Here is a 114,531-nt window from a genome sequence, read left to right on the forward strand (position 1 = left end):
CAGATGGCCAACAGCAACGCCGTCAGAAGGGCGGCATAACAACAACCAGGTATAGCTTATCAAGCCCGCAAAACTGTCCGAACGGACGGGTCCACCTCTTGATATCGTCGCGCCGATGGTCGGCATAGACGAACGTCAAATAGTAAGACCGGGCGTCGTTCGAAGGATCGCCATTAAACATTTTGTCCCATTCCAGCAGGTCGCGCCGCAGCGGCGATCCGACATCGCCGCTGCGGGTCCAGACCGCCGACACACAGGTCGAAACACGCTCAACGCGCACAATCAACCGCCCATTGAGAAACGCCTTTCCATCGAGCTCCTCGTTGAACATCGTATTACCGTTGTAAGACTGCTCTTCTAAAGACTCCGGTTTGGCGCCCGCGTGTGCGGTGCCGCCGATACAGACAGCGCAAATCAGGCTCAGGATAGCGCGGATCATCAATATCGTTCTTCCAGCATAAGTGTAGCCTCGTCGTGGCGTCTCTTGACCAGACCGTTCATCATCTTGCCTTTCGAGCGCACCTGCTCCTCGATGATCCTGACGGCCTTGCGTTTGTCGCCGGTGTTAATAGCAGCACGGACACCCGGCCAACCTCTTCCTGGATTGTAGACGAACGAAACGAAGGCGTCGAACTCGTTTTGTGTCAGGTAGACATGGGTACCCCGACGAACGATCGCCTCTCATAACCAGACCCACGCGTTACGCCGGAGACCAAAGTCCGATATCAGGCAAATAAGAGCGACATAAATCGTCCGCCATGAAGGCGATCACCGCCTGTCTGCTTGATGTTCACTGAACAGACAGGCAGGTAAGGGGGGTAAGCGGATGGTCTGTTTCTGGAACGCCAACACATGGAAACAGACATTTCTGTATTCCATGTTGGTGAATTCCCGGCTCCTACCCGTCGCGGTCAATCTCTCTTCCCGCCCGCACCTCGGGGTCATTTTCAAAGGTATGCAGAACGGCTGACCAAAATGCCCGCAGGCTTGGAAAGCTGCCCCAGTTAGGTGGTTCTTCAATATCCGCCGTGGGGTCCATACCGAGCACAGCCCAACTGACGCGATCGAGGTCCATATCGCTATAGGCCAGTAACGTCCTTAATTCGTTGACTGTCTGCTGCTTGAACGGCAGGCGATGCATGCGCGGCGCATCTTCAATGACCTCGAACAGTGTATCGCCAAAGAGCTCAGGATCCTCGCCAAACGAGCTCGCGCCCAGATTAGAGAGACGCGGAAACAGGTCGAGAATATCATATTTAGTCAAGTTTAACAGTTTGGACATAGTAGATCATTCCATTGTGTTCTTTTTTGACAATTGTAACTTGAATGCGCCGCGCAGTCTTGCGCTGCCGATTGGCCCTCTCGATGACGACAGTTCCTCCCCCTGAGGTGTGTCCTTCAAGGAGGATTGCATTCCCATCTCTGGCGTTTTTGAGCCAGCCATCAATCCTGGAGCTGTTATCCTTGAGCACTTTGTGAATAGCACGTTCGGCTTCTTCCTTCGACGTGAAGAATGAAACAACAGGACGTTTATCCTTTGTGAACCGGCGGTCGATATATGCCTCTGTCGGGTCGACGTGCTTGAGCAAGACATGGCCGCCTCCCTTTTTACGGTCATGTAACGGCGCTTCATGATGGTCGAGATTGAGCCGCTTCTGTCGATGGGATGGAAATGGTTTGACCTGACGCTTTTGAACGACAATTCATCAAAAGCATTTTCGGGCTACCACATGGTGATAAACCTTGCGTGATAATAACGCGGCACGTTGATCTTCACACCACCTATTGCGCCCCGAATGCCTGCACATGGGCACCGCTATCCCTTTGGGCGAGCCCCTGCCCTGTTCCCACCGCGCATTGACACAATACGGACAAATATAGTCACGATAGGGAGAGCGTCCCAAACAGGTCGCCCCCGCCAGGAGCATACCTGACCTGAGAACAGTTCCCAATCCTTCGGTCGCCAACAACGATGACTGGCGCAGCAGCCATAAAGGACATGACGATATGAGCCCCTATCGCACCATCAACCCGGCTACCGGCAAGACGGAAAAGGTCTTTGACCTTCATGACGACAAGACGATGCACGCGAAACTGTCCACCGCCCATCAGTTGTGGGAAAGCGACTGGCGGCACCGTTCCATCGCGCAGCGCAAGGCAGTCATGCTCAAAGCTGCGGAAATCCTGCGCAAGGACAAGGAGAAGCACGCCCGCCTGATTTCCATCGAAATGGGTAAGATTCTGCCCGAAGCCATCGGGGAAATCGAGCTTTCGGCTGATATCCTCGCCTACTACGCGCAAAAGGCTGAAACCTTCCTGGCACCACGTGAACTGCCGGTATCCCGGGGACACGCCATCGTCACTAACGAACCGCTGGGCATCATCTATTGCGTGGAACCCTGGAACTTCCCCTATTATCAGTTAGCCCGCGTCGCGGCCCCCAACCTGATGGCGGGTAATGTCGTAATGGTCAAACACGCGCCCAGCGTGCCACAATGCGCGGTGGCGTTTGAAGAACTGTTCCGTGAAGCAGGCGCACCCGAAGGTGCCTATACCAATCTGTTCATTACCAATGACCAGTCGGAAAAGCTGATCGACTGCCCCGAGGTACGCGGCGTCGCCCTGACCGGAAGTGAACGCGCCGGTAGCGCCGTTGCATCTCAGGCGGGCCGTGCGCTGAAGAAAAGTACGATGGAATTGGGCGGATCGGACGCGTTCATCGTGCTGGATGATGCCGATCTGGATAAAGTCGTGCCGCTGGCCATCAGTGGGCGCATGTCCAATAACGGTCAGGTCTGCACCGCCGCCAAGCGGATGATCGTACATAAGTCGCTGGTTGAGGAATTCACGTCACGTCTGAAAACGGCTGTGAACGAATTCGAGTATGGCGACCCGCTGGAACAGGGTGTCAGCCATGGACCGATGAGCAGTCAGGCCGCCATGGAACGGGCCATTTCACAGGTGGAAAAAGCCGTATCCCACGGGGCCGAACTGGTTGTGGGCGGCAAGAAGATCGACCGCGAAGGTTTTTTCATGAAGGCCGCGATCCTGACCAGCATCACCAGAGACAACCCCATTTTCTATGAGGAAATATTTGGGCCTGTCGCCATCATCCATTCCGTCGGGAGTGACGATGAGGCTGTCGCTCTGGCCAATGATTCACCATATGGCCTGGGTGGTTCCATCCAGACCAGCGATGTAGAGCGTGGCCGCCGCGTTGCGGCACGGATCGACACGGGCATGGTGTTCATCAACAACATTACCGGCACTGCGCCCGACCTGCCATTTGGCGGGATCAAGAACTCCGGTTATGGCCGTGAACTTTCCGAATTTGGTATTGAGGAATTCCTGAACCGCAAGCTGGTTCATACTCCCTGATCCTGCGTGAGGATTCCGCCCCCTGTCGCATGTCGGGGGCGGTTTTCCATATACCACTTTTATGTCGGACACATGCGACACCGCTGGAGTGGAGGGCATGCACCGCTACGGCGTTGACTGAAACGTCTTTCGTCCTTCTGAATCCAGTGCGGCAAAGTCTTCGTCGGATAGAGTGATGTCAGCGGCGGCGACGTTCTGCTCCAGATGTGCAACCTTCGATGTGCCGGGAATTGGCAGCATTACCGGACTGCGTTTCAGAACCCATGCCAGTGCGATCTGGCTGGGATGGGCACCGTATTTCCCTGCCATGGTGTCCAGAACTGAGCCCGGCTTCGCAAGGTCACCAGCCGCGAGCGGAAACCACGGAATGAACCCGATGTTCCGGGCGGCGCAATAATCGAGCACGTCCTCGCTGGTACGATCAACGAGATTATAACGGTTCTGGACGGTTGCTACGTTAAAGAATTTCGATGCAGCCTTGATGTCCTCAATGGATACTTCGCTCAATCCCGCATGACGGATCAGTTTCTGGTCAATAAAGGATCTGATCGCATCGAACTGCTCGTCCGCCGGGACCTTGGGATCAATCCGATGTAACTGCCACAGATCGATCTGCTCGACGCCGAGGTTGCGCAGGCTTTTATGCACCTGCTGAAGCAGATATTCCGGCCGCCCGACCGGCTTCCAGATATCCGGCCCCGAGCGGGTCAGGCCGCCTTTCGTGGCGATCACGATGCCCTTGGGATAAGGATGCAGCGCCTCCCTGATCAGCCATTCCGAGACATCCGGCCCATAGGCGTCCGCCGTATCGATAAAATTGACGCCAAGTTCGGGAAGGCGCTTCAGCGTGCGGATGGCCTCGTCATGATCGGCTGGCGGCCCCCATATGCCTGATCCGGTGATGCGCATTGCGCCGAAACCGAGCCGGTGAATGGTAAGATCGCCGCCGATCGCAAAATTACCAGATCTGGTGGCGTTGCCGGATGAATGGGTCATGGCCCTCGTTCCTTTTTTCCAGCAGATGGTTTGCAATCGGTTATTCGGTCAGGCCGCAAAGCCGCCATCGATGTTGTATGCGGCACCAGTGATGATGCCTGCTTCTGGTCCAGCAAGATAGGCGACCAGCCCCGCAATTTCCGCCCCCGTAGCATGGCGTTTGATTGCCATGAAGTCGTGCATCACGTCCTTCAGCGGACCATCGGCGGGGTTCATGTCGGTATCGGTGGGGCCGGGCTGAACGACATTGACGGTAATGTCACGCGCCCCGAAATCGCGCGCCAGTCCCTTGACCATACCTTTCAGTGCCGCCTTGCTGGCGCTGTAGGCTGCAAGACCAGTCATCGGCATACGGTCGGCATTGGCCGAGCCGATGAAGATGATGCGGCCGCCGTCCGGCATATTCCGTGCGGCAGCAACCGCCGCGTGGTATGCGGCATGGGTATTGATGCGGAAAAGCCGGTCGATGTCATCTGGCGGCATTTTCAGTGGGTCGCCCGCACCAAGAATTCCGGAATTGACAACCAGCACATCCAGAGGACCAAGCGAGACGATCAGCGCGATGAGAGCATCGCGCTCGCCGCTATCGGCGCGCAGGGCCCTGCTCCCGGTCTCGGCCGCCAATGTCTGGGCATCGTCAGGGGAGGAGAAATACGTGAAAACGACTTTCGCGCCATCCGCTGCGAAGCGACGGACAATGGCAGCGCCAATCCCGCGGCTGCCGCCAAGCACGAGGACGGATTTGCCATGAAAACTGCTCATGACCGTGTTCCTGCCGCTGTCATTATGTCCGTCAGTCTATTGAATGCCGACTGATAGATGTGTGTTGGCATTCTGGCCTCCATCCCGGCTGCATGCCCGGCAGCCGCTTCAAACTGACCGCACCACCGGATAAAGGTACGGTTGCCGTCGGTTACGGGCAAAAGCGCGATTGTCGAGCGGTAGTTTCGGATCGGCAAAGCCGATTCAATGATCGAGAACGTCACCGCATGATCCACGTCGGACAGCGCCAGAAGCTGTTCACGAATGACGCCGACATCGCCCATTTCAAGGCGACGGACCGCGCCGACACGGTCGCCGGGATCATCGCCTTCGATCACGCAGCTTTTCACGCCTGGCAACCAGCGACCAAGGGCACCGAAATCACGGATCAGTCCCCAGACGGATGAAACGGATGCAGGAATGACGCTGCTGGCCATAACATGGATCATGGAGTAGCCCCCTCTAATATCTGTCGGGTCGCTCATAACGACTGGCCTCCTGTCACCTCGATACGTTGACCATTCACCCAGCGCATGTCGTCAGACAGAAGCGCGCGGACCGCCGCCCCGATGTCATCGGGCTGACCGACGCGTCCCAGGGGCGTGATCTCTGCGAGGCTCCTGTTGATCCCGGCATCGTCACGGACCAGACCGCCGCCGAAGTCCGATGCGACCGCGCCGGGGGCGACGGCATTGACGGTAATGCCGCGTTCGCCCAACTCTTTCGCCATATAAAGGGAGATGACTTCAGTTGCGGCTTTCATGGCCGCGTAAGGACCATGATCGGGCAGATAGAAGCGCGTCGCGGCAGAGGTGATGTTGAGAATGCGGCCACCATCGCGGATCAGCGGAAGGAGCGCTACCGTCAGCAGGTATGGCCCCTTGAAGTGGATGTTGTACTGGTTGTCGAGCTGTTCGGATGTCGCGGCGTCGAAGCGTGTGTGAATGATGTTGCCTGCGTTCTGGACGACATAATTCAGTTCCCGCTGCCCGAACTCGTTTGCGAGAAGGGCTTTGACCTGCCCTGCAAAATCCGTGAACGACGCGTGGTTCGCAATGTCCAGTTGCAGCATGTGCAGCTTTGCATCCTCCTGACTGAGGGCGGCTTCCGCTGCTTTCGCCTCGCCTTCATTGGCATGCCAGGTGCCGATCACGCTGATGCCGGCGGCGGTCAGATGCTTCGCGATGCTGTAGCCGATGCCGCGATTGGCGCCCGTGACGAGTGCGATTTTTGAGGTGCTCATGATCGGATTCCTTGAGGAGGCATGGCGTTGTGTTCCGAAAAACACTATTTCCATACCGACCGATCCATAAAAGAAGCGCGACGTAGGGTCAAGAAATTATGGATTGTTCGATACATAATTTAGGCGCCGTAGCCACCCAGCCTTGCTTCCGCCAGTTCGTCAGCGCTTTTGGGACCGTTTTCCTGCTCCCGGCTTCACCGCGTTGACATCCCACAATGTCAGGAGAGACGTGATGGCCGCATCCAGTTTTTTTGACGTCATCCCGTCCCTGGCTTCGCATGTCATGCCGTGAAAGAAGATTGTGAGAATATCAGGCAGAATATCGGTCGCCGCAGACGCTTTTAATTCGCCAATGGCGATGGCACGTTCCACGCAGGCTCTGATTCCTGCACGCGTGCGCTGTCGTTCCGCAGCGAGCAGAGTCTGAACGGGTTCGTTTTCGGGTGAGCAGTTGCTGGCACCAGACACGACCAGACACCCGGCCGGATGTGCGCGGGCAGACTGCATACGTGCCGAACCGCGCAACGTCCGTTCGATGGCTTCGCGCGGTGACAGGCTTTCATCCCATAAAGGCGCCATGACCTGCCCATACGTCGCCAGATAATGCTGCACGACTTCCCGGAACAGGGCTTCCTTTGAGCCGAACGCGGCATAGAAACTGGCAGGCGAAATATTGCCCATGCTGGCCTTGAGCTGGGTCAGGGAGGTTGGTTCGTAGCCCTGCGCCCAGAAGAGCGCCGTGGCGGCTTCAATCGCCCTGTCGCGGTCAAATTCACGGGGACGCCCGGTCCGCGCCATGTTATCGCTCCTGTGGAAAGACTTCCATATTAATTGGTCCAGAAATTATTGCCAAGACTACTGTCTCCCTATATGCGTATCGTCCGGTCCATAATATGGGTGGTCCATGACCCCGACCATCCCGATACCCACGCAAAAAAACCGATGAGCGACTGCCGGTCTGCCCGCACTGGCCATAACCGGCTTCATCTGCATCATGACCGAAACCCTGCAGGCGGGCCTGTTGACTGAAATTGGCGCTGATCTTCCAGATCAGGCCGAACCTTGTCTATCAGAGGGAAAATGCCTGCCTTCCAACGCACCTCGGCGACTTTCAAAACAAACGTGACCTCTGCCGCAGTGAACTTCGACGCCTTCATGAAACTCTCCCCCCCGATACGGGACCATAAGTGGAAAATTTCAACTCAAAATGGCCGTGTTTCAGGACGTGAGGCACGACAACACCAATCAACGGCGCTTCAATCCCGCGGCCTGTAGCACATATTGTGCAATGCACAATTTATGAAAATCCTACTGTTACATTTCGTGTATATTTTAGCTTCGATGTCTGTTTTTATTGCAGATACCGCTACAAAAACTGGAACAGTTACAGATGGGAGTTCTTTTATAACATTTTCTTTATGGCCTGACCTTCCCGTCAGCCACAGGCGTTAGGCCGTGTGTCAAACCATGGGAGTATTTATGGGATGAGCGCGGCATTTGCCATCTCTCTTGCGCTAACGGCAATTCTGGCCGTTATTGTTCTGATCGCCCGGTTCCGTCTGAACCCCTTCATTGTTCTTTTCATCGTATCCATCGCCCTTGCCCTTTTTGCAGGCATGCCGGCAGATCATGTCGTTGCGTCCTTTGAAAATGGCGCGGGCCATGTGCTGGGCCATGTTGGCACCGTCATCGCGCTTGGCACCATGCTGGGCAAGATGCTGGCGGAATCTGGCGGGGCAGACCGTATTGCACTGACCATATCCGGGTTTGCAGGGCGCGAACGCGTGGACTGGGCCATGATGGTGATTGGCCTGCTGATCGGCCTGCCGGTGTTTTTTGAGGTAGGCTTCGTGCTGCTCATTCCGCTGGTGTTCGTGCTGGCTGACCGCACCAATATGCCCCTGCTGCGGGTGGCGTTACCTATGGGGGCGGCGCTGTCGGTCACGCATGCGCTTATTCCGCCGCATCCGGCGGCGTTGCTGGCCCTTAGCGCGTATCACGCCAATATCGGCCATACGATCATGCTGGGTATCGTGATCGGCACGCCCATCGCGGTGATTGCCGGGCCGGTCTTTGGCCGCTTTGCCTCCGCCCGCGTGCCGCTGACCGGGGTAAACCCACTGGCGGAACAGTTCGTGAAACACGAACCGGCAGCCAATATGCCGAGCTTTTTCCTGACGGTGTTTACCATCCTTTCGCCTGTTGTCCTGATGCTGGTCGGATCGCTGGCCGACCGGATCACGACGGTACACGGCACGGCCAATACCGTGCTGCATTTCGTGGGCAATACGGACATAGCGCTTGCGCTGGCAACACTGCTGTCCTTTTACGTGCTGGGGGTGGCGCAGGGATTTTCCGCCGCCACCATCCTGCGCTTCACTAACGAATGCCTTGGTCCCACGGCGCTCATCATGCTGCTGATCGGCGCAGGCGGCGGCTTTGGCCGGGTGCTGATCGACAGCGGGGTATCGCGCGCCATTACCGATGCAGCTCTTGGCGCGCATATGCCACTGCTGGTGCTGGCGTGGGTTCTGGCGGCCATCGTGCGTGTGGCGTGCGGGTCGTCCACCGTGGCGATGGCGACGGCGTCCGGTATTGTCGCCCCCATTCTGGAACACAGCACCGGGGTTTCACCCGAACTCATGGTGCTGGTGACCGGGGCGGGATCGGTTGCCTTCGGCCCGATGAATGATGCCGGTTTCTGGCAGATCAAGGAATATCTGGGCCTGACCGTACCGCAGACCATCAAGACATGGTCAGTCCTGGAAACGCTGATTGCCGTATGTGGACTGGTCTTCTGCCTTATTGCGTCGATTTTCATACATTAATGGGGCGCATCCTCATGTTTCCTGCTACCGCAATTCCAGTGCGTGCCCGTTTGGCGCGCCTGCTGGCCGGTCACGTGCGTCACGTTGCGCGCACGGCCCTGTATACACTGCCACTTGCGCTGGGCTGCATGTTGTATGGTACCCCACGCGCCGGGGCACAGGTCATGGACCGCGATATCGGTTCGGCCCCCAGCCTGCTGGTGTCACGCCCACTGCCCAGCCATGCCACGCGCAAGACTACCGTACCGCCGTTTTCCGAACCGGAAGCGGTGGCGCCTAACCCCGTGTCAAAATGGCTGCGCCGTCGGGGAATCAACTTCCTTGTGGACAACACCAACGAATTCGCGGGCGCCATAACCCCGCCCACGCGCGGCAGTACGCCGGGGTTCAGCAATTACAAACAGGGCGCAAGCAATGCCGGGCAGTACGCCATGCAGCTTGACATGGACTGGGACAAACTGGCGGGCTGGCACGGGTTCGCCACCCATATGGTAACCGTTGGCCGTTATGGTACGACGGCCAACCGCATGTTTGGCGACTGGCTGAACCATGCGTCCGAAGATTATGGCGGCGGCGGTAACGTGGTGGTCCACCTTGTCTATGCCTATGGTGAGGAAACGCTTCTGGGCGGGCGACTGGCGATTGCAGCGGGCCGCATGGCCGAAATATCGGATTTTGCGGCCAGTCCCCTGTTCTGCAACTTCCAGAACGGCAGTATCTGTGGTCGCCCCAAGGGCATTACCGACACCAATTTCGCCGCCGGCTACCCCGCATCCACATGGGGATTCCGCGTGCGCGGCCGTCCCGCGCGGTCCGTCTATGTGCAGACCGGGCTGTACCCGATTGAAAACGGGATTTATCAGGTGTTCCAGCACCGGACGGGATTCAAGTTCAACGGCGCGAACATCATCGGTTATGCCGCGCCGATAGAAACCGCATGGGAACCTGTTTTCCGTCACGGCACGCTGCCGGGGCATTATAAATTCGGTGCACAACTGTTCAGCACGCCACAGAGTGACAATTACCTTGATGTAAATGACGCGCCTTACGGACTGACGGGCCGCAAGCAGAAACAGCATGGCGCGTCATGGTCCACATGGGTAATGTTTGACCAGCGCCTGCTGCATTACCATGACAAGGATTCCGGCCTGACCGCGCTGTCCGGCGTGATCTATAACGATCCGCGCACGTCACTGCGCAAATACCTTGTTTACGCGGCGCTGCTCAATCGCGGTGCCTTCCGCGCACGTCCGTATGACACGATGGGCTTTGCCCTGACCTATACACGGATTGCCGATGGCGTGACGCTGGCGGAACAGGACATGATTGATAGCGGCAAAAGAAGCAGCCTGCCCAACCATGCAACCGGCGTGCAGCGCGACACCGTCGTCATGGAAGCGAACTATGCCATACATGTCATGCCGGGTGTTATCTTCACCCCGTTGTTCGAATACTATATTCACCCCAACGCCCAGTCCAACCTGCGCGACGCTGCATTGCTCGGTTTTAAAAGTCATATCCAGTTGATGTAAATAATAATATCTATTTTATTTCGGAAGTCCGATGCGATTGTCATCCATGCGGTGAGAAGTAGCGACCACCACCTGAAGCGGAAACGGATCTGGGTTTCAGCGCATGACCATACAGAACCGTATATGACAAAAATATTGAAATAACAGCCCCCATACCGCCAATGAACGATGGAAACACGCTGTTCAAACTGGGCGAAAATATAATACTGATAAAATTAGGCGGGTATTTTTATATGCAGGATTCTCTGGCCAGATGTGTTCCTGGGCAATGGAATCCTTCATATATCTTTCTCATATGATTCCGATAAATAATTATTATTGAATTTCCTGAAATCCGTACACCCCGTCATCTGACTGCATGACCGCCGATGCCCGAAATGGGATTTGCCCCGTTTCCATTCGCGGACTTGCTTTTCATCATCAATCCTGTACCGGTTGGTACACACACAACCATTTGGTACGGAGTCGCCCATGCCTACACCGCCCCTTCCTCCCTTCACCGCTGAAACTGCTGCCGAAAAGGTCCGGGCAGCCGAAAACGCCTGGAACAGCCAGGACCCTGCCCGCGTGGCGCTGGCCTATACGCCAGACAGTAACTGGCGGAACCGCACCGAGTTTTTACAGGGACGTGACGCAATCACCGCTTTTCTTACCCGCAAATGGTCGCGGGAACATGAATACCGTCTGGTCAAGGAATTATGGGGATTCAGGGTTAACCGGATGGCGGTCCGCTTTGCGTATGAATGGCATGATGATGCGGGGCAGTGGTTCCGCTCCTACGGGAACGAGTTGTGGGAGTTCGATGACGATGGCCTGATGCGCCGCCGGGTGGCGTCAATCAACGACCTTCCCATTGCCGAAACGGACCGCAAACTGCTCTGGTCTGGCACGCAGCGCCCGCTTGATTACCCCTCACTGAGCGAACTGGGGCTGTAACCATGGCCCGTCTGGTCAGTGAAAAGGCCGACATCATTCCCCAACTGGGGGAAGTGTTCCGTGAACATGGGTATGAAGGGGCAAGCCTTGCCCTGATTTCGCGTGCAACCGGTCTGGGGAAAGGAAGCCTGTATCATTTCTTTCCCGGCGGAAAGGAGGAGATGGCGGCAACCGTTCTGGCGGAGATTGATGGCTGGTTTGAACGGCATATCTTCGCCCCGCTGCGGGCGACCGACCAGCCCCGCGATGTGATCGAGGGCATGTTTGGCGCGGTCAGTGACTATTTCCGCTCGGGCCAGCGGATCTGTCTGGTTGGTCTTCTGGGACTGGGTGACAGCCGTGACCGCTTCGCGGTCGTGATCGAAGGCTATTTCGTCCGCTGGATCACAGCACTTGAAACCGCGCTGGTCCGGCTGGGACACTCCGCACCCAGGGCACGCGAACAGGCGGAAGAAGTGGTGGCGGGGATTCAGGGGGCCATCGTACTGGCGCGGGCGCTCGGGTCCCCCGCCACTTTCAGCCGTACCCTCGCCCGACTGAAGGCGCGCATGCTGGCCGGATGATACACTGCGCCATGTCGCGGCAATTCAGGGATGGATCAGCAGTCGCAGTACTCCCGCCACCACGGCCAGCGCGCTGACACCCCCCACCCACAGGGCGACAAACCACAGTAACCGGGTCCCCAGCGACCCAAGGGGGCGATGCCTGAACGCCCCCTTCAATGGTAAGTCTCGCCATGCACGCTCACCGGCCCGCGGAATACATGATAGGCATAGGCCGTGTAGGTCAGGATCAGCGGCAGCAGCACCAGCGCACCCACCAGCAGGAAAGCCTGACTGGTCGGCGGTGCCGATGCATCCCAGATCGTCATGCCGGGTGGGACGATGTAGGGCCATATATTGATGCCCAGCCCCGTAAAGGACAGGAAAAACCACCCAAGGGCACACAGGAACGGAATGCGGCGTGACGTCCTGCCACGCAGGGCACGGAACATCGTAATGGCCAGCGCCACAACCGCTACGGGAACCGGGGCGACAAACAGGATGCGCGGCCAGTCCGTCCAGTGCTGCATGTAAGTCGCGTGCAGCGCCGGGGTCCACAGGGACACAACGCCGATCATCAGCAGCATGAGGACGGACAGGATACCCGCCCATTTACGCATGGTGGTCTGCAGGTCGCTTTCCGTACGCCAGACAAGCCAGGTTGCCCCCAGCAATGTATAACCGCAGGCAACCGCCACGCCGCAGAACAGGGGAAAAGGGGCAAGCCAGTCAAGGCTTCCGCCGACAAAGGCATTGTTCTCGACCCTGATCCCCCCGACAAGTGTGCCCAGAATCACGCCCTGCATGATTGCGGCGATCAGTGACCCCACGAAAAACCCCGTATCCCACAGGTCCCGGTTGCGCTCCGTATGCATTCTGGAACGGAATTCAAACGCGACACCCCGGATGATAAGCGCGAACAGCATGACCAGAACCGGCAGATAGAGCGCAGGCAGGATGGTGGCATAGGCATTGGGAAAAACGCCATACAGGGCCGCCCCGCCGAATATCATCCACGTCTCGTTCCCGTCCCATACCGGGGCGACCGTCTGGACCATGAGGTTGCGATGTGTCCTGTCGGGTTCGGCAAGGAACAGGATGCCAAGCCCGAGGTCGAAACCGTCAAGGACCACGTAAATGAAGATCGCCATGGCCGCCAGAACGGCCCACACGATAGGCAGCCAGTACGTCGCACCGGTCGGGTCCATGGTCATTCTCCTTCACGGGTGGGACGGGATGGCGGAATCGTATCGGAAATGGGGGCCGCCATCGCGGCCGCGCGCTGGGGCTGATGACGGTCCGGGGCAGCTTCATTGACGTGGGGTTCTTTCATGAAGCCCCGCAGCAGGATGCTGATGCCGGATGCAAAGACAATGAAATAGACGATGACAAAACTGACCAGCGTGCCCGCCACCGCACCGCCCGGAACGGGGGAAACACTGTCCGCCGTCCGCAGCAGGCCATAAACGGTGAAGGGCTGTCGCCCCACCTCGGTCGTGACCCAGCCGCACAGCAGGGCGATAAACCCGGCGGGCGCCATGATCAGGGCCGCACGCTGGAGCAGGACATCCGACCACAACCGCCCCCGCCAGCGCAGCCAGACGGAATAGAAACCAAGGACCGCCATAAGCATGCCCAGCAGGACCATGATGCGGAAACTGAAAAACACCACATAGGACGGCGCGCGCTGGTCGCGGGGGTAGTCCTTCATCCCCGGCACCTTGCCCGAAAGGCTGTGGGTCAGGATCAGTGAACCGGCATAGGGAATGGCGATGCGGTAGCGCGTGACCTCATTCTGCATGTCCGGAATGCCGAACAGCAGTTCCGGCGCGTAGCTTTCGGACTCCCAGTCCCCTTCCATCGCGGCAATCTTGGCAGGCTGGTATTTCAGCGTATTCAGCCCCTGCGTATCGCCCGCAAGGATCTGTACGGGGGCGACGATCGCAGCCATCCACATGGCCATGGAAAACATGATCCTGACTGCTTCCGTTGGCTGCTGCCCCGCCCTGCGCGCGCGCAGCAGGTGCCACGCGCCCACACCCCCCACCAGCAGCGCGACGGACAGGAAGGCCGCCAGCGCCATATGAACCAGCCGGAAGGGGAAAGATGGATTGAAGATGATCGCCCACCAGTCATGCGGGATAAAACGCCCTGTCCCCGCTTCCATCGTATAGCCCTGCGGGGTCTGCATCCACGAGTTGGAGGCGAGTATCCAGCTCATGGAAATCAGGGTGCCGAGCGACACCACGCAAGTAGCGAAGAAATGCAGTTTCGGGCCGACCCGGTTCATGCCGAACAGCATGATCCCCAGAAAACCGGCTTCCAGAAAGAAGGCGGTCATGACTTCATAGCCCAGCAGGGGACCAAGAATGGGGCCGACCTTTTGTGAAAACCGCGCCCAGTTGGTGCCGAATTCGTAAGACATGACCAGGCCGGACACCACACCCATGCCAAAGACGATGGAAAAGGTGTGCAGCCAGTAGCGGAACAGGTCCAGATAGACCTGCCTGCCGGTTTTCAGCCACAGCCCCTCCAGCACCGCCAGAAAGGCGGCGAGGCCAATGGAAAAGGCCGGGAAGACGATATGAAATCCGACAGTAAATGCGAACTGCAGTCGCGCCAGAAAAAGGGAATCCAGTCCGGCCACGGAAAATCTCCATTCTGCTGGGAACGGGCCTGCTTTCCGCCCGCAGGCGCAGATAACGCATGCAGCCGCAAACATGGGGCCAGAGAAAAAGGCCGCTTCCCCTGCAACGGGTTCCGTTACGCATAGTTGCGTTTTTTCAGGGGCAGCATGTCGGTCGACGTACGCCATCTGATTGTTTACGAAGCCAGCCCGCCCCCATGCGTTCAACAAGACGTGGCTGGCGTGCATGCTGCATTTATGACAGCGTTTTTTCCTGTCGCCCCATCACAGCCGACAGGATCAGCCCTTCACCGGGACGTTCCCGATTCCGGTTTCCGGCAGGCTCATGACCGAAATACCCTTACCGGAACCCGGCTGGACATGATCGCAGGGCCGTCCTTCTTTCGGTGTGGAAAGACCGGCTCCGGTGTGAAGGCTGACAGACGGGAGAACATCAACCGGGATGCGGCAACCGGCGCAATGCCGGTGTCATGCCACAGTATTGCGACCGACCTGCGCAACCGCGCGCGCCACGCGCCGTTATGGCGCGCAATACCTGACCACCCCGGATTATCAGAAGGACCACGTTCAATGGCTTATGCGACGATCAATCCGTTTACGAATGAACAGATCAGGATCTATCCCAATTCCACGGATGCCGAAGTTGATACGGCGCTGGATCAGGCCCACGCGGCATTCCTGTCATGGCGCGGAACATCCTTTGCCCAGCGCGCGCAGGTCATGCAGAAGGCCGCCGACATCCTGCGCCGCGATATCGAAAAATATGCCGAAATCCTGACGCGGGAAATGGGAAAGCTCATTTCGGAAGCCAGGGCCGAAACCGAGCTTTCCGCCGCGATTTTCGAATATTACGCCAAAAATGCCGAAAGCCTGCTACAACCGCAGGACCTGCCGGTCGCCAGCCGCGATGAAGGCCGCGCCAAGATCGTATTCCAGCCGCTGGGCATCCTGCTGGCGGTTGAGCCATGGAATTTCCCCTATTATCAGGTCGCCCGCATTATCGCGCCGCAGCTTTCGGCGGGTAATACGGTGGTGCTGAAACATGCGTCCAACGTGCCGCAATCCGCCGCCGCCATGGACCAGTTGATGATCGAGGCCGGACTGCCCAAGGGCGGGTTCCGCAACCTGTACCCCACGCATGATCAGGTGGCCCGCATCGTGGCCGACCACCGCGTGCGCGGCGTGGCGCTGACGGGGTCCGAGGGGGCAGGTGCGAAGATCGCCGCCGCCGCCGGTTCGGCGCTGAAGAAATCCACCATGGAACTGGGCGGGTCCGATGCCTTCATCGTCCTTGAGGATGCGGACCTTGAGAAAACCATCAAATGGGCCGTATTCGGGCGGCACTGGAATGCCGGTCAGGTCTGCGTATCCGCCAAGCGGCTTATCGTTGTCGATCAGGTCTATGACCGGTTCGTGCAGGGATATCGGGATGGCGTTGCGAAACTGAAGATGGGCGATCCCATGGACCCGGCGACAACACTGGCCCCGCTGTCATCGCAGGGCGCGGTGGATAACCTGAAAAAACAGGTGGAAGGCGCCATTGCAGGCGGTGCGAAGGCAGAAGAAATCCCGCTGCCCATGCCCAATACCGGCGCATTCTTCCGCCCCGTGATCCTGTCCGACATCGCGGAAGACAACCCCGCGCGACGGGAGGAGTTTTTCGGCCCGGTAACATTGCTGTTCCGCGCGAAGAATGAAGAAGACGCGATCAACATCGCCAATGATTCACCCTACGGTCTGGGCGGTTCCGTCTTTACGAAAGACGAGGCGCGGGGCGAAGCCGTGGCGGCGAAGATTGAAACCGGCATGGTGTACGTCAACCATCCTACCATGGTGAAGGCCGACCTGCCCTTCGGGGGCGTGCTGCGTTCGGGTTACGGGCGCGAACTGATCGGCCTTGGCATCAAGGAATTCGTCAATGCCAAGCTGATTGACGTGGTGGATATCGACGCGCCGTTCTGAGATACCGTGGCACCTCCTTCCATGACCACAGGAAAATAAGTCCGGATTACGGATAGAAAACTCTGCTTCGGAATGACCGAACGCATGGCGTCTGCCGAAAGGCAGGCGCTTTTTTTATGGGCTGACCGCAGCAGGCATATTCCACGATGATCGGGGGATAATGTTCCCTCGCCGCTGGCAATCAGGCCCACTCCCCCCACCCCGATCGCATGCCCGTCTTCCGTTACAGGGGAACGGACCCGCAGGCGTGTACCCTCTATCCCACCCTTGTCCATCAGGGGACATAATCACGATCAGGGCGTGTATTTTCATCCCGAAGGTCGAAACCGGGTTCATAGGCCCGCGCTCCCCTTCACCGCCCGGCCTGTCCACGTTTCGATGCCGCCACAACAAACAACGTGAAGTTACGTGGATAGCAGGATGGCATTCCGGCTTATTTCACGCGGAGATATGAACGTACCAACCCGTTAATATATATAGATATTATGATCGGTTTTGGCCGATTTCCACCCCTGATCCGCTTTAAACGAGCCCGTTCGTGCTATGTGACATATCTGCATCGTACCGTGCATATCGATATTTAACATGTAATAACGTTGTTTAAACAAAGTTCCACGCTTGACACGGTCCTTTGTCGTGAATTAACTCGCCATCAGATGTGGTTTTTATCGGTTTAACTATCTGCTTCGTGTTTTTATGCGCGATCGTAGGCGAGGAATTAAAAAAATGGGCGTGCAACTTGGACGTCGTTATCTTCTTACGTTCAGCACCGTGATTTCAGTCGTAGCCTGCCCGTCCCTGGCCGCGGCAGCCACCTCGCAAGACGATTCCGTACTCGCGCTCCGCCGCGAAATGCTGGAAATGCGCCGCCAGATGTCGGCTGAAATCCAGCAGCTCCGCGCGCGTGTCGTCCGTGACGAAGGGCCGGGCGCCCTGCGCCCCGCAACGCTGGCGAAACGTCAGACACAGGTGGCCCGCGCGGCCGCGCAACCCGTGCCATGGTCGGGACCGCTGCCGGTCATCGGCGATGTCGAAGGGGGAGACCGCCCGCCCAGACCCCGAACCGATGCGGAGACACGCACCGCCCTGTCCGAAGGGCCGATCCCGTCATGGGCTGAATTCAAGGCGGCCACGACGCGCGATGAAAACGTGCATATCGGCGGCATGAGCATCGGCTTCCCGTCGGGACGCCCGACCATCGCATCCGATGACAAGGCCTATGCCTTTTCCGTGGGGCTGCTGGCGCAGGAAGATATCGGCGGGTTCATGGGGGCTGGTCCCCGTGGAAGCGAGGCTAAGGGCAATTTCAGCAACCTGACCGAAAACGCCCGCCGCCTGCGCCTGTATTTTGCGTGGCGGTACAAGGACTGGGTCGTAAACCTGACGCCGGATTTCGGTTCAAGTTCGGTCGATGGCTCCGTTTCACTGTTTGAAGCCAACCTGAACTATACCGGCATCAAGCATACGACGCTGACGGTAGGGTATTTCCAGCCCCGGTCGGAAGAAGAAAGCGCCGAACGTTCGGGCGCGTTCGAGTTCCTGGAGCGCCCGACCATTGTGGATCTGGTGCGTAACCTTGCCGGTGGTGTCGCACGCTTCAGCGTCGGTGGTGAACATTACGAGGATCGCTGGCTGGTCGCCGCCTATTTCACGGGCCAGAAATTCGGTGATCGCAACAAGGACACAACAATCGTCGACAGCCAGACCGGCGGTGTCTTCCGTATTGCGGGACGGCCGTATGTCAGCAAGGACGTGGATGTCTATCTCGGCGCGGGTGCCACCAGCGCATTCAAGGTCAACCAGAACAGCAAGGGCCGCACCTATACCTTCAGCGACAATGTGGAAGTCCCGCTGGGGGAGACAAGCCTGCTGACATCGGGGGCGTTAAGCGACGTGGCCCAGATCTGGGCGGCGGGGCCGGAACTGGCGCTACGCTGGCGGCGGTTCCTGCTGAAGGGGCAATATTACCATGTCGGTGTGCAGCGCGGGCATGAAACCAATGCCGAACAGCTCCCCTCCCTCGGCTTTGATGGGTGGTATGTCGCCGCCAACTATACCCTGCTGGGCAAGGGACGCGCGTTTAACGCCAAGACCGCAGCGTTTACCACGCCGGGCGTGGTGGAGGATTTCGACCCGTTCCGCAACCACTGGGGCGCGCTTGAAATTTCCGGGCGGTGGAGCGTGACCGATCTGGATGGCGTGGCCAGTCAGGGTGGCGCAGGCATCAACGGTGACCAGCAGACCGTGTGGGAAGCCGGGCTGAACTGGTACCCGACCCGGCATGTGAAGTTCATGGTGGATTACGACCACTTCATCGTCAGCCGTTCCAAGGGTGTTTCGGGCGGATACAACGTGCTGGGCCGTGATGGCAACGCACTGGTGGGCCGTGTTCAGGCATCCTTCTGCCCCCTTGCGCGGTTACTGCGTGAATACTTGCGAAACCCGGTCACTACCAACAATAACAGGGAGATATTCCAATGGTTACCAAAACGCGCCTGACACGCCGTGGCCTGTTGCAGGCAACCCTTGCGGGTGGGGCGGCACTGGCGCTGCGCCCGACGCGGGCATGGGCTGCGACCGGCCTGCTCAATGTATCCTATGACCCGACACGCGAACTCTATCAGGACATCGACCGCAGCTTCTCGCGCTTCTGGGCGGAAGGGCATGGTGGCGCCCCGGTCCAGATCCGCACGTCGCATGGTGGATCGGGCGCGCAGGCCCGTTCCGTGCTGGAAGGTGCGCCCGCCGATATCGTGACCCTTGGCCTGGCCTACGATATCGATATCCTTGCGCAGAATGGCCTGCTGGCCACCAACTGGCAGACACGCCTGCCCCATAATTCAACACCGTTCACCAGCACCATCGTTTTCCTTGTGCGCAAGGGAAACCCCAAAAACATCCATGACTGGCCCGACCTGATCCGCGATGGCGTGCAGGTCATCACCCCCAACCCCAAGACATCGGGCGGCGCGCGGTGGAACTATCTGGCGGCATGGGGCTGGGCGCTGAACCAGCCCGGCGGTTCGGCGGACAGTGCGCGTGCGTACCTCAAGAAGCTGTTTACGCATGTGCCGGTTCTGGATACCGGGGCGCGCGGCGCGACCAACAGCTTCGTCCAGCGCGGTCTGGGTGACGTGCTGCTGGCATGGGAGGACGAAGCCCTGCTTGCCACGCGCGAAATCGGGCCGGACCAGTTCGATATCGTGGTGCCGCCCGTCACCATCCTTGCCGAACCCCCCGTCGCGGTGGTGGACCGCAATGCGCAGGCGCATGGCACGACGGAAATCGCACAGGCCTATGTGCAATACCTGTTCAGCGACGCGGGGCAGAAAATCGGCGCGAAACATTATTTCCGCCCCGTCACCCCGGCCATACTGGCTGAAAACCGCGACAGGTTTCCCGCCGTGCATACATTCGACATCGCAAGCCTGGGCGGGTGGACGAAGGTGCAGAAGGAACACTTCGCTGATGGCGGCATCTTTGACAGCATCTATACAAAATGACCGGCGCGCGCGCATTCCCGCTATGGCTTCCGCGTCGGCAGCATGATGCGCTGCCAGGGTTCGGGCCGGGACTTGCCCTGACCCTGTTCTGGCTGGGCACGATGGTTGTCCTGCCCCTTGCCGCCCTGATCGTGCGGCCATGGGGTGAAGGACTGCATAGCGGCATGCAAGCCTTCGGGCATGCCGCGCATGACGGGCGCATGCTATCCGCGCTGGGCACAAGTTTCGGCTCGGCCCTGATGGGGGCGCTGGCCGATCTGGTGCCGGGCCTGCTGATCGCATGGGCGCTGGTGCGCAGCGACATTCCGGGGCGGGGGCTGATCGATATGGTGATCGAACTGCCCTTCGCCCTGCCAACCGCCGTGGTCGGCATCACGCTGGCGACGCTGTATGGCCCGAACGGGTGGATCGGCGGCCCGCTGGCGCATCTGGGGGTGCATGTCGCCTTTACGCAGTCGGGCATCGTTCTGGCCCTTATGTTCGTGGGCCTGCCCTTTGTTGTCCGCACGGTTGCCCCGGTCCTGCGCAACCTGCCACGCGATGTGGAGGAAGCAGCCGAAATACTGGGGGCCAGCCGCGTGCAGATCGTGACGCGCGTGGTCCTGCCCGCGCTCTATCCCGCACTGGTCACGGCCTTCGGCATGGCGTTCGCACGCGGGATCGGGGAATACGGGTCGGTCATCTTCATTGCGGGGAACCAGCCGTTCCATACCGAAATCGCCCCATTGCTGATTGTCATCCGCCTTCAGGAATATGACACGCAGGGCGCCACGCTGATCGGGCTTGTACTGGTGGCGATATCGCTTGTTTCACTGGCCGCGATACGCCTGCTGCAACGCCACCTGTCCCATGGCGCGGGCTGAAAAAGGAAAATCCGATGGCGCGCTTCATATTCGCATCCGCCGTGTACCTGCTGATCGGGCTGATCGTGATCCTGCCGGTGGTACTGGTGTTCGTGATGGCGTTTTCCCACGGTCTGGCCACCGCGCTGGCGACATTTGCCGATCCTGATGCGCTGTCGGCCATACGGCTTACGGTCATCATGACGGTGCTGACGGTCGCCATCAACACCGTGTTTGGCGTCATGGCGGCGTGGACCCTGTCACGCTTCCGCTTTCCCGGCCGGGGGGCGCTGATCGTGCTGATTGAACTGCCGCTCAGTGTATCACCCGTCGTGGGGGGGCTTGTCTGGCTGCTGGTATTCGGCACGCAGGGGTGGTGGGGGGCGGCGCTGGAACGCTGGGGCTATCCCGTCATGTTCGCCCCACCCGGTATCCTGCTGGCTACGGTATTCGTCACCTTCCCGTATGTTACGCGCACCCTCATGCCCGTGATGATCCATAACGGACGCGAGGGCGAGGACGCGGCCGTGCTGCTGGGGGCGGGATTATGGCAGATCCTGTGGCATGTCACCCTGCCCGGCGCGCGCCTTGCGCTGCTGTCGGGCGTGCTGCTGACAACAGCGCGGGCAATGGGCGAATTCGGCGCGGTTTCAGTGGTGTCGGGCCATATTCCCGGCCTGACGGAAACCATCCCGCTGCATATCGAAACCCTGTATAACGGTTACCAGACGGTGGCCGCCTTCACCATGGCGGGACTGCTGGCGATCATGGCCATGCTGGTCGTCACCGCCCGCACCCTGATCGAACGCCGCGCAGGCGCAAGGGGACTCATCGCATGAGCGTACATCTCGATCACATCATCCGTGTCAGCCCGCAGAACGGGCGGCCAATCGTCAACGACGTTTCCCTTACGGTGGAAGATGGCAGCTTTACCGCGCTGGTCGGGCCATCGGGGGCGGGCAAGACATCGCTGCTGCGCGTGATTGCGGGGCTGGACGGCCATCAGGGCGGCACGGTTTCCATTGATGGCGCGCGCGTGGACAACGTGAACGCACGCGACCGCAATATCGGCTTTGTCTTTCAGCATTATGCCCTGTTCGCGCATATGACCGTGGCGGCCAATATCGGTTTCGGGCTGAGCATACGCCCGCGCCGCAGCAGGCCCGGCAGGGCTGAAATCGAACGCCGGGTTGCGGAACTGCTGGAGCTTATGCAGCTATCGGGCATGGGATCGCGCTATCCGCATGAACTGTCCGGCGGGCAGCGCCAGCGGGTGGCGCTTGCCCGCGCGCTGGCAACTGAACCGCGTGTCCTGCTGCTCGATGAGCCTTTTGGCGCGCTGGACCCGGTTGTGCGCAGGCAGATACGCGGCTGGCTGCGCGACCTGCATGAACGGCTGGGGCTTACGACCATCCTTGTCACGCATGACCGGCAGGAAGCCACCGAACTGGCGGACACCATAGCCCTGATGCGCCACGGCCGCGTGGTGCAGACCGGCACCGCCCAGCAGCTTGAAGATACGCCCGCCGATCCATTCGTGATGGAGTTCACCGGCGATGTCATCCGCATACCGGGCCGGATCGACAGGGGACTGTTCGTAGCCGACATGCCCGATATCCGTGCATTCGCCGCCAATGCGGCGGACGGGCGCGGCGAAGTCCTGATCCGCCCCGCGGATATCCGCCTGCTGCCCGATGCGGGCAGCGCCATGGCATGGCTGCGCCAGACGCGCGGCATGATCGGGACATATGATTTCACCACCGGCACGCAGACGCTGCGTTTTGAAACCGTGATACCCGCTGGCGCGGCGCCGATCATCGTCAACTGCGCGCTGGATATATCGGCAGGCCGCATCGCGCAGGGTGATGGGTGGATCGAACGGCAGGAAACCGGCGTGGCGCAGCCCGCAACGCCCCAGTCCACCGGACCGTAAGAATAGCCATCGCGCGGACTGAAAACACCCATTCCATAATGAAAGGAGACCCGGATGAACCGGACAGCCACAACCAGTAGCGCATCACGCCGCAAGACCCGCACGGGCACGCATGACCTTTTCCTTGCACGGTGGTCGCCGCGCGCGTTCGAACCGGTGGAAATCGAACGCGATACGCTCCTTTCCTTTCTGGAAGCGGGGCGCTGGGCGCCATCCGCCTATAATTTCCAGCCCTGGCGTTTCATCCATGCCCGCCGCGATACGCCGCAATGGGAAACGTTCGGGCAGTGGCTGCTGCCATTCAACCGGGCATGGGCGCAGAATGCGTCTGCCCTTGTCTATGTCGTCTCCCGCACGACCATCGTGCCACCGGGCAAGACGGAAGCCGTGCCGTCCCCCTCCCATGCTTTCGATGCGGGTGCGGCGGCCCTGCTGATCCAGCTACAGGCCGCGCATGAAGGATGGGCCAGCCATGTCATGGGCGGGATCAACCGCGACGCCGCGCATGCGGGGCTGGGACTACCTGATGATTATACCGTGGAAGCCGCCATCGCCATCGGGCGGCGCGCGCACCCTGATGGACTGCCCGCCCATCTGGCGGACCGGGAATTCCCATCGGACCGGCTGCCACTTGATGAAATAGCATTTGAAGGACGGTTCCCGGCTGCTTCGGAACCCGTTTGACGGGCACGGGACCATATGCAGCCATGCCGCAGCGGTAAAGATACCCGCTGCGGCGTAATGGTCACTATTCCACCGGAATACGTCAGTCGGCCTTGCTGCCGGTAGGCCCGTCAGGTTTCAGTCATGCGCAAGACGGGCGGCAATACGGTTGCCTATTGTCTGCACCCCGATGACAAGGACAATCAGGACAGCGACGACCAGAAGCATCACCTGCGTATTGAACCGCTGGTATCCGTACCGGATGGCAAGATCGCCCAGTCCCCCTGCCCCCACGGCTCCCGCCATGGCCGACGCGCCAACCAGCGTGATGAGTGTGACCGTCAGTCCGGCGACAAGACCGGGCATGGCTTCAGGCAGCAGCACGTAACGCACGACCATCCAGCGCGTGCCCCCCATGATCTGCACGGCATCGACCAGGTTGCGGTCCACTTCCCGCAGGGACACTTCCGCAATCCGGCCGAAATATGGAATGGCAGCGATCGACAGGGGAATGATCGCGGCTTCCGTGCCCAGCGCCGTCCCGGCGATCAGGCGCGTAAGCGGGATCAGCAGCACCAGCAGGATGATGAAGGGAATGGCGCGCAGCATGTCCATCGCCACCCCCAGCACGCGGGCCACCAGTGGCAGCGGATACAGCCCGCCCCGCCGCGTGATGACAAGCAGAAGCGCAAGCGGCAGGCCACCCACAACGGCTGCAAGCCCGGATGCCGCCACCATTTCCAGTGTCTGCAACGTGGCGCGGGCAATCAGTTCAAGAATCAGCCGGGACATAGCCGGTAACCTCCATCGACCGTCCTGACTGTGACAGGAAATCCAGAACCCCCTGTGTCCCGTTGGAAAGGGACAGGATCAGGTCCGCAAACGGCGCGCCGCCCACTTCCACCATACTGCCCTGCAACAGGGCGATATCCGTGCCGAAACGCTGGCTGGCGGCGGACAGGAACGGCTCCCACGCCGCATCCCCTTCCACCCGCAGCCTTATGATGGTGCGCGCGTCAGGGATTTTTTCACCGGTAAGCCGCGCTTCGATGGCTGGGGGCAGTTGTGGGCGACTATCGGACAGCAGCGCATGGGTGACGGCGTGGGTGGTGCCCCATATCTGCCGGGTGGGGCCATTTTCGATAATGCGCCCGTGATCCAGCACGATCACCTGCGTTGCGATGCGCCGTATCACGTCCATCTCATGTGTAATCAGCACAATGGTCAGGCCCAGCCTTGCATTGATTTCCCGCAGGAGTTGCAGGATCGATGCCGTGGTTTCGGGGTCCAGCGCGGATGTCGCCTCGTCACACAGCAGCAGGGCGGGATCGTTGGCCAGCGCGCGGGCTATGCCCACGCGCTGTTTCTGGCCACCCGACAGTTGCGACGGCCATTTATCGCCCTGCCCCGCAAGGCCCACGAGATGGAGAAGTTCCTCCACCCGTTCGTGCCGCACATCCTTTTTCACCCCGGCAATTTCCAGTGGCAGGGCGATATTCCCCGCCACCGTGCGGGCATTGAGCAGGTTGAAATGCTGGAACACATAACCGATGCGCCGCCGCGCCTGCACCAGTTGCGCCTGCGTCAGCTCGGTCAGGTTTTCACCCTGCAGCACGATATGGCCCTCATCAGGCCGGTCCAGCGCGCCAAGACAGCGCAGGAGGGAGGACTTCCCCGCCCCCGAACGCCCGATTACACCAAGGATTTCCCCCTTCGGGACCGAAAAGCTGACATCATCCAGCGCCAGATGCGAACCGAACCGGCGGGTAATCCCGACGACCTGCAACAGATCTACGACCATGCCGGTACCACGGCCCCATGGTAGATGGACAGGATCGCCTGACGGACATCGGGCTGATGCACCGCGTTTACCAGCGTCGCCACCCATGGCGCGTGGGCATCACTTTCATTGACGGCGATGAAATTGACATACGGATTGTTATCAAGGGATTCCTCCCCGATCCGCTGCTTTTCAATATCAATCCCCGCCTTGAACGCCCAGTTTGTGTTGACGATGGCCGCATCGAGATCAGCAAGGGTGCGGCCCACGATCCCGGCATCGAGTTCACGGAAGTTCAGGTCATGCGGGTTTTCCGTCACATCCAGCGCCGTGGGCAGCAGTCCCGCATCGGGTGACAGGCTGACAAGACCCAGATGCTGCAACAGATGCAGGGCGCGGCCTTCGTTGCTGGGATCGTTGGGCAGGCCGATCACCGCCCCCTTCGGCAGGTCGGACACGGCATGCCAGCGCGACGAATACAGCCCGATGGGGGAGAAATAGGTATTGCCAGCCGCCACGATCCGGTATCCGCGCGCTTCTATCTGGGCCTGAAGGAAGGGACCATGCTGGAACGCATTGGCGTCTATATCATGTTCGGACAGGGCTTCGTTGGGCGTGTTGTAGTCGGAAAAGGTCACGATCTCCAGCGTCAGGCCGTCTTTTGCAGCGTTTGCGGCGACCTTGCGCCAGATGTCCTCATCCTCTCCCGCCATGATCCCTATGCGCAGGCGTCGGGCATCGGCCGCACGGGCCCGCGGGATGGCACAGGCCAGCGCACCGCCCCCCAGAACATGGAGCAGTGTCCGACGATTCATACTTAACACGCGCATCTTCTTCTTTCCGTTGACTGATCCGTAGGGTGATACCCGAACCGCTCAGGCGGGCAAACCTGTTGCCCGCATGCAGGACCATACCGTCATGATGCGCGGTGACCATCCATGGGGGCATGCCCGGCCGGAATGGCGCGGACCAGATCGGCCAGCCATGCCAGCCCCTGCGGCCAGATACCCAGCGGCGCGTCATTGCCGATATGGCCGCGCTGTCCCGCATCCAGCAGGGGCACATGCCATTTTGTGGCAAGATACCGCGCCCGCGCGGGTGACAGCCATTCATCATCGCCACTGGCGACGATGCGGGCGGGAAAGGGCAGTGGCTGTTCCGGCAGGGGCAGGAAGCCCTGCATCCCTTCCACCGCCATCGCGCGGGGGGATTCAATATCGGCAGGGGCAACCAGAAACGCCCCGGCAACATTCGTGCGCCCGGCCTGCGCCGCCGCCCAGCGGGCCACCAGAATGGAACCAAGGCTATGGGCGATCAGGATCACCGGTCGCGTGCAGGTGGAAAGCGTATGCTCCAGCCCCCGGAGCCAGCTTTCATAACCGGGATGGTCCCAGTCATCCTGCGCCACGCGCCGCGCGTCCAGCAGGTCCTGCCACCGCGACTGCCAGTGCCGCGCCGCCGAATTATGCAGCCCCGGCACGATCACCACATCATACGGGGCCAGCAGGGTACGAAGCTGCCCGATCAGCCGCCCCGTGTCGGGACCCTCATGCGCCACCGCTGTCGCATCCCACCGGGCATCTGACGGTGGCGGATGTGCGATGAAGGGCCCGTCATGACGGAAAGAAGAAAGTTCCATGGCGCGATCCCTGCCTAAGCCGCCGCCATGCGGGCGTCATTGCCCATGGCGGACACCTTACCGGTGCGGAATACATCAAGCAGCCCGATGATCTCCCCCAGATCCTGTCCGGTCGAAGGCGGATAGGAAACGCGGGATCGGACTGTCCTGTCCGGCGCGATGAAGAACACGGCATGTTCTTGCACCGGCGCATCCCATTCGTCGCCGGTGTCGCCCGCATACAGCGCACGGATGGCCTGCGCTTCATCGGGCAGGCAGACGGTGGCCCCGGTATGGAACTGTCCGGCGGCGATGGAGTGGACATGTTCGGAAATGGGCGTGGATGAAAGAAACAGCAGCTTCACTGCCCCGTCAGGCAGACCCGCCAGGGGTGTAACTGTGGGACGGAAATCTTCCGGGTGGGTGACCAGCACGCCCCACGCAGGGCCAAGCCAGTCATGAAAACCGATGCGACCCGCCGTGGTTGTGGCTTCGAAATCCGGCGCTCTCTGACCTGAAAATAACGGCATTCCCTTATTCCCCATATGGCTGGCGTCAGCCGGACCGATGGCGGAAGGGACGGCTTCGCGTTCCTTCCGCCTGCCCGATGATAAAACCACACAGAACGTGCGCAGTCAACAAAAGCACTATTAATAATTGTTGATAAAATGGTATGTTACGTTTTCAATCGTTAATTAGATGACTTTCTACCCCGGACCAGCAGGGGTGGCGCACCAACCGTTTGACAGACAGCGCCCGGCAATGGAGTATCCGCGCGGGAATAATGCACAAGGACCATGGTCTGACCTGATGGCGCGCGCGATCCATCCTGTGGCACGGTCGGCAACGGCACGCTGGCTTGTCATCGCCATCGCGCTGATTGGCCTGATGGGGCAGATGCTGGTCCAGAACCAGGCCCTGCCCGGTGAAGCGCCACGTCTTACCATCCAGCGGCTGACCGGTATCGACATTGCGCCCGGCGCACCAGTGGCCGCATGCGACACGACGCGACAGACCATGTCCCACACCATGGCCCATATGCGCCACGGAGTGCATGATGCGGGCTGCCGCGCAACCCATCATCATCACGACGGCACCTGCCCGCTCTGTCCGCTGCTGCATGTGGCGGCCATTCTGCAGGCCGTCATCCCGTTCGTGCCAATTGCGTCCATGCGGTGGGTGCAGCCGCTACGGCATTGCGTGCAACCCCGCGCGCCGCCCGGTCGTGCCTGCCGTATCCTGCCGCCATTGCGCGGCCCGCCCATGCCTGCCTGAACCTTCGCGCCGCGCCCGACCGGGGAAACCCCGGCCGGACCGCGTGGCTTGCAGGCCAGCGGGCATGACCCGGTTCCCTACGGATTTTCACGCAGTCAGATGGTGCATTCGCACCGGTCCGACAGGGTGCGTGTCAAAACCGGCGGAACCGCGCAATCAGATCCTGCTGGCTTTTCCCGGTCAGTTCAGGACAGAAATCATGTCAGGTCACACGGCATCCCCGCGTCATACGCGCGGGGCGGGCGGGCGTTCGATAACGCTGGCCCTTCTGATGCTTTCCCCACACGCCATTGCGGCATACGCTACACCTGTCGCGCCTTCACCCGATCCGCAGCCCGCGATACGGACCGGAGCGGACCACCCACAGCACCCTGCCGGAACGCCTGCCGTCATGGCGGGCAAGGCGGAAACCGTCGTAGTCATAGGACACAAAGGCGCGCCGGACATAAGGCGCTTCGCCCTGCCCCAGACCACGGCAGGCATCGACCGGCAGAAGATCTCGGCCACCATAAACATTGTCGATACCGAGGATGCGCTGCGCTACATGCCCAGCCTGTTCCTGCGCAAACGCAGCAATGGCGACACGCAGGCCACGCTGGAAACACGCACATGGGGCGTCAATTCCAGCGCCCGCAGTCTGGTCTATGTGGACGATGCGCCGATTTCAGCGCTGATTTCCAATAACAATACGAACGGCGCACCGCGCTGGGGCATGGTGGCCCCCGAACAGATCGAACGGGTCGATATGCTCTATGGCCCCTTTGCCGCGCAATATCCGGGCAATTCCATGGGCGGCGTGGTGCTGATCACCACGCGCATGCCGGACCATTTTACCGCGACACTGAAGCAGACCGGCAGCGTGCAGACCTATGGCGCCTATAAAACCCACGGGAATTACGGTTCATCCAACAGCGCAGTCACTCTGGGTGACAGGCTTGGCCGCCTGTCATGGCTGTTCAGCGCAAACCGGGAAGAAAGCCTGAGCGAACCGCTATTCTATGTCACCGCGTCCTCCATGCCCACGGGCACGACAGGCGGCATCGCATCGCAAAGCAAGACCGGCTCGACCGCCGATGTGATGGGCGCAGGCGGCCTGCAACACAGCACGATGGATAACCTGACCCTGCGGCTGAACTATGATTTCACGGACTGGCTGCACCTGAACTACATGGTGGGGTTATGGAATAACCAGACCCGCGCACGTGCCCAAACCTATCTGACCACGCAGGCCGGCACACCCACATTCGGGGGCGTGTCAGGTTTCGCCAATGATACCTACACCTATAATGAAGAACACCTTATGAACACGGTCGCGCTGAAAACCAGTACGAAAGGCCATTGGGACGGCGAAGCCATCTTTACGGATTACGACTACCTGCAGGACATGCAGCGCAATCCGGCGGGCGTGACGGGCAATACAGGGTTTACGCCCGGTGGCTATATCACGCGCATGGACGGTTCGGGCTGGACCACGGCGGATATCAAGGGCATCTGGCGGCCAACAGGCGCAGGTGGTGCGCATGAACTCAGCTTTGGCGCGCATCGTGACCAGTACGACCTGCGAAACCCGACCTACAATACCGATAACTGGCGCTCCTCCCCCGCCACGGGCAATGGTACGCTTTACGCCAGCGGCCGGGGGCGGACGACGACCTATGCGCTATGGGCGCAGGAAGCATGGAAATTCGCGCCACGGCTGAGCCTGACCATTGGCGGCAGGCTTGAGTTCTGGCGTGCATCCGACGGGTTCAACCTGGCTGGTAAGGTCGCCACCCGCCAGCCACCGGAACACGCGACCAATTTTTCGCCCAAGGCCACGCTGGCATGGCAGATCAACCGCAGATGGGATGCCAAAATTTCATTCGGGGAGGCATGGCGCTACCCCACGGTTGCAGAACTGTACCAGATCGTCGCCACCGGCGGCACCTACGCCGTGCCGAACGCCAATCTAAAGCCCGAGCAGGTCTTTTCGGGCGAGGTCATGATCGAACGCCACACCCGCAATGGCAGCCTGCGCCTGTCGCTGTTTCAGGAAAACACGCGCAACGCCCTTATTTCGCAAAGCACCCTGATCAACAGCATCTACACAACCACGGTCCAGAACGTGACCGCCATACGCAACCGCGGCGTGGAATTCGTGGCCGAACGGCATAATGTGCTGTTTCCGGGGTTTGATCTGTCGAACAGCGTTACCTATGTGGACTCCCGCATCCTGTCCGATCCTGGTTTTGACAGTGCGACCGGCACGGTTGCGACAGGAAAGCATGTGCCCTACGTGCCGGACTGGCGCGATACGTTTCAGGCCACATGGCATGCGACGCCGCGCCTCGATCTGTCGGCGGCACTGCGCTATCAGGGCAGGATGTATTCCACGCTGGATAACACCGACCGGGTCGGGCATGTTTTTGGCGCTTTTGACAAATTTCTGGTGGTGGATGTCCATGCCCACTGGCGGGTGCATGGTCCGCTTACGCTGGATGCGGGCATAGATAACATCAATAACGCCCGTTATTACGAATATCATCCCTTTCCCATGCGCAGCTATGTGGCCGATCTGAAGGCCAGTTTCTGAACCGGAAAAGCCAGCATTATATCGGGCGGGGCACGGGGCGATCCGCCCCGTTATTCAGGTGGTTACGCCAGGCGCGGGGTCAGGACAGGCGACGCGCCCCCTTCCGTCCACTGATAGGGCGGGTGACATAAAACTTTAACATTTTTCCGCTATGCCAGACCCCACGATACTACATAGTATGCGCAGTAACTTTTACCTATCCACCTGAATTACATGACGCACGCATGTTTTATGGAATAATAATACCCCGCAAGGCCAAAGGTGATATTTGAAATCCTTCAGTATTAAATTTTCCATAGGTCTTGTGCAGATCTGTGTCGCAGCCGCCTGCATTACAGCGGGTATCTGCTCAATCCGGGGCCTTACCAGCGTCAACAGCCACATAGACCAGATCAACCATAAATCACTGGCCAGTATCCGCGCCATTGGCACGATAGGCGAGCAGCTCCGGGCATTCCGTTCCACCGAAAGCGACCAGCTTGCCGCCACCAGCCCCGAAGCCGTTGCCGGGCTTGAAGCCATGATCGGGCCGATCGCACAGGGCGAAACGGATGCGATCGAAGCCTATGCGCCGCTGGTCAGCTCCCGTCAGGAAGAAACGCTTTTCCATAACCTGCGCACACAATGGCAGAATTACCGCGCAAGCCATGCTGAAACCTTCGCACACCCGAACCCGACCACCGACAGCAGCACTACGGCAACCACCAATGCGCGGCTTCTGGATGAACAGCAGGCCATGTCCGCCACGCTGTCATCCCTGACAACCATCAATACGGTACGTGCCGGGTCATACGCGCGCGAAGCGGAAAAAACCTACGGCCTTACGCTGCAACGCGTTTACGGGGCATATCTGGTGCTGTTCCTGGTGCTGGCGGCGTCCTTACTGGTCGTTTATTATAACATCCTGCGCCCGCTGAAGAAAATCAACGCCGCCATCAAGCAGCTTGCGGCGGGTGACACCACGCTTGCCTTCCCCTATGGCAGCAGGGGAGACGAGATCGGCGATATCTCACGCTCGCTGGAAGTCTTCCGCAGTGCCACGATCCGTGCTGAAACCCTGCAGAAAGAAGCCGAACACCAACGCGAACAGGCCGAAGTCAACCGCCGCGCCATTCACGAAAAGGCCGAAGCGGATGCCCGCGCCCGCCTGAAACAGGCGACGGGCGGCATGGCCGATGCGCTCAAACGCATGGTGGGTGGCGATCTTTCCTTCCAGATCGAAACCCCGTTTTCCCCGGAATTCGAGCCGCTTCGCCGCGATTTCAATGAAGCACTGGCGCAACTGGCCAATACCTTTTCCGCCATGTCCAGTTCCGTCCACACGGTGGATGACGGCATACAGGAAATGGCGTCAGGGGCCGAACATCTCGCCCGGCGAACGGCGCAGGAAGCGGCGTCGCTGGAACAGACGGCAGCAGCCGTGGCGGGCATTGCCAAAAGTGTCGCGCAGTCGGCGCAGCGTTCGGACACCGCACGCCAGATCGGTATCAAGGCACGCGAAACCGCATCGGATTCCGCACGGATCACCGATGAGACCGCCAGCGCCATGCAGCGTATCGAGGAAGGGTCCGAACGGATCGTCTCCATCCTGGAAATGATCGACAACATCGCATTCCACACCACCATACTGGCCCTGAACGCCAGTGTAGAGGCCGCACGCGCGGGCGAAGTCGGGCGGGGTTTTGCGGTGGTGGCAAGTGAAGTCCGCTCCCTTGCCGAAAAAAGCACGGAAGCCGCCCGCGACATCCGCGCGCTGGTCCTCAGCACCGCATCCGACATTCAGGAAGGTTCCAGCCGCGTCCGCGACAGCAGCGAAGCCCTGCGTGTCATCGTGAAATTCATTGCCGACATGGGCGGGAACCTCGATGCGATCGCCCTTGCATCGCGCGAGCAGTCCGTAAGTCTGGATGAGATCAATACCGCCATCGCATCGCTGGACGGGGCAACGCAGCAGAATGCCGCCGTGGCCGAACAGTTCAGCGCCACATCCAGAAGCATCGTGGATGAAAGCCATAAACTGAACGCGCTGGTCGGGCAGTTCGTGCTGCCTGATCCCGACCGGTCGGAGCCCGATGACATGCTGATGGCGCATGCCATGGAAGATGAAACGCCCGCTGCACAATGGATGGCGGATCTGAAGGCCGGCGCATGGTCATCGCGTGCGGGGAGTGAGCAACGGTTCTGATGACATGGGACATCTTCGCGTTGCAACGGGATTGCCTGAACAGGCAGGGCACGATGGGCGACATAAACGCCGCGCCCCTGTCCCATATCGACCAGCACGCTTCATGCCCAACGGGTTCCATCGTCCCGGCCCCTTTATAGCCTGAACAGTAACAAGGATAGGTTGCGCCATGACCGTCAGCCCTGACACCACACGATCAGCATGGGAAAGAAACCGCCTGCGGGAGGAGGTTCTTGACGATATTGACGAAGAAATCGAACTGGAACTCGACGATGCGCGTCTGGGTTCGGAAAAGGATTCCGATACGCTCGATTTCCGCAAAACCTACTTCCGTGACCTGCTTTCCCTGCAGGGTGAACTGGTCAAGCTGCAGGACTGGATCAAGGATACCGGCCACCGTCTGGTCGTGATCTGTGAAGGCAGGGACGCGGCGGGCAAGGGCGGTGTCATCAAGCGCATAACCCAGCGCCTGAACCCCCGCATCTGTCGCGTCGCCGCCCTGCCCGCCCCCAATGACCGGGAACGGACCCAGTGGTATTTCCAGCGTTATGTCAGCCATCTTCCCGCCGCCGGTGAAATCGTGCTTTTCGACCGGAGCTGGTATAATCGTGCGGGCGTTGAACGGGTCATGAATTTCTGCACGGATGAGGAATATGAAGAGTTTTTCCGTGCCGTCCCCGAATTTGAACGCATGCTGGTGCGCAGCGGCATCCAGATCATAAAATACTGGTTCTCCATTTCCGATGATGAACAGGAACTGCGTTTCTGTGCCCGTATGGAAGACCCGCTGAAGCAGTGGAAGCTCAGCCCCATGGATCTGGAAAGCAGGCGTCGGTGGGAGTCCTATACCCTCGCCAAGGAAATCATGCTGGAACGGTCCAATATCGACGAAGCCCCCTGGTGGATCGTGCCTGCCGATAACAAGAAGAAAGCCCGCCTCAACTGCATAAGCCACCTTCTGTCTCAGGTTCCCTATCAGGAAATCGAGAAGCCTGAAGTGCGGTTGCCCGAACGGGTATTCAGCCCGGATTACATCCGCCAGCCGGTGCCGGACAGCATGATCGTTCCCGAAAAATATTGAAATAACGGGCCGATTTCAGAAACCATAAGGAAGTTTTTGGTGAAGCTTTTTGAAAAAAGGCGACACCAAAGAACTTTGTCCGTTTTGACGCTTTGGCTGTCAATTACGAGCAATGAGGGCTGCTCATCCCTACCGGCTGCTTTTCTCACCATGCCATAAAGGTCATAGTGGATGTGTCGCCATCGCCCCCGCTTTTTGCAGGTCGGCAAAATAACCGTACACCGTTCGCCAAGGTGGGAAGTCCGTGGGCAACCCACGCCATTTGCAACCATGTGTCACCACATACATGATGGCATCGACTACCCGGCGCATGTTTGCTTCCCTCGGACGGCCACCTTGCTTTGCCCTTGGGATGTGGCTCCTGATTAACCTCCACTGTTCGTCAGTGAGGTCCGTGCCGTAGCTCATTGGTATGAATACAACCCGGAAGTAGTTTCGATATATTAACAATAATTGTCGAAGCTCAAGTTTCATTTTTATAATATCGTTATAAATCAGCCTGTTAGCTTTTATATAGTATGGCGATTTATCATGTGCTATTGTGTATGTGCGCTTGGTCGCGCACGAAAAAACGAAGTGCCTCCCCTTGTCGGGTGGCCTGCGAATACAACACCCGGCTTCGGCCAATTGTGGTGGATGGCGACGGCTGTTCATTGCGATGGGAATAAGCAGGGCAGCGTTTACTTCGTTTATCGTTGCGACCAACCACCTGACGCCAGGAGGCGTCAGCGTTTTTTAACGTCCTTGGTCGGACACCAAAAACGAGGTTACAATAGATGCTTCAAAAAGTGGCGGAATCACCGCCATTCGTTGTGCCTATTCAGGAACATAACGTAAACATAAACCCTTTGGAACTTATCCTCCAACCAGAACACAGCAACAGATACGCAAGGTATTTTTCAATACCCCGTTTGGATATATGCGTTTTCGACGCCCCTTCGTCGAAAGGTTCAAGCAGGAATGTAAAGGCCCTGTAGATTCATATCTGTTTGGGTTGAAGGTTCGGTTTTATCCGCAGGACAATCAGACTGATGCCAAGTCAGCAGTCTGCGGAAACTGCTACAACGCCAAGGAATGGAGGTGGCTGGACAAGTGCCTGCCTGCTGGTGGCACCTTCCTTGATATAGGAGCGAACATGGGGTTCTTTTCGCTGTTTGCTGCTACCAAAAGGGCCAGGATCATCGCCATTGAACCACAGCCTACGCTCTTTGATCGGCTTTTCACCAACATGGCTCTCAATGATATTGAGGCATATCTGGTCAAAGCTGCCGTAGGTGAAAGAGATGAAACTGGCACCCTGATCCAAACCAATATGGATTACGGTGGTGGCACCATTGGTCAGGGTCATGGAGAAACCGTTCGTATCCGGCCTTTGCTGGATATCCTGACCGATGCCAGAGTCAACAAGGTTGATGTGTTGAAGATCGACATTGAAGGATATGAGGACCGGGCTTTAATGCCCTTTTTCAGGGATGCACCCTCAACCTTATTTCCCTCACACATCATCATGGAATACAGCGAGAGTGATCGCTGGCAATCAGACCTGATGGGCAAACTGGCTCAGGCTGGATACCGTCAAACGGCACGTAGCAGAGGTAACGCCCTGCTATCACGCAAATAGGGGAGAACAGGTAAAATTAGCGGGTAGGTGGTTACGACCACCGACCCGTTTTTGTGTGTTTGTTCGTTGGTATATCAGCGATAAATGCTACGTTCCGGGACATTTCAAACAGTCACTTACCCTGCTTCTGGCATCAGGATTCCGGGGTTCTCCTGGGCCGTTATGACATTACATGCGCTGCGTTCAACACACGCATTGCGGCTTTGGGGTAACAGTAATGCCGGAACAACAGCGACCCCTTGCAGGACGCAACCGTTCATCAGTTATCGGAACCGACAGAAGCGGGAACAGGCAAAACCGTTTCCTCAAGGGTTATCTATCCCTGACCGGTAAAGTCGGAAATATTGATATCTTCCCTCCATACGCATCGGCGCCGTGGCGTCCATTTTTGGACATCACAGCGCCGGATACCGTGCAGGAAAGAAGAACCTTGACGATGGTCCGCCGGGGCAGCCTGTAATGCAGCCCCGGCAGCGGGATTCTATCGGTTGAGCAGGTAGAATAGTCCCGCAGCGATCGTAATGGTGACAGGCAGCGTGCAGACCCATGCCAGCGCGATCTTGACCAGCATGCCCCGGTTGATGCCCGAACCGGAACCAAGCATGGTGCCCGCGATACCCGCCGTAATGATGTGTGTCGTGCTGACAGGCAGGCCGGTATAACCAGCCGTGGCGATCAGCCCCGCGCCCACCAGTTCCGCCGATGCACCCTGCGCCGGGGTCAGGTGCGTATTACCGATTTTTTCGCCCAGCGTATGCACGATGCGCTTGTAGCCGATCATGGTGCCGATACCCAGACACAGGGCGCTGAGCAGCCGCACCCACCACGGCGCGTATTCCACCACCGGGCGCATCTGGTTGCCCAGCGTCTTGGCCATCGCGCGTTCCTGCGCGGATGCCTGCGGGTTCGCGGCAACGGTTTTCAGCCCGGCCACGACTTCATACAGGTCGGCACGCAGTTCGGAAGGCACGACCTCATCCGGCGCGGTTCTGGACAGGCGGGTAACGGAAGCAACCGCTTCGTCACGCAGGCCATCATGGTCATACTGCTGGATCAGCGGGGTGGCGTTTGTCGCATATTCCGCGATGTGGACAATATGCGGCGCGCTGTTGGGCGCCAGCGCGAAGGTTGCGGGCAGGATACCAATGATGGTCAGCATGATCAGGCCAATGCTTTTCTGCCCGTCATTGCTACCGTGGGAGAAGCTGACACCGGTGCAGGTCAGGATCAGCAGTCCGCGCACCCAGCCACGCGTCGGCCTGTCACCCTGCGGGGGCTGGTACAGTTCCGGGTCGCGCACAAGATGGCGGATTATGAAATACAGCCCACCCGCGCCAATCAGGCCCAGCAGCGGCGAGATGGCAAGGGCGCGCAGGATCTTCCATATCTGCGACCAGTCCACGCTGTTGCCCAGATCGCGGGTATGCAGCAGCGCATCCCCGATCGCTATGCCGATCAGCGCGCCAATCACGCAATGCGAACTGGAGTTCGGAATCCCGAACCACCATGTAAACAGGTTCCATGCCAGCGCCGTGCCGAACAGGGATATCAGCATCGGCACCGCCGGATCGCCATTGGGTGGGGACAGCACGTCGGCGGGCAGCAGTTCGACCAGACCGTACGCAACACTGATCCCGCCCAGGATAACCCCTACGAAATTCATGCACCCCGACCAGATCACAGCCGTGCGGGGTTTAAGCGATCTGGTATAGATAACGGTGGCGACCGCATTTGCCGTGTCGTGAAATCCGTTTACGAATTCAAACACACAGACAAGCGCGAAGCACACGACAAGCGCGATTATGGAAAATGTGGAATAGGGTGCAAAGTGAAGCATATAACTACACACAGAAAGTTATTGTTATTTGCTTTATAAATAATTTTAAGGACGAATTTAAGTCACCGCACCTGATCTTCATATAATATTCATATTTACATAATCATGCGCTTTATTACGTGATCGCACCTGTTCAGAAGGGGGCGGGACATTACTTCCGGCCCGCTGCGTGACTGGAGATAATGCCCCATAAAAACATCCGTAGAAAATGGCCTACCGGTTCAGTCGCGTCACCAGTAACTGATTGATGCGGAAACCTTCCACATCGACCACTTCAAAACGGAAACTGACCGTGTCCACCCGGTCCGCCTTACGCGCCATGCGCCGCAGGCGGTGCAGGACAAAACCGCCAATGGTGTCAAAAGGCGCGCTTTCATCCAGATCGAACGCATCCAGCGCGCGCCGCACATCCCCGATCGTGGCGGCACCGTCAATCAGCCACGATGTCGCATCGCGGCGCACGATCAACTGCTCCTCAAACGGATTGGCAAGCCCGCCCATCAGCGCGCCAAGAATGTCCTTGAAGGTGATAAGCCCCATCACCAGCCCGTATTCATTCACCACCAGCGCGAAACCCACGCCATGGGTATCGAACTGCGCCAGCGTGTCCCACAGGTTGATGGTCTCGGGCACCGACAGGACATCACGGCGCATCTGCACGATCGGGTTTTCCCGTGGCGCAGGGGCGTCCTGATCGTCCGGCGTGGACAGGACGCCGGGCCTGCGGTCCACCACGGCGGCCAGCACGTCTTCCGCCCGGATGGAGCCTATGACGTTATCCAGTCCCCCATCACACAGGGGATAGCGTGAATAGGGCTTGGCGCGGACCTTGTCCTTCTGCATCTCGATGCTTTCCTGCAGATCGAGAAACACGATTTCATCACGCGGCGTCATGGCGGATGTGATGGAACGGTCCTGAAGCCCCAGAACGTTCTGGATCATCTGGTGTTCCTGTTCCAGCAGGACACCCGAAGCCGTGCCGGCGGCCAGAATGGCGCGCAGGTCTTCCGGCGTGACCGGCTCGACACCGGATGCTGCGGGAATTTTCAGGGCGCGCAGGATCGTATCGGATGTGCGCGAAAATACCCATACAATGGGATAAAGCAGTTTCAGCGCCGCCGCCGGGAACCAGCCCACCGCCAGCGCGATCTTGTCGGGCGCGTTCATGGCTACGCGCTTGGGCAGCAGGTCGGCAAACAGGACGAACATGCCCGTTACCAGCACGAAGCCGAACGCCGAGGCCAGCGTCTGCGCCGTTGCGATGCTCAGGCCCCAGTGGACCAGATACTGGTACAGCGGCGGAGCGATCATTCCGGAACTGATGATACCGCCCAGAACCCCGACCGCGTTAAGACATATCTGCAGGACGGTAATGACCTGCCCGCTGTTGCGCCGCAGTTTCAGGAACGCGACCGCCCGTTCATCACCCGCTTCCGCGCGGGACTGGAGCCGCACATCGCGGGCTGCGGCAAAAGAGACTTCGGAAAGCGAAATAAAAATATTAAGCGCGACCAGCATAACAAGCGATACCAGCCCCGACAGAAACAAAATCACACAGCACCTATGGAAGAATATTTAATTCATCATATCATGAACTGGCGATTACCTAACAGGATAAAGGTTTTTGGTCCGGGAATTTTTTGTTAAGATTTCAGGCATGTTTACCGTAACCCGACCACGCCTGTTCCCGGCCATGGCCTGCAACGCGGACACATCCCCACTGTTTCCATAAATCCCGATGCCAGCAGGCGCATTTTACTAAACCGTGCCCGGTGTCCGGGCGGACCGGAACCCGGACCGGGCACACAAGCCCACAAAAGCGCAGACAACAGGCCGTTACTGCCGGGGTGAGAGGGCCTGCACCAGTTGCGCCACCACTGCTTCCAGCAGCGCGCGATCCCTGTCGGTGAACCTGTCACGGCGCGGACTGTCGATGTCGAGCACGCCCAGCAGTTCCTTGCCCATCACGACCGGCACCACGATTTCCGAAGCCGATGCCGCGTCGCAGGCAATATGACCGGGGAAAGCATGCACGTCCGGCACCACCACTGTCTGCCGGTCCCGCGCAACCGTGCCGCACACGCCCTTGCCAAACGGGATGCGGGTGCAGGCCACGCGCCCCTGAAACGGCCCAAGCACAAGCTGGCCATCCTTTACCAGATAGAAACCCGCCCAGTTCAGATCCGGCAGGGCTTCAAATATCAGGGCGGCGATATTGGCCATGTTCGCGATCATGTCGCCCTCACCCGCAACCACGGCGGATACGGTTTCAGGCAGGGTATCGGGCGTTACGCGCCGGTCGGGTGCGGTCATGACTGTGTTCCTCTGGACAATGGGCGGACAGGGGACACTACTGTAATGCACCGGTCAATCACCCGGCCACATGGGGGGAAGCCGGACGGAATGCTTCTATCCCATCGATACCTCCACCGCATGGGTATTGCCGTCATCGAGCATGTCGATACTGCCGGTGGCCGGTATGCTGACCCCATCCACGCTGACAGTGCCGATCCCCCGGCACAGATGGGCGGGGTTGAGCACGGTAATGTTGTAAACCGCACTGCGCCAGCGCAGCGTGACTTCAAAACGCGGCCAGTCATGGGGAATGCACGGGTCAACCCGCAACTGCGTGCCATGCACCCGTATGCCAAGGATGGTCTCGATCCCCACACGCTGCATCCATCCCGCCGATCCTGTGTACCACGACCACCCGCCCCGCCCGACATGCGGTGGCTGGGAATAGACATCGGCGGCGATTACGTAGGGCTCCAGCCGGTAACGCGCGGCTTCCGTGGTATTCAGCGCATGGTTGATCGGGGTAAGGGTGTGAAACAGCGACTGCGCGCGGTCCCCGTCGCCCAATGCCGCCACGGCCATGACCGTCCACAGCGCGGCATGGGTATACTGGCCACCATTTTCACGGATGCCGGGCGGATAACCGCGGATATAGCCCGGATCAGGCCCCGTGGTATCGAAGGGCGGCGCAAGGACAAGGATCAGCCCTTCATGCTGGCGGACAAGACGCGACAGCACGGACCCCATGGCGTGTTCGGCACGTTCGGGTGACGCAACGCCTGACAGCACCGCCCATGACTGCGAAATCGCATCAATCTGGCATTCCGCGCTGATATGCGACCCAAGCGGCGTGCCATCGTCAAAATAGGCACGCAGGTACCAGTCGCCATCCCATGTCTTTTCCAGCGCCACGGCAAGGGACCGCGCATGGTCCTCCCACGCGCGGGCGCGGACCAGATCGCCGCGCGCGCGGGCCAGCGGGATAAAGGCGTTCAGCGTGGCATGCAGGAACCAGCCCAGCCAGACACTCTCCCCCTTTCCGTGCTCGCCCACACGGTTCATCCCGTCATTCCAGTCGCCCGTGCCCATAAGCGGCAGGCCATGCGCGCCAACAACCAGACTGTGATCCAGCGCACGGGCACAGTGTTCGAACAATGACCCGCTTTCATCCGATATGGTCGGAACCGTGAAACGGTCATGTTCGGTAATGGGAAGGGGCGGGGCCACCAGGAAGGGGAGGCTTTCATCCAGCACACCCGTATCGCCCGATGTCGCGACGTAATGCGCCACGGTATAGGCGAGCCATGCCCGGTCATCGGAAATATGGGTGCGCACGCCCGCCCCGGTCTGGGGCAGCCACCAGTGTTGCACGTCGCCTTCCACAAACTGGCGCGAAGCGGCGCGCAGCAGGTGCGCGCGGACCAGATCGGGCCGTGACAGCACAAGGGCCATGCCATCTTGCAACTGGTCGCGGAAGCCATAGGCCCCACTGGCCTGATAGAAACCCGCACGGGCCTGCACGCGGCTGGCCAGTGTCTGGTAAAGCAGCCAGCCATTGAGCATGATGTCCATGCTCCGGTCGGGCGTGCGGACCTGCACGGATTGCGTAATCCGGTCCCAATGCTGGCGGACATCGCGCAGCACACCATCCAGATCCACGGTGCGGTACCGGGCCACGAGGTCACGGGCCTGATTGATGTCCGCCCCCTCGCCCAGCAGGAAGACGATTTCCGCTTTCCCACCCGGCGGCAGGATCACCACCGTCTGCACCACCCCGCACGGGTCCAGTCCGGCACCCGTGCGCCCCTGCACGCCATCGGCATGGGCGAAGGCCGCCGGGTGTTCGACGGTGCCATTACGCCCGACAAAGGCCGTGCGGTCGCCGGAACTGGCGGTCAGATAGCCGCCAATATCGGCAAAGGCCACGCGGTTTCCGTAATCCGCGCTCCACGGGTTGCGGGCAAACAGTGTGCCGGTTTCCTCATCCAGTTCTGTGGAAACAAAGGCCGCCGACGTGCTGCGCGCCCGCCCCAGCACCCATTCGACATAGGCGGTGATGGACAGCGTGCGGGAATGATCGGACAGGTTGCGCAACTGGATGCGCGTAATCTTGACCGGGTCCGCCACGGGCACGTACTGCAGCAGCGTGCTGGCCACCCCATGGGCAATGCGTTCCTGCCGCGTATAGCCGCGCCCATGCGTGGTAACGTAGGTCGCCGCGCGGTCGCGCCGGGTGGCGGCAGCGGGGCACCACAGCATGCCGGTGCTTTCATCGCGGATATAGAAAATCTCGCCCGCGTGGTTGCTGACCGGATCGTTGGACCATGGCGTGATCTGGTGTTCGCGGCTGCTGCCCGACCATGTATAGCCACTCCCCTCCCCCGATACCTGAAAACCGAAGGTGTCGTTGGTGATGACATTGATCCACGGCGCAGGCGTGGTCTGTCCCGGCGCCAGCACGATCACGTATTCCTGCCCATTGCGGGCAAAGCCGCCATGGCCGTTGAAGAATTCAAGTTCCGGCACCGGCGGGGCGGCAAAGGCCGAAGCGGGCGACGGCGTGGGCGCAAGGGTGGGCAGGAACGTACGCTTTGCGGGAACCCTTGCATAATCAAGCTGTTCCGCCAGACCCCGATCGGCCACCAGCACCACGCGGGCGACCGACAGGATCAGGTCACGCATGGCGGGGGTAAGCAGGTCGGCGCGCAGCACACGCACGGCGCCCGCATTCCCCCCGCTCTGTGTTACGGAATGGACAAGCTGGTCCAGTGCCGCCTGAAGTTCCTGAAGGTAGGAGGATGGATGTTCGTTCAGCACGACAAAATCCACCGCCACCTGCTTGAGACGGAAATATTCATGCGCGAGCAGCAGCAGGCGCACGATGGCGGTATTCGACGCCTCGCGTATGCGCAGCACAAGAATGGGCAGGTCGCCCGAAATGCCCTGTTCCCACAAAAGCGGCTGTGCCCCTGCCCCCTTCGCGATCGCGGGCGGACTGGCCCGCAGCGCCGGCCCGGCAAACAGGATATGTCCCGCCAGGCGCTGGAACAGATCCGCCGTGGCGGGTGTGATGTCCAGATGGCGCAACTGCACCTGCGCCTGTGTCCAGGCAAGGGTGCGCACACGCTCGAATGCGGCATGGTCGCGGTGCGTGTCGATCAGGTCCAGCAGTGCTTCGCGCGATGGCGCGGCCATGGTCCAGAACGCGATGCGGCCCATGGTGCCCGGACGGATGGAAAGGGGAACGCGGATGGAAAAGATCGGGTCCAGCACGTTGCCCGTATGACCGGACAGCGCCCCGTCACCCATCACGGCCACGGGCCGGTGCACCGTGCGCTCGCGGCCAAGGAAACAGGCGCGGTCGGTTTCCACCTCTATGGCAGTACTGCATACCACCAGATGGGCGACCCATATTTCCGCCTCGTCCGGTGTGCGGCGGCGGCGGGTGGCGATCAGGGCGCGCGCGGCATGCAGGTATTCGGTATGGACGAAAAGCTTGGTAAAGGCCGGATGGGCCAGATCGCCAGCCTGCGCCAGCAGCGCCAGTTCCATATAGGATGTCACATCGATATCCAGCGGATCGCTGCCCGCGTTGAACAGGGAAAGCTGGCGGACTTCGGCATCGTTCTCGGCCGAGACAAGGACTTCCAGCCGCGTCGTAAGCGTCCCGTCACGACGGGCGAATTCGGCGCGGTCTTCATGGAAGGCCACGGCATATTCTTCGGGCGACGGGCCACAGGGCTGCACGCCCGCCGACCAGACCTGTCCCGTCCTGCGGTTTTTCAGGTACAGGTACGAACCGTAATCATCGCATGTCGTATCTTCGCGCCAGCGCGTGATGGCCTGACCGTTCCAGCGGCTGTAACCCGATCCCGCCGCCGTCAGCATGACCGTATAGCGGCCATTGGACAGCAGATGGGTGACAGGCTGGGGCGTATCGGCGCGTTCCAGATACCGCCCCGCCGGGGTGGAGACGGCGTGGACGGTGGGATGCGTATCCTCCTCGAACGGTAGCGGGCGGGCGACCGCGCCGGTACGGGGCGCGCGTTCCTGCAGCAGCAGTTCGGCGGACGCCACGACCGGGTCGGAATGAAAGCGCGTGCGCATGACGCCATTCATGATGGCGTCCGCCACCGCAAGGATGGACATGCCCTGATGATGCGCCATATACGCGCGCACGATTGCCACCCTGCCCTGATCGGGAACACGATCGGGGGTGAAGTCGAGTGATTCGTAAAATCCGTACTGCCCCAGCGCCCCGGTCTTTTCCAGCACGTACAGATTGGCCACCGCCTTCTGCGGGTCAACCATGGCCGCCAGCATGGTGGCGTATGGGGCCACCACCCGGTCCAGCCCCAGCCCGCGCTTGAACCCCAGCCCCGGCACGCCGAAATTGGAATACTGGTACGTATAGTCCAGATCCCGCACGTTATAGGCGGATTCCGAAACCCCCCACGGAATGTCATGCGTCTGGCCATAGGCGATCTGGCGCTGCACGATCAGGCCGTTGGTCTGTTCCAGCAGGCTGCCCACCGGCGCGCGCATGACGAGCGAGGGCATGAGGTATTCGAACATCGACCCCGACCACGAAACCAGCGCCGCGCCATTGCGCACCGGCGTAATCGAACGGCCCAGCCGGAACCAGTCATGCGCGGGCATGTCGCCCTTGGCGATGGCGAAGAACACCGCCAGACGCGCTTCGGACGCCAGCAGGTCATAACAGTTGGTGTCCTGCGTATCCTCGGCCACCAGATATCCGATGGACAGCAGCTTGCGCGACGGATTGCACAGGAAATGGAAATCCATCTCCTGCGCCATGGTCCGGGCCTTCTGCGCGATGGTTTCCAGCCTGCTGGCCAGCGTGGCATGCAGGTCCGTATCAAGGTCGCGCATATGGCTTTCCAGCGCGCGCAGCGGGGCCGTGACCCAGAATACGCGGTCGGTAATACGGTCGGTGCCCCCGGCGGCCACGTCGGGGTGCATGCGCGCCACATGTTCCGCAGCCCCCGCGGCATGACGGTGCAGGACCGCCAGTTCGGCGGTTGATTTGCCGGGGGTGGACAGGACCGCGTTTTTCAGTCCTGTCAGCAGGCGCAGCAACTGCCGCTCCGCCGCCGTGTGGCTCTGCCGGACGCCACGATCGAATGTCAGGTCGGCAATGGCGATGTTCAGCGCATCGGCAATCCCTTCACGCCATGTATCGGTTTCAGGCCCCGCATGCTGCCAGCCCTGACACGCACTGGCCAGCGCGATCAGGTGGCCCGCCATGTTGCCGCTGTCCACGCTGGAAACATAGATCGGTTCCAGCGGGCGCAGATCGTCGGTTGCATACCAGTTATAGAAATGCCCCCGGTAGCGCGGCATGGTTTCCAGCGTGCTGAACGTCGCTTCCAGCCGGCTGACGGTATCGGCCAGACCGGTCCAGCCAAAATCATGCGCGCTGGCGGTACACAGCAGGTAAAGGCCGATATTGGTGGGGGAAGTACGGCGGGCCAGAACGGGGGATGGATCTTCCTGAAAATTATCCGGCGGCAGCATATGGTCCGCCGGGGTGGTGAAGGTTTCAAAAAAGCGCCACGTCCGCCGCGCGGTCATGCGCAGGGTGCGGATATCGGTGCGGGACGGACGCGAGCGGGCCGCGATGACATGCGTGCGGCTGGCCCACATGGCCACGGCGGGCGAAAAACTCCACAAAACCGCCACCGGCACCGCCAGAAACAGGCTCCACGGCGCCCATATGGCCACACACAGCGTAATCCCCCCCGCCAGCAGGGGGGCGACGGACATGCGGCCATAATAACCCGCCAGACCCGACCGCAGCAGCCCCGCGATCTGGGCTGCGGGCACCCATTGCAGCATATGGCGGCGCGTAATGAACACACGCACCAGCGTACGCGAAATCGCATCCCCCATAAGACAGGCCTGATGGGCCAGAAAGGTGACGTTCAGGAACGTCATTACGGCGGACTCAGCACTTTTTGCGCCAATAACGCTAAGATAGCCGCGCAGCGTAATCCATTCCCGCCGCGGGATGATGTCCGGCAGGACCGGCAGGAACGCAGGCAGGGCCATGCCCAGCAGCACGAACGCCGTCCACACCACCGCCGCGTGCAGCGGCAGGAACCACCCCGCGACAAGGGCCACCAGCGCCAGTGGCGTAACCAGCGTGCGGCGCAGGTTATCGAGCATCTTCCATAACGCGATGCCCGAAAACCGGTCGCGCACCGGCGCGTTGCGCCGCGCGATGCCGGACATGATCCATGGCAGCAACTGCCAGTCACCGCGTGTCCAGCGGTGCATCCGCTGGGCCGCGACAAGGTAGTCGGTGGGGAAATCCTCCACCACCTCCACATCCGTCGCAAGTCCGGCGCGGGCGAATATGCCTTCAAACAGATCATGGCTCAGCAGGGTGGATTCCGGCACACGCCCGGCAAGGGCCGCCTCGAACGCATCAATGTCGTATATGCCCTTGCCCGCGTACGACCCTTCGCCAAACATGTCCTGATACAGGTCGGACACGGCGGCGGAATAGGCGTCAATGCCGCTGGCGCTGGCGAATATGCGCTGGAACAGGGTGCTGTGATGCCCCACCGGCAGGGACGGCGTGACGCGTGGTTGCAAGATGGCGTAGCCTTCACGCACACGGCCCGCCACGGGGTCGAAGGCGGGGGCGTTGAGCGGGTGGGCCATCTTGCCGATCAGGCGGCACACCGTTTCCAGCGGCAGGCGGGTATCGGCATCCAGCGTGATGATATACCGGACATTGGCGGGCAGCGGGGCGGCAGGCGCAAGGTAGGTGGTATCCGTCGCGCCGCGCAGCAGGCGGTTGAGTTCATGCAGCTTGCCGCGTTTACGCTCCCAGCCCATCCAGACCTGTTCACTCTCGCTCCATGTCCGCCTGCGGTGCAGCACGTAAAAACGCATCCCGCCGGGTGCGGGCCCATATTTGCGATTAAGGCCGGCCACCCTGTCCAGCGCCAGATCCAGCAGGCGCTGGTCATCGGGGGCATCGGGACTGTGGAAATCGGTCCAGTCGGTCAGGAGGGCGAAGTGAACGGAGTCATCGCGCGTGGCGAGGTAATGGACCTCAAGCCGCGCCAGCAGGGCGGTGAGCGTTTCTTCCGTGGTCATAAGGGCGGGCACGACGACCATGCTGCGCAGGGTGGCGGGAACACCATCACGGAATTCCAGCCCCGGCAGGGCGGTGGCGTGGATTGCTTCCAGCGCCAGCCGGTTTACACAGGCCACCGCAGCTTCCGAAACCGGCACGAAGGCGAGCACCGCCAGCAGCCACGTCATGCCGCTTGCACCATCCGATGTCAGCCACAGGGGCACGGCAAGGAAAAGCAGCGTCAGCAGGGTCACGACAATGCTGTAGGCCGCGATGCCACGCGCGCAGAACAGCCGCACCATCTGGCTTGACAGGGGCGGACGGAAGCCAATTGCCGCTTCCAGTTCCCTGCGCCCCGCCATAAGCAGAAGGTAATAGCCGGGATCGGCCCGGCGCGGGTCATGACCGTCCATGGCTGCCGCCCGGCGGGCCATGCTGACGGACAGTTCGGCTATCGCCATCTCGCTATGGTCACTGCCACGGGCCAGATCCTCGATGGCCTTGCGGTACAGATCACGGCTGGCGAAATCAGCCTGGGTGAAGCTGGGGTAGCTGTCAAAGATCCTGTTGACCAGGCAGACATGGTCGAAGGCTTCGGTCCAGTCGAAACCTGCGATCAGGCGCAGGCTGGTGATGATGTTGCGGATGGTGGCGTTGAAGGTGCCCTGTTCCTGCAGGTCGTCGCGCACGGCGTCTTCAATGCTGGTGCCCCTGTCCGCCAGCCGCTGTCCAAGCCAGACAAGGGCGGGGTCCTTTTCGGGGTCCAGCCCGCGCGAACGATGGGCAAGCTGGGCGATGAAGGCACCGTTCAGCACGCCGGGGTCAACCGTGGCGAGGAAGGCGGCCATCGCCGATGGCGTATCCTTGCGATAGCCATCCAGACTGTCGGCCAGCATGTCGGCTTCGCGCCTGCTGGCGTTGTTGGCCATGATCGCGCTGACCACGCGGCGCAGGTTTTCAATCAGCACGATCCGCAGCGTGATCGGCACCGCCCAGAGTTCACCAATCGTCAGTGGCGTCACGTCCTGATACGCCAGCAGGTAGTTGTACAGGGTTTCGGGCTGGATATTGCTGTCCGTATGGGCCACCAGCGCCCATGTCACGCCAAACACACGGGGCAGTCCGGCAAAGGGACCGCTGGCCAGCTTGGGCAGGCGGGCATAATAGCGCGGCGGCAGGTCCAGTGCGATTTCACGGATCTGCATGTCAACCAGCGCGTAGTTATCCGCCAGCCATTGTGCGGCGGGCGTCAACTGCTTGCCCGCCTGCAGGGCTTCGGCAATCCTTTCATCCGCGGCCCGCAGGAATGCACCATTGTCCGCAAGGCGGCGGGCCAGTGAATGACCCTGCCCCCGCATATGGGTGCGGGGCGTTATGGTCTGCGCGGCGGCAAGGCTTCTGGCATGGGCTTCCAGCCGTTCCATGCCGAAAATTTCGCTTTTGACCGGCGCGAAATCATCCTGCCACGTAAGCTGGGTAGGCTGACCAGACAGGCGTTCGAGCCACGAGCGGGGCATGGCCCGGAACGCGCGATCGGCCTGATGGGGTAACGCGGGATTTCCGTCCATGCTCTGCTCCAGTTATATCCGTGGCGGAACACCCACACCCGCGTTCCCCTATCTGCGAAACAGGCTCATCCGTGGCTGGGACGCATGGTGGGCACGCTGGCGCAACAGGGGTGGCACCGCATGGTCGCCTTCCCGCGTCATGGATTGTGTTGTGTATTCATCCGGCCCATCACCATCAGGCGGGAATTTTCCTGCCCTCCCCGCCACGGGGCGCGCAGCAGCGACGGCGCGGGAAGGCGCGTACTGGCCAGACGTGGCCGGTTTGAAGGATGTATCCATCCTCCACTCTCCTCTATCCGGGATATGGAAATAATGCGAAGGGCCTGACTGGATCGGTCGCCGGCAGGGCCGGGGGCAGGATACAGTCGCCCATAGTGTAACGCCGGTATCGAGACTGCGTTCCCTGAATATCTTTTGTCCGTGCCATCTGCCGGGCCAGCACGGCGGGGGCGGGCGATCTGGTTTTTCCGCCTGCCTGCGGGGCAAAAAAGCGCGGTCCGCTCCGTCACGGGGCCGGTCACTGATTGTTAACGCCTGCGCTCCTATCCTGAAATTCATGACCCTGCACCGGACCGCCTGATCGGGCGGGCAGGCCGCAGGCCAGCCATGCGACCGGCAACATCTTCCGGCCGGGGGCGTTTGGTTGCCGAAGACGGGGGCGCACGCAGTAGCCCCATAACGGCCCGCGCCGCCCCTTGTGCCACCTGCTGAAGGAAAATCCATGACCCAGAGCATTCCCCCCCAGAGCCAGGACCACCAGCCCGGCGTCGAACGCCTGCTCAAGCCCAGGGCTGAACATATCCGCCCCGATTATCGCGGCAGCGACAAGCTGAAGGGACGCCGCGCGCTGATTACCGGCGGTGACAGCGGCATAGGCCGCGCCGTCGCCCTGCATTTCGCGCGGGAAGGGGCGGATGTCGCCATCCTTTATCTTGAGGAGGAAGAGGATGCGCGCGAGACCATCCGTCTGGCGGAAGCCGAAGGTGTCAGGGCCCTCGCCATCGAAGGCGATGTGGCCAACAGCATGGTCTGCAATGACGCGGTAGCCCATGTGGTCGAGGTCTTTGGCGGGCTTGATATCGTCGTGAACAATGCGGGCGTGCAGTATGTCAGCACGGACCTGACCGATATTTCCGATGAGACATGGCAGCGTCACATGGACGTCAACATCAACGGCTATTTCTACATTACCCGTGCCGCCCTGCCGCATCTGAACAGGGGCAGCGCAATCATCAATACATCGTCGATCAATGCTTTCGCGGGCAACAAGGCGCTGGTCGCCTATACCACCACCAAGGCCGCCGAGATGGGCTTCACCCGCGCCCTTGCCCTCCAGCTTGCGGAAAAGGGCATCCGGGTCAACGCGGTCGCCCCTGGCCCGATCTGGACGCCGCTGCAGCCCGCAAGCTGGGGGCCGGTCGATCCGCAGGCAGTGGCCGACATGGGCAAGAGCACGCCCATGGGCCGCATCGGCCAGCCCAGCGAGATGGGTCCGGCCTATGTCTATCTGGCGGCGGAAGATTCATCTTACGTCACGGGGCAGACAGTGCATGTAAACGGGGGCATGATCATCAATGGCTGAGGCGCTCCCCTCGCTCATGCTTCCTGCATCGAGCTGGCTTCGCGCGGCGGCCCATCGTCGCTGGCTTGATGCGCAGGGGCAGCGCCTGCTTGATTTTTCAAAACCTGCCCGCGTGCCCGACGGCTTTGCCCCGCTGGATGACGACGGGCGGCTTTCCGCCGATGCCGGGGCGGATGCGATCCTGACCGCGCGCGTGACCCATGTCTACGCGGTGGCGGCAGGGCGCGGCCTGCCGGGATGTTTCCCGCTGGCCACCCACGGTGTTGCGGCCCTGCTGGGGCCATTGCGCGACGAAAGGCATGGCGGGTGGTTCACCGGGCCGCCCGCCGATGGCGTGCCACCCGATGGGGGCCGCAAGCAGTGTTACCTGCATGCCTTCGTAGCCCTTGCGGCATCATCGGCGGTGGTAGCAGGCGTGGATGGCGCACGCCCCCTGCTGGAGGAGGCGCTGGCGGTATGGGAACACCATTTCTGGAGCGAGGAAGAAGGCGTTTTTCGTGAAAGCTTCGCGGCCGACTGGTCGGATGAGGAAAATTACCGTGGCGCCAACGCGAACATGCACGCAGTGGAAACCTGCATGGCAGTGGCGGATGTGACTGGCAGGCCGGTCTGGCGACAGCGCGCGCTGAGGATTGTGGAGCGGATCATCCACGACCTTGCCCGGCGCAACAATTACGACGTGGCTGAACATTTTGATCGCAACTGGACGCTGCTGAAGGATTTCAACCGCGACAAACCCACGGATGACCTGCGTCCCTTCGGCATGACGCCGGGGCATTTCGTGGAATGGTCACACCTGCTCCTGAAACTGGAGGCCGCCCTCCTGCGCGAAAGCGGTCGCGCGCCTGCATGGCTTCTGGATGATGCGACCGGCCTGTTCCAGCGGGGCATGGCGGCAGGCTGGGCGCGCGATGGCCAGCCGGGCCTGCTGTATACCGTGGACTGGAACCTTGAACCGGTGGTGCATAACCGCCCCCACTGGTGTCAGGCGGAAGCCATGACATCCGCCGCTGCCCTGCTCAAGCGGACCGGCCACAGGGAATATGAACACTGGTACCGCACGATATGGGATTATATCGACCTGTACATGATCGACCGCAGGCGCGGTGGCTGGATTCAGGAACTGGACCGCGATAACCACCCGTCCGAAGTTGTCTATGCGGGCAAGGCGGATCTGTACCATGCCTGGCAGGCGACGCTTACGCCGCTCCTCCCGCTGGCACCGAGTTTCGCCACCGCCGTAGCCAGCCTGGACCAGTAAGCCTGCGAACATGGCCGGTCTGCGCTGCATCCGGCCATATCCTCCTTTTCGCCATCAGGACGCTTCAGTTGAACCCGATTGATGCCCCCACAAACACGCCAAACCCGTCACCCGGCTGCATGACCGCCAGTTGCTTGCCCGCCGCCTGATACCCCGGCACCACAATGGCCGCGTAATGGGTGTTGGCAAGGTTATTGAAGCTTATGAAGACTTCACGGTGTTTATGCGGCCATGAATACCCGATATTGGCGTTATAGATATGATAGGAGGGTGCGAAATACGTCATGTCATAGGACGCGCCCACCTTGGATGAAACCTGCGCGCTGAAGCCTGCGTAAAACCCGTTGCGCATGTCCAGATGCACTTCACCCTGATAGAAATGCTCAGGAATGCCCGGCAGGTGATTGTTGCCGAAAACCGCGTCATGTCTGTAGCGGAAATCCTGATACGTATAGGCCTGCCGGAGTGACAGCGTATTGCCCGCCCATTTCAGCAGTTCGGTTTCCAGCGAAACCTCGACACCCTGATGGGTTGTTGGGGATGCGTTGCCATAAATCGACGTGCCCGCCGCAAGGGATGCGGGCGTAGTGATCGTAAGCAGTTCGTTATGCACGGATGAATGATAGTATGTCAGGCTCCATTTATTGTGGAAGTAATGGCCGGTCGTGCCGATCTCGAACGTGGTTGCGGTCTGGTTGCGCAGCCTGCCCGATGTGGAGTTTTCCCCCGCCGTCGCCTGTAGCGGATAACTGGCGGCATTATAGTAATTCCCGGCATAGTTGTAGTTCCAGTCATTGGGGGGCTGGATACTGCGGCTGACGTTGCCATAAATCTCGATATGCGGGTCAGGTATGTAGCGAAAGCCGCCACGCGGCACGAAGTTGACCGATGCCGTGTGCAGGTCGCTCCGGTTGGGATAGGTGACATCGGACGTACGCTTGATGAACGCCAGCGCCCCCGCCGCCGTCAGCCACAGGTTATGCACGACCTCGGTATTGTTGCGCAGATGGAAATAGTTTTCCGTGCCGCCATATTTCACGTTACGCAGCAACGTGCCATCCGGCACCCCGCCAAATACGCTACTGACGCGGATGCGGTTGCGCTGCCATGCCTCGATATCGCTATAGCTCAGGATACCGACCTGCGTATCGCTTTTATGGCCACGCAGCACATCATGGCGGTCGTAATTCAGCACGCCCGCGATCGTCTTGTAGCCCCATATCTGCGATGATGCGGTATTCTGGATGTCGATTGGCGCATCCTGATAATTGCCGCCGAACTCGATCTTCGAGTGATCGTCGATACGGATGGTCGTCATGGACCCGTAATACTTGGTTCCAGGCTGGATACGGTGTGATCCCCATGAATAATAGGGGGACTGCGCCTGCTTGGGATCGGACAGGATCTGGTCGCGCGTCAGATAACCGGGATAGCCGTTATCGGTCTGCCGGTAGCGAAAGAAGGCCCGCGTCGAGACGCGATCGTTGAATCGGTAGCCGAAATTGGCGTTAAGCCCGAAGCTGGTCGCCTTGGTATTGTCCTGATACCCGCCACGATAGGAATTGGTGGCGCTGAGGTAATAATCGAATTTGCCAAAGACCCCGCCGGAACTGAGCTGTTCCTTGACATAGCCAAAGCTGCCCGCTTCCACCCGTGCCTGGTACCGCTGCGCGTCATATCCGGTCTGGCTGACATAATTGATCCCGCCGCCAAGCTGCATTCCCCCATAATCGAACGCGTTGGCCCCGCGCAGCACCTCGGTATAACGCAGGCCCAGCGGTTCAAACAGTTCATAGGGCGTGCCCGCCGGTGTCGTAACCGGCAGTCCGTCAAACATCATCAGCATGCCGGAACGGAAATAATTGGTGCCGGTGGCAATGCCGGACCCACGGACGGACAGGCGGATGCCATCGCCCCCGCCCGATGACTGCGCAAAAACGCCGGGCTGGAACGCAAGGGCGTCGGCGCTGGTGAAATTACGGCCCTTGAGCACTTTCTGCGCATCAATCACGCTGGTGGCGCCGGGGATGGAGGCCAGCCTTGTCTCTGCCCGGCTGACGGGCGTTGCGCGGTGGCGGGAGACGGAAATCAGTTCCGGTCGCGGCGGCGTGGGCGCGGTGGCAGTGGACGATGTGGACGCCGCCGCGGGTTTTGCGTGCTGCGTGGCGGCAGCATGCCCGGTACGGGGGGAAAGTGCTTTTTCAGCCGCAAACGCATGGGGGGCGAACCCTATCCAGCAGGAACTGACAACCAGCGTGGTGTGACGGGACAGGATGCGCGAACTGGTGGAATATCGGTTACGTATGGTGGTTACGGGTATCCGGGGCATAGGGGGCTGTTCCATAACTGTATCTGTATTGATTGTTTTCTTTGTTTTTCTTCGTAATCATTGTACGCACGCCTCGGTTCTACACATTCCACTGTTCCATTCATGAATGACTGAATACGACCGCCCGTTCTTCATCGGGTGACCGCATGGCTGTACTGCCGGTTGAACCAGACAAGGCCCGGCTGGCCATCATTTTCACCGGTGATGACATCCACCACATGGGCAATGACCACCGTATGGGTGCCAACATCGCGGATTTCCCTGACACGGCAGTCAAAGTTCACCAGCGCCCCGTCAAGGAGCGGCGCGCCCGTCCGGCCCCTGTGCCATCGTGCGGCGGCAAAGCGTTCGGCCATGAGGCGTGAACGGCTGCTGAAAATATCCGACAGCGGCTGCTGCCCGCCATGCAGGACGTTGATGGCCAGCACCCCATGTTCCAGCACATGCGGATGCGCGCTGGTGGAGCGGTTTATGCACACCAGCAGGGTCGGCGGCGTATCGGATACGCTGCACACGGCGGATGCGGTAAATCCGTGCGGTCCCTGCGAACCATCGGTCGTCACGATCGTCACCGCACTGGCCAGCGCCGCCATGCCATTGCGGAAATCCGCGACCGGCACCGCGTCCTCTTCCAGGGCGGTATAGCCAAACGGCGTGATTACATTTGTCATGAAGGATCAGCTCCCACTTTCAGAAGAAACCAGCATTTCAGGGGTGGCGACGACATAGGACGCCCGCGCGGGGACAGCGGCCCGGTGCCGCCGCAGGGCGGGGTCCATATCGGGGTCGTAGCCAAATACATCCCACCGGGAGAGGAAGGACATGGTGATCCCGGCCACCGGGGCCAGCAGCACTAGCCAGAACAGGCGCGGGCCAAGATGTGCGTTCAGCCACGGCAGGAACAGCAGCGCCAGCGTGCCCCCCATGCCCGAAACCAGCCGCGCCAGACCAATCCCCATCCCGCGCAGTTCCGTGGGGTAGCTAAGGGTGGGATAGGCCATGAGCTGGCACCCCGGCCCGAACCCCTGCGCGAACAGGAAGGCGGCAAACCCGCCAAGGGCGACAATGACGCCCGGCGTCCCGTGTGGCGTGCCGGTCAGCGCAAGGGCGGCGATACCCGCAATCTGCACCGCGTAACCCGCCAGCACGATGGGACGGGAATGGAAGCTGCGGGTCAGCCGCACGCCCAGCAGGCCGCCGGGAAACGCCACGGCAAGGTTGAGGACGATGGAAATGACCAGCACCTGTCCCGCGCTGGCATGCACGATGGTTGTCAGCAATCCGGGCAGGCCGAATATGATGGCGCTGTAGGAAAGCGCGCTGACCAGTGTCATGCCGCAAATCAGCAGTCCGCGCTGCAACAGCGGCGGCCGCAGCAGTTGCAGCGGATCGGGATGGACGATAACGGGCGCATGTGTCGCGGTCGGACGCACGATGGGATCGACGCCATAAGACCGGCGCACGATTTCCGCCGCCCGCGCCAGATCGCCACGGCGGGCGATCCAGACGGGGGATTCATTCATGTAACGCCCGCGCACCATGATGATGATGATGGCCGGTACCGCGCCAAAAGCCAGCGATGCCCGCCACAGCCAGTCGGGGTGCCCCGCTGGCAGCACATGCGCGAGCACAAATACCAGCACGAAGCACAGGGATGACGCGGCATACCATGTCGGGCACCATGCCGCCGCCCGGGCGGCCTTGCTGCCCCGCCCCTCAAGGCGCGAGAATTCCGACAGGAACGCCATGGCCACCGGCAGGTCCATCCCCACCCCGAACCCCATGGCGAACCGCGCCGCGATCAGGATACCCACGCTTGGCGCGAACCCCGCGACCAGTGCGGCAATGACGAAGCACACCATATCCGCCATGAATACGGCGTACCGCCCGATGCGGTCCGTCAGCCACCCGCCCGCCAGACTGCCAATGATCGTGCCTGCATTCAGGGCGGCGGCGACAAGGCCGGTCTGGAACGCCGACAGCCCGAAATGGGCCTGCACGTCCGATATGCCCCATGACAGGGTCGTCAGGTCATAGGCATCAAGAAACACGCCACCCAGCGCAAGTGCTACGACAATGCGGGCATGGCTTCCCGCGCGCGGACCGGCATTGATGATGGCGGAAATATCGTCCGCGTCCCGCACAATGGGGCGATCGGACGTGGTCTGTTCTGTCATGTCGTCACCTGTTCCTTGTGGGAATGATGGCCCGTAGCGTGCAGCGTGGTCAGGGCGGACAGGGTTATCGCCAGCTTTTCGGCATAGCGGGTGACTTCGGGCAGACCCATGAGTTCACCAAAGCGCCCACGCGCCAGCGGCCCGGCGACAAACAGGTTGCCCGCATGCGCCGTCCCGACACAGGCGCGGCCCAGCGCATCCACATGCAGGCCAAGCCCCGTCGCATCCATTTCCACCCACCCGGCGGCGGCCAGTTCCGACAGGAACGGCACGGTCTTCAGGATGGCGTCGTGCGCGGGGCCGGTTGTGGTGATGATGGCGTCATACGTCCCCTGCCGCGCCGGGTTCGCGCCATGGCGGATGGTTGCCACAAACGCGCCGCGCCGGCTGTCCACCTCCACCACGCGGCCCGCGCGGATCTCCAGCGTGCCGTCACGTTCGCGCTGGCGCAGGATGTCATCGGCCTGCGGCGCGATGCGGAAGCGGTGCGTATCCCAGAACGGACGCAGGTGCCGGATCAGCCGCCTGCGTTCGACAACCGGCAGGGCGGCCCAGATATCAGGCCCCTGTTCGCGGATGCGGTCAAACACCGCCTGCCATGGCTGACCGGCGGCATCCGCCACGGCATGACGTATTGTGCGCAGCAGGTGTCGCGCCGTACGCGACGGGGGCGATGCGAACTGCCCGGTTGGCGTCACCGCGCCATCATGATGCCCGCGCGGGCGTTGACCCCGGCGGGAAATGGCGGTGATGGGGCCATGATGCCCCCGATCGGTCAGGGTTGCGACCACATCCGCCATGCTCAGGCCGGTCCCGATGATCAGGACACGATCCGCCTCCCCTATCGCATGCAGCGCCGTGCCGTCCCATGGATTGGTGATGAGCCTGGGGGCGCCATCCCCGCCGGGCGGCAGGTCACGCAGCACGGCAGGGGCCTGCGGGGCCGGATGGCTGGTGGCGATGACCACGATATCGGCGGTCGTGGACTGGCCGCGCGCATCGGTCAGCACCCATCCATCCCCCCGCCCCCGGTGGACCGACACCACCCGGCGGCGCAGATGCGTGACCACCCCGCCATGCAGCAGCGGGGCCAGACGGTCGGCCATGTAGCGGCCGAATACGGAACGGGCGGGAAAATGACTGCCATCGGGCCGGATGGCGTCCGGGTCATCCGCCAGCGCACCGGTCTGCCTGATCCAGTTGGCGAAATCATCCGGGTTGGCGGTATCGATGCTCATGCGCCTAGCGGGCACGTTGACCCGGTGCTGCGGGTCGGTCGCGCCATAGGCCAGACCCGCCCCAAGGAAGGGGCGCGGTTCAAACACGGTAATACGCTGCGGGCCGCTGGCGCCGCGTGCAAGGTGCCACGCCAGCGCCGCGCCGCTGAACCCGCCACCGATAATGGCGATATGCGGTATGGAAGAAAAAACCGGCATGGCGGACCCCCCCACGATCAGGCCGCGCGGGTCGGGCGGTGATCGCCTGCGATGGTCTCGCCAAACGGCCCCATGTTGTTCAGCGACGCGGCGCCACGCACCGGATGCGCGGTGGGCAGGTGGGGCAGCACCAGCTCACCGAACCGGTAGGCTTCTTCCAGATGCGGATAACCGGAGAATATGAAGGTATCGATACCCAGGCGGCGATATTCGTCTATGCGCTCCTGCACCGTTTCCGCGTCACCGACCAGCGCCGTACCCGCCCCGCCACGGACCAGGCCGACGCCCGCCCACAGGTTGGGACTGATTTCCAGCCTGTCGCGCCGGCCGCCATGCAGCGCGCTCATGCGCGACTGGCCCACGGAATCCATGCGGGCGAAAACCTGCTGGGCCTTTGCAATCGTGGCGTCATCCAGATGCTGGATCAGGCGGTCCGCGTCATGCCATGCCTCTTCCTGCGTTTCGCGCACGATCACATGCAGGCGGATGCCGAATGAAACCTTGCGCCCCTGTTCACGGGCCAGTTTACGCACATGGCTGATCTTTTCAGCCACAAGCGCGGGCGGTTCGCCCCATGTCAGGTATTTGTCGACCGACTTCGCCGCGACATGCACCGCCGCTTCCGACGACCCGCCGAAGAACAGCGGCGGGCCATCCTTCTGGAAAGCGGGGAACAGCAGCCGCCCGTCCTTGATGGTGAAGTGCCTGCCTTCAAAATTGACATCCTCCCCGCGCAGCAGGGCACGGTAGATATCAAGGAATTCATCGGTAATTTCGTACCGCGTGGCATGATCGGCAAACAGGCCATCACCGGCGTTTTCCGCCGGGTCGCCCCCGGTTACGATATTGATCAGCAGCCGCCCGTTGGAAAAACGGTCCAGCGTCGCGGTCATGCGCGCGGCAAGCGTGGGGGAAAGCAGGCCCGGACGCAGCGCGATCAGGTAACGCAGGCGTTCGGTTACCGGCGCCAGGGCGGATGCGACAATCCAGCTATCCTCGCAACTGCGGCCCGTGGGGATCAGGACGCCGTAATAACCCAGCGTGTCCGCCGCCTTCGCCACCTGTTGCAGATAGGGCAGGTCAACCGGGCGCCCCCCCTTCTGCGTGCCAAGGTAGCGGCTGTCGCCATGGGTGGGCAGGAACCACAAGGCGTTGATCTTTTCGGGAATTTCGTAGGACATGGTTACGAGGCCTTGGAAAATGTTTCGGTAGGAAAAAGCGGCTCGGCCGGGGCGTGAAGGGCTGCCGGGTTACGGTAGCGACTGCCGAAATGCCGTTCGGGCAGATGGGCGCGCCCCGGCTCGAACAGGCGTTCACGCAGGGTTTCACCCGGCGCATAGGCCGTGCGGTAGCGCCCGCGCCGCTGGAGTTCGGGCACGACCAGATCAATGAAATCGCGGGCGGTTTCGAATGTGTGGTACTGGCGCAGGTTGATGCCGTCGATGCCGTCGATATCCAGCCAGCGCTCGATTTCATCAGCGATACGTCCGGGCGTGCCCACCACGAAAAAGCGCCCTTCATCAAACGATGCGATCTGGCGCAGGGCGCTGCCAACCGTCTGGTCGGGATGGAAACGCCGCCCCATATTGCCAAACGGCACGCCTTCACGTTTCAGCACATCGCCGATGCGCGCATCGGGGTCATGACGCCGCAGGTCTATTTCCGCCTGCGCATGGACCAGTGCACCTTCCACACTGTAATACTGGCGGTATTTCTCCAGCTTCTTTTCCGCCAGTTCCTGCGTCGTATCGGCAATGATCCCGGCCATGACGATAAAGCGGATGTCGTCGCCATTGCGGCCATGGGCGCGCGCGCGTTCGCGTGTGCGGGCAATGTTGTCGCGCACCGCCTGTGTCGTATTGCCGCCGATAAACACCACTTCCGCATGGCGCGCCGCGAACTCCAGCCCGGCGGGGGAGCCGGTCGCCTGAAACAGCACGGGCGTACGCTGCCGCCCCGGTGCGACAAGATGCGGCCCCGCCACGCGGAAATGCCGCCCGTCATGGTTGATCGGCCTTACGGCGTCGGGATTGGTGAAGACGCCTGCGGCCGCATTGTTGACAACGGCGTCGTCATCCCAGCTTCCTTCCCACAGCTTGTACAGCACGTCGATATATTCATCGGCTATCGCGTAACGCTGATCATGGGGGATTTCATCTTCCAGCCCGAAATTGCGCGCGGCACTGGGCAGGTAGGACGTGACGATATTCCACCCCACCCGCCCCTGGGTCAGCAGGTCCAGCGTCGCCATGCGGCGGGCAAAGGCGAATGGTGGTTCGTACGTGGTGGAGAAAGTCACCCCGAAACCAAGATTTTGCGTCACCGCCGCCATGGCGGGCACCAGCATCAGCGGGTCGAGGTTGGGGATCTGCAGTCCTTCCCGCAGGGCCGCCGCCGTACCATCGCCAAACCGGTCATAGGTGCCGATGACATCCGCAAGGAATACCGCGTCAAACAGCCCTTCTTCCGCCAGTCTGGCGACTTCCAGCCAGTAGGACAGTTCCCCGTAGCGGTGGCGGCTGTTGCCGGGCGCCCGCCACATCCCGTGCACGATGTGGCTGACGCAGGCCATTTCAAACAGGTTGACGTGCAGTTGTTTGGGCGTGGTGGTCATGCTGCCTGCTCCCGTCGGGTGGCGTTGGTGGCGCCTTCGCGCGCGACATCGGTGCGTTCGCGCCACCGCGAACCGAATGCCGTGCCGTTCAGGGCGAAGTCACCCAGTTCGCGCTGACGCTGGATAAGGGGATTGTGGGATGCGAGCGTGCGCGCATTACGCCAGTGCCGGTCCAGTCGCCTGGCTTCGCTGGTGGCCGATGCGCCGCCCACTTCAAACAGCAGGTTGGCCGCTTCAAGCACCTGCCCCGCCACGATCTGCTGGGCCTGATAGGCCTGCACCTGCGCCACCTCAAAGGCAGGACCGCCATCAACACCGGCAGCCCACTGGGCGGATGTGTCCTCCAGCGCCCATGCGACCTTTTCCACCAGCGTATCGGCGGAAAATGACAGGGCGGACAGACGTCCCACCACACCCTGCACCAGCGGGTCATGACGCTGCGCGACCTGACCGGGCACGCCGAAGGTACGGGTGCGGGGCCGGACAAACGCCACCGCATCGCGCAGGATCGCCCGCCCGATCCCCGCCAGCGTCGCCAGATGGAAAAGCTGGTAATAGGTGGTCAGGTATTCATTGGTGGGAAAGGCGTCGATCGGCACGCGGCTGAGGACGTTTTCATCGGGCACGATCACGTTTTCAAAACGGGTCGTACCGCTGCCTGTCAGTCTCTGTCCAAAACCGTCCCAGTCATCCACGCGGGTGACGCCATGCGCGGTTACGGGCACGGCGACATGGATGCGGTCCGCCCCATCGGTTGCGACCGCTACGATCCACGATGCGTACAGCGTGCCGGTGGAATAATATTTCGTCCCGTCCAGTATCCATGACGCTTTCGACGCATCCGGGTGGGGCCGCAGCGTTGTGGTGGTGCCGGTACTGTCCGTCAGTTCGGCCATGGCCGCGCCAAAAAGTGCGCCACGAGCCACCTGTTCCAGCCACCGCACGGCCTGCGGGCTGTCGCCGCGGTGCAACTGCCCTTCGACAAAGGCGAAATGGGCGCGGAAAATCTGGGGCAGGTTTGAATCAGCTTCGGCCAGTTCTTCCAGCAGCCGGAAAGTTTCCGGCAGGCTTGCCCCGCTGCCGCCGTAGCGCACCGGCACCCGCAGCGCGCCAAAACCGGCATCGAGCAGACACCGGACAGCATCATGGGCCAGAACCCGCTCGTGTTCACGGTTGATGGACTCACTGGCGATGCGCGCGAAGATCGGTCGCAGCGTCTGGGCAAGCGCCTCAATCCGGGGAGAGAAACCGTGTGAAGGACGTAGCGGATCAGTCATGACAACCCTGCCGTATTTCTATTTAACTATTTTATTGTGTTGTTTATCCTTCAATCACATTAACAACCGTTATATCCGAGTCAATTATAAATTAACGGGTTTTGTCGTTTATATCGCCATCCTGGGGTGCACAGGGATATAAATTCGATTGCCTTCCATCGCATTTTTCGGTGCTTAATTCATATATGTAGCTGATATATGGATATATTTTCCATTCCGTATTCCACTAGTTTATTTAGTTTTTTATAACGCCAATGTGCGCCTTTAATTTGCACATTTCATATCGTGGTAATCGGTTCAGAACGAAATCCGGAACAGTTCATACATTTCCGTTTCGGTATATTTATCAATAAACATACCGATTCGCGCGTTATGAGTGGTTCTCCGTTATTCACGATTATATATCGTTGTTTTGCGACAGGGAGGCGTTCCGGATGGAGGCATCAAGCCGGGGCGAAAGGACGATGCGGTCAAACGCCTTTAAATCTTCCCATATTTGACATTGCGAACCAGTCTCACTACTTGGATGACTGTAATCCGATGGACGAACCATGCGACCTGCACTTGCCCTAACAGCCCTCGTCTCCATGATCGTGGCCACAACCGCAACGGCGCACGCCATGGACCCGGTCCGACTGGAAGTGAAAGACCATCACTTCACACCGGACCATTTCACCGTGCCTGCCGGTCAGCGCTTCGTGATCGAACTGACCAACCATGATGACACGGTGGATGAGTTCGAAAGCTACGACCTGAAGTTTGAAAAGATCGTGGTCGCAGGCGGCACCATTTCGGTTCATGCGGGACCGCTTCATCCGGGCACCTACAAATTCTTTGATGACTACCACCCCGACAGCGCCACCGGCACCGTTACCGTAACGGAGGCCCCCTGACATGCTGGGCAGTCTTCTGATCGTCTTCCGTGAAGTCATGGAAGCCGGGCTGATCGTGGGGATCGTGCTGGCGGCGACGCAGGGCATTCCCCATCGCGGGCGCTGGGTTGCGGGCGGTATCGGTGCGGGCATTGCCGGGGCCGGTATTGTGGCGATCTTTGCCGGGGCGCTGTCACAGGCGCTGTCCGGCAACGGGCAGGATGTTTTTTCCGCCACCATCCTGTGCCTCGCGGTGGTGATGCTGGGCTGGCATATCGTGTGGATGGCGCGGCATGGACGCGAAATGGCACGGGACATGAAGGCGGTCGGGGCCGAAGTCGCCAGCGGCAACCGCTCCCTGCTGGCCATGGCGGTGGTTGTGGCCGTGGCTGTCCTGCGTGAAGGCATGGAAGTGGTGCTGTTCCTGTATGGTATCGCAATTTCCAGTGGCACGGGGCCGGTGCCGATGCTGATTGGCGGCATACTGGGCGTGTTTGCCGGTGCGGCCCTGTCCTGGGCGCTGTATCGCGGGCTGGTGGTGATCCCCCTGAACCGGCTGTTTGCCGTAACCGGCCTGCTGGTCACGTTCCTTGCTGCGGGCATGGCCAGTCAGGCCGCAGCCCTTCTGGCCAATGACGACCTGCTGCCCGCACTGGGCTATGACATATGGGATTCATCGTGGCTGCTGTCCGATGGCAGCATGCTGGGCCGTGCGGCGAAGGCACTGATCGGTTATTCGGACCGGCCCACGGGCATCCAGATACTGGCATGGATCTGTACCTGCGTGGTGCTGACCGTAACCGGCCATCTGGTGCGCCATCGCACGCCCGCAAAGCCCAGAGGCGCGGCCTGACAGGGACCGCGTACCCGGTTTCATCGCCTGACATAATGGTGGCTGGAGCCGGGTTGCCGCGCATTCTTTCCGTGACATCACGACCTTAAAAGCAGGGACACGAACCGGACCGGGCATCATGACCCGGCCCGGTCGGGCGGCTTTCATCGGGATCACTTTATCCCCTGCTGACATGATCCTGCCGCCGCAGAGACAGCGGACATCCTGTCCGCCAGATCGCCACGCAGGGGCGGCGGCCTGTGCCGGGGTCAGGTGCCTTTCTGCCGTCCCCCGGTATTACGGTAGTGGAGTGCAGGTCTGTCCCGTCAGCAGTCCTGCCTGCCGGAACCGGCGGTTTCCTGCAAAACAGGCCGGCCCCCGTCCATGGGGGAGAGGCGCTTGCCAATATCATCCGTGCAGACTGGTTCAGCCCTGCGGTAAAGGTTTACTGCAGAACGCGACTGGAGAAGCAGGATGACCCGGAAACTCGCAGCGATTACCCTTGCCCTTGTCATCATTCCCCTGATGGGCCGGGCGCAGTCTTTCGGCGTGAATGGCGGCATGGCCACAGGCACGTTTGGCATGTCGGGCGGTGGCGCGGGTTCCGCGCAGATGCCGTCCACCCGGTACAGTCCCTACGGCGCGTACGGGCCGCCTGCGATGACCGGGGGACAGGGTGGATATGGCGGGGGGATGATGCCCTACATGTTCGGCGGCTACATGCCCTATGGCTGGGGTGGCATGAATGGCGGGTATCCGCCTTACGGGCCGCGTACCTATGGCCCCGGCAGCCAGACCATAGTGGATGGAAAACCGGGATTCCCACCGGCGGACTCCCGCCCGGCATGGGGCAGTCATACAACGGTGGACGGGCAGTAGACATTCCGCCGGTCAGGAGTGTTTGACAGTGATGGGCTGAAAAAGTTTCCGGGTGCCGCCTTTTTCAAAAAAGGCGGCGTTTTCCGAAGCTTTTCTACAATGGGCGGGCAGTGTCCTGGGCAGGTTTCGCTGTGCGCAACCCCCGGCTGGCGTCAGGTCAGCAGGCGCGCCCGTTCTTCCACATCCCGGCTTTCCGATGTGAGCTGAAACTGGCTGACAAGATCAGACAGGCGCGTGGCTTCATCCAGCAGCGAACGGCTGGCCGCGGTTGACTGTTCCACCATTGCGGCATTCTGCTGCGTCACCTGATCCATCTGCGATATGGTGGAATTGACGTTGGCCAGACCGCCTGCCTGTTCCTTTGCCCGGTGCGTGCTTTCATCCATGATCTCGTTGATCTCGGCCACCAGCTTCACGATACGGTCCAGCGCGCTGCCCGCTTCCGAAACCAGCTTCACGCCAGAATCAACCTGTCGGCTGGATGTGGAGATAAGGGTCTTGATCTCCTTCGCGGCCTCGGCTGAACGATGGGCCAGATTACGCACTTCGGATGCGACCACGGCAAACCCGCGCCCCGCATCCCCCGCCCGCGCGGCCTCGACACCGGCATTGAGGGCCAGCAGGTTGGTCTGGAAGGCGATTTCATCAATCACCGCAATGATCTGGGCGATCTGCCCCGCTGATGTGGCGATGCCATCCATCGCGCCTACGGCCTGACGCACGATGACGGTGCTCTGCTGCGCATCGTTATTGGCGCTGGCCACCACTTCCTGCGCGTGGATCGCCCCTTCAGCGGATTTCTGCACCGTTGCGGTAATATGGTTCAGCGCGGATGCGGTCTCCTCCAGGTTCTTGGCCTGTATCGCCGTGCGCTGGGCCAGATCGTCGGATGCCTTGCTGATCTCGCTCGTACCGTTCCTGATCCCGATGGTATTGGCCACCACGGCCTCAATGACACCGCGCAGCCGCACGACCGTTTCGTTAAAATCGGTGCGCAGGCGTTCGTATTCAGGCGCGAACTTTTCCGTCAGGGTGAAGGTCAGGTTCCCCTGCGCCAGATGGCCCAGACCGGTGGCAAGCCCGTCCACCACGGTTGCCTGACGGGCGGCGGTTTCCATGCGTTCCACCTCGGTCCGGCGATGTTCGGCTTCCGCAAGGCTGCGCTGGTGTTCCACCTCGTGCGATGCGGCTTCCGCCTGTTCGGCATTCTGCTTTGCTTCCGCCAGCGCGGTATTCGATACGGCAAAAAGATGCTCGATCTGCTGCGCCATCCAGTACAGCGCGCCCGCTTCCACCACCACAATGGCCGCATGCACCATAACACGGTAGAAATCCGCGCCGTCCTCGAACACCAGTTTCGGCATAAGGAAATTCATGACCAGATGATGCACTGCCGTAGTGGCCGCGCCGACCAGAATAACATCGCCGTCACAATAGGTCGCAAGCATGGCAAGCGCCGCGAAATAGTACATATGCACGTCAATCTGCATATACGACCCACGGCACGCCGCCAGAATGATCGAAACCAGTGCGCTGACGCCCACGCCAATGGTCAGGCGCGTTGTCTTGGCCTGTGGCGCCATCCACCATACCAGCGTTTCAATCACCGCCAGCCCGACCGCCGCAAGCGTGGGCGCAACCCAGTCATTGCCCGCAATATGGGCGCATGCCGCCACAAGACCCACATGCAGCCAGAACCCGCAGATCAGGCCCTGACTGACTGTCGCGCGAAGTTTTCCCAGAGCATCGACCATCTTGTTTACATCTCCATCTGCCGGGATGCGTGGCAGCCCGTCATAGCCTGTGGGTTAAGGACAAGGATCGCCCCGGATTTTATGGCATCCCCCCGCGCCATATTCCCGCGCGGTTCAATTATGACGATGCTGGCCACAGCACCGGTACCAATCACGCGCCCGACCGAACCGGCAGCCTGCCGCGCATGCTGTCCGTCCCACCATGGCGGGAAAACCAGCGCCAGCGGTCCCTGATCGGGAGGGGACAGATGAATACCGAGAATGACCACAAGCGACCCGACCGCAAGCAGGACCGGCAGCAGCAGATCCGTAACCTTTCGCCGGGGTTGGGCATTCGGGGCGTTCCGGCTGTCAAGCATGACAGGCTGCATCATCCGGCCCTGTCATGACGCCGGGTTACGGTCGCAGTCCGTCCCGGCGCATTCATCGACCAGCCCCGCCATTCCCTGCCCGCCATACGACCATGACAGACGGCGGGGCCATCATGAACGGTCGCAACCTTGCCCTTTCCCCGCGCCGGGGCGTAAGGGGGGAGAGAGGCTGCAGGGTGAATGAACGGGTACATTGTTTACTGAGTTTACTGATTTCTAATAATGATTAACGCGTGGTTACAGCATGGACGGCCAGACAGAAAGAGCCAAGTGCGCCATCGACCGGAAGGGTATCAAAAAACCCTTTTCCCCGAACATACCAGAAGGGCGCGCCGCGCATGGAAAGACACACGCCCCCTTCCGCCATGACCGGAACGGAAGGGCCGGATCGGGCCTGCAACAGGATGGAGCGGCGTCATGACGACCATTAATACACCGGGGTCGCCGCCTGCTTTCCTGTCCCCTGGGGAAAGCGGGGTTGAAAATATCAGGGCGGCGGGGTCGCAATCATCGCTCGGTCCATCATCCGGCGTGGGTGGGGGCGATACCGTTACCCTCTCCGCCGAGGCCACGGCCATGCTTGCGCAGATGACAAAAGATGTCGTTGCGCCGGAAATCGCCTATTTCGCGCAGTTCTTCCCGGTTCTGGAGGGAATGGATGCGACCGCCCTCGGCGCGGGCGTGGTGGACCCGGCCGCGACATCCCTGTCTGCGGGCCTGTCCCCTGACGAAATCGCCGTGCTGGCGCGCGCCAGTATCGACGCCGCCCGGACCGCGCCTGACGGCCCCGCCGGTCTGGCTACCGTGCGCAGTCTGGACAATGTGGAATGGACCAGTCTCATGTCCATGCTGGACCGTCCCGCCCTTGCAGCGGTGCGGGCCAATGAAGGCGGCCTGTTTACCCGCGATGAACAGGACGCGGCCCGGACCATCATGGCCCGGCAGCAGGAAATGGCCATGGGTATCCTGCCCGAACATGGTGAAGCCATGGCCCGGCAGGCTGTCGATGCACTGAACGCCTATACCAGCCCGGAACGGATGACGGCGGCGATCATGTTCCTTGACCGGGCCAGCCTGTACGAAAAAAGCACCATTGCATGGGTATTCGGCCGCGCGGCGGCGCAGGTTGTCTATGACGGGGATATGGAAGCCGCGGGCCTTCTGCCCGATAATACCATCCTGAGCGAATTCAATATCGTGGCCATGGTTGCCGCCGCCATGAACACAGCGCAGCAGCGCGGCCCCAACGCCCGCGCCAGCCTTCAGGACAGGAGCAGTCTGGACGATCTGCGCGCGCGACTGGACAGGGCACTGGCCCGCATGCGCGAGGAACTGGGCATTCGCCCCCAATCCACACGCCGGACCTGCATGGAAGCGCAACGCATGGCCACCCAACCGGGACGGCAGGCCGCGCCGCTGGCGGCCCTGCTCAACACATTTTACGCACGCGCCGGTCGGTAGGCGGCTTCTACCGGCCTTTATCCGCCCTGTGCCCCTCATAGACACGCAGGTTGAGGTCAACGAGATCAAGAATGGGCGTTGCCACCGCGTAACTGCGCGCCCTTGCCACAAGATCACCGATGATCTGCCCTGCCTCGATCGCTGCCCCCTGCGACAGGTCCCGAAACATGGAGGAGGTGAGGGTCGAGCTTTCGGCAGTCAGCATGCGGATGGTACGCTCCACCACCCCATCGGCAGGCGGATGGCCCGATGCACCCGCCACCGCCACACATTCCGCAACGGTTGCACGGGCAAAATCCTGCCCGTAAGGCTGGCGCGCCACATCGCCTACCGTCCCGCGCATAAGACAGCACAGGGTGCCAAGGGATGCGAGCAGCACCCATTTATCCCACATATCCTGCATGATATGGGGTGACAGCACCGTATCGAAACCGGGGGCCGACAGGGCAGCGCTGATGGCGTGGACACGGGGCGTATCCACCCCGGAGCGTTCACCATAGGACAGGCGCGGCTGCGGTCCGGTCTGCACGATCCGTCCGTCCGCGTCCAGAGTACTGACAATAAAGCATGTGCCCCCAAGAACGGCGTCCGCCCCAAAGCGCTCCGCCAGCACATCAAGGTGACACATGCCATTGAGCAGCGGGACGATGCAGGTCTCAACCCCAACGGCAGCGCTGAAATCATCCATGGCCTGCGCCAGAGAATAGGCTTTCACGCTCAGCAGCACGATATCGTACGGATGGGTGATCTCATCCGTCGTCATCATCTGGGGGCTGATGCTGGCATTCCCCGCCGCGCTGACAAGATGCAGTCCATCGGCGCGGATCTGCCGCAGCCTGCCGGGTCGGACCAGAAAGGTCACATCATGCCCTGCCGCAGCCAGCCGCGCGCCAAAATACCCCCCGACGGCCCCTGCCCCGACAACCAGAATTCGCGGCTTCATCGTGTTTTTCCCTGTCCTGCCGATGGAATATGAAAAAGTCCGGGCACGATACAGCCGAAACCTGCGTGTGATAAGCGGTTAAGCCGCAATCTGCGCGCCGTTCCCCTTCCTGCGCACCGGCCGTAACGGAGCCCGGTGCATGCGGATCGAAAAAGGTCGCGCATCAGCACAAAACGGTAGAAACCGTCATTTCCCTGCATTACCGGTCATGCTGCAATCATTCTGGGACGACATGGCGGGCAACACCGTTCGATTACTAGGGCGTGTCAGACCTTGAATGACAGAACGGACTGCATGGCTGTTTATGATGAGCATGATGCAGTCTGTCTTTTCTGATACCGCATAGTCCGTCTGGGAGCTTTTGATCGAGGAAGTCCGTCCGAAGGGCAAAACCCCGCCGAAGAACCTTCGACGGACGATATCCGCGATTTTCTGACGCCATCAGCACGGTGCAAAATGGCGCGCTCTGCCATCTGAGTTTGGTCCCTGGTGGATTGCCGCACAGTTGTTCATTCGCTGGTCGAAGTTCGGTGTGTGGCAGCGCCTCTTTGAAAAGGTCAAAGACCGGGATCAGGCCCTCGGCATGGTTTATCTCGATGGCACGACGATCCGTACCCATCACAAAGCGGCCGGGGCCGCCAAAAAAGGGGATACAGTGGACGCCTCAGGGATCGTGAGGCGCTTGGCCGCTCATGTGGAGGCTTTGGCACCAGGGTCTGCGTAGCTGCGGATGGACATGGCAGGGCACTGTCTTTCACGCTTTCGCCCGGACAGGCACATGAACTGCCATCCGCGTACTCCGTACCCACCGACCTATGTCGTCTGTGATCGTGGATATTCCTCGCATAAATTCCGTGAATATCTCTGGGACCGGGGAGTTCGTCCCGTCATTCCGCCAGGGAAGAATGATCCGGAAGTCGCCTGTCCCAAATGGCCTTACAGACACCGGCATCTGGTCGAAAACCTGTGGGCAAGACTCAAGGAGTGGCGGGCTGTTGCGACCCAATATGAGAAGAGGCGGCCACGCGTGGTGAGGCACGATTTCTGTCCAGCGGGCGTTTGGTCCCTCCCCATATAATTCTTGACAGCACGACAGACGGGCATACGTTCAAACTCATAAAGGGACGTGCAGATGCATGGTCCTTCCGGAGCAATATGGTTCCATGGGGATCATCTCCGGTTATCATTTCGGAAAAACACAATGAAACAGTATAGTCAGGACGAGCTGGAAAAGTTCGATTATCCGGACACTCCGGACATGAGCAAGCCGTCGGTGGTCAAGACCTCGCCGGAAAAAATCGCTCACTACAAGGCTCTGGTGGCAGCCCGTCGGGCCAAGATCCAGACAGGATCAAAAAGTCCCACCCAGACTGCCTGATCTTTCTGTCTGGATTACCGGCATGGGCGAAAATGCCGGGCGCGTGCTGATTGATCTATCGTGCCTGTCCGACTGCCAGTGCGACGATGCCCTTGAAAGCATGTTCAAGGGGCTGACAGAGGCACCAGTCAAAGCGCCTACAAATGACACAGCGCAACAGTCAGGTCTTCCGGCCCGCCTGCCATCCGCCGCCCATTGCGCGCACCAGATCAATGCCCGCAATCCGGCGGCGCGTCAGCAGGGTAATCATGTCTTCACGCGCCTGCAGTTCGGCAGTCTGCGCAATGACAACCTGAAGATAGTCCACGGCCCCTTCACGATACTGGATGCTGGCCAACTGATCGGTACGGGCGGCGGCGGTAACGGCTTCAGCCTGCCGCGTGGTGGCATCGGCCAGATGGTTGAGCAGGGCAAGCTGGTCCTCCACTTCCTGAAAGGCATGCAGGGCTGTCTGGCGGTAATTCGCGGCATCTTCAGCATAGGCGGCGTGCATGGCGGCCAGATCGGCAAAGCGGCGGCCCCCGTCAAAAATGGCGAGGGTCGCCAGCGCAGGCCCCAGCGCCCACACGCCCGAACCGGCGGACAGCAGCGTGCTGACCGTAGTTTCCGACCCACCGGACGCGCCAAGGTTGATATTGGGAAAAAACGCCGCCCGCGCCACGCCAATGCGTGCATTGGCCGCCGCCATGCGGCGTTCGGCGGCGGCCACGTCGGGGCGACGTTGCAGCAGGGCCGACGGGGCCACGACAGGAATAACCGGCACGACATCAGACATATCATGCGGGGGGAGCGAGAACGTGGTCGGTTCCTCGCCAATCAGTACCGCAATGGCGTGTTCGACCAGCGCGCGGTCCGCAACCTGCTGTTCAAGCTGTGACTGGACAGACGCAAGCTGCGTTTTCGCCCGCCCCACGTCCAGTTCGCTCGCCGCCCCGCCCGTGAAACGGTCCGTCGTCAGGTGCAGCGCCGCTTCATAGGCGGAAGCGGTCCGCCGCAATACATCTATACGCGCATCCAGACCGCAGATGTGGAAATAGTCATCGCCCAGTTCAGCCTCCAGACTGAGGCGCATGGCGGCAACGTCATCGGCGCTGGCCTGCGCCTGCGAACGCGCGGCTGAAACAAGGTTGCGTATACGCCCCCACAGGTCAGGCTCCCACGAAACGGTGCCGCCAGTCGCGTAATTGCGATAATCGAAATAGGAACCGGTCTGCAGGAACAGCGTGCGCTCCCGCACGGCACTGGAAGACGCATCGATCTGGGGAAAAAACTCCGACCGTGCGCGACGCACCATCGCGCGGGCCTGATCGTAACGGGCAACGGCGGCGGCCAGTTGGGGGCTGCCATGTTCGATGCGTGCCTCCAGCGCGTTCAGCCGCGCATCCCCCATGACCGTCCACCAGTCCGCCCGCGTGGATGGGGGCGTGGGGGAAACTGGCGTCCACGGACCACTTTCGCGGAATGTGACCGGCAGCACGGGCTGGGCGGGCTTATGGTAATCCGGCGCAAGGTTACACCCGGCAGGCGCAAGTGCCGCCATGCACGATATGGCCGTCCACACGATGCCGAAAGGACGACCGGAACGCCCATGATCCCGCCTGCGCCCCCGGTCCCGAACGGCCCCTGCACGCCGTTCCGTATCAGGCGCCATGCCTGTTCTCCTGCGGCCGGACTTCATCCCCGTCACGCAGGTCATCGCGCGGATTGTCGATGACCGCACTCTGCGCGGTCAGCCCCGTAACCTCAAGCTCCGTGCCGAAATCGGTTACGATGGCAATGGGCAGGATTTTTACGTGCTGGCTGGAATCCATGGTTGCCACCGTGGTGCCGTCACGTCGGAACAGCAGGCTGCTGGCGGGAATACGCACGGCACCGGATGCCCCATCTGTGGCAGGAAAGGTAAAGGCGATCTGTGCATACGCCCCCGGCCGGAGCAGGTTGCGGGCGTTGTCATAAACAAGCTGGACCAGCATGGCACCCGACTGCGGATCAACGGCATCCGCGGAACGGATAAGCCGGGCCCTGAACTCCCTGCCCGGATAATCGGGCACGGTGAAGGCGACGGACATGCCCTCCTTCATGCGCGCGATGTAGGTCTGGGGCACGCTGACATAGATGCGCAGTTGCGAGACATCGGAAACGGTGAAAAGCGGCTGGGCGGCAGATGTACCGGCCACGATCAGCGCGCCAATATCCGTGGCGCGACTGGTGACGACACCGGTAAACGGCGCAACGATGCGCTTGAAACCCGACAGGGTTTCAAGCCGCTGCACCTCGGCCGCCGCTTCGTGCCGCGTGGCCTCGCTTGCGGCAAAATTACCCCGCCTTTCGTCCGTTTCCTGCTGCGATACGGCATTCAGCGCATTGAGCCGGTTCCACCGCCGCGTGGTGATGCCCGCAAGGTCACGCTGCGCGGTCCGCGTGGCCAGCGCCGCGCGCGCGCCCGCCAGTTGCAGGTCCACATCGGGCGTGTCGATTTCCGCCAGCAACTGACCCGCCTGCACACTCTGGCCGATATCGACATACCACCGCAGCAGGTAGCCATTGGTCCGCGCATAGACCGGGGCGCTGTACCACGCCTGCAACCGCCCCGGCAGGACCAGCCGGTCGGATGCTTTCCCGCCCGGGTGGACGATGCTGACCGTCGGGATCGTTGCCGCGACCGTTACCGCATGAAGCTGGTGGCGCGCATGCAGCCGCATGAGCGTCCCCACCAGCAGGACCAGCGCAAACAGGACACCCGCCACAAGAACGAAGCGGTACAGGCGCGGACGATGTCCGGGTTTCTCCGCTGTCCTGTGCTGTGGGAATGATGAAGCCGCATCAGGAATGGGCGGGCGCCCCATGCGTCGTACCTTGCGCGCGCCGGTGATAGATGATGGCAAACAGGGTCGGTACAAGAAACAGCGAGGCACAGGTGGCGAAAATCAGCCCGCCAATGACCGCGCGGCCAAGCGGCGCGTTCTGTTCGCCCCCTTCCCCCAGTCCCAGCGCCATGGGCAGCATGCCGATGATCATGGCCAGCGCCGTCATCAGCACGGGCCGCAGCCGCGTCCTGCCCGCCACCAGTGCGGCGCGCAACGCATCGCCATGCTCCTCAAGCTGCTCACGGCAGAATGTGATGACAAGGATGGAATTCGCGGTAGCCACCCCCATGCACATGATCGCCCCCGTCAGCGCCGGGACGGAAAGGGGAGTGCCGGTCGCAAACAGCATCCAGCAGATACCGGCCAGCGCCACCGGCAGCGCGAGGATGATGATGCAGGGGTCGGTCCAGCTCTGGAAATTGACGACGATGAGCAGATAGATCAGCACGATGGCCCCCAGCAGCCCCGCGCCCAGACCGGAAAAGGCGGTCGTCATGGACTGGTACTGCCCGCGCAGCGCAACACTGACCGTTGCGGGCCGCTGGTGATCCAGCCGGGCCAGAATCTTCTGCACATCGGATGCGACCGCCCCCAGATCGCGCCCGTCGCTACCCGCGAAAACATCGATCAGGGGGCGGATATTATACTGCCCGTCCACCGGTGATGTCGTGCCGCGCGTGATCGTGCCCAGCGCGCCCAGCACCTGCGGCTGCGTGGTGGCGGCAGCCCCCGTCACCGGCAGGCCGATCACGTCCGACAGCGCCGCAATGCGGTATTCTGGCATCTGTACTGCAATGGGGTAGGTGACGTTATTCTGCGGGTTCAGCCAGTACAGGGGCGCTGTCTGTGATGTGCCCGCGATGGAGGTGGCAATGCTGTTGGTCACATCGCCTTCCGTCAGGCCAAGCTGGTTGATGCGCGTGCGGTCCACATCAAAACGCAGTTCGGGATAACTGGCGGGCTGCTGTATCCGCGCATCGACCAGACCGTCGATATGGCGGACCGCGCGCAGCACCAGTTCGGCAAACTGCCGCGTTTCATCGGGATGCGGGCCGATGATCTGGATATCTATCGGCGCCGGGGCACCGAAATTGAGGATCTGGCTGGTAATATCCGATGGCAGGAACGCGAACTGCGCCTGCGGGAACAGTCGGGGCAGCTCCGTGCGCAGGCGGCGCACATAGCGTGCGGTAGGGTGGTGATTTTCCTTCAGCGCAATCAGGATGTCCCCGTCTTCCGGCCCGATCGTGCCCGATGCGTTATAGGACACATTGATCGCGCTGTTGGGCAGGCCGATCGTATCGGCAATGGATTCCACTTCATCGGACGGAATGCGGGCGCGTATGTGTTTTTCGATATCGAGGAAAAGCGCGCTGGTTTCCTCGATCCGCATGCCGACCGGGCCGCGCACATGCAGCGTCATGGCTCCCGCATCCACCTGCGGAAAGAAATTGCGACCAAGGAACGGCAGCAGCAGCAGGCTGAGGAAACCAAACCCCAGAAAGCCGATCGCAAAACGCCCGCGCCGGTCCAGTACCGCTTCCAGCACGTTGCCGTAGCGATCGCGCAGGGCTTCAAAACGATGTTCGAAACCCTGCTGGAAGCGGGTGAAGACATTGCCCTTCCCCCCCTCGCCCCCGTCATGCCGGCGCAGCAGGAACATGGCCATGGTGGGCACGAGCGTACGCGAAAGGATGAAGGACATGATCATGGCGAAAATCACCGCCAGCGCCATCGGCACGAACAGGAAACCCGACACGCCCGGCAGGTAGAACATCGGCACGAAAACGATGCAGATGCACAGCAGCGACAGGAAAGCCGGGACGATGATTTCGCCCGATCCGTCAATGATCGCGGCATGCACGTCCTTGTCCATTTCCAGATGACGTTCGATATTCTCGATCGTGACCGTTGCTTCATCCACCAGAATGCCAACGGCCAGCGCCAGACCGCCCAGCGTCATGACGTTCAGCGTCTCCCCCAGCGCCGAAAGAACTGCGATCGCGCCGAGGATCGATAGCGGGATGGAGGTCGCGACAATCAGCGTGGACCGCCACGACCCCAGAAACAGCAGGATCATGAGACTGGTCAGGCCCGCCGCAATCGCGCCTTCACGCAATACGCCGCTTACGGCGGCGCGGACGAAAAGCGACTGGTCATTGACCGGCGTGACCTGAAGCTGTCTGGGCAGTCCGCGCGTGGCGTCGGGTATGGTGGCGCGTATCCCTTCCACGATCGCGATGGTGGAGGTGGCACCCGATTTCAGCACCGTCAGCATGGCCGAACGCTGGCCATCGACATGCACGACGTTCTGCTGCGGCAGGGAGCCATCACGCACATGGGCCACGTCGCGCACGCGCACCACCGCCCCGTTCACCGTTTTGACGGGCAGCATGTTAAGCTGTTCGACCGATAGCGGCGCATTGTTCAGGCGGAAATTATACTGGTATTCCCCGATCTTAACGAAACCGGCCGGAGTGATCTGTGTCTGGCTGGCCAGCGCACCGGCCACGTCCAGTCCTGAAACGCCCCGGGCCTGAAGCTGCGCGGGATTAAGGTCCATCTGGATCTGGCGCACCCGTCCCCCGTTGGGAAAAGGAATGGCCGCCCCCGGCACCATGACAAGCCGGGTGCGGATGAAATTGAAGCCGAAATCATAAAGCTGCTGTTCCGTCAGCCCGTTTCCCGACAGGCCAAGCTGGAGGATCGGTACGGTGGAGGCATTGTAATTAAGGATCAGCGGTGGCGTCGTGCCGATGGGAAGCTGGCGCAGCAGCGTCTGCGCGATGGCCGTGACCTGCGCATTGGCAAGGCGGACATCAGCACCCGGCTGGAAAAATATCTTGGTCACACCAATGCCGGTCAGGGCCTGCCCTTCGATATGTTCGATATCGTTGACGGTGGTGGTCAGGGCGCGCTGGAACGGTAACTGGATGCGGCCCGACATATCCTGTGGCGAAAGGTTGGTATAGGTCCATGCAACCGCCACCACCGGGATGGCAATGTTGGGGAAGATGTCCTTGGGCGCGCGGATGGCGGACAGCACGCCCGCGATCACGATCAGGATCGCCATGACGACAAAGGTATAGGGACGCGCCAGCGCCAGACGGACAATGGCGTTCATGGCGGCAGGGGGACCGCTGACCCGCAGGGACCGGCCAATGCCATGAAGGCCACCATGCCCGGCCCGTGGGCGCGGGGCTGTCCGCTACTCCTGTCCTCATGCATGAAGCGGCGTCTTTCCATGATCCAGCCACGGGAGCCTTCGCATCCGGGCCACGCGACACACCCCCACACGGCTACTGAACGCCGGATGTGCCATGCGGTTTTTTCATCACCGGGCCATCATGATTATTTTCGGGCCGGTGCCGCGGCATGCGCGGTGTCTGGCGCGCTGGTGGACAGTCGGGTTCCATCGGTTCATAGTAACCGGCCCGTTCGACACGCAGCCCGACGCAAGGAGCCTGCCTTGCACAATCTCGATTTCAGTTCCTGGCACAATCTTCTGGTCACCATGATCGGGCTGTCCCTGATTACGCTGATCGGGGTTGGCATCCGCCTGTTGATGATGGTCGTCATCCAGCAGCGGCGGGAGCGCATGAACCGCCAGATCAACGAACGGCTGCGCACCCTCATTGCCGCCTACCGCACGCTGGGCGGTTCGTTTACGGGAAATCTGGCCGTGGACCCGCGTCATCGCCGGGAACTGCGCAGCGTGCCGGATGGCGATACCCCCGATAGCCTTCCTGATAATGCGGATACCGGGGGCATGGCGGGATCGGACCGGGCACGACGCATCCGCGATGCGGTGGAGGCCGCCCTGTCGGACATCATGCTACTGGGCACCGAGGAGCATGTCCGTCTGGCGGAACGGGCTGCGCGGGAACTGGTGGCAGGACAGCTTGTGCATACGCACGATCTGGTTGTCTCCCTACGCAGTTTCATCCGCAGGGCGCTGGATCTCGACCCCATCCCATCCGATCTTGCCATCCCGATGCAGGGACCGACCCGCACGCAGGGCACCGGCGGACGGAACAAGGAAGACGGAAAAAAGGAAGGAACCGGCAACGCGGGTGGCGGCGGCGGCGGCATGCAGTCAGGCGGCGACATGGCTGCAATGGGCGACACCGGCATGAATGCCCATGAAAGCCCTTCCGCGCACTGAAGACGCAAGGCAAACAGTGGGACGCACGGATATCCTGTTCCGGATGGCCCAGGACTAGCCGACATCTGGTTCAGAATCTGTGGGCTTACTTCATGGGAATGGCGGCCTATGGCAGCTTACCACAAGACCCAATGGGTCTTGGCGCTAAATAATTTTTACATTACACTTATACCGATACGTAATGAAAATTATAGGCGAGGATCATTCAGGACAATCATGATACAAATAGAAAATAAATCAATAAGCATTGTTATACATGGAGGATGCTTTGAAAAAGACGCATCCGACATTGCCAATATACTTTCAAGTTATAGAAATATTTTTAATGAATCAGAGATCATTTTTTCCATATCAAGCTCGGATTTTATAGATTTTGAACTTTCCAATGAGAATTCTCTATTCTCATATAAAAAGAATATGGTTGGCTTCTGCCGCCTTGTTAATAAATGTGCGGATAAAATAGCCTACTCCTATATGGCGCAACCCTTCCCGCCCATTATCCACGATGCGCCAAACTGTCATGCCAACCATATGATTGAATCCGCCCGTAACGGACTGGCATTGGCATCCAGAGAATTTGTCCTGAGAACAAGAAACGACTTATTATTCAAGGATAGATCTTTTATAAATGAATACATCAGACTATATAGCGAATATTATACAAGTGGAGAGTATACGGCTGTTTCTTTCCCGGTCATGATCCCTTCCCTTTATACACTTAATCCCTTTTCCAAGGCCAGAATTCCATTTCATTACAGCGACTGGTTTAACTTCGGCAAACTGTCTGATATACGCTCCATATGGGACGTACCTCTGGTTACCCTGGATTTCATGACATACTATGGCACCCATTATTGTGCACCAGGAAGCAAAGCGGAAGAGCAAAATTTCAATGCACATATTGCTGTCGAACAATATATATACTTTAGTTTTTTCTCTAAAAAGTTTAAAAATTTAAGGCTCAACCATCACAATGATGATCATTCGATTGTGGAGTCCATACAGATTCTTTTAGATAATTTTATTGTCTCTGACATATATTACCTAAATGTATATTATCCAAAATATCTTAACGGATTCAACTCATATGCTGATAATAACACAAAAATCATGCAACGTATGTGGGAATACCTATCTGCCCACAGAAACATAAATCCGGCTGAATTCCTTTATGTTCCGCGCAATAAACTACATGAGTATGCTCCTGTTACATTCCCTTTGAAAATTGGTGCGGAGCAGCTTTATACAAAAACGGGCTTCCATTGCGGAAAAAGCATCGTTGTTCCTTATGATGCGCCGCCGGGTGTAGCATGTTTCGGGCCATACATTACCTTGAGGCAAGGCTCTTATACCGCATGCGTCTCTTTATCAGCTTTATATCCCGAAGAAAATCAATGTAAAATAAGAATATCTGCAGTAGGGGAGGGTGGAAGATTAATTCTTGGGTTTAGGGATTATGTATTTAACAAAATAAACACGTACCAGAGAGATTCGGTTTATATGAATATCGACTTTGAGGTAACAAATAAGTCCATCCCCAAATTTGAAATTGTCATAGAAACATTCTCACATATAGATATTGCTATCGACCACATATTACTCTCAATATGCACATAAATAATTGGAAATACTAATTAAATATAAATTATTATTATTGTATATCAAAAAAGCGGTGTTCTGACATGGGCCGCTGACAGCAACGTCGAGATCGCTGATATTCCCTGCTATTAGGTGACTGGGGAACGGGACGAACTGCGACGTTACATACAACATGTAGCTTCGGGTTCAGTCTATTCCATGCACACCCGGTACGTCTGAAAAAGGAGGAATAAAAAGGTCGCCATCGGTCGTTTGCGCGGCACATACATGCGGTATACGCCCGCCGGATCAAGGGAACGTCCAGCCTGAGCACCTGCACCGGTTTCCTTGCAGACACGTTTTGATATATGTTGCAAGTGATTCGCATTTACGATAGGCAGCCCTTTCCACACGGCAGACAACGCCACTAACTGAGGTCGGGCATGTATCGCAGCAAGGTTTTTTATGTGTTTCCCCTTTCGCTTATGGTGACAGGCAATGCCCTTGCGGCTGATCCGGCCCGCAAGGCTGACCAGAACACAGCCACACATGCAACAGGCACGAAACAGGCAACCACCCCGTCGGGGGAGAAGGCCGGGCGGGTTGAAAAGCTGGAAGTGCATGCACGCAGGCCCGCAACGGTGGCGTCATCGGCCACGAAATCCGATACGCCGCTGATCGAGACCGCCCAGTCGGTTACCGTTGTCAGCCGGAACGAAATGGACGTGCGCGGCGTGCTCAGCCTCAATCAGGCCGTGCGCTACACGGCGGGCATCACACCGGACCTGCGTGGCGGCGGGGAAGGCACGCGCTATGACCAGTTCGCCCTGCGCGGCTTTACGGTTCCGACCTTCCTTGATGGCCTGAAGCTGCAGGACAGCCCCACGGGCTATGCCACGGCGCAGACCGATACGTCGCGGCTGGAACGGGTCGAAATCCTGAAAGGACCGGCATCCGCGCTGTATGGCCAGTCCAGCCCCGGTGGCCTTGTCGCCCTGTCCAGCAAGCTGCCGACCGACCAGAAATTCTATGGTGGCGTCACGACGACCGGCGGCATGTTCGACCTGTATCGCGTGGATGCCGATGTTGGCGGCTATGCGACGAAGGATGGTCTTGTCCGCTACCGCCTGTATGGCACGGTCAACGGCCAGCACAGCCAGTTGAGCAAGACGGGAAGCCGCCGCTTTTCCATAAGCCCCTCCTTCACGTTTGGCGGTGATGGGCCGACGACGCTGACACTGCTGGGCAATTACCAGTACGACCCCGAAAACGGCACCTATGGCGGCGCGCCGCTGGAGGGTTCGCTCAAACGCGCATCATACGGATACCTGCCACGGGATTTCTATGACGGTGACGTTCCGTTCGAGAAATTCAACCGCCGTCAGGGTGGCATCACCTATATCTTCAACCACCGTTTCAACAATAACTGGAGCTTCACCAGCCGCGGTCGGTATGACGACATCAAGACCATATATCGCAGCGTGTATAATAATGGTTATTACACAAGCAATGACATGCTCGCCCGCTCCGCCTTCGGAACGAACGAACATACCCACAACCTGGCATTTGACAGCCAGTTCAAGGGGCATGTCCGCACCGGCCCGCTGCGGCATACAATGATGTTCGGCTTCGATTACATGCAGCAGAGCGCATCCGAACAGGGATTTTACGGCACTGCGCCCGACCTGAACGTGCTGCACCCGGACTATCACATGGTGATCCCCACCATGAGCCCGTATGTGAATTACCAGACCAATTCCCATCAGGTCGGCATGTATGCGCAGGATGAAATGCGCTGGCGCGGACTGGTCGTGACCGGCAGCCTGCGTAACGACTGGTACCGTTCACAGCAGAACGAATACATCTACCATACATCCACACATGAAAATCCCCGCCAGATCACATGGCGCGCATCGGCGCTGTATCATTTCAACTTCGGTCTTTCGCCCTATATCAGCTACTCGACATCCTTTCAGCCGCAGGCGGGCACCGTATCCAACGATGGCGGCAGAACCTTCAGTCAGGCCAATCCATCCCTTGGCAAGCAGCTTGAAGGTGGCCTGAAATACCAGCTTCCGGGCACGTCACTCCTGTTCACGGCGGCGGGCTTCCATATCGAACAGACCAACGTGCTGGTTGCGGTGGGCAATCTGGGCTACAGCAACGAAAGCGGAAAAGTACATTCGGACGGCTTCGAATTCGAAGCACATGCCGAACCGTACAAGAACCTTATGATTACGGCGGCGGTCAGCGTGCAGAAGGTCCATGATGATTCAACCGGCAAGCCGCTGATCCAGGCCGGGACGGGCAATGCCTCCCTGTTCGCGTTCTACACCATGCCTTCGGGCCCGGTAAAAGGGCTCGGTTTCGGTGGCGGCATGCGCTATTCCAACAAATCCTATGGCGGCGAAGCCAGCTATGGCAGCGTCTGGGTGCCGCAATACGCGGTGTTCGATGCGTCCGCCCGTTATGACCTGTCGAACCTTTCCCCGTCGCTGCATGGGTGGACCGTCGCGGCCAGTGTGCGTAACCTGTTTGACAAGGATTACATCGCAAACTGCCTGAGCTACGCATCCTATGGACAGGAATGGTGCTATTATGGTGAGCGCCGGAATGCGCAGGCGAGCATTGGCTTCACCTGGTAAATCAGTTCCACCCCGGCGGCCCCGCCTGAATATCGCCCTGCGCACCCTTGTCGGCCTTGCGGGCGGGTACGGTGTTGCGTCACTGGGCGGGGTGGCGCTTGCCCTGTGGCTGCCCCTGTCGCGCGCTGACGGGGCGATGGCGGGCATCCTGTTCGGGCTGCTGCTATGGCCCACCGTGTTCATGGCGGCGTTTGGCGTGTCCGGTATCTGGCGGCTGGTGATGGTGATTGCGGGCTGCATGGTGTCCTTCACCATCATAGCCCTTGCCGCGGGCCGGGGGTTATGATGGGATCGTTCCGGGTCACGATGGCATGGCTGCATTCCATGCTGGGCCTTGTTACCGGCTGGGTGCTGTTCGCCATTGCGCTGTCCGGCTCCCTGAGTGTTTTCCGTCAGGCCATCACCCTGTGGATGCATCCCGAACGCGATCCCCCCCGCGTTGACCCGCTTGAGGCCACCAGCCGGGCAATCGACTGGCTGGCCCATAATGCACCGTCAGCGCCAGCGTGGTACGTAACCAGCCCGACAGCGGAAGCACCCTTTCCGACCGCCATATGGCCCGATGCGCAAGGCACGTATATCCAGCGTATTCTGGACCCGCAGACCGGCAGCCCTGACGGCCTGCGCGACACGTTGGGGGGCGAGTTCTTTTACCGTTTCCATTTCGAGCTACAGCTTCCCTATCCATGGGGCAGGCTGATCGCGGCCATGGCGGCACTTGCGCTTGTTGTGGGCCTTGTGACAGGCATCATCATCCATCGGCGCATATTTGCCGATTTTTTCACGTTCAGGCCGAAGCGGGGCCTCAGAAGCTGGCTTGATGCCCATAACCTTCTGGGGGCTGCAGCCCTTCCCTTCCACCTCATGATTTCGTTTACGGGTGCGGTCACGCTCGGGTCGCTGCTGCTGCCGTGGAGTACGCAGGCCATCTATCACCATGACATGATGGCATCCTATACGGACCTGAACCCGGCCCTGTATTCCCGCCCCGCCAGTGGCCAGCCGGGACATCTTGTGCCCATCCGTCCCCTGCTTGATGAAGCGGACAGGCATTTCGGCGGGGCGGGCATCGAGCAGGTATATATTTTCAATCCATCCGATCACGCCGCCCTTGTCACGGTCATTGCCGGCAACGACCATACGGTCAGCACGACCACCGGGGTCATGACATTCGATGGGACCACGGGCCAACTGATAAACGCGCACACCGAAACGCGCCCTGTCATCCGGCTCTACACGTTCCTTTACGGACTGCATGTTGCACGTTTTGCGCCAGCGGTTACGCGGTGGCTCTATTTTCTGTCCGGTCTTGCGCTTGCGGCCGTTATCGGCAGCGGAATGCACCTGTGGACCCTCAAGCGCCTGCGTCAGCAGCCCCACATGGGGCAGCGTATTGTCTGCCGCATGAATACCGGAATACTGGCCGGAACACCGCTGGCCTTCGCCACCTATTTCCTTGCCAACCGTCTGCTTCCCCTTACGCTGGCCAACAGGGCCATGCATGAAGTACAGGCCGTGTTTGCAGTATGGGCGCTGGGCATTACATTCGCCCTTTTCCGGCGGCCCGATCGCGCGTGGCCAGAGCTTCTGGGCGGCAATGCGCTGGCCTGTCTGGCCTGCCGTGGACGAACGTGGTGACGCGCGGCACGGCCATTGTTGCCCTCATGCTGGGCGGGGCATTTGGCTATGCGGCGTTCAGGACCGCGCGGCGGGCATGATGGTTGCGGCAATCCTTTGCGGGCAATGCGGCATGCTGCTGCTGGCTGCCGGATCGATACGGGGCAGCGACATTATATTACGCAGGAGCCTGTCCCACCTGCTGCGCCGGAGTATTCAGGCAGCAGGCATGCTGCTGCTGGTCCTGAGCCTTGTCCTTCCGCTACGCGTGGCACAGGCCCCGGTCATTGCCCTGATTACGTGGCCCGGATGGATCAGTATTGAAATCGTTCTGGCCGCCCTTGCCTGCACCGTGCTGAATGATCTGAGGGGGCCGCGTCGGTAACGATCCTTGCGCAGAGGCAGGGACCGAGCGACATGCGTGTAGAGGCGTTCTTTCTTCTGATCAGCTCAATACAGCAATATCTGTTAGTCCAGCGCAGTATCGTCCATTGTCCCCACCTTCTGCACGCCTTCAATAGTCGTCAGCGCGGCAATAAGATGTGATACCGGGCGCTTTCCCTTCACCTGCATGGACAGGGTGACAAGCCGGTCGTCAAAATCATCTTCCTGGCCCCGTGCGATTTCGGAATGTTCCTCGTAATGGCCGTTCTGGTTGATCTGCACGTGATCGATGATGAAACGCAGCCGTGTGCAGGTTACAAGAATAAGCCTGAGCACGCCCCTGCCATCCCGGTAGGAGATTTCCATCCGGGTTGCACTGCGACCGGCCTGCGGCAGGTTCCGCGTAAGCAGCGGAAAGACGAACATGATGATGAAATAGGCCACCGTTGTCGCAATGGCGAGCTGGACCAGCCCCGCGCCCGCCGCCATGCCGAGGGCCGCCGTCAACCATACCGAGGCCGCAGTTGTCAGCCCGCGCACCACATTCCGGCGCATGAAAATGACACCGGCGCCGATAAACCCAATTCCCGAAACAACCTGCGCCGCTACACGCGATGGGTCCAGAATGACCTTCTCGCTCGCAATCACATCACCGAAGCCATGTTTTGATATGAGCATGAACAGGGCAGCCGATAACCCGACCAGCGAGTATGTTCGCAACCCCGCGCTTTTCTGGCGATATTCCCGCTCAAGTCCGATCAGGCCAGACAGTATGAACGCGATAAACAGATCCATAAGCTGCGGCACATTTTCCCACATCACAGAGATCAGGTCCCCCGGACTTCCCATAAAGGGTCTGTAACGCCCCGCAGGCTGCGCCGTTCATGATTATTTCTGCAAAATCCTGTATCTGCCTGCGTTTCCTGCTGTCAGAGTGTCAGTTGTTTTGTGCCGGACTGTTCCTGCCCAAAAAACCAGTACATATAGGGGGTTGTTTGAAACACAATACTTGATAAGGGGCAGGAAAATATTTTGGTGCGCTTTTTCACAAAATCAATGTCTTTCAAAGCTTTTTGAAAAAAGCTTCACCAAAAACTTCTTTATGGTTTCTGGATGTTTTCCGAACAGACTTTGCAAACATCCTCTCCGGAAGGTCAACATATGGCCGGTGCAGCCACACCATTCACACAATAGCTGCGCCACAAACTGACAGTACGAAATTACCTTGAAATCCTCCAGTATTTTCTTACCAACAGTTTTACGCACCGTGAAACGAATTGGTCACATATTGTATTTCACAAAGGCTGCGTTTTATTTTCTTCCGGGCAGATGATCCTTTTTATCCTGTCCGCATAGACATCCGGCCTGTTTTCAACAAATATCCGATGCAGCGCATTCCGGCGTATCTGCTTCCATAATGTTTCGTCATTATAAAGGCGGACCAGTGCGTGCGCGAATGCCTGTGGGTCTTCAATGGCGGCTGTCATCATATCCGTTCCGCTGATCCAGCCGACCTGATCGCATAAAAGCTGCGTTGCGACTATCGGCAGGCCATGGGCAGCAGCTTCATGGATTTTATACGCGATGCCTGCCGCAAACCGGGTCGGGGCCACGAATACACGGTGCGCGTTATAATAGGGCGCCAGATCCTTCACCGCGCCAACAACATCAATGCGCCAATGGGTCAGTGCAGCCACCAGATCAATTCCCGGCCCCGTATGCCCCACAACCCGCAGGCGGATTTCAGGCGGCAATACGGTATCCAGTAGCGGCAGGATACAGTCATTCAGCCACATAAGCGCATCCCAGTTTGGCGATGCGTCATTCTGTACTGATCCGACAAAAAGCAGATCACGACGATCGGCCCATTGCGGTCCGTTATTCAGTGGTGGCTGGACATGTCCAAGAACCGATACGTCACGCCCCAGATGGTCCGAAATAATACTGGCCTCGGTTTCACTTACCGCCATGATCTGGTCCACGAAATCCGTTGCCTGAAATTCCTGTTGCAGCATACGGGTAAAGGAAAGCGGATTTTCCCGGCCCAGCACCTGGTTCCGACCCATGTCACGCATGCTGGCCACGGCTTCCGTGTCCAGAACAATACGGCAGTGACCAAGGGCATCGCGGCATGTATTGATAATTTCCCGCAGTCTTTCGGCATTATGGGTTCGGGCCAGCCAGAGTATATCGTAATACCCTGCCCTGTCGGTCAGAAACCGCGCCAGTTCGCCCAGGCCCCGGTCCCATATTACCTCTGCCCGGTCAGGCAGGTCAGGATAGCGGCCATGCGGCGGGGTACGGGGCGGAAAGACGGGATAGACCGTCACATGCAGCCCAAGATCGCATACCATGGCGCGGATTATATCATTGGAGCGCGGAAAACCGGCGCCAATGCTACGCTGCGGTATATAATCTTCGATAAACAGGATGCGTTTTTCATCTGGTGTGGATGAGCGGGCCGACAGGATATTTACATTTTCCCGATGCAGCTTTGATTTAAGATAGTCCCTGTTCCTGTCACAAAATATCTTTATGTTCTTTTCAAGCAGTCCATCTATTTCCGCCCGGTCGCCGGTGCCGAATTCATAATGGACCATGACAACATCCGGGTCGTAAACAATTCTGAATCCAAGCCGGTGGATCTGCACACATAAATCCGTATCTTCATAATAGGCCGGTGCAAACTGTGGATCGAAGCCCCCGATCTGTTTTACTATTTCTGTCCGCACCAGTAAAAAAGCACCCGAACAGAAATCAACATACCGTACATAATTGGCTTCGGGCCGGTCTGGTTCCGCATTCCTCAAATATCCGGACGTTGTCCCGTCCCGCCAGATGATGCTGCCTGCTTCCTGAAGCAAGCCGTTGGTGCGGATTATCCGCGCCCCTACCGCCCCCGCCTGCGGGTCCATGCCCATCCTGCGCAGGGCCGCACTGATCGCACCCGGCATGATCGCCACATCATTATTGAGATACAGGACGAAGGGAGAGACCACCCGCTCCAGCGCCATATTGCAGCCACGCAGGAAGCCCACATTTTCTTCGGTGCGGATGACCTCCAGGCCGCTAACGCTATTTTCGATACCGCGCGTTTCATCCGATGATCCGCTATCAACCAGTATGACCTGCATGGCCCCCGCATATTGCGCGCGTAAGGTCGATAGGGCTGTCATGGTAAAGGCAAACCGATTATGGGCCACCATGATGATGCTGACATCGGGTACGTCACACGTAAAATCAGGACACTTTGGGCCGCCGATAGCCGCATAGACAGATGCCAGCCGCATGAAGGCCCGCTTGCAGGCCAGTTCACCGTCCTGTTCCGTGCTGTATTCATGGGGCAAGGCACCCGCAAGGGCCACGTACTGCGCGAAAACGGTGGGATAGGTCTGCCTGCGCACATCATGGGCAACGGCGGGGTCCCTGGCGTAACGTTCCAGATCGACCTGTGGTGCTGGCCTGCGTAACTCGGTCAGGCCGTAATTGAGGAAATGTTCGTAAGCATTGTGGAACACACCGGCATCAATGGCGGCTGTAACGTCAGGGTTGCCGCTGCGATAGAATTCTTCTGAAAAATAGGGGTTGGGATCATGGCTTAAGGCCCCGGCATTGACCAGATATTCAGCAAGGGGATGCTCCTGATATATCCGCTCCGCCTGCGTATCGGGATAGGTTTCACGATACCATGCCGGATCGAAATACCATGACAGGCGACGCCGCATGGTCCGGGGATGATGACGGGACTTCAGAAAAGCGATGAAAGGACCATCCTGTTCATCAAATAAAAAATCGGGATTTTCAGATATGAATGTTTTCGTGGAAAAATAGAACGACGCATCACGCTGTTCATGTGCGCCATAATTCAGATAATGGTCATAGCCGTTTTTCAGTCCGTGGGAAGACATTTCCCCATCAGATAGTTTCAGTTCGCTCGCGCGATAAAATTTTTCGTCGAAGAAAGGATTGGGATTCCGGTCCTGGTATCCTGCGTTACAGTAGTGGTCAAATCCGGACTGGTATTCACCTTCCTGTATGAGCTGATCTACATCATCATAAAAACGGCGGTACCATATTTCATCAAAATAACAGTTGGGACTATGACCTGCCTGAACCCCGCATGTTTTATAGAATTCGTATATTTCATCGCCGCTTTCCAGAACGGCCAGAACGCACAGGCTGTTATATTCCTGCCGGTACCATTCAGGATCAAACTCTGACCAGTCTTTTTTTACCGAAAGTTCCAGAATATCCTCCACCTTACCTGAAATATGATGCTATTTTAAATGTTTCCATTATGGATATTTCAGTACGAACACTTCATCTCATCCATCGGAAAAGACCGCCGGGTCCATAAGAAGGGCCGCCAGTTCCGGCATGCGCAGATGAAGGGGAATGACCATCCCGCCCCCACATTCCCTTACCCGCTGCGCGGGGGCGCCTATATCAAACGTCACGACGGGGATCTTCTGCCGCCAGAACGCCGTCAGGACATAGGACCACGTTTCGGGCCATTGCGCGGGCAGGAAACCCCAGTCACAGCCCTGTTCGGATATAAGGGCGGGCAGTTCGTCATCGCCATACGGCCCCGTAATTTCAACAACACCCGTTTCCAGCAGGCGTTCATCATCGCAGGTAAAGCCCACGATCACGAACCGCAGCGGCAGGCCGGTTTCCACCACATAACGCGCCAGTTTAAGGATGACATTATAACCTTTTTCCATCCCGATCGCGCCAATCAGCAGGATGCGCCTGACCTCGCTGTCCAGTTTGGGACGAAAGGCAATCCGTTCATTCGCCGTTGGCGCTTCCCATTGATGGATTATGGGGGAAACACCCATCTGCCGCCGGTATCGGGCGGCCACATCCTTGCATGATGCGATGATTTCCGTGGCCCCGTTCAGGATATCCCGACTTCGATCACGCAGGTCACTGGCGGTCAGGTCATCTTCATTCAACGCACCGAGGTCACGGACACATCGCCCGCATGCGTCCTCGCTCTGCTCGCCACAGTAAATGTTGTTGTAGGATATAAGCGTAATACGCGGACAGAACCACGAATAATCATGCAGATAGACGTTATAGGGTATGCCACACCGCGCCACGCGCCCGATTGCGGCAATACCCGCGCCTATGTAGCTGTGCATCTCGATGCGCTCACAGTTCAGGGCAAGCAGGATGTCCTGCAATGCGTCGCCGTCGGTATCGCACAGGATGTTGGGATAGTCCTCCAGTGTCGCGGGAAGGACATGCCAGCGTGCCGGCACGCCTTTTTTCCCTGCTGTCAGCGGGGATATGACAAGCGCCAGTTTTCCTTCATCCGTAATCTGCGCGGCACGCCTGCGCACGAATTTCTGCACGCCCCCGCCCCGGTTATGGGTAACAAGGGCGACTGTCGCCCGGCCCCGCAGGTCCGCGGTCAGGCGGGTCATGTCAACAAGGCGGCGGAACGGCCCCAGCGGGTCCTTTTTCTGCCATGCCTGCACAACCGCGTCATACCCCGGATGCAGTCCGTTCAGTATACGCAGGTTACGACGCATGAGGTCACCACGAAACGCGCTGAACGACTGCCCTTCCACATGTCCCACGAAAGTATTCAGGCACACCACATGCCGCCACCCCAGCGCCAGCGCGCGGCGGCTGAAATCGTTTTCCTCTCCATACCCCTGCGCGAAAACGTCTTCGCGCAGTACGCCGGTCTGGCGCAGGCATTCCGCGCGGATATACATGCAGAAGCCATGGGCTGTCGGCACATCCACCGTATCCGTACGCCCCAGCCCGGCAAGAAGGGCCGCTAGCTCCTCCACCTCGTCATAGCGGGGAATGGTGTTCTGCCCGTCATTGCGTGGGTAACTGAAAATGGTCGCAGCGTTGGACAGGGGTGTTGCCGTGCCAATATCGGGCGCGCTGTACGCGGTTGCCCGCAGGCACGAAACCCACCCCCTGGGCAGCAGCGTATCGCTGTTGAGCAGGATAACGTCCTCATCGCGCCCCGCTTCGCGCAGGCCCCGATTGGCGGTGTAGGTGAAGCCCCGGTTGCGTTCGTTATGAAGGACCTGAATACCTTCGCGCCCTTCCAGACTTTCCAGATAGGCGACAATGGCAGGATCGGGTGAACAGTCGTTAACCGCCACGATCCGCGTATCCGCTTCCCGCCATTTCAGGGCCAGTGACAGGCATTCCTTTGTCACTTTCAGTCCCTTGTAAACGGGAATGACGATAACGACCGGATTGACCGCGGGATCACGCACGTCTTTACCGCGATGGGGTGAAAACCGTGGCGTATGGAGGGCCGGATAGGGAAGAACGCAATGGGCAGGCGCTTCCGGCGGGCAGGCGGCCGGAAAGGCCATCGCGACCCGTTCCGCCTGATGGCGGGCATACTGTGCGCCCGCCTGCGGCGTAAGGGGGCTTCCGTACAGATCCTGCCCGAACGGGTCCGTTATCCTGACGGGATCAGCAGCACAATCCGCCAGATCAGCCCATGTAATGCAGAACTCCGTGCGGCTGCGTTCTGGGGATAACCGACCGGCATCCTCAACCCCGAATACTTTTTCGCAGATCACCCCATCCGTCCGCTCCGATCGCACGACCAGACGGTTTTCCGCCGCGATATTGTTAGGGTAGCGGCACCACCCGCTGATCCCTTCGGCACATTCTTCAACAAAGCCCTGAAACTGCCAGATGCTCCTGCATTCCAGACCACTACCGACCAGTTGCCTGCCTTTGTAATGCACATGTACCGGACATAACGTAGGGGGGATGGTGACATTATCCACCTTCCAGACCGCGTATTCCCCCTGATCCGTCAGCAGTGACACGGATGCGGCGATTTCGTTCCCGCCCGTACGGATCGTAATGGATGGCTGGCGTCTTGTCTGGACCCCGACAACAATCTGCCCGTCCGGCAACATACCGCACCAGCCGTTACACCTGACCGCCTTTACAACCATATCGCACAGGCGATGGAAGACATCGAAATACAGCACGGCGGTTTCCCGCAGGAGCGACTTCATCTCGACAAACGCATTGTCGTACGCGCCAGCCCTGATCCGCGCCATGAGAAGAAAAAACCGCGCAACGGGCGATATGACGGTACCCGCCAGAAATTCCAGGGCTTCGGAAGCGCGCGGATCGCCCGTTACCAGACGGCACAGCCCGATGCCGAGCATGATATCATGCGCGCTGGGATGGGTGCGCTGCAGGTACAGAAGCCGACGCAGGCAGGCAGGCACGTCACCCGCCACGGGGGCAAGCTGTTCATACTTTCCGGTTAAGGTCAGGATATAGCGGCGGGTTTCCTCCAGCACGAAACTATTGATGTATGGATCATCCATTATTCAGCCTCATCAATAATTCCGTTTCCCTACCATTTCCACAAAATGGCATTACTTCCCTTCTGTCGGATATGGACAGCAACTGACGGAGTTACAGCGACAGGATATGGGAAAGAACATGTCCGCTACCCCCCGATAAAGTATCAGGAGCCATACCGTTATATTTCAGAACGGCTTCGGGCTTTTACTGGTTTTCATGGCTGCCTGTTCTGTCCGGATTTCAAAAACGCATGCCAGATATCATATAGCGGAACCTGCGCCCTGCATGGCGCGCGCAATTCATTGCGTCCGATCCGCTGCCAGTGTTCCTCCCCCGAACTCCAGTCGCCCCGGTTGACCGAACTGGCGACGTCGCGGTTGTTCTTCAGGTACCATTTTTCATCAAATTCATCGCCCCCGGCATCCCGCCCTTCAAAAAAGCCGATCCGGGTAAAATGCTCCTTGCCGCTGCTGAACTCATCACGATGGATGGCGGCATCCACATCCGGGTTGGCTTTCAGGTAGGCTGCTTCATCAAACGGCAGGCTGCGCAGATATTCAGTTATCAGGAAACGGAACATCGCCTCAGGTATGATGACGGCGTTGTCCTGTCTTTTAATGCTGGATTCAACAACAGAATAAGGAATCATTGTTTCTCCCACACCCAAAACGGTATTCTGGGGTCTAAAAATTAAAAATCAGTCAATTGAAACGCGGGTTTCCCGGCTTCCAGTCGCGCCAGCATGCGTTCGACTTCCGCAGGCGTGATCGCCAGTTGCCGGTCCCATGGAAGGCTGCCCTGCATCCTGCCGCTCTGCGGGGTCCGGACCTCGTGGTAATCAAGTTTCCGGCCTTCCGCGATCAGCCAGTAGAACAGTTCCAGTGCATTACCGGGCATGAAAACCAGCACTTCGGTTGCGGGCCGACAGAAAAGCGTATTGCTCAGCCCCGCCCCCATCGCCCCCACCACACGGCGCGCGGAACGGAACATCGCCACCTGTTCCATAAAGGGCACGGTGCTGCCCGCGAACGTGGTGTATCCGTGCTGTTCAAAGACGGTCCTGACCGCGGCTTCATCTTCAAAATCACGGGTGGTCGCCGGTGCCCTTGGTATGTACAGGGCGTCGATATCGGCGGGAGGCACCTGATCGGCGATAAAGTCCATACATTCCATGACAAGGGGGGAAAGGAAAACGGCATGGGCGGTCAGGCCGCTGGGCACCAGCAGTTCACCGAAATGGACCGGCGCGCCACCTGATTCAATGATCCTGTTTTCCGTAATGCCGACGGCATGCAGCGATTCACGCATGACGGTGCGCAATGTGCCCTCCACTGCGTGGATCACGACGGGCCAGTCCCGGTCCGGCAGGTACTGTCTGGCCACATATGCCCGGGGCAGCATTTCCGCCAGCCAGTGGCCGTAATTTCCTGCCCCGCGCTTTTTGCACAGTATGGCGCGCGGGTGTGACGGAATGGATGCGGGCTGCGCCAGACTGGCCTGCAATGTCGCACGGGCCCGCACGATTTCATGCGCCGGGACATCAGCCTGGCTGGCGGCGACAAGATGCCCGTCCCCCGTAAACACCAGCCCTTCTTCCACAACATAGACATCGCGCGCCAGATGAAACGCCACCGGCGGAATGACGTGTTTCGACAGGTTCCAGCGCCTGCGCAATATCCGGGCCACATCAGGGGGCATCAGGTGCGGATCATAGATGCGCGGCGGTCTCATATACTGGAACGATGGGGTGATCGGGATCGTTCGGACCTGTTCCAGCGCGTCCGTTTCAATCAGCATGTCTGCCTGCGTCATGCGGGAACCGGAAGCTGTCGGGCCGGGCTGCAACACAATGCCTCCACCTGTTCCGCCAGCCGCCTGTAGACCGCGCGGCTGAAATGCACGCCCACGTCATCGGGACTGTCCAGATCCGCCACCGTCCGCACGAAATCGGCCAGGTCAATGCTCAGATAACCATAACGCGCCACCAGCGGCCGGACGACCGCATTGATCTTCGCAAACGCATCCAGCACCCATGACTGGCCGCCCACCCGCGTATTGAGCATGAGGACGATGACGGTCCTGCCCCGCAGCGTCTCGAACATCGCTGTCACATCATTTTCAAGCTGCTGGAGGTCAAGCGGGCCGTGACAGGTAAATTCCGTCTGCATGAACCGCCAGTCCTCGGCGCTGAAATCCGGCGCGTGGCCCAGACGCCGGGCTATGTCCTCATACCCGATCCGCCCGAAATCCTGATCGGGTATGACACTGCTGTTGAATGGCAGCAGAAGGTCCGTGCTGCGCGAACGGTACAAAGTGCCGAATACTTCGGATGAGAAGGAAAGCACATAAACATCCGCGCTGCGCTCATTGATCGCGCTGCCGACACGCACCGGAATGCGCGCCAGCAGGTCCCGCCCCGCCGGGGTATCCAGTTCCCGTTGCAGGGCGACGGAACGCGCCAGTGGATGGATGGACCATTCCTGATACGGGTATGGAAATTCCTCGATCGTTTCGTATTTCACCCGCAGGTAATGGGTCATCATGCTCAGGTCGCAGGCCCCGCGCACGCAGATCACAGGCCGCGATGCGCGACTGGTAACGGGCGCGCCGTCCGCATCGGCATCGTCCGTCAGGGTGATCCAGTCCGGATCTGGCCCCTCAGGGCTGCCGCTGACCGCGCCATTGATGTCAACACATGGGCAGCCCAGCCGGTGCCAGACAAACTGTTCGATCCCCATATTCATCGCGCGGCATGAAAACAGGAAATGATGCGCGACACCCTCGCGGATCAGGAAAAATCCGCATATGCCATACTGTCCATACCGATCGGCAACCTTTACGTAGCCCGCATGGCTGTTGAAACATTCCCTTAGTTCCGCTGCCGCGAAATCCCGGGCCTGCTCCGCCGTTTCGGGCCAGCGGCGTTTGGTGAAATTGAGCTGGTTGGTACGGTTGACCAGATCAAGTATGCGCGGAAACTGCGCCATGACATCATAATGCAGGCTGACCCGCACATTGCTGTGGCGCAGGAAATCCAGATTGTCGCCCGCCAGCCTGCGTTCCGCCTGCCGCTGTTCGAGAACCCTGTAATGGGCAAGCCGCGTCATGTCGGGGTCTGGCTTGCCCTGCATGCGGGGATCATCGGCAAGCTGCGCTACATATTCCGCATCCGCCACCTGCAGGCCGGGATTGTAATGCACGGCCTCGTTCAGGTTCATCGGGTTATCATCGATGAACAGGACCGTGGAGGCCCGCAACTGCGCGCTTTCGATAATATCGCGGATCAGCAGCCCCTTGGGGGCAAAGGCGATGCGCGGGAACACGATATGATCCCATGCGCCACATGCACGCAGCAGATCCCGCGCGGCGGCCTCATCATTCTTGGAACATACGGCATTGATGATGCCACGCTGCGACAGGGTGCGCAGCAGGTCCACATGGGCCGCAACCGGTTGCGCGCCCCCTTCGGTCAGGGTGCCCCGCCAGAAGGTTTCATCCAGATCCCATATGACCAGCCTTATGCTTTCCGCTGGCGGGGCAAGCAGCGCCCCGATTTGCGCAATGCGCTGTTCCAGTGCGGGCAGCAGGTCCCCGGCCAGTGGAACGGCCCGCTGGCAGGCGGCCAGTGCTTCGGCCGGGCGGTCAAGGGCGAGCAGCAGCCCCGCCCGCGTGTAATGGTAGTGAAATGTCTCCCCGCTCGCCACGGCGCGTTCGGATGCGGCAAGGGCTTCCTCCAGCGCGCCGATGGCTTCCAGCCCATTGGCCAGCATGTGCTCGTAATGCCCCGGCAGCGGGGCCAGACGGGCCGCCATGCGTAACGTGCTGACAATACCACCGAAATCGCGCAACCGGTACTGGATCTCGGCCTGCTGATGATAAAGGCCCGACTGGTCCGGCGCCGCCGCAACCGCGCGGCGGACATATCGCAGGGCGGATGGCGCATCATCCGCCGCCAGCATGACCTGCGCCGCCTGGGCCGCCCAGCCGGAAGGCGCATGCCCCCCTTCCATCAGGCTGCGCATCGTACGCGCGGCATCCGCCACCGCCATGTGCCCCGCCCGCCATGCCGCCAGCGTTGCGACATAACGCGCGGCAGGATCATCCGGGGCCATGGCCAGCGCGGCGCGGGCTTCCTCTTCCGCCTGTGACCATGCCCCATGCAGCATATGAAGCTGCGCGCGTTCCAGACGGAAGGCGGTTTTATGCGGGTTATGGGTAATCGCCGCGTGCAACTGCGCATCCGTAAATCGGTTATCCGTCGCCAGATTATGGCTGCCGTGATCCGCGCCCAGAATCTCGGCCGTGGCGTGTCGGTAGGGCTGACCGATCAACCCTTCCTCCCCCAGTACCCGCGCCCATTGGGCGGGATCGCCCAGTGTGCCGTCATTACGCAGGGCGCGGCCACGGCCACGGGGCGTTATGAATTCCTGCGGGTCCGGGTTGAGATAGAGGAACCGGACATCAGCCGCCGGGAACGCCGCCGCCACAACGTCCTCAAGCCGCAGGGCCTGATCGCGCGTGATCTCCTGGCGCACCAGTGTCACCGGCCTGTCTGCCATGTACTGCCTGAAACGCGCGGCGAGATGGCGGAACTTGGAACTGAAATCGGGATAATGAACCAGAAAATCCGGCTGTACATGCCCCCGATAAAGCGGAAACTGGTGGTGAAAGAGAACGCCGGTCGGCACGTCCTCCACGCAATGCGGGTCGAGATCCGTGCGCAGGATCAGGTTTTCAGGATGAAAAACATCGAAATCGGCTTCCAGTATCCGTAACAGGCCGGAAAAGGGCGTGGCCAGCCAGTCGAAAAAATGCGCCACGTTTTCCCTGCCGTGCATGCGCAACTCAAAGGCCGTGTCACAGCGCCAGCCCAGACTGATCAGTTCTCTTGACACCTTTCCCCCGCTTTGCCGTCGGCTGCGGGCAGGGCTGCGCATTGCCGCAACCCATTGCCCCGACAGGGGATCACGCTAGAGGCAGGGAGTTGACAGCACGTTAACCCGTCCCCGCCGCCGGGAAGAAAATGGCGACCGGCATTGCGCCCCACCGGCCCGTAATCCCGCGCCTATGTCGCCCCGCCGTTTCCCCACCACCGCAACAGCCACATCAGCGCGGATATGACGGCCCCGATCAGCAGGCCGGTCGTAATCGGGGCGTAGAAGGTGAAACCGGGTCGCTGGATCAGGATGTCACCGGGCAGCCGACCCAGCGGCAGGCGGGACAGAAAGGGCCAGCATATCCCCGCGACCACAAGGACAAGACCGGCTGCGATCAGGATACGGGGCATGAAAAACGGGCCTTCTTTGCGGGTTCCGGTCCCGTAATATGGGCTGCATGGCCGCCAGGGGAAAGAGGGCAGCCCTGTCCACCCCTGCGCGCGGTGGAAATCCCTCCCCAACCGTCGGGTTGGATGCTAGGGTGGTTCCGGCATGACGACCCAGATACTGATCGAACTGATTGCTGTCCTTACGGCAGTGCGGGATGACACCCCGCAGGTCATGACCATTGACCACGGGCGTTCCCTGCCGTCCGGCCCGCTGGAAAACGCGCATCGCTCCCTTCAGGCCGGGGTGCGGGCATGGGTGGAACGCCAGACCGGCCACCCCATCGGCCATGTCGAACAGCTTTATACCTTTGCCGACCATGGCCGCATGCTGACGACGGAACAGGTCAGGACCATCGCCATATCCTACCTTGCGCTGACCCGCAGCCACGCGGGCGAAACCGGCTGGCGGGACTGGTACGACTATTTCCCGTGGGAGAACGCCAAGTCGGATACAGGCCGGACATGCCGCGCCCATATCGAACGCAGGCTGTGCCAGTGGGTGGCGGGCATGGACAATCCGGCTACACGCATCGCGCAATGGCAGCGCTGTGTCAGCCTGTTTGCCATCGGGGACATGGCGGTGTGGGATGATGAGCTGGTGCTGCAACGCTACGAACTGCTGTATGAAGCCGGGCTGGTGCCGGAATCCGGCTGTGCTGCGGCGGATGCGGTGCCGGGCCAGCCCATGCATCATGACCACCGTCGCATCCTGGCCACCGGCATGGCGCGACTGCGGGCGAAGATACGCTACCGCCCGGTCGTGTTCGAACTCATGCCGGAAGAATTTACCCTGCTGCACCTGCAGCGCGTGATGGAAAGCCTGTCCGGCATTCATATCCACAAGCAGAATTTCCGGCGCCTGATCACGCAGCAGCAACTGGTTGAGGAAACCGGCGCCATGGAGGAAAATACCGGCGGCAGGCCCGCCCGCCTGTTCCGTTTCTGTGGCGAGGTACGGCAGGCGCGCCAGTTCACCGGCACCAAGATTCCCCTTGCGGTGCCGTAACGGGTGCGGCGGACCTCACGAAAATCCTGATTGACAAACAGCGTATTTCGCTCTGGAAGTGTCGGGGCGGTCCCTGCTGCGTGACTTATGCTCAATATGAGCATAAAGGGCTTGGCAGGAATGGGAAGGAAAAGGGACATGAACCAGATTGCTATGCGCGACCGGACCGACGGACTATATGACAGGGTGCGTCATCTGATCCCCGAAATGGAATGGGACACCTTTGTAGAGGACATCCGCGCGATCGAAGCCCTCAAGCGCGAGCGCAACGCCGTCATTCTGGCCCATAATTACCAGACGCCTGAAATCTTTCACTGTGTGGCCGACATCCGCGGCGACAGCCTTGCCCTGGCGCGTGAGGCACAGGAAACCGATGCCGATGTGATTGTCATGGCCGGGGTCCATTTCATGGCGGAAACGGCCAAGATGCTCAATCCGGCCAGCACGGTCCTGATCCCGGACATGCAGGCGGGCTGTTCACTGGCGGATTCCATTACCGGGCGCGATGTCCGGCTGCTGCGTGAACGCCATCCCGGCGTGCCGGTCGTCTCCTACGTCAACACTTCGGCGGAAGTGAAGGCCGAAAGTGACATGTGCTGCACGTCGGGCAATGCGAAACGGGTGGTGGAAAGCCTTGGCACCGACCGCGTCATCATGATCCCCGATGAATATCTGGCCCGCAATATCGAAGCCGAAACCGGCATCAAGATGATTACATGGGCCGGTCACTGCGAAGTGCATGAACGCTTCACCCCCGACGAGATCGCCCGCATGCGCGCGGACAATCCCGGTCTGGTCGTGATCGCCCATCCCGAATGCCCGCCCGAAGTGGTGGCGGCATCGGATTTCAGCGGTTCGACCGCCATGATGGACGATTTCGTGCGCGAACGCAGCGGCAGCCGCATCCTGCTGGTGACCGAATGTTCCATGAGCGACAATCTGGCGATAAAATATCCGCAGACCAGTTTCGTGCGCCCGTGCAACATATGCCCGCACATGAAGCGCATCACGCTGGCCAATATCCGCCATGCGCTGGAAACCATGACGCATGAAGTCACGCTGGACCCGGAACTGTCCAGCCGTGGCCGCCGCGCCGTTGAACGCATGCTGGCGGTATGACCGGCCTGCCCCGGCCCGACCGGCTGGCCGGTCAGGTACTGATTGCGGGCGCGGGTCTGGCGGGAATCATGACCGCCCTGACCACCACCCGCCCCTGCGTTGTGCTGTGCGCGGGTACGCCTGTGGACATGGCCAGCCCGCCCTGCGCCAGCATGCTTGCACAGGGCGGGCTGGCGGCCGCGATGGGTGCCGACGATACCGTTGCCCTGCATGCGACGGATACGCTGGCGGCGGGGGCCGGATTATGCGATCCCGAAACCGTCGCGCGCATCACCGCAAACGGACCGGATGCCATCGCCCGTCTGGCCAGTCTTGGCGTGGCATGGGATCGCGCGCCCGACGGGACACTGCAACTGGGGCTGGAAGCCGCCCACTGCCGCCGTCGCATCGTACATGCGGGGGAAGACGCCACCGGGGCCACCATCATGCAGGCCCTGATGACCCGCGTGCGACACACGCCACGCATAACGGTGATTGAACACGCCCGCGCCCTTGATCTGGTGTTGCATGATGGCGCGGTTGCGGGCCTGCATGTATCCATCGCCGGGCGAAACGTAACCCTGCCCGCAGCAGCGGTCGTGCTGGCGACCGGGGGAACGGGTGGCCTGTTCGCTGATACCACCAACCCGGCGGGCGCGACCGGCAGCGGCCTTGCCATCGCCGCCCGCGCGGGTGCGATATTGGGAAACATGGAATTTGTTCAGTTCCATCCCACCGCGCTATCCGCCGGGGCGGACGGGCAGCGGCTATGCCTGATAAGCGAGGCCGTGCGCGGCGAAGGCGCCATCCTGATTGATGAAACCGGGGCACGCTTTACCCACGAACTCGGTACCCGCGACAGTGTCGCCCGGGCGGTGTGGCAACACATGATCGACGGGCATACGGTCTACCTTGATGCCCGCGCGGCGGTGGGCGCTGATTTCCCCCGGCATTTCCCTGCCATCACCGCGCTGTGCCAGCGCCATGGCATTGATCCGGTCACACAGCCCATTCCGGTCCGGCCCGCCGCCCATTATCACATGGGGGGTATTGTTGTGGACGCTCAGGGCCGTACGGGCATTCCCGGCCTGTGGGCGGCGGGCGAAGTCGCCTGCACCGGACTGCACGGCGCCAACCGGCTGGCCAGCAATTCCCTGCTGGAAGCCGTTCTTCTGGGTTCATGGGTGGGGCAGGATCTGGATGGCTGCACGCTCAATGCCCCGTCCCTGACCGGACACGTCACACCCGATGGACGGTTTTCGTCACCACCACCCGCCGAACTGCGCAGGATCATGAGCCGTTACGCAGGCGTGGTCCGCACGGGGGCCGACCTGCGCGAAGGGCTGCGCCGCCTGCTGCCCCACGACCGACAGACGGATGCGGGACTTGCATCCGTCGCCATACTGTACGCGGCACTTATGCGGCAGGAAAGCCGGGGCGGCCATTTCCGCAGCGATCATCCCGATGCTGCCGCCCATGCCACGCCATCGCGGTTCACTTTGGCGGAAATGCAGGCACAACTGCCCGATATCATGGCCGTTGAGGATGCATCCATTCCATCCAGACATGAAAGAGTGCCGACATGATCCATCCCCTGCCCGATATCATGCTTGAACCGCTTGTGCGCGCGGGACTGCTGGAGGATCTGGGCCGCGCGGGCGACCTGACGACCGATGCGGTGATCGCCGATGCCGACACCCATGTCCGCGCCGTGCTGGCCGCGCGACAGGATGGCGTGATCGCGGGGCTGGACATGGCGCGGCTGTCCTTCGCGCTCATGGACCCGCGCATCAAATTTACCCCCCATCTGGCCGATGGCAGCACAGTGACGGCAGGCACGCCACTGGCCACGGTGGAAGGGCCTGCGCGTGGTATCCTGTCGGGGGAGCGGGTGGGGCTTAACTTCCTGTCCCACCTTAGCGGGATCGCCAGCGCCACCGCGCGGTTTGTGGAGCTTGTCCGCCCCTATCGCGCCTGCATCACCTGCACCCGCAAGACCATGCCGGGACTGCGCGCGATCCAGAAATACGCGGTGCGGGCGGGCGGCGGCAACAATCACCGCTTCGGGCTGGATGACGCCATTCTTATCAAGGACAATCATCTCGCATTCGCCGGGGGGGTGCGCGCGGCTGTGGAACGCGCCCGCGCGGCGGCGGGCCATCTGGTCCGGATCGAACTGGAGGTGGACACGCTGGAACAGCTACGCGAAGGGCTGGATGTCGGCGGGGTGGATGTTTTCCTGCTGGACAACATGCCGCCCGACCTGCTGCGCAAGGCGGTGCGCCTGATTGACGGTCGCGCAATCAGCGAGGCATCGGGCGGCATCACGCCGGAAACCGTAACAGCGGTAGCACAGACGGGCGTTGACCTGATCTCCCTCGGCTGGCTGACGCATACAGTGCGTGTCATGGATATCGGGCTGGATTATTCATCCTGAACACCCGCCACCCACCCCAGATGGGGCCCGGTCAAACCTGCAATCGGCGTCCAGCGCGGCATGGGGCAGGACATTCGCGCCAGCCATAATGTCACCACTTCGGCGCTTCGGCGCTTTCGGCCCCGTTATGGCTGACACCGCCCGGACAGGGGCCGAAAATCATCGCCGTGGGCATGACGCACGCATTCCACACAGACCGGGTCAAAATCCACGGCGGGCGAACTGACTGCCCATTGAATCAGGGGTGACGTGACACCCAAGGCCCGTGTATGTGCGCTGAAACCAGCCCCGGATGGCAAAATCCGCATCCGACAGGGCAAGACGCCGTATGCCGCCCCCTAGCTGTACCACCAAAGACGGCAGTTTCCATTAGATCACACCACAGGGCGGTGCCGTCTATCGCCAGATTGGTCTGGCGCATCCTGTCTCCCCCCGTTTTGCCCCGTCCCGGCATTATAGTTCAGTAGCCGCGCATCGGATCGCACAGCAGGGCTGGCCGTTCGTGGCGTTCCATCTGCATGATGACATCGCGGACATAACGGGCCTGCGCTTCATAGGAGGCCTGTGATGCGACATGGGGCGTGATCGTAACCCGTTCATGCCGCCATAATGGATGACCGGGGGGCAGGGGTTCAGGCTCCGTAACATCAAGGACCGCAGCCCCTAACGCCCCTTCATCCAGCGCGCGTAGCAGATCGTCCATAATGACATGGTTGCCCCGCCCCACATTGATGAACCCGGCCCCACGCGGCAGGCGCCGCAACAGGGCATGATTGATGATGCCGCGCGTTGCATGGGTGCTGGGCAACAGATCGACCAGTATGTCCAGATCCGCCAGAAAGTCCGGCAGCGCATCCGTGCCCGTGAAAACCGTAATACCCGGCACATCACGCGCGGTCCGTCGCCACCCCGCCACCGAAAAGCCGACATGATGCAGGTGCCGGGCGACATACGCGCCCAGATGCCCCATGCCCATGATACCGATCCGCGCTTCACGACAGGTCCGCGAAACCGGGTTGTTTTTCCACACGCCGCGCTGTTGCTGCATGGTCCATGTCCGGGCATCGCGCAGCAGGCCGAGTGCCGCCCACAGCACATAATCCGCCATAAGGGCCGCCGTCTGTTCCCCGCCCATGCGGACCAGCGGCACATGCACGGGAAAACCCGGATCGTGCAACAGGTGGTTGACCCCGGCCCCAACGCAGATGATGGCCTTCAGGTGCCCCATGCGGCGCAGGTCGTCCGACGTGGGTTCCCATACCAGCGCGTAATCGGCATGGGCGATGTCCACACCCGGTTCATACCACGAACGGACATCCAGCTCCGGCGCGACGCAACGGAAGGCATCGTACCAGTCCCCCGCTGCCCTGGGACCATCCGCGCTTATGACCAGCCTGACCATGAATTTTCTATCCCGGTTCCCATATACCGGCCATTCTCCCGCATTCCCCTGACGGTGGCCGTATGCCCGCCACTTTAATACATAATGGGGAAGCCCGAACACGGCGGTATCATCATGTCTGCATCAGGCCAGACGGCAACGGATCGGGCCGCAATCCGAACCGGCTGCATCTGATGCGACGTGGCGCTGCCGCCGGGGTGGTTTCCCAGTACTGAAATGCGGGATGAGCAGGCTTTACGCGGAATGCAGCGGCTTGCGACGCAGCGGCATGGTCATGCAGTGGACGCTGCCGCCGCCCTGCGAAAACTGGTCCAGTTCGGGGTCAAGGACCGTCAGGCCCTCGGCCCGCAGCATCTGGTTGATCCGGGTGGAATGGCGGGGGCTGATGATACGCCCGCGTCCCAGCGCCAGGACGTTGCAGCCCATATCGCGCATGGCTTCCTTGTAGGAAACCGGCAGCAGGCGAATGCCCTGCTGGCGGAACCACTCCAGATCCTCATCAGAAAGGACATCCACCGCCGCGATTGCCAGATCATCCGCCACCATGGTGAAAATCACGTCCAGATGGAGGAAATGCTCGGGGAAGCGGATCATCCGGCAGGTCCATCCGGCTTCCTCGAACCAGCTTATGAACTCGGCCGCACCCGCTTCATCCGTGCGGCCACCGCTGACGCCAACCGCCAGCAGGCCGGGGCGGATGAAGTGGATGTCGCCGCCTTCGATATTCCCCCTGGTACAGGTTTTCCATATCTCGTCAGGGTTATAAAAGGCGCGGACCTGCCCTTCCTCGGGCCTGCGTTCACTGCGCGACAGATGGGTTACGACCGTGCCGAACGGCGTCGTCTGTGAACTGTCACGGGTATAGACCTCATAGGGCATGTTTTCTTTGGGCGTCAGGTAATGGCAACTTGCCCCCGCCCCTTCCAGCGCGCCGACCAGTTCGCCAAACTGCGCCTTCAGTGCCGCGCGGTCGATGGTGATACCGTTCGCCATGCTCTGGATCGCGATGTCATTGCTGGGAATCCATGAATAATAGTCAGGCGCGCACAGCAGGACGTCAGCCAGATCCCCGGTTTCACTGTCAATAAACCAGCGGTTCGCTACCATTATCTTGAAATCCTCAGCAATGACCGGATTGATTATCCTCTGGATGCCGGAACGATACCCGATCGTACCGGTCCGCCAAAATATCAATCGTCCGTACTTTACTTTGCCTTTTCATTAATCGGACGGAGCGCCATGGGTTCCCGCTGCCCGTGGCGGTAGACGCTGGGAGCCTGTCCATGACCGCAAGGCGCGGGGGAAGCCCGCGACCTCGGTATACTTTCTTGATGGGCCGTCAGCTTTCGCGGTGCGCCTTTACCAGACCCAAAATCCATAACCGGCATGCACCGCAGGGTCCGTGTGCCCATACCCCCCCGGTGAGAACCGCAAGCATCGGGCGCGGGGCGTGCGTGTTCCGCGTGCATGCCGGTATCTGCATCTGTCGCCGCCCTGCCCTTCCCGAGATCGTTACGAAAGGGGATAATCAGGACAGCCCGTTAACAATTTTTGTCAATGAGATTTCCCAATCACCCCCATACGCTTTATTACTCCTTAAGAACAAGACACCCTGACCGCCCAACCAAGGAAACCCCGCACATGACCGCCCCGCCACCTGCTGCATCGGCCAAGTCCCTTCCGCCGCGCCGCACGGCCCGCAATCACCGCCCCGGTGGCTTTCACGGCCAGATTGCCGAAGTGGACCTGCGGCTGCTGCGCGTGTTCCGCGTGGTGGCCGAACGGGGCGGCTTTGCAGCGGCGGAAATCGCGCTGGGCAAAAGCAAATCCTCCATCAGCATCGATATATCGGCACTGGAAAGCCGGCTGAACCTGAAGCTGTGCCAGCGCGGGCGCAGCGGGTTCGCCCTGACCGCCGAAGGGCGCATGGTGCTGGAAGCGACCGAGCAGCTCCAGGCTGATATCAGCCGTTTCCAGCAGCGCATAAATGATGCAAGCGGCGTGCTGTCCGGGCGGTTCTGCCTGTATGTGCCCGACAATACGCAGGTCCATGGTGAAACGGCGATTGTCCGCGCGATCGAAACCTTCACCACCCGGCACCCGGACGTGTTCATGGATGTACGCTCCGGCTCGACACGGGATGTGGAATTCGCGGTGCTGAACGGGCAGGCCACGGCGGGTATCACGCTTTACCCCCATCACCAGCCGGACATGCAGGATACCACCCTGTTTACCGAGCGCCTGAACCTGTATTGCGGCCAGCGCCATCCCCTGTTCGCCATGGCGGAATCCGACATCACGCTGGAACTGCTGGCGGCGCAAAACATGGTGCAGGTATCGGACGCGGCGCAGTCGCCCCGGTGGAACCAGATCCGTGAACAGATGGTCTTTACCGCCACGGCGGAAAATGTTGATTCGCGCGCCCTGCTGATCCTGACCGGCAATTATATCGGCTTCCTGCCCGAACCCTTCGCCCAGCCGCTGGTGCGCGAAGGACTGCTGCGCCATATCAGCTTTGACGACCTGCACCTGATCACCAGCTTCCATTTCCTTGTCCGTTCCTCGCCCGAAACAGGACTGATGGTGGAAACGTTCCGGACCATTCTTGAAAATGCGTGCTAGGATTCCGCCCACGGGCTTCAGCCCCGCCGGCCACCCCGGCCATGGAGTAGCGTTTTCATGACCTTCCCCCGCCGCCGCGCGTTCGTACGGCAATGCCTGCGCGTTGTGGCCGGTCTCGCCCTGATTGCGGTTCCCATGCTGTCCGCCCGCGCTGCGGACGCGCCGGATTTCGTGCGTGATGGCACGCTGGCCGTATGCACCAACCCGACATTGCCCCCCATGACATTCGTCAACGGGACGGACACCACGGCCATGGCGGGGGTGGATCTGGATCTGGCGCAGGCACTGGCGAATTACTGGAAGGTAAAGCTGGTCACGACGCCGATGGATTTTGTCGGGCTGTTCCCCAGTCTGGCGGCGCAGCGCTGCGGCATGGTGATCAGCGGGCTTATCAAACTTCCGGCGCGGGAGCGGAATTTCGACGCCATAAGCTATCTGGATACCGCACTGGTTGTTGTCGCGCGCGCGGGCACGCCCCCGATCACGTCAATGGCCGACCTGTCGGGCCGGACGGTTGCCGTGCAGTCGGGCACCAGCTATGCGGCCCGCATCGCACGGGAAGACGAGGCCCTGCTTGCCGCCGGGCGTGCGCCCATCACGATCCAGCAGTACCCGACCGAGGACGCGGTCGTCCAGCAGGTACTGATCGGGCGCGTCTTTGCCTTCGCCAGTCAGGATGTGGAGCTTTATTACCGGCAAAAGCAGCTCCACGGTAAAGTCAGCGTCATCCTGCGATCGGATTATCCGGAATACCGGCATTTCGCGGTCTATATCCGCAAGAACGCCCATGACCGCGAGAGCGTGGAAGCCGCCATCGGGACGCTGGACGCCAATGGTACCTTAGCGATCATCCGCAAGAAATGGGGCATCGGCACCAGCAGCACGCAGGCCTTTGCCCAGGCAGGGCATGTGCCCGCCTTTCGCTGGGACACATTTCTCGCGGCGCTGACATCCCCCGCCTTTGCCCGGGGGGCGCTGATTACGCTGGCGGTTGCGGTCCTGTCGCATATCACCGCCATTGTCATCTCCATTCCCATGGCCATGGCGCTGAACGGGCGGGACAGCATCCTCAAGGTCGTGCTGCGGGCCTATGTCTCGATCTTCCGCGGCGCGCCGACGCTGTTGCAGCTTCTGTTCATATGGAACGCGCTACCGCAGTTCTTTCCCATATTCCGGGAGGAATGGTTTACCCCCTTCCTTGCAACATGGCTGTCGCTGTCGGTCAATGAATCCGCCTATCAGGTGGAAATCAACCGCGCTGCCCTTTCCGCCGTGGACAAAGGGCAGGAACAGGCCGCCGACGCGCTGGGCATGAACCGGCGGCAGGTCTATTTTCACGTCATATTCCCGCAGGCCCTGCGCATCGCCCTGCCGCCAACCATCAATGAATTCATCAACCTGCTGAAAACGACATCACTTGCTTCCGTCATCTCGCTACAGGAACTGCTGTCGGTGACACAGATCGAGGTTGCGCGTACGTTTGAATTTACCGAATATTACGCAGCAGCCCTGGTCTATTATCTGGCGATGGTCTTCTTCTTCCTCTTTGTGCAGAAACGGGTTGAACGGCGCTTTACATGGGCTGACCGGCACAGGGCATCCGCCAATGTACCCTGATCCGGATACTGACCCTTCCATCATGATTTCGGTGCGCAACCTGAGCAAGCTTTACAAGGATTTCATTGCGCTCAACCGGCTGAACTTCGATGTGAAGCGGGGGGAGAAAATTGTCATTCTCGGGCCGTCCGGATCGGGAAAATCCACGCTGATCCGCTGCTTCAACCGTATCGAACCCCATTCCAGCGGCAGCCTGACCATAAACGGCCAGATCATCAACGATCATACCAGCCTGCCCCGCTTACGCGGCATGGTGGGGATGGTGTTCCAGAATTATAACCTGTTTCCACATCTCAGCGTTCTGGATAACTGCACGCTGGCCCCCCGTCTGGTGCGCAGGACCAGCCGACACGATGCCGAGGACATGGCCCGGCGTTTCCTTACACAGGTCAACATACTGGAACAGGCCAATAAATACCCGATCCAGCTTTCCGGCGGGCAGCAGCAGCGCGTGGCCATTGCGCGTGCCCTGTGCATGCGGCCCGACGTGATGCTGTTTGATGAACCGACGGCGGCGCTTGACCCGGAAGCCATTTCCGGGGTGGTCAGCATCATCAACGATCTGGCGGCGCAGGGGATTACAACCCTGTGCGTAACCCACGAAATGGGCTTCGCGCGGCATATCGCCGACAGGATCATTTTCATGGATCAGGGCTGCATACTTGAAATCACCCCGCCCGATACGTTTTTCACCAATCCCCGCACGGAACGGGCCCGCGCCTTTCTGGACCAGATGATCCGATGCTGAACATGGCGGCATGACTGGTGGCAAGAGCGGTTCCTGAGCGGGCCGTCTGCCGCATATATGATCCACGGAAACTGGACGCCATACAGTCCGGTATTATACCCTACCGGACGAATATACAGGATTTTCCATGACCCTCTCTCCCCCTACGGAACAGTCCCTGCGTGAAGAACTGGCCGCGGCTTACCGCCTGATTGCCCATTTCGGCATGACGGACCTTGTCTATACGCATCTGTCCGTTCGCCTGCCGGGGGATCGGCATGAATATCTGGTCAATCCCTATGGCTTCCTGTTTGAGGAAATCACGGCAAGTTCGCTCGTCATTGTCGATGCGGATGGCCGCCCGCGACAGCAGACATCCTATCCCATCAATCCCGCGGGTTTTGTCATCCATTCGGCCATTCACCGCAGTCGCCCCGATGCGGCCTGCGTCATGCACACCCATACCGTGCCGGGTATGGTCGTGGCGGCACAGGACCATGGTATCCTGCCCCTGAACCAGATCAATATCGAGTTTTATGGCAGTGTCGGCTTCCATGCCTATGAAGGGATCGCGGCAGATGACAATCTGAGCGAACGTGAACGGCTGGTCCGCGATCTGGGCAACAGAAATGCCCTGATCCTGCAAAACCATGGCCTGCTTACGGTTGGCAGCACCATCGCACAGGCATTTTACCGTATGTACTATCTGGAACAGGCATGCCGTATCCAGATCGCGGCGCAGGCCACGGGTGTACCGCTCAATATGCCGTCGGAAGAAAAAATCATGCGGACGAAGGCCCAGTTCGATGAAGATCCCGATCAGGGCCAACTGATCTGGCAGGCGCTGCGCCGCAAGCTTGACCGGGAGCAGCCTGATTACAAAAACTGACGACTGACGCAAGGCGCCACCCCACACAGCCTGCGGAAGCATTCATGCAGGCTGTCCGGGGCACGGTCGGATGAACCGACAGTATTTTTCAAATAATGCCCGCATGTTTACTTCTGATATTTTTTTCAGAACGCGTTGCCCTGTCTGAGCACCTGCTCCAGCCCTGAAACGGGGAATTACCCGTTCCGCGCCTGCGAACATCTTCAATAGCCGCGTTGATCCTTCAGCATCCTTTTCCAGAAGACCCCTTACCCATGCCCTTGACTGTCCAGTTCCCCAACCTGCTTCTGTGGGGTTTTCACATATCGCTCGTGTGATAGTTGATGAAATAGTTCAGTTCAGGCGTAGTGCTACCATGCCTTACGGAAAGACGGGCGGCGCACTGAATGAGGTTGTTGGGCGTCATGCAGTTTCCGACCACGACCTTCGCATCCGGTATGCGGGGACTCCATACTCTGGAGATACGATATTTCTGGCTGTCGGGAGCGGTTTCCTGCATCGTTATGTCAACGGGACCGTTCGTGGTGTCAAACCGGATTGTCACGGAGCCATCAGGTTCGGGACGCCGCGCAGCAGACTCACACCGTATCCAGGTACCATCACTAACCACCCGGTCATGCAGTTGAACCGCCATATAACCGTAAGGATGCGCGACTTCCTCAACCGCCTGAACCGGCCCCCTGCTCATATGTGAGGTTGGCAGGCAGTAACCTTCGATCGGATCGTTAAACGGCCGGGTCGAAGCATGGTCGTCACCATTGGGGTCCTGCTCCTCGTGCTCGGCTTCTTCCTGCGCGTCGTGGACCAACTGAGCAGTCTGCGCCCCGGCTGCCACAATCAGCTTATGATCAGGCGCGACAATGCAGTCGATAGCAAATAAACCCGTCAGTGCAACCGCACCCCTGAAAACAACCTTTCTGAACCCCGACATATCAATACTCTTCTATTTCGGTATTAAAGTTTAATATTTCTGTATGCCAAACCAATACTCAATATACCGGCCTCCAGAACAAATAAAAAACACGGCAACCAATCCGGGCACCTTTAGTCCACAATGTCTAAAATGGCAATGAAGAAATCACATGATAATCATCGGACAATTATATTTGATTTTCTAATAAATCAGATGCGTCTGGAACGATCTGCCCGGTAGACATACGGGCGTTACCAGCATGCAACCGATAATCATCCACTATGGACGCGGCACTATATCGCAACCGCATTGGAATTTGGTGGCCCGCCCTCCCTGTCTAGTTTGAGAAACAGGAAAATATTCATAATAAGCCCGGATATCGGCATGGATGCCTGCGGCTCTCATTCTTTCTGCGGTGGTTTCATCGTAAATTTGATGCCGCTGTCCTGTGCCGGGCGGCATGTCATGATCCCGACACCACCATGGAAAAGACCATGCCAATGCTTTAAAAGGCACCGGAAGCGCCTGCGCGCGGGATGACCAGAGTTGAGGCCAGCGGATATTGAATTACAGACATAGCTATCATGCGGGCAATTTTGCCGATGTCATGAAACATGCCCTGGTAACGGCATTAATTGAAAACCTCTGCCGTAAGCCCTCACCTTTTTCGGTTCTGGACACCCATGCTGGCATCGGGCTGTACGATCTGTCTGGCCCCCAGGCCCAGTCAACGGGAGAATGGCGCGAGGGGATCGGCAGACTGCTTCAGGTTCCTGAACAGGCGCCCGACATGGCCGCCGTGCAAAACTGGCTGGACATTGTGCGGACCGTCATCCGTGAACATGAAGGGCAGATTTTCTATCCTGGTTCGCCTGACCTCGTCGCGCGCCTGCTGCGCCCCGGCGACAGCCTGACCTGCTGCGAACTTCATCCCGAGGATCAACTGAGCCTGAAGCGTCTGTTCCGCCGCAATCGCGGCGTATCTGTTCACGCACGCGATGGCTACGAGGCGATTACAGCACTCCTCCCCCCAAAAGATGCCCGGCGGGGACTGGTGCTGATCGACCCTCCCTTTGAACGGAAAGACGAATTTTCCCGACTGGCCAATGCCATCATGACGGCACGCCGCCGCTTTGCCACCGGCATTGTCGCTGCATGGTATCCCATCAAGCATCGTGCGCCTGTGCGCGCCTTCTTCAATACGCTGAAGGATGCGGGGCAGCGCAATCTGCTGTCTGTGGAACTTACGATACGCCCGCCCCTTGACCCGACACGACTGAATGGCAGCGGCATGCTGATTGCAAATCCGCCCTTCCAGTTTGACGAAACCGCCCGGAATATCCTGACGCCCTTATGTAAGCATATCGGCATGGGGGAGACGGAAGCCGTTATCGACTGGGTAGTACCCCAGTAATACTTTCAATCATTTACCATTGCGCAGTATCCCCTGCCTGACATGGCATGCAGGCAGGGGCCGTTTTTTTAAACGCCAACCATCACGTCGGACGCCTTGATAAGGGCGGTGGCGTTTTCACCCACCGACAGTTTCAGATCATCCACGGCTTCGTTGGTGATGGACGCGGTGATGATGTTGCCGCCACCGATATCAATGCTTACATGCGAAGTTGTGGCGCCTTTTATGATTTCAACGATCTTGCCGGCAATCTGGTTACGTGCACTGATTTTCATTTTATTCCCACTCCTGCAATATCCACAGACTATACATGCGGATATTATTGATATGGCTTTCAGACAGCCATACAGTCAGATTATCAATATAATGACTTCAAGGCAAAATCATACCAACCATGGAGCCTGACCTGTACGCCAGAAATCGACCGGATCAGACTTTATCATCATGATCCGCCGGTTCCGGTCGTATTTACAAGAAGCGGTTCCATTACCGCGCGCAGGCCATGGGACAGAACCGCAAACCATCAATACAGACACGCCCTGCACGGCAAACTGACATGCCCTTTTTATCCGCCTGATAATGCTGGTCTCTTGCTTTCATGGCATGGGCCATGCAGTGTTTATCCGGGCAGGCGATCGCCAGATGGGACAGAGCAGAGGACTGATGCAAAAAATCTCGTTGGCAGCGGGCGGGCTGGTTATGGCCTTGATACCCGTTATGACAGGGAACGTTCCGGCCATGGCGTCCACACCTACGCTCCTTACGGGAGAAGACATGCCAGCTACCCGCACGAAGGCAGTGGTCGCAGCCGCCCAGTCCTTTCTTGCAACCTTTGACGCGGCCGGTCGGGCAAAGGTGCAGTTCCCCTTCAAAATACAGGAATCAGGCAGTCTGGCCCGCTTCCGCCGCAGCGCACCGGGGCAGCCTGTCCAGCCCGTAACAGATGCACAGGCGAGCGCCCCCACCGCTCGCGGGCCTGGTATGGGGCCGCCGGGGGGGCTTTATCGGGGAACGCTACGGTGACGCGGTATGGTCCAATTTTCCAGTCAGCGACGTGCTACGCCCCGGTCTGCAGATGGGGCAGTTAAATCCGATCCAGCACGCGGCGGCCCTGCACCTGCTACAGACAGTGCTGAGCCCGCGGGGATACCAGAAAGTGCTGGATATCATGGGGGCGGATCAGGCGCTGTCGGATGAAGGAACGCCTTTCGCTTCTGGCCGGTCGGTCTATACCATCGCGATTTTTGGCGAACCGGACGCGGCAAAGCCATGGATGGTGCAGTTCGGTGGCCATCATCTGGGACTCAATATCGTGATCGACGGGGTTCACGGCGTCATGACGCCCACCCTGACCGGCGCGCAGCCAGCGGTCTACCGGGCAGATGGGAAAACCGTGCGCGTTCTGGCCGGGGAAAACGACCGCGCCTTCGCCCTGCTGGATGCGCTGGATGCCACGCAGCGCCAGCAGGCCATCCTGCCCTACAAGGTGGAAGACCTTGTTCAGGGGCCGAGGCATGATGGCGAGACAATCATTCCCGAAGGGATAAAAGGGTCTGCCCTGACTGCCACCCAGAAAGACCTGCTGATGGGTATAATCGGGGAATGGGCGGGAATCATAAACGATGCCTATGCCGCCCCCCGGCTAAAAGAAATCAGGGAGGATCTGGACAGCACATGGTTCGCGTGGAGTGGTCCCACCACCCATGCGCCGGGGCGTAACGGATCGTCCTATTACCGGATACAGGGGCCGCGGCTACTTATCGAATTCTCGCCGCAGGGTGTGGGCGATGATCCCACCATGCATGTGCATACGGTCTATCGTGACCCAACCAACAGCTATGGCAGCCGGTACACCCGGCCATGAGACACGGCCGGTCGCTGCTGGTGGCGGCCATCGGGTTCATGGCCGCCATTGGACCCGCCCGCGCGCACAGGCTGGATGAATATATGCAGGCCACAGTCATTGACGTGGCATGCAGGCACATCACCGTCACCGTGCGCCTGACACCGGGGGTTGATGTGGCATCTGGTGTCATCCGCCAGATTGACAGCAACGCGGATGGCATCCTGTCCGCGCAGGAGCAGAAGCGCTATACGGACCGGGTCAGACAGGGCCTGCAACTGGACCTGAACGGCCATCCCCTTTCCCTGACCGTAGCGGAAACCCTGTTTCCCCCTGTCACGACCATGCAGACGGGAAACGGCACGATCATCCTGCGTCTTGATGCAAATGTGGAACTTATACCGGGTTCGTATCGACTGGTTTATGCGAATCATGGTGTCGGGACCGATACGGTATATCTGGTCAATGGCCTGCTGCCCCATGATCCGGCCATTCATATCCAGCAGCAGCGGCGCTCCCCCGATCAGGCATCTTACGGTCTGGATTTCAGCGTCAGCCGATAACAACACGGTAACAATGTTGCCGAAAAGGAACAAATCCAGAAATAGGATAATAATCCTGACGCTGTTAGAATATACCTTCGTTAGCCATGGGCATCAGGGATGATACATAGACAAAATCGGTATTCGCAAGATAAATTTCCAGAACATTTTCCTATTTATAACAAATAGAACCATTTTTGTATTGTTTTAATATTTATAGTAAACAATTTCTGTAACACGCTGTTCAGAAATATATTTACAAAATACGAACATTAACCTTGCGTTCATAATTTTACTGCGTTACCCGATACTCTCATTAATGTGTTCGCCGAAGATGATCAGAAACGGCCCCAGCACGATCTGATCGCAACGGATACCGGCAAGTGACCCATCATGACCGCCTTATGGTGACGGTGATGATGGGTTGCGATCCTGCCCCGAGCATTCGAAACCTTTTTCGGAGTGTCTCATGCCACACCCGCACCGCACGACCGCGGCAGACAGAACCCAGGCCGATATCCGTGCCGTCAGCGAACGGCTGGATTTCATGCAGCTTTCCCCGCAGGACTGCATGGCGATCCGCTCGCTCAAGGACATGCTGCAGCGCGAACTGCCTGTCGCACTGGACCAGTTCTACGCGCAGGTGCGCAAGACACCGGAAATGATGAGATTTTTCTCATCCGAAAAGGATATTGATACCGCAAAAAGCGCGCAGGCCGTGCATTGGGACAATATATCCAACGGCGACTTCAGTCAGGATTATGCCCGCAGGGCACAGACGGTTGGCACCGTGCATGCGCGTATCGGACTTGAACCCCGGTGGTATATGGGCGGTTACGCCATCATCCTTGACCACCTGATCAAGGCCGCCGTCAGGGAAGTATTTCCCAAACGCCGCCTGTTCGCCAATGCCACCATGAGTAGTGAAGAATTCGGCCACACGCTGGGCAGTCTGGTAAAGGCTGTGGTTCTGGACATGGACCTCGCCCTTTCCGTCTATATGGACGAGGCGGAAAAAGCCAAGCTTGCCGGTCAGGCGGCGGCCATCGCCGCTGAACAGGGTCTGGTATGTGAAAGCTTTGGCAAGGCCATGGCGGAAGTCGCGGACAGGAACCTGACCAGCGAGATCAATACAGCCCTGCCGGAAGCGTACCATCCGCTACGCGCCGATTTCAATAATGCGATGGGTACCCTGCGCCAGTCGCTGCAATCCGTGGCCCAGGTTACAGCGTCGATTGACGTTGCCATCCGGGAAATCAGTTGCGCCACCGATGACCTGTCGCGCCGTACTCTCCAGCAGGCGGCATCGGTTGAAAAATCGGCTGCAGCCCTTGACCAGATCACCGCCACCGTCCGTTCCACCGCGCAGCGTGCCGAGGAAGTGGGCATGCTGGTGGACCGTTCAAAGACAGGTATAGAGCAATCGGAAACCATTGTTCATCAAGCCATCGCCAGCATGGGGGCAATCGAGCAGTCGTCCGGTTCCATTGGCAGCATTACCGATGTCATGGACGAAGTGGCTTTCCAGACCAATATTCTGGCGCTGAATGCAGGCGTGGAAGCAGCCCGTGCGGGCGATGCGGGCAAGGGGTTTGCGGTTATCGCCGCTGAAGTCCGCGTTCTGGCCCAGCGTTCCGCCGATGCGGCGCGGGAAATCAAGGCGCTGATTGCAAAATCCCGGGAGGAGGTCAGATCCGGTGTGGCGCTGGTCGGGGAAACCGGCAAGGCGCTCAAGACAATTATCACCGACGTTGCCGAGATCAACAGGCATATATCCGTCATTGTAGAAGCATCCACCGAGCAGGCCGCCGCATTGCAGGATGTGAACGCCGCTGTCAGCACCATAGACCATAACACGCAGCAGAATGCAGCCATGGTGGAACAGACCTCGGCCGCAGGCCGCAGCCTTGCCACCGAGGCTGAACAACTCAATACGCTTATTGAGTCCTTCACCCTTCAGGCCAATCCAGAAGCATGGGTAGGAAAGGACACGCCACATCCCATACCCACGCAACCGGTTGCCGCACTGGATACTGTTCCATCCGGTGCGTACAGGCTTGAGACTGCTCAATAGAACCGGGTTGTGTCGTCCATTCAACGCATGGCGGTAATGGTGCTGTAGGCCCGCCCGACCTGTAGTCTTTAGATGTTTAGTCCCAGGATTTGATGGTGCGGATTTTGCATGAACCGTGATGGTTCTTTTTCCCATTGCTGGCAAATAAATTCATATGGAGTGAGGCCGCGCA

Annotated in this window: 87 protein-coding genes and 5 pseudogenes; 44 read left to right on the forward strand and 48 right to left on the reverse strand. The window is 59.9% G+C overall.

Features of this window, described 5'->3' with window-relative positions:
* Window positions 1-22: 22 nt before the first annotated feature.
* The 4 genes from CFR79_RS06710 to CFR79_RS06720 all read right to left on the reverse strand — a co-directional run bounded on the left by CFR79_RS06710 (window position 23) and on the right by CFR79_RS06720 (window position 1,589).
* A complete protein-coding gene (locus CFR79_RS06710; RefSeq protein ID WP_258373439.1) occupies window positions 23-439 on the reverse strand; it encodes a hypothetical protein in 417 nt (138 codons plus the stop codon).
* Complete coding sequence (locus tag CFR79_RS16380) at window positions 439-675, reverse strand: glycoside hydrolase family protein (RefSeq protein ID WP_408884563.1); 237 nt, start codon at window positions 673-675, stop codon at window positions 439-441. The genes CFR79_RS06710 and CFR79_RS16380 overlap by 1 nt, the downstream gene beginning before the upstream one ends.
* Window positions 676-898: 223 nt before the next feature.
* Entirely contained in the window at window positions 899-1,282 is a 384-nt protein-coding gene (locus CFR79_RS06715) for a hypothetical protein (RefSeq protein WP_174234172.1), read from the reverse strand.
* Entirely contained in the window at window positions 1,257-1,589 is a 333-nt protein-coding gene (locus CFR79_RS06720) for an RNase A-like domain-containing protein (protein ID WP_258373440.1), read from the reverse strand. The genes CFR79_RS06715 and CFR79_RS06720 overlap by 26 nt, the downstream gene beginning before the upstream one ends.
* 418 nt (window positions 1,590-2,007) lie before the next feature.
* Between CFR79_RS06720 and CFR79_RS06725 the strand changes: the two genes are divergently transcribed.
* A complete protein-coding gene (locus CFR79_RS06725; RefSeq protein ID WP_110547329.1) occupies window positions 2,008-3,378 on the forward strand; it encodes an NAD-dependent succinate-semialdehyde dehydrogenase in 1,371 nt (456 codons plus the stop codon).
* 105 nt (window positions 3,379-3,483) lie between these two features.
* On the opposite strand, the gene CFR79_RS06730 is transcribed toward CFR79_RS06725, so the two are convergent.
* The 5 genes from CFR79_RS06730 to CFR79_RS06750 all read right to left on the reverse strand — a co-directional run bounded on the left by CFR79_RS06730 (window position 3,484) and on the right by CFR79_RS06750 (window position 7,177).
* Window positions 3,484-4,374 (reverse strand): aldo/keto reductase, encoded by an 891-nt coding sequence (locus tag CFR79_RS06730; RefSeq protein WP_110547330.1) that lies wholly within the window; start codon window positions 4,372-4,374, stop codon window positions 3,484-3,486.
* Window positions 4,375-4,422: 48 nt separating this feature from the next.
* The gene (bdcA, locus tag CFR79_RS06735) at window positions 4,423-5,136 is read right to left on the reverse strand and encodes an SDR family oxidoreductase (protein ID WP_110547331.1); all 714 of its coding nucleotides are present in this window, start codon (window positions 5,134-5,136) and stop codon (window positions 4,423-4,425) included.
* On the reverse strand, window positions 5,133-5,585 hold the full coding sequence (locus CFR79_RS06740; RefSeq protein ID WP_110547332.1) for an SRPBCC family protein: 453 nt from the start codon (window positions 5,583-5,585) through the stop codon (window positions 5,133-5,135). The genes bdcA and CFR79_RS06740 overlap by 4 nt, the downstream gene beginning before the upstream one ends.
* A gap of 32 nt (window positions 5,586-5,617) precedes the next feature.
* Window positions 5,618-6,379, reverse strand: a complete 762-nt coding sequence (locus CFR79_RS06745) for an SDR family NAD(P)-dependent oxidoreductase (RefSeq protein WP_110547333.1) — start codon at window positions 6,377-6,379, stop codon at window positions 5,618-5,620.
* 159 nt (window positions 6,380-6,538) lie between these two features.
* A complete protein-coding gene (locus tag CFR79_RS06750) occupies window positions 6,539-7,177 on the reverse strand; it encodes a TetR/AcrR family transcriptional regulator (RefSeq protein WP_110547334.1) in 639 nt (212 codons plus the stop codon).
* Window positions 7,178-7,283: 106 nt separating this feature from the next.
* Here CFR79_RS06750 and CFR79_RS16385 point away from each other — a divergent pair.
* From CFR79_RS16385 to CFR79_RS06770, 5 genes and pseudogenes are all read left to right on the forward strand, one after another.
* Window positions 7,284-7,424, forward strand: a pseudogene (locus CFR79_RS16385) (MFS transporter); the annotation flags it as partial.
* Between the two features lie 439 nt (window positions 7,425-7,863).
* Window positions 7,864-9,207 (forward strand): GntT/GntP/DsdX family permease, encoded by a 1,344-nt coding sequence (locus CFR79_RS06755; protein ID WP_110547335.1) that lies wholly within the window; start codon window positions 7,864-7,866, stop codon window positions 9,205-9,207.
* Window positions 9,207-10,739, forward strand: a complete 1,533-nt coding sequence (locus tag CFR79_RS06760; RefSeq protein ID WP_181417386.1) for a carbohydrate porin — start codon at window positions 9,207-9,209, stop codon at window positions 10,737-10,739. Before CFR79_RS06755 ends, CFR79_RS06760 begins: the two co-directional genes overlap by 1 nt.
* Window positions 10,740-11,210: 471 nt before the next feature.
* Window positions 11,211-11,675, forward strand: a complete 465-nt coding sequence (locus CFR79_RS06765) for a nuclear transport factor 2 family protein (protein ID WP_110547337.1) — start codon at window positions 11,211-11,213, stop codon at window positions 11,673-11,675.
* A 2-nt stretch (window positions 11,676-11,677) separates the two neighbouring features.
* Entirely contained in the window at window positions 11,678-12,238 is a 561-nt protein-coding gene (locus tag CFR79_RS06770) for a TetR/AcrR family transcriptional regulator (RefSeq protein WP_110547338.1), read from the forward strand.
* Between the two features lie 24 nt (window positions 12,239-12,262).
* Here the strand turns inward: CFR79_RS06770 and CFR79_RS06775 are convergent, their stop codons facing one another.
* From CFR79_RS06775 to CFR79_RS06785, 3 genes are read right to left on the reverse strand one after another with little or no spacing between them, the layout of a single operon-like run.
* Complete coding sequence (locus CFR79_RS06775) at window positions 12,263-12,397, reverse strand: DUF2474 family protein (RefSeq protein WP_174234174.1); 135 nt, start codon at window positions 12,395-12,397, stop codon at window positions 12,263-12,265.
* A complete protein-coding gene (gene cydB / locus CFR79_RS06780) occupies window positions 12,394-13,425 on the reverse strand; it encodes a cytochrome d ubiquinol oxidase subunit II (RefSeq protein WP_110547339.1) in 1,032 nt (343 codons plus the stop codon). Before cydB ends, CFR79_RS06775 begins: the two co-directional genes overlap by 4 nt.
* Window positions 13,426-13,427: 2 nt before the next feature.
* Entirely contained in the window at window positions 13,428-14,864 is a 1,437-nt protein-coding gene (locus CFR79_RS06785) for a cytochrome ubiquinol oxidase subunit I (protein ID WP_220030247.1), read from the reverse strand.
* A gap of 570 nt (window positions 14,865-15,434) precedes the next feature.
* Between CFR79_RS06785 and CFR79_RS06790 the strand changes: the two genes are divergently transcribed.
* The 7 genes from CFR79_RS06790 (at window position 15,435) to CFR79_RS06820 (ending at window position 23,788) form a co-directional block, all read left to right on the forward strand.
* Window positions 15,435-16,826: an NAD-dependent succinate-semialdehyde dehydrogenase gene (locus CFR79_RS06790; RefSeq protein ID WP_110547340.1), complete on the forward strand. Its 1,392-nt coding sequence runs from the start codon at window positions 15,435-15,437 to the stop codon at window positions 16,824-16,826.
* A 726-nt stretch (window positions 16,827-17,552) separates the two neighbouring features.
* Window positions 17,553-19,325: an OprO/OprP family phosphate-selective porin gene (locus tag CFR79_RS06795; protein ID WP_110547341.1), complete on the forward strand. Its 1,773-nt coding sequence runs from the start codon at window positions 17,553-17,555 to the stop codon at window positions 19,323-19,325.
* Window positions 19,304-20,329 (forward strand): sulfate ABC transporter substrate-binding protein, encoded by a 1,026-nt coding sequence (locus tag CFR79_RS06800; RefSeq protein WP_110547342.1) that lies wholly within the window; start codon window positions 19,304-19,306, stop codon window positions 20,327-20,329. Before CFR79_RS06795 ends, CFR79_RS06800 begins: the two co-directional genes overlap by 22 nt.
* Complete coding sequence (cysT, locus tag CFR79_RS06805) at window positions 20,326-21,192, forward strand: sulfate ABC transporter permease subunit CysT (RefSeq protein WP_110547343.1); 867 nt, start codon at window positions 20,326-20,328, stop codon at window positions 21,190-21,192. The genes CFR79_RS06800 and cysT overlap by 4 nt, the downstream gene beginning before the upstream one ends.
* Before the next feature lie 14 nt (window positions 21,193-21,206).
* The gene (locus CFR79_RS06810; protein ID WP_110547344.1) at window positions 21,207-22,010 is read left to right on the forward strand and encodes a sulfate ABC transporter permease; all 804 of its coding nucleotides are present in this window, start codon (window positions 21,207-21,209) and stop codon (window positions 22,008-22,010) included.
* Window positions 22,007-23,104, forward strand: coding sequence for a sulfate/molybdate ABC transporter ATP-binding protein (locus CFR79_RS06815; RefSeq protein WP_110547345.1), 1,098 nt, complete (start codon window positions 22,007-22,009; stop codon window positions 23,102-23,104). Before CFR79_RS06810 ends, CFR79_RS06815 begins: the two co-directional genes overlap by 4 nt.
* 54 nt (window positions 23,105-23,158) lie before the next feature.
* The gene (locus CFR79_RS06820; RefSeq protein ID WP_110547346.1) at window positions 23,159-23,788 is read left to right on the forward strand and encodes a nitroreductase family protein; all 630 of its coding nucleotides are present in this window, start codon (window positions 23,159-23,161) and stop codon (window positions 23,786-23,788) included.
* Window positions 23,789-23,905: 117 nt separating this feature from the next.
* Here CFR79_RS06820 and CFR79_RS06825 read toward each other — a convergent pair whose 3' ends face one another.
* From CFR79_RS06825 to CFR79_RS06845, 5 genes are all read right to left on the reverse strand, one after another.
* Window positions 23,906-24,559 carry a methionine ABC transporter permease gene (locus CFR79_RS06825; protein WP_110547347.1) on the reverse strand — a complete coding sequence of 218 codons (654 nt, stop codon included), beginning with the start codon at window positions 24,557-24,559 and terminating at the stop codon, window positions 23,906-23,908.
* Window positions 24,540-25,568, reverse strand: coding sequence for a methionine ABC transporter ATP-binding protein (locus CFR79_RS06830; RefSeq protein ID WP_110547348.1), 1,029 nt, complete (start codon window positions 25,566-25,568; stop codon window positions 24,540-24,542). The genes CFR79_RS06825 and CFR79_RS06830 overlap by 20 nt, the downstream gene beginning before the upstream one ends.
* A complete protein-coding gene (locus tag CFR79_RS06835) occupies window positions 25,559-26,362 on the reverse strand; it encodes a MetQ/NlpA family ABC transporter substrate-binding protein (protein WP_243705389.1) in 804 nt (267 codons plus the stop codon). Before CFR79_RS06835 ends, CFR79_RS06830 begins: the two co-directional genes overlap by 10 nt.
* Before the next feature lie 101 nt (window positions 26,363-26,463).
* A complete protein-coding gene (locus CFR79_RS06840; protein ID WP_110547350.1) occupies window positions 26,464-27,186 on the reverse strand; it encodes an RBBP9/YdeN family alpha/beta hydrolase in 723 nt (240 codons plus the stop codon).
* 14 nt (window positions 27,187-27,200) lie between these two features.
* The gene (locus CFR79_RS06845) at window positions 27,201-27,695 is read right to left on the reverse strand and encodes a thioredoxin domain-containing protein (protein ID WP_146220116.1); all 495 of its coding nucleotides are present in this window, start codon (window positions 27,693-27,695) and stop codon (window positions 27,201-27,203) included.
* Between the two features lie 280 nt (window positions 27,696-27,975).
* Between CFR79_RS06845 and CFR79_RS06850 the strand changes: the two genes are divergently transcribed.
* The 4 genes from CFR79_RS06850 (at window position 27,976) to ppk2 (ending at window position 34,278) form a co-directional block, all read left to right on the forward strand.
* Window positions 27,976-28,440: a DUF2946 family protein gene (locus tag CFR79_RS06850; protein ID WP_110547352.1), complete on the forward strand. Its 465-nt coding sequence runs from the start codon at window positions 27,976-27,978 to the stop codon at window positions 28,438-28,440.
* 199 nt (window positions 28,441-28,639) lie between these two features.
* Entirely contained in the window at window positions 28,640-31,012 is a 2,373-nt protein-coding gene (locus CFR79_RS06855; protein WP_110547403.1) for a TonB-dependent receptor, read from the forward strand.
* A gap of 268 nt (window positions 31,013-31,280) precedes the next feature.
* Window positions 31,281-33,197 (forward strand): HAMP domain-containing methyl-accepting chemotaxis protein, encoded by a 1,917-nt coding sequence (locus CFR79_RS06860; RefSeq protein ID WP_110547353.1) that lies wholly within the window; start codon window positions 31,281-31,283, stop codon window positions 33,195-33,197.
* A gap of 169 nt (window positions 33,198-33,366) precedes the next feature.
* Complete coding sequence (gene ppk2, locus CFR79_RS06865) at window positions 33,367-34,278, forward strand: polyphosphate kinase 2 (protein ID WP_110547354.1); 912 nt, start codon at window positions 33,367-33,369, stop codon at window positions 34,276-34,278.
* A 162-nt stretch (window positions 34,279-34,440) separates the two neighbouring features.
* Here the strand turns inward: ppk2 and CFR79_RS16330 are convergent, their stop codons facing one another.
* On the reverse strand, window positions 34,441-34,932 hold the full coding sequence (locus CFR79_RS16330) for a transposase (RefSeq protein ID WP_309146573.1): 492 nt from the start codon (window positions 34,930-34,932) through the stop codon (window positions 34,441-34,443).
* A 265-nt stretch (window positions 34,933-35,197) separates the two neighbouring features.
* Between CFR79_RS16330 and CFR79_RS06875 the strand changes: the two genes are divergently transcribed.
* Window positions 35,198-35,899, forward strand: a complete 702-nt coding sequence (locus tag CFR79_RS06875; RefSeq protein ID WP_258373441.1) for an FkbM family methyltransferase — start codon at window positions 35,198-35,200, stop codon at window positions 35,897-35,899.
* 481 nt (window positions 35,900-36,380) lie between these two features.
* Here CFR79_RS06875 and CFR79_RS06880 read toward each other — a convergent pair whose 3' ends face one another.
* The 4 genes from CFR79_RS06880 to CFR79_RS06895 form a co-directional block, all read right to left on the reverse strand.
* Window positions 36,381-37,736 carry an inorganic phosphate transporter gene (locus tag CFR79_RS06880; protein ID WP_110547357.1) on the reverse strand — a complete coding sequence of 452 codons (1,356 nt, stop codon included), beginning with the start codon at window positions 37,734-37,736 and terminating at the stop codon, window positions 36,381-36,383.
* 213 nt (window positions 37,737-37,949) lie between these two features.
* Entirely contained in the window at window positions 37,950-39,290 is a 1,341-nt protein-coding gene (locus tag CFR79_RS06885) for a hemolysin family protein (RefSeq protein WP_174234175.1), read from the reverse strand.
* Window positions 39,291-39,572: 282 nt separating this feature from the next.
* Window positions 39,573-40,049 (reverse strand): GAF domain-containing protein, encoded by a 477-nt coding sequence (locus CFR79_RS06890; protein WP_110547358.1) that lies wholly within the window; start codon window positions 40,047-40,049, stop codon window positions 39,573-39,575.
* 96 nt (window positions 40,050-40,145) lie between these two features.
* Window positions 40,146-48,710, reverse strand: coding sequence for a GH36-type glycosyl hydrolase domain-containing protein (locus CFR79_RS06895; RefSeq protein WP_110547359.1), 8,565 nt, complete (start codon window positions 48,708-48,710; stop codon window positions 40,146-40,148).
* A gap of 721 nt (window positions 48,711-49,431) precedes the next feature.
* Here CFR79_RS06895 and CFR79_RS06900 point away from each other — a divergent pair.
* Together CFR79_RS06900 and CFR79_RS06905 are read left to right on the forward strand one after the other, a co-directional pair.
* Window positions 49,432-50,292, forward strand: coding sequence for a glucose 1-dehydrogenase (locus tag CFR79_RS06900; RefSeq protein WP_110547360.1), 861 nt, complete (start codon window positions 49,432-49,434; stop codon window positions 50,290-50,292).
* A complete protein-coding gene (locus CFR79_RS06905) occupies window positions 50,285-51,553 on the forward strand; it encodes a D-mannose isomerase (protein ID WP_110547361.1) in 1,269 nt (422 codons plus the stop codon). Before CFR79_RS06900 ends, CFR79_RS06905 begins: the two co-directional genes overlap by 8 nt.
* 64 nt (window positions 51,554-51,617) lie before the next feature.
* Here the strand turns inward: CFR79_RS06905 and CFR79_RS06910 are convergent, their stop codons facing one another.
* From CFR79_RS06910 to CFR79_RS06940, 7 genes are all read right to left on the reverse strand, one after another.
* Window positions 51,618-53,807 carry a TonB-dependent receptor family protein gene (locus tag CFR79_RS06910; protein WP_110547405.1) on the reverse strand — a complete coding sequence of 730 codons (2,190 nt, stop codon included), beginning with the start codon at window positions 53,805-53,807 and terminating at the stop codon, window positions 51,618-51,620.
* Between the two features lie 206 nt (window positions 53,808-54,013).
* On the reverse strand, window positions 54,014-54,553 hold the full coding sequence (locus CFR79_RS06915) for a flavin reductase (RefSeq protein ID WP_110547362.1): 540 nt from the start codon (window positions 54,551-54,553) through the stop codon (window positions 54,014-54,016).
* A 6-nt stretch (window positions 54,554-54,559) separates the two neighbouring features.
* Window positions 54,560-56,059 (reverse strand): MFS transporter, encoded by a 1,500-nt coding sequence (locus CFR79_RS06920; protein ID WP_110547363.1) that lies wholly within the window; start codon window positions 56,057-56,059, stop codon window positions 54,560-54,562.
* A complete protein-coding gene (locus tag CFR79_RS06925; protein WP_110547364.1) occupies window positions 56,056-57,495 on the reverse strand; it encodes an FAD/NAD(P)-binding protein in 1,440 nt (479 codons plus the stop codon). The genes CFR79_RS06920 and CFR79_RS06925 overlap by 4 nt, the downstream gene beginning before the upstream one ends.
* Before the next feature lie 17 nt (window positions 57,496-57,512).
* Window positions 57,513-58,676 carry an FMNH2-dependent alkanesulfonate monooxygenase gene (ssuD, locus tag CFR79_RS06930; RefSeq protein WP_110547365.1) on the reverse strand — a complete coding sequence of 388 codons (1,164 nt, stop codon included), beginning with the start codon at window positions 58,674-58,676 and terminating at the stop codon, window positions 57,513-57,515.
* 2 nt (window positions 58,677-58,678) lie between these two features.
* Window positions 58,679-60,109, reverse strand: coding sequence for an LLM class flavin-dependent oxidoreductase (locus tag CFR79_RS06935; RefSeq protein WP_110547366.1), 1,431 nt, complete (start codon window positions 60,107-60,109; stop codon window positions 58,679-58,681).
* Complete coding sequence (locus tag CFR79_RS06940; RefSeq protein ID WP_110547367.1) at window positions 60,106-61,386, reverse strand: acyl-CoA dehydrogenase family protein; 1,281 nt, start codon at window positions 61,384-61,386, stop codon at window positions 60,106-60,108. Before CFR79_RS06940 ends, CFR79_RS06935 begins: the two co-directional genes overlap by 4 nt.
* 551 nt (window positions 61,387-61,937) lie before the next feature.
* Between CFR79_RS06940 and CFR79_RS06945 the strand changes: the two genes are divergently transcribed.
* The 3 genes from CFR79_RS06945 to CFR79_RS06955 all read left to right on the forward strand — a co-directional run bounded on the left by CFR79_RS06945 (window position 61,938) and on the right by CFR79_RS06955 (window position 63,969).
* A complete protein-coding gene (locus CFR79_RS06945; RefSeq protein ID WP_162900538.1) occupies window positions 61,938-62,279 on the forward strand; it encodes a cupredoxin domain-containing protein in 342 nt (113 codons plus the stop codon).
* A 1-nt stretch (window position 62,280) separates the two neighbouring features.
* The gene (locus tag CFR79_RS06950; protein ID WP_110547369.1) at window positions 62,281-63,111 is read left to right on the forward strand and encodes an FTR1 family iron permease; all 831 of its coding nucleotides are present in this window, start codon (window positions 62,281-62,283) and stop codon (window positions 63,109-63,111) included.
* A gap of 453 nt (window positions 63,112-63,564) precedes the next feature.
* The gene (locus CFR79_RS06955) at window positions 63,565-63,969 is read left to right on the forward strand and encodes a hypothetical protein (protein ID WP_110547370.1); all 405 of its coding nucleotides are present in this window, start codon (window positions 63,565-63,567) and stop codon (window positions 63,967-63,969) included.
* Between the two features lie 152 nt (window positions 63,970-64,121).
* On the opposite strand, the gene CFR79_RS06960 is transcribed toward CFR79_RS06955, so the two are convergent.
* Entirely contained in the window at window positions 64,122-65,723 is a 1,602-nt protein-coding gene (locus CFR79_RS06960; RefSeq protein WP_110547371.1) for a methyl-accepting chemotaxis protein, read from the reverse strand.
* A 5-nt stretch (window positions 65,724-65,728) separates the two neighbouring features.
* The gene (locus CFR79_RS06965) at window positions 65,729-66,097 is read right to left on the reverse strand and encodes a hypothetical protein (protein ID WP_110547372.1); all 369 of its coding nucleotides are present in this window, start codon (window positions 66,095-66,097) and stop codon (window positions 65,729-65,731) included.
* 414 nt (window positions 66,098-66,511) lie between these two features.
* Between CFR79_RS06965 and CFR79_RS06970 the strand changes: the two genes are divergently transcribed.
* The gene (locus CFR79_RS06970) at window positions 66,512-67,555 is read left to right on the forward strand and encodes a hypothetical protein (protein WP_110547373.1); all 1,044 of its coding nucleotides are present in this window, start codon (window positions 66,512-66,514) and stop codon (window positions 67,553-67,555) included.
* A 7-nt stretch (window positions 67,556-67,562) separates the two neighbouring features.
* On the opposite strand, the gene CFR79_RS06975 is transcribed toward CFR79_RS06970, so the two are convergent.
* Entirely contained in the window at window positions 67,563-68,498 is a 936-nt protein-coding gene (locus CFR79_RS06975; RefSeq protein ID WP_110547374.1) for a ketopantoate reductase family protein, read from the reverse strand.
* Between the two features lie 361 nt (window positions 68,499-68,859).
* Here CFR79_RS06975 and CFR79_RS06980 point away from each other — a divergent pair.
* Together CFR79_RS06980 and CFR79_RS15845 are read left to right on the forward strand one after the other, a co-directional pair.
* A pseudogene (locus CFR79_RS06980) lies at window positions 68,860-69,576 on the forward strand (IS5 family transposase).
* 123 nt (window positions 69,577-69,699) lie between these two features.
* On the forward strand, window positions 69,700-69,876 hold the full coding sequence (locus CFR79_RS15845) for a hypothetical protein (RefSeq protein ID WP_181417380.1): 177 nt from the start codon (window positions 69,700-69,702) through the stop codon (window positions 69,874-69,876).
* A 160-nt stretch (window positions 69,877-70,036) separates the two neighbouring features.
* Here the strand turns inward: CFR79_RS15845 and CFR79_RS06985 are convergent, their stop codons facing one another.
* The 3 genes from CFR79_RS06985 to CFR79_RS06995 are packed head-to-tail and all read right to left on the reverse strand — an operon-like array spanning window position 70,037 to window position 75,867.
* The gene (locus tag CFR79_RS06985) at window positions 70,037-71,527 is read right to left on the reverse strand and encodes an efflux transporter outer membrane subunit (RefSeq protein ID WP_258373442.1); all 1,491 of its coding nucleotides are present in this window, start codon (window positions 71,525-71,527) and stop codon (window positions 70,037-70,039) included.
* Window positions 71,517-72,722, reverse strand: coding sequence for an efflux RND transporter periplasmic adaptor subunit (locus CFR79_RS06990; protein ID WP_110547375.1), 1,206 nt, complete (start codon window positions 72,720-72,722; stop codon window positions 71,517-71,519). Before CFR79_RS06990 ends, CFR79_RS06985 begins: the two co-directional genes overlap by 11 nt.
* Window positions 72,700-75,867, reverse strand: coding sequence for an efflux RND transporter permease subunit (locus CFR79_RS06995; protein ID WP_110547376.1), 3,168 nt, complete (start codon window positions 75,865-75,867; stop codon window positions 72,700-72,702). Before CFR79_RS06995 ends, CFR79_RS06990 begins: the two co-directional genes overlap by 23 nt.
* A gap of 345 nt (window positions 75,868-76,212) precedes the next feature.
* Here CFR79_RS06995 and CFR79_RS07000 point away from each other — a divergent pair, with 345 nt between their 5' ends.
* From CFR79_RS07000 to CFR79_RS07025, 6 genes are all read left to right on the forward strand, one after another.
* A complete protein-coding gene (locus CFR79_RS07000; RefSeq protein WP_110547377.1) occupies window positions 76,213-76,908 on the forward strand; it encodes a hypothetical protein in 696 nt (231 codons plus the stop codon).
* 216 nt (window positions 76,909-77,124) lie between these two features.
* On the forward strand, window positions 77,125-78,525 hold the full coding sequence (locus CFR79_RS07005) for a WavE lipopolysaccharide synthesis family protein (protein ID WP_181417381.1): 1,401 nt from the start codon (window positions 77,125-77,127) through the stop codon (window positions 78,523-78,525).
* A 404-nt stretch (window positions 78,526-78,929) separates the two neighbouring features.
* On the forward strand, window positions 78,930-81,131 hold the full coding sequence (locus tag CFR79_RS07010) for a TonB-dependent siderophore receptor (protein ID WP_110547379.1): 2,202 nt from the start codon (window positions 78,930-78,932) through the stop codon (window positions 81,129-81,131).
* A complete protein-coding gene (locus tag CFR79_RS07015; RefSeq protein ID WP_110547380.1) occupies window positions 81,115-81,417 on the forward strand; it encodes a hypothetical protein in 303 nt (100 codons plus the stop codon). The genes CFR79_RS07010 and CFR79_RS07015 overlap by 17 nt, the downstream gene beginning before the upstream one ends.
* Window positions 81,414-82,769 (forward strand): PepSY-associated TM helix domain-containing protein, encoded by a 1,356-nt coding sequence (locus tag CFR79_RS07020; protein ID WP_258373443.1) that lies wholly within the window; start codon window positions 81,414-81,416, stop codon window positions 82,767-82,769. The genes CFR79_RS07015 and CFR79_RS07020 overlap by 4 nt, the downstream gene beginning before the upstream one ends.
* A gap of 76 nt (window positions 82,770-82,845) precedes the next feature.
* Complete coding sequence (locus CFR79_RS07025) at window positions 82,846-83,133, forward strand: DUF3325 family protein (RefSeq protein ID WP_258373444.1); 288 nt, start codon at window positions 82,846-82,848, stop codon at window positions 83,131-83,133.
* A gap of 83 nt (window positions 83,134-83,216) precedes the next feature.
* Here CFR79_RS07025 and CFR79_RS07030 read toward each other — a convergent pair whose 3' ends face one another.
* From CFR79_RS07030 to CFR79_RS07060, 7 genes are all read right to left on the reverse strand, one after another.
* On the reverse strand, window positions 83,217-83,951 hold the full coding sequence (locus CFR79_RS07030) for an MgtC/SapB family protein (protein ID WP_258373447.1): 735 nt from the start codon (window positions 83,949-83,951) through the stop codon (window positions 83,217-83,219).
* Window positions 83,952-84,427: 476 nt separating this feature from the next.
* Window positions 84,428-86,857: a glycosyltransferase gene (locus CFR79_RS07035; RefSeq protein ID WP_181417382.1), complete on the reverse strand. Its 2,430-nt coding sequence runs from the start codon at window positions 86,855-86,857 to the stop codon at window positions 84,428-84,430.
* Between the two features lie 600 nt (window positions 86,858-87,457).
* Window positions 87,458-90,469, reverse strand: coding sequence for a glycosyltransferase (locus CFR79_RS07040; protein WP_110547383.1), 3,012 nt, complete (start codon window positions 90,467-90,469; stop codon window positions 87,458-87,460).
* A gap of 194 nt (window positions 90,470-90,663) precedes the next feature.
* The gene (locus CFR79_RS07045; RefSeq protein ID WP_146220118.1) at window positions 90,664-91,098 is read right to left on the reverse strand and encodes a hypothetical protein; all 435 of its coding nucleotides are present in this window, start codon (window positions 91,096-91,098) and stop codon (window positions 90,664-90,666) included.
* A 41-nt stretch (window positions 91,099-91,139) separates the two neighbouring features.
* Window positions 91,140-92,261, reverse strand: coding sequence for a glycosyltransferase family 61 protein (locus tag CFR79_RS07050; protein WP_110547385.1), 1,122 nt, complete (start codon window positions 92,259-92,261; stop codon window positions 91,140-91,142).
* A complete protein-coding gene (locus CFR79_RS07055; RefSeq protein WP_181417383.1) occupies window positions 92,258-95,344 on the reverse strand; it encodes a DUF1796 family putative cysteine peptidase in 3,087 nt (1,028 codons plus the stop codon). The genes CFR79_RS07050 and CFR79_RS07055 overlap by 4 nt, the downstream gene beginning before the upstream one ends.
* A 170-nt stretch (window positions 95,345-95,514) precedes the next feature.
* Window positions 95,515-95,736, reverse strand: coding sequence for a DUF2905 domain-containing protein (locus tag CFR79_RS07060; protein ID WP_110547387.1), 222 nt, complete (start codon window positions 95,734-95,736; stop codon window positions 95,515-95,517).
* Between the two features lie 142 nt (window positions 95,737-95,878).
* Between CFR79_RS07060 and CFR79_RS07065 the strand changes: the two genes are divergently transcribed.
* The 4 genes from CFR79_RS07065 (at window position 95,879) to nadC (ending at window position 100,316) form a co-directional block, all read left to right on the forward strand.
* Window positions 95,879-96,781 carry an NUDIX hydrolase gene (locus CFR79_RS07065; RefSeq protein ID WP_181417384.1) on the forward strand — a complete coding sequence of 301 codons (903 nt, stop codon included), beginning with the start codon at window positions 95,879-95,881 and terminating at the stop codon, window positions 96,779-96,781.
* Window positions 96,782-96,919: 138 nt separating this feature from the next.
* Window positions 96,920-97,900, forward strand: a complete 981-nt coding sequence (gene nadA, locus CFR79_RS07070; RefSeq protein WP_110547388.1) for a quinolinate synthase NadA — start codon at window positions 96,920-96,922, stop codon at window positions 97,898-97,900.
* Window positions 97,897-99,465, forward strand: a complete 1,569-nt coding sequence (locus CFR79_RS07075) for an L-aspartate oxidase (RefSeq protein ID WP_110547389.1) — start codon at window positions 97,897-97,899, stop codon at window positions 99,463-99,465. Before nadA ends, CFR79_RS07075 begins: the two co-directional genes overlap by 4 nt.
* Entirely contained in the window at window positions 99,462-100,316 is an 855-nt protein-coding gene (gene nadC, locus CFR79_RS07080; protein WP_110547390.1) for a carboxylating nicotinate-nucleotide diphosphorylase, read from the forward strand. The genes CFR79_RS07075 and nadC overlap by 4 nt, the downstream gene beginning before the upstream one ends.
* A gap of 210 nt (window positions 100,317-100,526) precedes the next feature.
* Here the strand turns inward: nadC and CFR79_RS16390 are convergent.
* From CFR79_RS16390 to CFR79_RS07090, 3 genes and pseudogenes are all read right to left on the reverse strand, one after another.
* A pseudogene (locus CFR79_RS16390) lies at window positions 100,527-100,737 on the reverse strand (Zn-dependent hydrolase); the annotation flags it as partial.
* 39 nt (window positions 100,738-100,776) lie between these two features.
* On the reverse strand, window positions 100,777-101,718 hold the full coding sequence (locus CFR79_RS07085) for a 2-hydroxyacid dehydrogenase (protein WP_110547391.1): 942 nt from the start codon (window positions 101,716-101,718) through the stop codon (window positions 100,777-100,779).
* Window positions 101,719-101,952: 234 nt separating this feature from the next.
* A complete protein-coding gene (locus tag CFR79_RS07090; protein ID WP_110547409.1) occupies window positions 101,953-102,825 on the reverse strand; it encodes a dimethylarginine dimethylaminohydrolase family protein in 873 nt (290 codons plus the stop codon).
* Window positions 102,826-103,359: 534 nt separating this feature from the next.
* Between CFR79_RS07090 and CFR79_RS07095 the strand changes: the two genes are divergently transcribed.
* From CFR79_RS07095 to CFR79_RS07110, 4 genes are all read left to right on the forward strand, one after another.
* Window positions 103,360-104,340, forward strand: coding sequence for a LysR family transcriptional regulator (locus CFR79_RS07095; protein WP_110547392.1), 981 nt, complete (start codon window positions 103,360-103,362; stop codon window positions 104,338-104,340).
* A gap of 57 nt (window positions 104,341-104,397) precedes the next feature.
* Entirely contained in the window at window positions 104,398-105,957 is a 1,560-nt protein-coding gene (locus CFR79_RS07100) for an ABC transporter substrate-binding protein/permease (RefSeq protein WP_110547393.1), read from the forward strand.
* Window positions 105,958-105,979: 22 nt separating this feature from the next.
* The gene (locus CFR79_RS07105; RefSeq protein ID WP_174234177.1) at window positions 105,980-106,705 is read left to right on the forward strand and encodes an amino acid ABC transporter ATP-binding protein; all 726 of its coding nucleotides are present in this window, start codon (window positions 105,980-105,982) and stop codon (window positions 106,703-106,705) included.
* A 127-nt stretch (window positions 106,706-106,832) separates the two neighbouring features.
* Window positions 106,833-107,573 (forward strand): class II aldolase/adducin family protein, encoded by a 741-nt coding sequence (locus tag CFR79_RS07110; RefSeq protein ID WP_110547395.1) that lies wholly within the window; start codon window positions 106,833-106,835, stop codon window positions 107,571-107,573.
* Between the two features lie 298 nt (window positions 107,574-107,871).
* On the opposite strand, the gene CFR79_RS07115 is transcribed toward CFR79_RS07110, so the two are convergent.
* Complete coding sequence (locus CFR79_RS07115) at window positions 107,872-108,504, reverse strand: hypothetical protein (RefSeq protein ID WP_110547396.1); 633 nt, start codon at window positions 108,502-108,504, stop codon at window positions 107,872-107,874.
* Window positions 108,505-109,048: 544 nt separating this feature from the next.
* Between CFR79_RS07115 and CFR79_RS07120 the strand changes: the two genes are divergently transcribed.
* Window positions 109,049-109,900 carry a 23S rRNA (adenine(2030)-N(6))-methyltransferase RlmJ gene (locus tag CFR79_RS07120; protein ID WP_162900543.1) on the forward strand — a complete coding sequence of 284 codons (852 nt, stop codon included), beginning with the start codon at window positions 109,049-109,051 and terminating at the stop codon, window positions 109,898-109,900.
* 68 nt (window positions 109,901-109,968) lie between these two features.
* Here CFR79_RS07120 and CFR79_RS07125 read toward each other — a convergent pair whose 3' ends face one another.
* Entirely contained in the window at window positions 109,969-110,175 is a 207-nt protein-coding gene (locus CFR79_RS07125) for a TOBE domain-containing protein (RefSeq protein ID WP_110547397.1), read from the reverse strand.
* A gap of 388 nt (window positions 110,176-110,563) precedes the next feature.
* Between CFR79_RS07125 and CFR79_RS07130 the strand changes: the two are divergent.
* The 3 genes and pseudogenes from CFR79_RS07130 to CFR79_RS07140 all read left to right on the forward strand — a co-directional run bounded on the left by CFR79_RS07130 (window position 110,564) and on the right by CFR79_RS07140 (window position 114,359).
* Window positions 110,564-111,764, forward strand: a pseudogene (locus CFR79_RS07130) (DUF3500 domain-containing protein).
* Window positions 111,761-112,306, forward strand: a complete 546-nt coding sequence (locus CFR79_RS07135) for a hypothetical protein (RefSeq protein WP_110547398.1) — start codon at window positions 111,761-111,763, stop codon at window positions 112,304-112,306. The pseudogene CFR79_RS07130 and the gene CFR79_RS07135 overlap by 4 nt, the downstream one beginning before the upstream one ends.
* 448 nt (window positions 112,307-112,754) lie before the next feature.
* A complete protein-coding gene (locus CFR79_RS07140; RefSeq protein WP_110547399.1) occupies window positions 112,755-114,359 on the forward strand; it encodes a globin-coupled sensor protein in 1,605 nt (534 codons plus the stop codon).
* A 68-nt stretch (window positions 114,360-114,427) separates the two neighbouring features.
* Here the strand turns inward: CFR79_RS07140 and CFR79_RS07145 are convergent.
* Window positions 114,428-114,531: pseudogene (locus CFR79_RS07145) on the reverse strand (IS481 family transposase); the annotation flags it as partial.

It is taken from the genome of Komagataeibacter saccharivorans, from assembly GCF_003207825.1.
Lineage (GTDB): Bacteria > Pseudomonadota > Alphaproteobacteria > Acetobacterales > Acetobacteraceae > Komagataeibacter > Komagataeibacter saccharivorans.

Bases quoted from the DNA above. Each gene is read 5' to 3' on its own strand.
- CFR79_RS06710 (WP_258373439.1), bottom strand. From the start codon at position 439: ATGATCCGCGCTATCCTGAGCCTGATTTGCGCTGTCTGTATCGGCGGC.
- CFR79_RS06715 (WP_174234172.1), bottom strand. From the start codon at position 1,282: ATGTCCAAACTGTTAAACTTGACTAAATATGATATTCTCGACCTGTTT.
- CFR79_RS06725 (WP_110547329.1), top strand. From the start codon at position 2,008: ATGAGCCCCTATCGCACCATCAACCCGGCTACCGGCAAGACGGAAAAG.
- CFR79_RS06730 (WP_110547330.1), bottom strand. From the start codon at position 4,374: ATGACCCATTCATCCGGCAACGCCACCAGATCTGGTAATTTTGCGATC.
- bdcA (WP_110547331.1), bottom strand. From the start codon at position 5,136: ATGAGCAGTTTTCATGGCAAATCCGTCCTCGTGCTTGGCGGCAGCCGC.
- CFR79_RS06740 (WP_110547332.1), bottom strand. From the start codon at position 5,585: ATGATCCATGTTATGGCCAGCAGCGTCATTCCTGCATCCGTTTCATCC.
- CFR79_RS06745 (WP_110547333.1), bottom strand. From the start codon at position 6,379: ATGAGCACCTCAAAAATCGCACTCGTCACGGGCGCCAATCGCGGCATC.
- CFR79_RS06750 (WP_110547334.1), bottom strand. From the start codon at position 7,177: ATGGCGCGGACCGGGCGTCCCCGTGAATTTGACCGCGACAGGGCGATT.
- CFR79_RS06755 (WP_110547335.1), top strand. From the start codon at position 7,864: ATGAGCGCGGCATTTGCCATCTCTCTTGCGCTAACGGCAATTCTGGCC.
- CFR79_RS06760 (WP_181417386.1), top strand. From the start codon at position 9,207: ATGGGGCGCATCCTCATGTTTCCTGCTACCGCAATTCCAGTGCGTGCC.
- CFR79_RS06765 (WP_110547337.1), top strand. From the start codon at position 11,211: ATGCCTACACCGCCCCTTCCTCCCTTCACCGCTGAAACTGCTGCCGAA.
- CFR79_RS06770 (WP_110547338.1), top strand. From the start codon at position 11,678: ATGGCCCGTCTGGTCAGTGAAAAGGCCGACATCATTCCCCAACTGGGG.
- cydB (WP_110547339.1), bottom strand. From the start codon at position 13,425: ATGGACCCGACCGGTGCGACGTACTGGCTGCCTATCGTGTGGGCCGTT.
- CFR79_RS06790 (WP_110547340.1), top strand. From the start codon at position 15,435: ATGGCTTATGCGACGATCAATCCGTTTACGAATGAACAGATCAGGATC.
- CFR79_RS06795 (WP_110547341.1), top strand. From the start codon at position 17,553: ATGGGCGTGCAACTTGGACGTCGTTATCTTCTTACGTTCAGCACCGTG.
- CFR79_RS06800 (WP_110547342.1), top strand. From the start codon at position 19,304: ATGGTTACCAAAACGCGCCTGACACGCCGTGGCCTGTTGCAGGCAACC.
- cysT (WP_110547343.1), top strand. From the start codon at position 20,326: ATGACCGGCGCGCGCGCATTCCCGCTATGGCTTCCGCGTCGGCAGCAT.
- CFR79_RS06810 (WP_110547344.1), top strand. From the start codon at position 21,207: ATGGCGCGCTTCATATTCGCATCCGCCGTGTACCTGCTGATCGGGCTG.
- CFR79_RS06815 (WP_110547345.1), top strand. From the start codon at position 22,007: ATGAGCGTACATCTCGATCACATCATCCGTGTCAGCCCGCAGAACGGG.
- CFR79_RS06820 (WP_110547346.1), top strand. From the start codon at position 23,159: ATGAACCGGACAGCCACAACCAGTAGCGCATCACGCCGCAAGACCCGC.
- CFR79_RS06825 (WP_110547347.1), bottom strand. From the start codon at position 24,559: ATGTCCCGGCTGATTCTTGAACTGATTGCCCGCGCCACGTTGCAGACA.
- CFR79_RS06830 (WP_110547348.1), bottom strand. From the start codon at position 25,568: ATGGTCGTAGATCTGTTGCAGGTCGTCGGGATTACCCGCCGGTTCGGT.
- CFR79_RS06835 (WP_243705389.1), bottom strand. From the start codon at position 26,362: ATGAATCGTCGGACACTGCTCCATGTTCTGGGGGGCGGTGCGCTGGCC.
- CFR79_RS06840 (WP_110547350.1), bottom strand. From the start codon at position 27,186: ATGGAACTTTCTTCTTTCCGTCATGACGGGCCCTTCATCGCACATCCG.
- CFR79_RS06845 (WP_146220116.1), bottom strand. From the start codon at position 27,695: ATGCCGTTATTTTCAGGTCAGAGAGCGCCGGATTTCGAAGCCACAACC.
- CFR79_RS06850 (WP_110547352.1), top strand. From the start codon at position 27,976: ATGGCGCGCGCGATCCATCCTGTGGCACGGTCGGCAACGGCACGCTGG.
- CFR79_RS06855 (WP_110547403.1), top strand. From the start codon at position 28,640: ATGTCAGGTCACACGGCATCCCCGCGTCATACGCGCGGGGCGGGCGGG.
- ppk2 (WP_110547354.1), top strand. From the start codon at position 33,367: ATGACCGTCAGCCCTGACACCACACGATCAGCATGGGAAAGAAACCGC.
- CFR79_RS16330 (WP_309146573.1), bottom strand. From the start codon at position 34,932: ATGAACAGCCGTCGCCATCCACCACAATTGGCCGAAGCCGGGTGTTGT.
- CFR79_RS06875 (WP_258373441.1), top strand. From the start codon at position 35,198: ATGCGTTTTCGACGCCCCTTCGTCGAAAGGTTCAAGCAGGAATGTAAA.
- CFR79_RS06880 (WP_110547357.1), bottom strand. From the start codon at position 37,736: ATGCTTCACTTTGCACCCTATTCCACATTTTCCATAATCGCGCTTGTC.
- CFR79_RS06890 (WP_110547358.1), bottom strand. From the start codon at position 40,049: ATGACCGCACCCGACCGGCGCGTAACGCCCGATACCCTGCCTGAAACC.
- CFR79_RS06895 (WP_110547359.1), bottom strand. From the start codon at position 48,710: ATGGACGGAAATCCCGCGTTACCCCATCAGGCCGATCGCGCGTTCCGG.
- CFR79_RS06900 (WP_110547360.1), top strand. From the start codon at position 49,432: ATGACCCAGAGCATTCCCCCCCAGAGCCAGGACCACCAGCCCGGCGTC.
- CFR79_RS06905 (WP_110547361.1), top strand. From the start codon at position 50,285: ATGGCTGAGGCGCTCCCCTCGCTCATGCTTCCTGCATCGAGCTGGCTT.
- CFR79_RS06915 (WP_110547362.1), bottom strand. From the start codon at position 54,553: ATGACAAATGTAATCACGCCGTTTGGCTATACCGCCCTGGAAGAGGAC.
- CFR79_RS06920 (WP_110547363.1), bottom strand. From the start codon at position 56,059: ATGACAGAACAGACCACGTCCGATCGCCCCATTGTGCGGGACGCGGAC.
- CFR79_RS06925 (WP_110547364.1), bottom strand. From the start codon at position 57,495: ATGCCGGTTTTTTCTTCCATACCGCATATCGCCATTATCGGTGGCGGG.
- ssuD (WP_110547365.1), bottom strand. From the start codon at position 58,676: ATGTCCTACGAAATTCCCGAAAAGATCAACGCCTTGTGGTTCCTGCCC.
- CFR79_RS06935 (WP_110547366.1), bottom strand. From the start codon at position 60,109: ATGACCACCACGCCCAAACAACTGCACGTCAACCTGTTTGAAATGGCC.
- CFR79_RS06940 (WP_110547367.1), bottom strand. From the start codon at position 61,386: ATGACTGATCCGCTACGTCCTTCACACGGTTTCTCTCCCCGGATTGAG.
- CFR79_RS06945 (WP_162900538.1), top strand. From the start codon at position 61,938: ATGCGACCTGCACTTGCCCTAACAGCCCTCGTCTCCATGATCGTGGCC.
- CFR79_RS06950 (WP_110547369.1), top strand. From the start codon at position 62,281: ATGCTGGGCAGTCTTCTGATCGTCTTCCGTGAAGTCATGGAAGCCGGG.
- CFR79_RS06955 (WP_110547370.1), top strand. From the start codon at position 63,565: ATGACCCGGAAACTCGCAGCGATTACCCTTGCCCTTGTCATCATTCCC.
- CFR79_RS06960 (WP_110547371.1), bottom strand. From the start codon at position 65,723: ATGGTCGATGCTCTGGGAAAACTTCGCGCGACAGTCAGTCAGGGCCTG.
- CFR79_RS06965 (WP_110547372.1), bottom strand. From the start codon at position 66,097: ATGATGCAGCCTGTCATGCTTGACAGCCGGAACGCCCCGAATGCCCAA.
- CFR79_RS06970 (WP_110547373.1), top strand. From the start codon at position 66,512: ATGACGACCATTAATACACCGGGGTCGCCGCCTGCTTTCCTGTCCCCT.
- CFR79_RS06975 (WP_110547374.1), bottom strand. From the start codon at position 68,498: ATGAAGCCGCGAATTCTGGTTGTCGGGGCAGGGGCCGTCGGGGGGTAT.
- CFR79_RS15845 (WP_181417380.1), top strand. From the start codon at position 69,700: ATGAAACAGTATAGTCAGGACGAGCTGGAAAAGTTCGATTATCCGGAC.
- CFR79_RS06985 (WP_258373442.1), bottom strand. From the start codon at position 71,527: ATGGCGCCTGATACGGAACGGCGTGCAGGGGCCGTTCGGGACCGGGGG.
- CFR79_RS06990 (WP_110547375.1), bottom strand. From the start codon at position 72,722: ATGGGGCGCCCGCCCATTCCTGATGCGGCTTCATCATTCCCACAGCAC.
- CFR79_RS06995 (WP_110547376.1), bottom strand. From the start codon at position 75,867: ATGAACGCCATTGTCCGTCTGGCGCTGGCGCGTCCCTATACCTTTGTC.
- CFR79_RS07005 (WP_181417381.1), top strand. From the start codon at position 77,125: ATGATACAAATAGAAAATAAATCAATAAGCATTGTTATACATGGAGGA.
- CFR79_RS07010 (WP_110547379.1), top strand. From the start codon at position 78,930: ATGTATCGCAGCAAGGTTTTTTATGTGTTTCCCCTTTCGCTTATGGTG.
- CFR79_RS07020 (WP_258373443.1), top strand. From the start codon at position 81,414: ATGATGGGATCGTTCCGGGTCACGATGGCATGGCTGCATTCCATGCTG.
- CFR79_RS07025 (WP_258373444.1), top strand. From the start codon at position 82,846: ATGATGGTTGCGGCAATCCTTTGCGGGCAATGCGGCATGCTGCTGCTG.
- CFR79_RS07030 (WP_258373447.1), bottom strand. From the start codon at position 83,951: ATGTGGGAAAATGTGCCGCAGCTTATGGATCTGTTTATCGCGTTCATA.
- CFR79_RS07035 (WP_181417382.1), bottom strand. From the start codon at position 86,857: ATGCGGCGTCGCCTGTCATGGTATTTCGATCCGGCATGGTATCGTGAA.
- CFR79_RS07040 (WP_110547383.1), bottom strand. From the start codon at position 90,469: ATGGATGATCCATACATCAATAGTTTCGTGCTGGAGGAAACCCGCCGC.
- CFR79_RS07045 (WP_146220118.1), bottom strand. From the start codon at position 91,098: ATGATTCCTTATTCTGTTGTTGAATCCAGCATTAAAAGACAGGACAAC.
- CFR79_RS07050 (WP_110547385.1), bottom strand. From the start codon at position 92,261: ATGACGCAGGCAGACATGCTGATTGAAACGGACGCGCTGGAACAGGTC.
- CFR79_RS07060 (WP_110547387.1), bottom strand. From the start codon at position 95,736: ATGCCCCGTATCCTGATCGCAGCCGGTCTTGTCCTTGTGGTCGCGGGG.
- CFR79_RS07065 (WP_181417384.1), top strand. From the start codon at position 95,879: ATGACGACCCAGATACTGATCGAACTGATTGCTGTCCTTACGGCAGTG.
- nadA (WP_110547388.1), top strand. From the start codon at position 96,920: ATGAACCAGATTGCTATGCGCGACCGGACCGACGGACTATATGACAGG.
- CFR79_RS07075 (WP_110547389.1), top strand. From the start codon at position 97,897: ATGACCGGCCTGCCCCGGCCCGACCGGCTGGCCGGTCAGGTACTGATT.
- nadC (WP_110547390.1), top strand. From the start codon at position 99,462: ATGATCCATCCCCTGCCCGATATCATGCTTGAACCGCTTGTGCGCGCG.
- CFR79_RS07085 (WP_110547391.1), bottom strand. From the start codon at position 101,718: ATGGTCAGGCTGGTCATAAGCGCGGATGGTCCCAGGGCAGCGGGGGAC.
- CFR79_RS07090 (WP_110547409.1), bottom strand. From the start codon at position 102,825: ATGGTAGCGAACCGCTGGTTTATTGACAGTGAAACCGGGGATCTGGCT.
- CFR79_RS07095 (WP_110547392.1), top strand. From the start codon at position 103,360: ATGACCGCCCCGCCACCTGCTGCATCGGCCAAGTCCCTTCCGCCGCGC.
- CFR79_RS07100 (WP_110547393.1), top strand. From the start codon at position 104,398: ATGACCTTCCCCCGCCGCCGCGCGTTCGTACGGCAATGCCTGCGCGTT.
- CFR79_RS07105 (WP_174234177.1), top strand. From the start codon at position 105,980: ATGATTTCGGTGCGCAACCTGAGCAAGCTTTACAAGGATTTCATTGCG.
- CFR79_RS07110 (WP_110547395.1), top strand. From the start codon at position 106,833: ATGACCCTCTCTCCCCCTACGGAACAGTCCCTGCGTGAAGAACTGGCC.
- CFR79_RS07115 (WP_110547396.1), bottom strand. From the start codon at position 108,504: ATGTCGGGGTTCAGAAAGGTTGTTTTCAGGGGTGCGGTTGCACTGACG.
- CFR79_RS07125 (WP_110547397.1), bottom strand. From the start codon at position 110,175: ATGAAAATCAGTGCACGTAACCAGATTGCCGGCAAGATCGTTGAAATC.
- CFR79_RS07135 (WP_110547398.1), top strand. From the start codon at position 111,761: ATGAGACACGGCCGGTCGCTGCTGGTGGCGGCCATCGGGTTCATGGCC.
- CFR79_RS07140 (WP_110547399.1), top strand. From the start codon at position 112,755: ATGCCACACCCGCACCGCACGACCGCGGCAGACAGAACCCAGGCCGAT.